The 112,861-nt window shown below is 72.4% G+C and carries 97 protein-coding genes and 5 pseudogenes (2 of these 102 running past the window's edge); 57 read left to right on the top strand and 45 right to left on the bottom strand.

What is annotated here, in order from left to right:
- Positions 1–1,223, bottom strand: the 5' portion of a protein-coding gene (gene allB, locus ACFYXA_RS02135; RefSeq protein WP_389028996.1) for an allantoinase AllB. 160 nt of this gene lie to the left of the window's left edge; only the first 1,223 of its 1,383 coding nucleotides appear in the window; the start codon lies at positions 1,221–1,223; the stop codon falls past the left edge of the window.
- A 283-nt stretch (positions 1,224–1,506) separates the two neighbouring features.
- On the opposite strand from allB, the gene ACFYXA_RS02130 reads away from it, so the two are divergent.
- Positions 1,507–2,301, top strand: a complete 795-nt coding sequence (locus ACFYXA_RS02130) for an IclR family transcriptional regulator (RefSeq protein WP_389027511.1) — start codon at positions 1,507–1,509, stop codon at positions 2,299–2,301.
- Between the two features lie 124 nt (positions 2,302–2,425).
- Here the strand turns inward: ACFYXA_RS02130 and ACFYXA_RS02125 are convergent, their stop codons facing one another.
- Positions 2,426–2,746, bottom strand: a complete 321-nt coding sequence (locus tag ACFYXA_RS02125) for a DUF5955 family protein (protein WP_389027509.1) — start codon at positions 2,744–2,746, stop codon at positions 2,426–2,428.
- Between the two features lie 172 nt (positions 2,747–2,918).
- Here ACFYXA_RS02125 and ACFYXA_RS02120 point away from each other — a divergent pair, with 172 nt between their 5' ends.
- Both ACFYXA_RS02120 and aceB read left to right on the top strand, forming a co-directional pair.
- A complete protein-coding gene (locus tag ACFYXA_RS02120) occupies positions 2,919–3,518 on the top strand; it encodes an NTP transferase domain-containing protein (protein ID WP_389027507.1) in 600 nt (199 codons plus the stop codon).
- Between the two features lie 123 nt (positions 3,519–3,641).
- Positions 3,642–5,276 carry a malate synthase A gene (gene aceB / locus ACFYXA_RS02115; RefSeq protein ID WP_352249399.1) on the top strand — a complete coding sequence of 545 codons (1,635 nt, stop codon included), beginning with the start codon at positions 3,642–3,644 and terminating at the stop codon, positions 5,274–5,276.
- Positions 5,277–5,288: 12 nt separating this feature from the next.
- On the opposite strand, the gene ACFYXA_RS02110 is transcribed toward aceB, so the two are convergent.
- From ACFYXA_RS02110 to ACFYXA_RS02100, 3 genes are read right to left on the bottom strand one after another with little or no spacing between them, the layout of a single operon-like run.
- The gene (locus ACFYXA_RS02110) at positions 5,289–5,573 is read right to left on the bottom strand and encodes a SelT/SelW/SelH family protein (RefSeq protein ID WP_130437880.1); all 285 of its coding nucleotides are present in this window, start codon (positions 5,571–5,573) and stop codon (positions 5,289–5,291) included.
- Positions 5,570–6,484: a HipA family kinase gene (locus ACFYXA_RS02105; RefSeq protein WP_352249397.1), complete on the bottom strand. Its 915-nt coding sequence runs from the start codon at positions 6,482–6,484 to the stop codon at positions 5,570–5,572. Before ACFYXA_RS02105 ends, ACFYXA_RS02110 begins: the two co-directional genes overlap by 4 nt.
- A gap of 35 nt (positions 6,485–6,519) precedes the next feature.
- Entirely contained in the window at positions 6,520–8,046 is a 1,527-nt protein-coding gene (locus ACFYXA_RS02100; RefSeq protein ID WP_389027504.1) for an IucA/IucC family protein, read from the bottom strand.
- Between the two features lie 103 nt (positions 8,047–8,149).
- On the opposite strand from ACFYXA_RS02100, the gene ACFYXA_RS02095 reads away from it, so the two are divergent.
- From ACFYXA_RS02095 to ACFYXA_RS02085, 3 genes are read left to right on the top strand one after another with little or no spacing between them, the layout of a single operon-like run.
- Positions 8,150–9,667 carry an IucA/IucC family protein gene (locus ACFYXA_RS02095; protein ID WP_389027502.1) on the top strand — a complete coding sequence of 506 codons (1,518 nt, stop codon included), beginning with the start codon at positions 8,150–8,152 and terminating at the stop codon, positions 9,665–9,667.
- A 44-nt stretch (positions 9,668–9,711) separates the two neighbouring features.
- Positions 9,712–10,974, top strand: a complete 1,263-nt coding sequence (locus tag ACFYXA_RS02090) for a VWA domain-containing protein (protein WP_352249393.1) — start codon at positions 9,712–9,714, stop codon at positions 10,972–10,974.
- On the top strand, positions 10,974–11,774 hold the full coding sequence (locus ACFYXA_RS02085; protein ID WP_352249391.1) for a hypothetical protein: 801 nt from the start codon (positions 10,974–10,976) through the stop codon (positions 11,772–11,774). Before ACFYXA_RS02090 ends, ACFYXA_RS02085 begins: the two co-directional genes overlap by 1 nt.
- Before the next feature lie 74 nt (positions 11,775–11,848).
- Here ACFYXA_RS02085 and ACFYXA_RS02080 read toward each other — a convergent pair whose 3' ends face one another.
- Positions 11,849–12,481 carry a winged helix-turn-helix transcriptional regulator gene (locus ACFYXA_RS02080; RefSeq protein ID WP_352249389.1) on the bottom strand — a complete coding sequence of 211 codons (633 nt, stop codon included), beginning with the start codon at positions 12,479–12,481 and terminating at the stop codon, positions 11,849–11,851.
- An 81-nt stretch (positions 12,482–12,562) separates the two neighbouring features.
- On the opposite strand from ACFYXA_RS02080, the gene ACFYXA_RS02075 reads away from it, so the two are divergent.
- The gene (locus tag ACFYXA_RS02075) at positions 12,563–13,771 is read left to right on the top strand and encodes a pyridoxal phosphate-dependent aminotransferase (protein ID WP_351092478.1); all 1,209 of its coding nucleotides are present in this window, start codon (positions 12,563–12,565) and stop codon (positions 13,769–13,771) included.
- A 20-nt stretch (positions 13,772–13,791) separates the two neighbouring features.
- Here ACFYXA_RS02075 and ACFYXA_RS02070 read toward each other — a convergent pair whose 3' ends face one another.
- Positions 13,792–14,238 carry an ATP-binding protein gene (locus tag ACFYXA_RS02070; RefSeq protein WP_352249387.1) on the bottom strand — a complete coding sequence of 149 codons (447 nt, stop codon included), beginning with the start codon at positions 14,236–14,238 and terminating at the stop codon, positions 13,792–13,794.
- 156 nt (positions 14,239–14,394) lie between these two features.
- Between ACFYXA_RS02070 and ACFYXA_RS02065 the strand changes: the two genes are divergently transcribed.
- The 4 genes from ACFYXA_RS02065 to ACFYXA_RS02050 all read left to right on the top strand — a co-directional run bounded on the left by ACFYXA_RS02065 (position 14,395) and on the right by ACFYXA_RS02050 (position 16,828).
- Positions 14,395–15,246: a helix-turn-helix transcriptional regulator gene (locus ACFYXA_RS02065; RefSeq protein WP_352249385.1), complete on the top strand. Its 852-nt coding sequence runs from the start codon at positions 14,395–14,397 to the stop codon at positions 15,244–15,246.
- On the top strand, positions 15,243–15,437 hold the full coding sequence (locus ACFYXA_RS02060) for a DUF397 domain-containing protein (RefSeq protein WP_352249383.1): 195 nt from the start codon (positions 15,243–15,245) through the stop codon (positions 15,435–15,437). The genes ACFYXA_RS02065 and ACFYXA_RS02060 overlap by 4 nt, the downstream gene beginning before the upstream one ends.
- A 51-nt stretch (positions 15,438–15,488) precedes the next feature.
- Entirely contained in the window at positions 15,489–16,094 is a 606-nt protein-coding gene (locus tag ACFYXA_RS02055) for a histidine phosphatase family protein (RefSeq protein ID WP_352249381.1), read from the top strand.
- A 98-nt stretch (positions 16,095–16,192) separates the two neighbouring features.
- Entirely contained in the window at positions 16,193–16,828 is a 636-nt protein-coding gene (locus tag ACFYXA_RS02050) for a hypothetical protein (protein ID WP_389027497.1), read from the top strand.
- Between the two features lie 166 nt (positions 16,829–16,994).
- On the opposite strand, the gene ACFYXA_RS02045 is transcribed toward ACFYXA_RS02050, so the two are convergent.
- Positions 16,995–18,263, bottom strand: a complete 1,269-nt coding sequence (locus tag ACFYXA_RS02045) for a DUF418 domain-containing protein (RefSeq protein WP_389027495.1) — start codon at positions 18,261–18,263, stop codon at positions 16,995–16,997.
- 214 nt (positions 18,264–18,477) lie between these two features.
- On the opposite strand from ACFYXA_RS02045, the gene ACFYXA_RS02040 reads away from it, so the two are divergent.
- Positions 18,478–18,693 (top strand): hypothetical protein, encoded by a 216-nt coding sequence (locus ACFYXA_RS02040; protein ID WP_389027493.1) that lies wholly within the window; start codon positions 18,478–18,480, stop codon positions 18,691–18,693.
- Between the two features lie 76 nt (positions 18,694–18,769).
- Positions 18,770–20,587 carry an ABC transporter ATP-binding protein gene (locus tag ACFYXA_RS02035; RefSeq protein ID WP_389027491.1) on the top strand — a complete coding sequence of 606 codons (1,818 nt, stop codon included), beginning with the start codon at positions 18,770–18,772 and terminating at the stop codon, positions 20,585–20,587.
- Here ACFYXA_RS02035 and ACFYXA_RS02030 read toward each other — a convergent pair.
- A complete protein-coding gene (locus ACFYXA_RS02030) occupies positions 20,548–21,657 on the bottom strand; it encodes a sensor histidine kinase (RefSeq protein WP_389027489.1) in 1,110 nt (369 codons plus the stop codon). The two genes, ACFYXA_RS02035 and ACFYXA_RS02030, sit on opposite strands and share 40 nt — an antisense overlap.
- A complete protein-coding gene (locus ACFYXA_RS02025; RefSeq protein WP_389028993.1) occupies positions 21,654–22,313 on the bottom strand; it encodes a response regulator in 660 nt (219 codons plus the stop codon). Before ACFYXA_RS02025 ends, ACFYXA_RS02030 begins: the two co-directional genes overlap by 4 nt.
- A 264-nt stretch (positions 22,314–22,577) precedes the next feature.
- Between ACFYXA_RS02025 and ACFYXA_RS02020 the strand changes: the two genes are divergently transcribed.
- Positions 22,578–23,000, top strand: a complete 423-nt coding sequence (locus tag ACFYXA_RS02020) for an acyl-CoA thioesterase (RefSeq protein WP_352249377.1) — start codon at positions 22,578–22,580, stop codon at positions 22,998–23,000.
- 9 nt (positions 23,001–23,009) lie between these two features.
- Here ACFYXA_RS02020 and ACFYXA_RS02015 read toward each other — a convergent pair whose 3' ends face one another.
- A complete protein-coding gene (locus ACFYXA_RS02015) occupies positions 23,010–23,867 on the bottom strand; it encodes an NAD(P)H-binding protein (protein WP_389027486.1) in 858 nt (285 codons plus the stop codon).
- 87 nt (positions 23,868–23,954) lie between these two features.
- Here ACFYXA_RS02015 and ACFYXA_RS02010 point away from each other — a divergent pair, with 87 nt between their 5' ends.
- Entirely contained in the window at positions 23,955–24,746 is a 792-nt protein-coding gene (locus tag ACFYXA_RS02010) for a helix-turn-helix domain-containing protein (protein WP_389027484.1), read from the top strand.
- 62 nt (positions 24,747–24,808) lie between these two features.
- The gene (locus ACFYXA_RS02005; RefSeq protein ID WP_389027482.1) at positions 24,809–25,408 is read left to right on the top strand and encodes an exonuclease domain-containing protein; all 600 of its coding nucleotides are present in this window, start codon (positions 24,809–24,811) and stop codon (positions 25,406–25,408) included.
- Positions 25,409–25,424: 16 nt separating this feature from the next.
- Here the strand turns inward: ACFYXA_RS02005 and ACFYXA_RS02000 are convergent, their stop codons facing one another.
- From ACFYXA_RS02000 to ACFYXA_RS01975, 6 genes are all read right to left on the bottom strand, one after another.
- Positions 25,425–26,798, bottom strand: a complete 1,374-nt coding sequence (locus ACFYXA_RS02000; RefSeq protein ID WP_351092455.1) for an 8-oxoguanine deaminase — start codon at positions 26,796–26,798, stop codon at positions 25,425–25,427.
- Positions 26,799–26,809: 11 nt separating this feature from the next.
- Positions 26,810–27,727, bottom strand: a complete 918-nt coding sequence (gene pucL / locus ACFYXA_RS01995) for a factor-independent urate hydroxylase (protein WP_389027479.1) — start codon at positions 27,725–27,727, stop codon at positions 26,810–26,812.
- A gap of 4 nt (positions 27,728–27,731) precedes the next feature.
- On the bottom strand, positions 27,732–28,127 hold the full coding sequence (gene uraH, locus ACFYXA_RS01990; RefSeq protein WP_389027477.1) for a hydroxyisourate hydrolase: 396 nt from the start codon (positions 28,125–28,127) through the stop codon (positions 27,732–27,734).
- Positions 28,124–28,651 carry a 2-oxo-4-hydroxy-4-carboxy-5-ureidoimidazoline decarboxylase gene (uraD, locus tag ACFYXA_RS01985; RefSeq protein WP_389027475.1) on the bottom strand — a complete coding sequence of 176 codons (528 nt, stop codon included), beginning with the start codon at positions 28,649–28,651 and terminating at the stop codon, positions 28,124–28,126. Before uraD ends, uraH begins: the two co-directional genes overlap by 4 nt.
- A gap of 175 nt (positions 28,652–28,826) precedes the next feature.
- Positions 28,827–29,195, bottom strand: a complete 369-nt coding sequence (locus ACFYXA_RS01980) for a helix-turn-helix domain-containing protein (protein ID WP_389027473.1) — start codon at positions 29,193–29,195, stop codon at positions 28,827–28,829.
- A complete protein-coding gene (locus ACFYXA_RS01975) occupies positions 29,192–29,443 on the bottom strand; it encodes a hypothetical protein (RefSeq protein WP_165430327.1) in 252 nt (83 codons plus the stop codon). The genes ACFYXA_RS01980 and ACFYXA_RS01975 overlap by 4 nt, the downstream gene beginning before the upstream one ends.
- Positions 29,444–29,762: 319 nt before the next feature.
- Between ACFYXA_RS01975 and ACFYXA_RS01970 the strand changes: the two genes are divergently transcribed.
- Positions 29,763–30,527: a hypothetical protein gene (locus ACFYXA_RS01970; protein WP_389027471.1), complete on the top strand. Its 765-nt coding sequence runs from the start codon at positions 29,763–29,765 to the stop codon at positions 30,525–30,527.
- 51 nt (positions 30,528–30,578) lie between these two features.
- Here ACFYXA_RS01970 and ACFYXA_RS01965 read toward each other — a convergent pair whose 3' ends face one another.
- The gene (locus ACFYXA_RS01965) at positions 30,579–32,249 is read right to left on the bottom strand and encodes an AMP-binding protein (RefSeq protein WP_389027469.1); all 1,671 of its coding nucleotides are present in this window, start codon (positions 32,247–32,249) and stop codon (positions 30,579–30,581) included.
- A gap of 434 nt (positions 32,250–32,683) precedes the next feature.
- On the opposite strand from ACFYXA_RS01965, the gene ACFYXA_RS01960 reads away from it, so the two are divergent.
- Positions 32,684–35,500 carry an AAA family ATPase gene (locus tag ACFYXA_RS01960; protein ID WP_389027467.1) on the top strand — a complete coding sequence of 939 codons (2,817 nt, stop codon included), beginning with the start codon at positions 32,684–32,686 and terminating at the stop codon, positions 35,498–35,500.
- A gap of 294 nt (positions 35,501–35,794) precedes the next feature.
- Positions 35,795–36,586, top strand: coding sequence for a serine protease (locus ACFYXA_RS01955; protein WP_352249353.1), 792 nt, complete (start codon positions 35,795–35,797; stop codon positions 36,584–36,586).
- Between the two features lie 120 nt (positions 36,587–36,706).
- Here the strand turns inward: ACFYXA_RS01955 and ACFYXA_RS01950 are convergent, their stop codons facing one another.
- Complete coding sequence (locus tag ACFYXA_RS01950; RefSeq protein ID WP_389027464.1) at positions 36,707–37,813, bottom strand: winged helix DNA-binding domain-containing protein; 1,107 nt, start codon at positions 37,811–37,813, stop codon at positions 36,707–36,709.
- 175 nt (positions 37,814–37,988) lie between these two features.
- Between ACFYXA_RS01950 and ACFYXA_RS01945 the strand changes: the two genes are divergently transcribed.
- The 3 genes from ACFYXA_RS01945 to ACFYXA_RS01935 are packed head-to-tail and all read left to right on the top strand — an operon-like array spanning position 37,989 to position 41,834.
- Positions 37,989–39,347, top strand: coding sequence for an MFS transporter (locus tag ACFYXA_RS01945; protein ID WP_389027462.1), 1,359 nt, complete (start codon positions 37,989–37,991; stop codon positions 39,345–39,347).
- Entirely contained in the window at positions 39,344–40,873 is a 1,530-nt protein-coding gene (locus ACFYXA_RS01940; RefSeq protein WP_389027460.1) for a hypothetical protein, read from the top strand. Before ACFYXA_RS01945 ends, ACFYXA_RS01940 begins: the two co-directional genes overlap by 4 nt.
- Positions 40,874–40,925: 52 nt before the next feature.
- The gene (locus ACFYXA_RS01935; protein ID WP_389027458.1) at positions 40,926–41,834 is read left to right on the top strand and encodes a PaaX family transcriptional regulator C-terminal domain-containing protein; all 909 of its coding nucleotides are present in this window, start codon (positions 40,926–40,928) and stop codon (positions 41,832–41,834) included.
- A 292-nt stretch (positions 41,835–42,126) separates the two neighbouring features.
- On the opposite strand, the gene ACFYXA_RS01930 is transcribed toward ACFYXA_RS01935, so the two are convergent.
- Positions 42,127–43,662 carry a helix-turn-helix domain-containing protein gene (locus ACFYXA_RS01930; RefSeq protein ID WP_389027456.1) on the bottom strand — a complete coding sequence of 512 codons (1,536 nt, stop codon included), beginning with the start codon at positions 43,660–43,662 and terminating at the stop codon, positions 42,127–42,129.
- Between the two features lie 205 nt (positions 43,663–43,867).
- On the opposite strand from ACFYXA_RS01930, the gene ACFYXA_RS01925 reads away from it, so the two are divergent.
- Genes ACFYXA_RS01925 through ACFYXA_RS01910 form a run of 4 tightly spaced genes read left to right on the top strand, consistent with a single transcriptional unit; the run spans position 43,868 to position 50,901 of the window.
- Positions 43,868–46,723: an AAA family ATPase gene (locus ACFYXA_RS01925; protein WP_389027454.1), complete on the top strand. Its 2,856-nt coding sequence runs from the start codon at positions 43,868–43,870 to the stop codon at positions 46,721–46,723.
- Positions 46,720–47,751 (top strand): hypothetical protein, encoded by a 1,032-nt coding sequence (locus ACFYXA_RS01920; protein ID WP_389027452.1) that lies wholly within the window; start codon positions 46,720–46,722, stop codon positions 47,749–47,751. The genes ACFYXA_RS01925 and ACFYXA_RS01920 overlap by 4 nt, the downstream gene beginning before the upstream one ends.
- Before the next feature lie 19 nt (positions 47,752–47,770).
- Positions 47,771–49,414, top strand: a complete 1,644-nt coding sequence (locus tag ACFYXA_RS01915; protein ID WP_389027450.1) for a hypothetical protein — start codon at positions 47,771–47,773, stop codon at positions 49,412–49,414.
- The gene (locus tag ACFYXA_RS01910; RefSeq protein WP_389027448.1) at positions 49,411–50,901 is read left to right on the top strand and encodes a hypothetical protein; all 1,491 of its coding nucleotides are present in this window, start codon (positions 49,411–49,413) and stop codon (positions 50,899–50,901) included. Before ACFYXA_RS01915 ends, ACFYXA_RS01910 begins: the two co-directional genes overlap by 4 nt.
- Positions 50,902–50,926: 25 nt before the next feature.
- On the opposite strand, the gene ACFYXA_RS01905 is transcribed toward ACFYXA_RS01910, so the two are convergent.
- Complete coding sequence (locus ACFYXA_RS01905) at positions 50,927–51,202, bottom strand: hypothetical protein (protein WP_389027446.1); 276 nt, start codon at positions 51,200–51,202, stop codon at positions 50,927–50,929.
- Positions 51,203–51,552: 350 nt separating this feature from the next.
- Here ACFYXA_RS01905 and ACFYXA_RS01900 point away from each other — a divergent pair, with 350 nt between their 5' ends.
- From ACFYXA_RS01900 to ACFYXA_RS01865, 8 genes are all read left to right on the top strand, one after another.
- Positions 51,553–53,229 (top strand): FAD-dependent oxidoreductase, encoded by a 1,677-nt coding sequence (locus ACFYXA_RS01900; RefSeq protein WP_389027444.1) that lies wholly within the window; start codon positions 51,553–51,555, stop codon positions 53,227–53,229.
- A gap of 248 nt (positions 53,230–53,477) precedes the next feature.
- Positions 53,478–54,635, top strand: a complete 1,158-nt coding sequence (locus ACFYXA_RS01895) for a SchA/CurD-like domain-containing protein (protein WP_356679143.1) — start codon at positions 53,478–53,480, stop codon at positions 54,633–54,635.
- Between the two features lie 61 nt (positions 54,636–54,696).
- On the top strand, positions 54,697–55,146 hold the full coding sequence (locus ACFYXA_RS01890) for a cupin domain-containing protein (protein ID WP_242620716.1): 450 nt from the start codon (positions 54,697–54,699) through the stop codon (positions 55,144–55,146).
- The gene (locus ACFYXA_RS01885) at positions 55,143–56,411 is read left to right on the top strand and encodes a beta-ketoacyl synthase (protein WP_130437924.1); all 1,269 of its coding nucleotides are present in this window, start codon (positions 55,143–55,145) and stop codon (positions 56,409–56,411) included. The genes ACFYXA_RS01890 and ACFYXA_RS01885 overlap by 4 nt, the downstream gene beginning before the upstream one ends.
- Positions 56,408–57,694 carry a beta-ketoacyl synthase N-terminal-like domain-containing protein gene (locus tag ACFYXA_RS01880; protein WP_389027441.1) on the top strand — a complete coding sequence of 429 codons (1,287 nt, stop codon included), beginning with the start codon at positions 56,408–56,410 and terminating at the stop codon, positions 57,692–57,694. The genes ACFYXA_RS01885 and ACFYXA_RS01880 overlap by 4 nt, the downstream gene beginning before the upstream one ends.
- Complete coding sequence (locus tag ACFYXA_RS01875; RefSeq protein ID WP_130437926.1) at positions 57,691–57,948, top strand: acyl carrier protein; 258 nt, start codon at positions 57,691–57,693, stop codon at positions 57,946–57,948. The genes ACFYXA_RS01880 and ACFYXA_RS01875 overlap by 4 nt, the downstream gene beginning before the upstream one ends.
- Before the next feature lies 1 nt (position 57,949).
- Complete coding sequence (locus ACFYXA_RS01870; RefSeq protein ID WP_389027439.1) at positions 57,950–58,429, top strand: SRPBCC family protein; 480 nt, start codon at positions 57,950–57,952, stop codon at positions 58,427–58,429.
- A 41-nt stretch (positions 58,430–58,470) separates the two neighbouring features.
- On the top strand, positions 58,471–58,803 hold the full coding sequence (locus ACFYXA_RS01865; protein WP_130437928.1) for a TcmI family type II polyketide cyclase: 333 nt from the start codon (positions 58,471–58,473) through the stop codon (positions 58,801–58,803).
- A gap of 73 nt (positions 58,804–58,876) precedes the next feature.
- Here ACFYXA_RS01865 and ACFYXA_RS01860 read toward each other — a convergent pair whose 3' ends face one another.
- Positions 58,877–59,905, bottom strand: coding sequence for a methyltransferase (locus ACFYXA_RS01860; protein ID WP_352247211.1), 1,029 nt, complete (start codon positions 59,903–59,905; stop codon positions 58,877–58,879).
- Positions 59,906–59,949: 44 nt separating this feature from the next.
- The gene (locus ACFYXA_RS01855; RefSeq protein WP_389027436.1) at positions 59,950–61,254 is read right to left on the bottom strand and encodes a right-handed parallel beta-helix repeat-containing protein; all 1,305 of its coding nucleotides are present in this window, start codon (positions 61,252–61,254) and stop codon (positions 59,950–59,952) included.
- Positions 61,255–61,433: 179 nt separating this feature from the next.
- Between ACFYXA_RS01855 and ACFYXA_RS01850 the strand changes: the two genes are divergently transcribed.
- Positions 61,434–61,736 (top strand): DUF3040 domain-containing protein, encoded by a 303-nt coding sequence (locus ACFYXA_RS01850; RefSeq protein WP_352247213.1) that lies wholly within the window; start codon positions 61,434–61,436, stop codon positions 61,734–61,736.
- Positions 61,737–61,802: 66 nt separating this feature from the next.
- Here the strand turns inward: ACFYXA_RS01850 and ACFYXA_RS01845 are convergent, their stop codons facing one another.
- Positions 61,803–62,372: a haloacid dehalogenase gene (locus ACFYXA_RS01845; RefSeq protein ID WP_389027435.1), complete on the bottom strand. Its 570-nt coding sequence runs from the start codon at positions 62,370–62,372 to the stop codon at positions 61,803–61,805.
- 107 nt (positions 62,373–62,479) lie between these two features.
- Here ACFYXA_RS01845 and ACFYXA_RS01840 point away from each other — a divergent pair, with 107 nt between their 5' ends.
- The 3 genes from ACFYXA_RS01840 to ACFYXA_RS01830 all read left to right on the top strand — a co-directional run bounded on the left by ACFYXA_RS01840 (position 62,480) and on the right by ACFYXA_RS01830 (position 65,270).
- Positions 62,480–63,268, top strand: a complete 789-nt coding sequence (locus tag ACFYXA_RS01840) for a polysaccharide deacetylase family protein (protein WP_352247215.1) — start codon at positions 62,480–62,482, stop codon at positions 63,266–63,268.
- A gap of 154 nt (positions 63,269–63,422) precedes the next feature.
- Complete coding sequence (locus ACFYXA_RS01835; protein ID WP_389028990.1) at positions 63,423–63,875, top strand: SRPBCC family protein; 453 nt, start codon at positions 63,423–63,425, stop codon at positions 63,873–63,875.
- A 51-nt stretch (positions 63,876–63,926) separates the two neighbouring features.
- Positions 63,927–65,270, top strand: a complete 1,344-nt coding sequence (locus ACFYXA_RS01830) for a lanthionine synthetase LanC family protein (RefSeq protein ID WP_389027433.1) — start codon at positions 63,927–63,929, stop codon at positions 65,268–65,270.
- On the opposite strand, the gene ACFYXA_RS01825 is transcribed toward ACFYXA_RS01830, so the two are convergent.
- The 4 genes from ACFYXA_RS01825 to ACFYXA_RS01810 all read right to left on the bottom strand — a co-directional run bounded on the left by ACFYXA_RS01825 (position 65,222) and on the right by ACFYXA_RS01810 (position 70,315).
- Entirely contained in the window at positions 65,222–66,373 is a 1,152-nt protein-coding gene (locus ACFYXA_RS01825) for an XdhC family protein (RefSeq protein ID WP_389027431.1), read from the bottom strand. The genes ACFYXA_RS01830 and ACFYXA_RS01825 overlap by 49 nt on opposite strands.
- 113 nt (positions 66,374–66,486) lie before the next feature.
- The gene (locus ACFYXA_RS01820) at positions 66,487–68,889 is read right to left on the bottom strand and encodes a xanthine dehydrogenase family protein molybdopterin-binding subunit (protein ID WP_389027429.1); all 2,403 of its coding nucleotides are present in this window, start codon (positions 68,887–68,889) and stop codon (positions 66,487–66,489) included.
- Positions 68,890–68,891: 2 nt separating this feature from the next.
- Positions 68,892–69,425 (bottom strand): (2Fe-2S)-binding protein, encoded by a 534-nt coding sequence (locus ACFYXA_RS01815; RefSeq protein WP_389027427.1) that lies wholly within the window; start codon positions 69,423–69,425, stop codon positions 68,892–68,894.
- Positions 69,425–70,315, bottom strand: a complete 891-nt coding sequence (locus ACFYXA_RS01810; protein ID WP_389027425.1) for an FAD binding domain-containing protein — start codon at positions 70,313–70,315, stop codon at positions 69,425–69,427. Before ACFYXA_RS01810 ends, ACFYXA_RS01815 begins: the two co-directional genes overlap by 1 nt.
- 386 nt (positions 70,316–70,701) lie before the next feature.
- Between ACFYXA_RS01810 and ACFYXA_RS01805 the strand changes: the two genes are divergently transcribed.
- Together ACFYXA_RS01805 and ACFYXA_RS01800 are read left to right on the top strand one after the other, a co-directional pair.
- Positions 70,702–72,843, top strand: coding sequence for a PucR family transcriptional regulator (locus ACFYXA_RS01805; RefSeq protein ID WP_389027424.1), 2,142 nt, complete (start codon positions 70,702–70,704; stop codon positions 72,841–72,843).
- Positions 72,844–73,006: 163 nt separating this feature from the next.
- The gene (locus ACFYXA_RS01800; protein WP_352247222.1) at positions 73,007–73,765 is read left to right on the top strand and encodes a hypothetical protein; all 759 of its coding nucleotides are present in this window, start codon (positions 73,007–73,009) and stop codon (positions 73,763–73,765) included.
- Between the two features lie 242 nt (positions 73,766–74,007).
- Here ACFYXA_RS01800 and ACFYXA_RS01795 read toward each other — a convergent pair whose 3' ends face one another.
- Positions 74,008–74,925 carry a GntR family transcriptional regulator gene (locus ACFYXA_RS01795; protein WP_389027421.1) on the bottom strand — a complete coding sequence of 306 codons (918 nt, stop codon included), beginning with the start codon at positions 74,923–74,925 and terminating at the stop codon, positions 74,008–74,010.
- A 159-nt stretch (positions 74,926–75,084) separates the two neighbouring features.
- Here ACFYXA_RS01795 and ACFYXA_RS01790 point away from each other — a divergent pair, with 159 nt between their 5' ends.
- Together ACFYXA_RS01790 and ACFYXA_RS01785 are read left to right on the top strand one after the other, a co-directional pair.
- Positions 75,085–75,942: a (2Fe-2S)-binding protein gene (locus ACFYXA_RS01790; protein WP_389027419.1), complete on the top strand. Its 858-nt coding sequence runs from the start codon at positions 75,085–75,087 to the stop codon at positions 75,940–75,942.
- 245 nt (positions 75,943–76,187) lie between these two features.
- The gene (locus ACFYXA_RS01785) at positions 76,188–77,237 is read left to right on the top strand and encodes a DUF2637 domain-containing protein (protein WP_352247225.1); all 1,050 of its coding nucleotides are present in this window, start codon (positions 76,188–76,190) and stop codon (positions 77,235–77,237) included.
- 100 nt (positions 77,238–77,337) lie between these two features.
- Here the strand turns inward: ACFYXA_RS01785 and ACFYXA_RS01780 are convergent, their stop codons facing one another.
- From ACFYXA_RS01780 to ACFYXA_RS01770, 3 genes are all read right to left on the bottom strand, one after another.
- Complete coding sequence (locus ACFYXA_RS01780) at positions 77,338–77,829, bottom strand: ATP-binding protein (protein WP_352247226.1); 492 nt, start codon at positions 77,827–77,829, stop codon at positions 77,338–77,340.
- 424 nt (positions 77,830–78,253) lie between these two features.
- The gene (locus ACFYXA_RS01775; protein WP_389027416.1) at positions 78,254–79,996 is read right to left on the bottom strand and encodes a pyruvate dehydrogenase; all 1,743 of its coding nucleotides are present in this window, start codon (positions 79,994–79,996) and stop codon (positions 78,254–78,256) included.
- Positions 79,997–80,073: 77 nt separating this feature from the next.
- Entirely contained in the window at positions 80,074–81,348 is a 1,275-nt protein-coding gene (locus ACFYXA_RS01770; RefSeq protein WP_389027414.1) for a protein phosphatase 2C domain-containing protein, read from the bottom strand.
- Positions 81,349–81,470: 122 nt separating this feature from the next.
- On the opposite strand from ACFYXA_RS01770, the gene ACFYXA_RS01765 reads away from it, so the two are divergent.
- Positions 81,471–81,953, top strand: coding sequence for a DUF456 domain-containing protein (locus ACFYXA_RS01765; RefSeq protein ID WP_352247229.1), 483 nt, complete (start codon positions 81,471–81,473; stop codon positions 81,951–81,953).
- Between the two features lie 97 nt (positions 81,954–82,050).
- Here ACFYXA_RS01765 and ACFYXA_RS01760 read toward each other — a convergent pair.
- Positions 82,051–82,524, bottom strand: a pseudogene (locus tag ACFYXA_RS01760) (methylated-DNA--[protein]-cysteine S-methyltransferase); the annotation flags it as partial.
- Positions 82,511–83,434, bottom strand: a pseudogene (locus ACFYXA_RS01755) (AlkA N-terminal domain-containing protein); the annotation flags it as partial. The pseudogenes ACFYXA_RS01755 and ACFYXA_RS01760, both read right to left, overlap by 14 nt.
- Positions 83,435–83,525: 91 nt before the next feature.
- Between ACFYXA_RS01755 and ACFYXA_RS01750 the strand changes: the two are divergent.
- Together ACFYXA_RS01750 and ACFYXA_RS01745 are read left to right on the top strand one after the other, a co-directional pair.
- The gene (locus tag ACFYXA_RS01750; protein ID WP_389027411.1) at positions 83,526–85,130 is read left to right on the top strand and encodes a recombinase family protein; all 1,605 of its coding nucleotides are present in this window, start codon (positions 83,526–83,528) and stop codon (positions 85,128–85,130) included.
- A gap of 1,115 nt (positions 85,131–86,245) precedes the next feature.
- Positions 86,246–87,835 carry a phage major capsid protein gene (locus tag ACFYXA_RS01745; RefSeq protein WP_389027409.1) on the top strand — a complete coding sequence of 530 codons (1,590 nt, stop codon included), beginning with the start codon at positions 86,246–86,248 and terminating at the stop codon, positions 87,833–87,835.
- A gap of 749 nt (positions 87,836–88,584) precedes the next feature.
- Here the strand turns inward: ACFYXA_RS01745 and ACFYXA_RS01740 are convergent.
- Positions 88,585–89,796, bottom strand: a complete 1,212-nt coding sequence (locus ACFYXA_RS01740) for a helix-turn-helix domain-containing protein (RefSeq protein ID WP_389027407.1) — start codon at positions 89,794–89,796, stop codon at positions 88,585–88,587.
- A 76-nt stretch (positions 89,797–89,872) separates the two neighbouring features.
- Here ACFYXA_RS01740 and ACFYXA_RS01735 point away from each other — a divergent pair, with 76 nt between their 5' ends.
- Positions 89,873–90,070, top strand: a complete 198-nt coding sequence (locus ACFYXA_RS01735) for a hypothetical protein (RefSeq protein WP_389027405.1) — start codon at positions 89,873–89,875, stop codon at positions 90,068–90,070.
- A gap of 370 nt (positions 90,071–90,440) precedes the next feature.
- On the top strand, positions 90,441–90,650 hold the full coding sequence (locus tag ACFYXA_RS01730; RefSeq protein ID WP_389027403.1) for a DUF397 domain-containing protein: 210 nt from the start codon (positions 90,441–90,443) through the stop codon (positions 90,648–90,650).
- Between the two features lie 243 nt (positions 90,651–90,893).
- Here ACFYXA_RS01730 and ACFYXA_RS01725 read toward each other — a convergent pair whose 3' ends face one another.
- The 3 genes and pseudogenes from ACFYXA_RS01725 to rsgA form a co-directional block, all read right to left on the bottom strand.
- Positions 90,894–91,223: a hypothetical protein gene (locus tag ACFYXA_RS01725; RefSeq protein WP_389027401.1), complete on the bottom strand. Its 330-nt coding sequence runs from the start codon at positions 91,221–91,223 to the stop codon at positions 90,894–90,896.
- 136 nt (positions 91,224–91,359) lie between these two features.
- Positions 91,360–91,869, bottom strand: a pseudogene (locus ACFYXA_RS01720) (bifunctional transcriptional activator/DNA repair enzyme AdaA); the annotation flags it as partial.
- Positions 91,870–91,943: 74 nt separating this feature from the next.
- The gene (gene rsgA / locus ACFYXA_RS01715; protein ID WP_389027399.1) at positions 91,944–93,050 is read right to left on the bottom strand and encodes a ribosome small subunit-dependent GTPase A; all 1,107 of its coding nucleotides are present in this window, start codon (positions 93,048–93,050) and stop codon (positions 91,944–91,946) included.
- Positions 93,051–93,130: 80 nt separating this feature from the next.
- Here rsgA and ACFYXA_RS01710 point away from each other — a divergent pair.
- A pseudogene (locus ACFYXA_RS01710) lies at positions 93,131–93,733 on the top strand (transposase family protein); the annotation flags it as partial.
- A 359-nt stretch (positions 93,734–94,092) separates the two neighbouring features.
- Positions 94,093–94,235 (top strand): annotated as a pseudogene (locus ACFYXA_RS01705) (IS5/IS1182 family transposase); the annotation flags it as partial.
- A gap of 29 nt (positions 94,236–94,264) precedes the next feature.
- Here the strand turns inward: ACFYXA_RS01705 and ACFYXA_RS01700 are convergent.
- The 5 genes from ACFYXA_RS01700 to ACFYXA_RS01680 all read right to left on the bottom strand — a co-directional run bounded on the left by ACFYXA_RS01700 (position 94,265) and on the right by ACFYXA_RS01680 (position 101,124).
- Complete coding sequence (locus ACFYXA_RS01700; RefSeq protein ID WP_389027397.1) at positions 94,265–95,587, bottom strand: acyltransferase family protein; 1,323 nt, start codon at positions 95,585–95,587, stop codon at positions 94,265–94,267.
- A gap of 478 nt (positions 95,588–96,065) precedes the next feature.
- Complete coding sequence (locus ACFYXA_RS01695) at positions 96,066–96,626, bottom strand: RICIN domain-containing protein (RefSeq protein ID WP_389027395.1); 561 nt, start codon at positions 96,624–96,626, stop codon at positions 96,066–96,068.
- A gap of 791 nt (positions 96,627–97,417) precedes the next feature.
- Positions 97,418–98,011 (bottom strand): RICIN domain-containing protein, encoded by a 594-nt coding sequence (locus ACFYXA_RS01690; protein ID WP_389027393.1) that lies wholly within the window; start codon positions 98,009–98,011, stop codon positions 97,418–97,420.
- Between the two features lie 599 nt (positions 98,012–98,610).
- Positions 98,611–100,455, bottom strand: coding sequence for a PE-PGRS family protein (locus ACFYXA_RS01685; protein WP_389027391.1), 1,845 nt, complete (start codon positions 100,453–100,455; stop codon positions 98,611–98,613).
- 315 nt (positions 100,456–100,770) lie between these two features.
- Positions 100,771–101,124, bottom strand: a complete 354-nt coding sequence (locus ACFYXA_RS01680) for a DUF805 domain-containing protein (RefSeq protein WP_389027389.1) — start codon at positions 101,122–101,124, stop codon at positions 100,771–100,773.
- Between the two features lie 281 nt (positions 101,125–101,405).
- Here ACFYXA_RS01680 and ACFYXA_RS01675 point away from each other — a divergent pair, with 281 nt between their 5' ends.
- From ACFYXA_RS01675 to ACFYXA_RS01660, 4 genes are all read left to right on the top strand, one after another.
- Positions 101,406–101,729, top strand: a complete 324-nt coding sequence (locus tag ACFYXA_RS01675; protein WP_389027387.1) for an STAS domain-containing protein — start codon at positions 101,406–101,408, stop codon at positions 101,727–101,729.
- 195 nt (positions 101,730–101,924) lie between these two features.
- The gene (locus ACFYXA_RS01670) at positions 101,925–102,260 is read left to right on the top strand and encodes an STAS domain-containing protein (RefSeq protein WP_352247322.1); all 336 of its coding nucleotides are present in this window, start codon (positions 101,925–101,927) and stop codon (positions 102,258–102,260) included.
- Positions 102,257–103,186 (top strand): anti-sigma factor RsbA family regulatory protein, encoded by a 930-nt coding sequence (locus ACFYXA_RS01665; protein WP_389027385.1) that lies wholly within the window; start codon positions 102,257–102,259, stop codon positions 103,184–103,186. The genes ACFYXA_RS01670 and ACFYXA_RS01665 overlap by 4 nt, the downstream gene beginning before the upstream one ends.
- A gap of 662 nt (positions 103,187–103,848) precedes the next feature.
- A complete protein-coding gene (locus ACFYXA_RS01660; protein ID WP_389027383.1) occupies positions 103,849–105,516 on the top strand; it encodes an alkaline phosphatase D family protein in 1,668 nt (555 codons plus the stop codon).
- 43 nt (positions 105,517–105,559) lie between these two features.
- Here ACFYXA_RS01660 and ACFYXA_RS01655 read toward each other — a convergent pair whose 3' ends face one another.
- Both ACFYXA_RS01655 and ACFYXA_RS01650 read right to left on the bottom strand, forming a co-directional pair.
- Positions 105,560–107,071 carry a cellulose binding domain-containing protein gene (locus ACFYXA_RS01655; RefSeq protein ID WP_389027381.1) on the bottom strand — a complete coding sequence of 504 codons (1,512 nt, stop codon included), beginning with the start codon at positions 107,069–107,071 and terminating at the stop codon, positions 105,560–105,562.
- A gap of 211 nt (positions 107,072–107,282) precedes the next feature.
- Entirely contained in the window at positions 107,283–108,626 is a 1,344-nt protein-coding gene (locus tag ACFYXA_RS01650; protein ID WP_352247241.1) for a radical SAM protein, read from the bottom strand.
- 145 nt (positions 108,627–108,771) lie between these two features.
- On the opposite strand from ACFYXA_RS01650, the gene ACFYXA_RS01645 reads away from it, so the two are divergent.
- The 4 genes from ACFYXA_RS01645 to ACFYXA_RS01630 all read left to right on the top strand — a co-directional run.
- The gene (locus tag ACFYXA_RS01645; RefSeq protein ID WP_389027379.1) at positions 108,772–110,016 is read left to right on the top strand and encodes an FAD-binding protein; all 1,245 of its coding nucleotides are present in this window, start codon (positions 108,772–108,774) and stop codon (positions 110,014–110,016) included.
- Positions 110,017–110,157: 141 nt separating this feature from the next.
- Entirely contained in the window at positions 110,158–111,390 is a 1,233-nt protein-coding gene (locus ACFYXA_RS01640; protein WP_389027377.1) for an ROK family protein, read from the top strand.
- 179 nt (positions 111,391–111,569) lie between these two features.
- A complete protein-coding gene (locus ACFYXA_RS01635; RefSeq protein ID WP_389027375.1) occupies positions 111,570–112,826 on the top strand; it encodes an ABC transporter substrate-binding protein in 1,257 nt (418 codons plus the stop codon).
- Positions 112,827–112,846: 20 nt separating this feature from the next.
- Positions 112,847–112,861, top strand: partial view of a sugar ABC transporter permease gene (locus ACFYXA_RS01630; RefSeq protein WP_352247245.1) — the start only. 951 nt of this gene lie beyond the right edge of the window; the window shows 15 of its 966 coding nt (coding positions 1–15); the start codon lies at positions 112,847–112,849; the stop codon falls past the right edge of the window.

Raw genomic sequence — 112,861 nt, 5'->3', positions numbered from 1 at the left:
GTGAAGGTCTCGTCGGGGGCGAGGACGGCGAAGTCGGCGTCGCGGCCCGCCTCGATGGCGCCCTTGCGGTCCAGGCCGACGAGCGCTGCGGTGCGCGTGGACATCCAGCGGACGACGTCCTCCAGGCCGTGGCCGCGCCGTCGCGCCTCGGTCCACACCGCCGGCAGGCTCAGCTGGAGTCCGGAGATGCCGCCCCACGCGGTGGCGAAGTCGCCCGTCTTCAGGTCGGCCGTGGACGGGGAGTGGTCGGTGACCACGCAGTCGACGGTGCCGTCCGCCAGCGCCTTCCACAGCAGATCCTGGTTGGCGGCCTCGCGGATGGGCGGGCAGCACTTGAACTCGCTCGCGCCGTCGGGGACTTCCTCGGCGGTGAGGGTCAGGTAGTGCGGGCAGGTCTCCACGGTGAGGCGGACGCCGTCGGCCTTCGCGGCGGCGATCAGGGGCAGGGCGTCGCTCGACGACAGATGCAGGACGTGCACGCGCGCGTGGAGCCGTTCCGCCTCGGCGACGAGCCCGGCGATCGCGTTGTCCTCGGCCTGGCGTGGCCGGGAGGCGAGGAAGTCGGCGTACCGGGGGCCGCCGCGCTGCGGGGCGGCGTCGAGGCGGTGCGGGTCCTCGGCGTGCACGATGAGCAGGCCGCCGAAGCCGGCGATCTCCGCCATCGACCGGGCCAGCGCGTCCCGGCCGAGGTGGGGGAACTCCTCGACGCCCGAGGGCGAGAGGAATGCCTTGAAGCCGAAGACCCCGGCGTCGTGCAGCGGGCGCAGGTCCTCGACGTTGCCGGGCAGGGCGCCGCCCCAGAAGCCGACGTCGACGTGTGCCTTGTCCGCGGCGGTCCGCTGTTTCATGCGGAGATGGCCGACCGTCGTGGTGGGCGGGAGGGAGTTGAGGGGCATGTCGACGAGGGTGGTGATGCCGCCGGCCGCCGCGGCGCGCGTGGCGGTCCAGAAGCCCTCCCACTCGGTGCGGCCCGGGTCGTTGACGTGCACGTGGGTGTCGACGAGGCCGGGCAGCAGGACGTCGTCGCCGAGGTCCTCCAGGCGGGCGCCCGCGGGCGGCCTCGCGTCATGCGGCAGGACGGCCGTGATGACGCCGACGGCCACCGCGACGGAGGCGGCGCGCATGCCCTCCGGGGTGACGACCCGCGTCGAGCGCAGCACCAGATCCGCGTCGGCGAGCGCCGGTCCGGCCTCGGAGGGCGCCGGTTCGGCATCGGACGGCATCAGCTCGGCGTCGGACACTCGGGCCCCTCTCTGCCGCTGTCGCACCACCGGTTTCAACGTTCTGTTGAAGGAGTGTTCACTTCCGGCCGGGCACCGTCAAGGGCACACCCCTCGGCTCTCCTCTCCCTCGTTCTCCACCATGCCCCACCGTCGCCACCCTGGACGTTTCCGTGAAGTGAAATCAGAATTCCAGGTGACAGACGGCGATCGCGAGCGAGCCAGGGCGCGACCGGCCGCCGGGTACGCTTCAGATCTTCCCGCCAGCCCCGAAAGGAACGCGCCCGTGCCGACCTCCAGCGCCAGCGACACCGACTCCACCAAGTCCGCCGGCGGAGGAGTCCAGTCCCTCGAGCGCGCCTTCGACCTGTTGGAGCGGATGGCGGACGCGGGCGGCGAGGTCGGGCTCAGCGAGCTGTCGGCGAGCAGCGGGCTGCCGCTGCCCACCATCCACCGTCTGATGCGCACCCTGGTGGTCTGCGGATACGTCCGCCAGCAGCACAACCGCCGGTACGCCCTCGGCCCGCGCCTGATCCGCCTCGGCGAGTCCGCGTCCCGGCTGCTCGGCACCTGGGCCCGCCCCTACCTCGCCCGTCTTGTCGACGAGACCGGGGAGACGGCGAACATGGCGCTGCTCGACGGGGACGAGGTCGTGTATGTGGCGCAGGTGCCGTCGAAGCACTCGATGCGGATGTTCACCGAGGTCGGCCGCCGGGTCCTGCCGCACTCCACGGGCGTCGGCAAGGCGCTCCTCGCGGACTTCGGGGACGACCAGGTGCGCGCCCTGCTGGCCCGCACGGGCATGCCCGCCGCGACGGAGAAGACCATCACCACCCCGGACGGCTTCCTGGCGGCGCTGGCGGAGGTCCGGCGGTCCGGTTACGCGATCGACGACAACGAGCAGGAGATCGGCGTCCGCTGCCTCGCGGTGCCGGTGCCCGACTCCCCCACCCCGGCGGCCATCTCCATCTCGGGCCCGGCGGGCCGGGTCACGGAGACGGCCACGGAGCGGATCGTGCCGGTGCTGCAGCAGGTCGCCGGAGCGCTGTCCGAGGCGCTCGCCACGCGGAACGACGCGTAGCCGGCCCGCCGCGTCCCACCGGGGCACGCTGTCCCCGTCCCCACGGCGTCCTACCGGGTACGCCACCCCGCCCAGAGCGTCCCACCCGGTACGCCACCCCCGCCCACGGCGTCCCCCGGCTGCGCTACCCCCGCCCCCGCGACGGCTCGCCGAACAGGTCCACCGCCCGGCGCACCTCCAAAAGCGCGCCGGACAGCGCGCTCATCGAGCCGAGCGCCCCGGCGACCAGCAGCAACGACCGGCGTAGCCGCGGGACATCGGGCACGCCGTGGACGGTCATCGCGGCGAGGGCGGCGAGTTCGTCCTCGGCGATGGCACGGTCCGGGAACTCGGCCGGAAGGGCGGCGAGTTGGCGGCGCAGCCGGGACACGGCGGTCCGCAGTCCCGCCACCCTGGGATCTTCGTCACTGCCGGTCACCGGCCTCTGCCCCAAGCTCCGCAACACAGCGTTCCCCCCTCGTGCGCGCCTCCGTCGTGCCCCGCGAGCATCCCGTGGCGGTGGCCGGACGCCGGGGGACGTCAGTAAACGCCACCCGGCACCGGCCGCGCCACCGTGAGGACCGAAATTCAGCCCGCCGAAACCGTGTGGACGCCTGCGCGTCAGGTATGCAGAAGGCATGCCGCACACCCACGACCAGGTCGCCGGACTGCTGCTCGCCGCGGGCGGGGGGCGTCGCCTCGGCGGGCGGCCCAAGGCGCTGCTGACGCACCGGGGGCGTCCGCTCGTCGAGCACGCGGTCCGGGCGCTGCGTACGGCGGGCTGCAGGCGCGTCCACGTGGTCCTCGGGGCCGCCGCCGACGCCGTACGGGAGAAGGCGCGGCTCGAAGGGTGCGTGCTCGTCGACAACCCGGGGTGGGAGCGGGGAATGGGCGGCTCGTTGCGCCTCGGGCTGGAGTCGCTGGCCGGGACCGGCGCCCGGGCCACGCTGGTGTGCCTGGTCGACCAGCCCGGGGTCGGCGCGGAGGCGATGGCCCGGGTGCTCGCCGCCCGCCCGTCCGGGGACGTGCTCGCGGCCGCCTCCTACGACGGCCGGCGCGGCCACCCGGTGCTGCTCGGGTCCCGGCACTGGGCGGGCGTCGCCGCCGGCGCGACCGGTGACCGGGGCGCCCGCGCCTACCTGAACGCGCACGGCGACGAGCTGACGCTGGTGGAGTGCGGGGACGTGGCGCAGCCGTACGACATCGACACCGAGGCCGACCTGTGGCGGCTGGAGTGACCTCGGCGGGACCGGCGCGCGGACACAGCGCGGCATTGAACTTCCACGATGAGGAAACTACTATCCACTGACGCAGATCAAGTCGTGTGCGCCGACCCGCCCCGCCGAAGGAAGTGACCGCTCATGGCAGCCCCCGCGCCGTCCCCGCAGGCCGTAGTCGACGCCGAGCCCCTGCCGCGGCAGGAGGAGGTCCTCACCGAGGCGGCCCTCGCCTTCGTGGCCGAACTGCACCGCCGCTTCACCCCGCGCCGGAACGAACTCCTCGCCCGCCGGGCCGAGCGCCGCGCCGAGATCGCCCGCACCGGCACGCTCGACTTCCTCCCGGGGACCGCCGCGATCCGCGCCGACGACTCCTGGAAGGTGGCCCCCTGCCCCGCCGCGCTGGAGGACCGCCGGGTCGAGATCACCGGCCCCGCCGACCGCAGGATGACGGTCAACGCCCTCAACTCCGGTGCCCGGGTGTGGCTCGCGGACTTCGAGGACGCCTCCGCGCCGACCTGGGAGAACGTGGTCCTCGGCCAGCTCAACCTCATCGACGCCTACACCCGGAACATCGACTTCACCGACCCCGTCTCCGGCAAGGCGTACGCGCTGCGCCCCGACGACGAGCTCGCCACCGTCGTCATGCGCCCGCGCGGCTGGCATCTGGACGAGCGTCACCTCGTCGACGCCGAGGGCGTGCGGGTGCCCGGCGCGCTCGTCGACTTCGGCCTGTACTTCTTCCACAACGCCCGGCGCCTGCTCGACCTCGGCAAGGGACCGTACTTCTATCTCCCCAAGACCGAGTCGCACCTCGAAGCACGGCTGTGGAACGACGTGTTCGTCTTCGCGCAGGACCACCTCGGCATCCCCCGGGGCACGGTGCGCGCCACGGTCCTGATCGAGACGATCACGGCGGCGTACGAGATGGAGGAGATCCTCTACGAACTCCGCGAGCACGCCTCCGGGTTGAACGCGGGCCGCTGGGACTACCTGTTCTCCGTCATCAAGAACTTCCGTGACGCCGGGCCCGAGTTCGTCCTGCCGGACCGCAACGCCGTGACGATGACCGCCCCGTTCATGCGGGCCTACACCGAACTCCTCGTCCGCACCTGCCACAAGCGGGGCGCGCACGCGATCGGCGGCATGGCGGCGTTCATCCCGTCCCGGCGGGACGCCGAGGTGAACAGGGTCGCCTTCGAGAAGGTCCGCGCCGACAAGGACCGTGAGGCCGGCGACGGGTTCGACGGCTCCTGGGTCGCCCACCCCGACCTCGTCCCGATCGCCATGGAGTCCTTCGACAAGGTCCTCGGCGACCGGCCGCACCAGAAGGACCGGCTGCGCGAGGACGTCGACGTCCGGGCCGCCGACCTGATCGCGATCGGCTCGCTGGACGCGAGGCCCACGTACGAGGGCCTGGTCAACGCGGTGCAGGTCGGCATCCGCTACATCGAGGCGTGGCTGCGCGGACTCGGTGCGGTGGCCATCTTCAACCTGATGGAGGACGCGGCCACCGCGGAGATCTCCCGCTCGCAGATCTGGCAGTGGATCAACGCGGGCGTGGAGTTCACGCACGAGGGGCGGACCGTGCGGGCCACCCCCGAGCTGGCCCGCCGGGTCGCCGCCGAGGAACTGGCGGCCGTCCGCGCGGAGATCGGCGAGGAGGCGTTCGCGTCGGGGCACTGGCAGCGGGCCCACGACCTGCTGCTCCAGGTCGCCCTGGACGAGGACTACGCGGACTTCCTGACCCTGCCCGCGTACGAGCGGCTCGAAGGCTGAGCGCCGCGCGCCTCAGGGCGCGGGCTGGTCCGAGTGGCCCAGGGGCTTGCCCGGGGCCACCCGGTCGCGTACGAGGCGCTTGACCGCCGTGGGCTCGGGGAAGCCCTGCTCACGGCGGTCCCACACCACTTCGTCGTTCACCCGGACGACGAAGACGCCGCCGGTGCCGGGCCGCAGGGCCAGCTCGGTGAGCTCCGTCTCGAAGGTCGTCAGCAGCTCCTGCGCGAGCCAGGCGGCGCGGGGCAGCCAGCGGCACCGGGTGCAGTACTCGATCTCCACTCGCTGGACGTCGCTCATCCCAGGTGCACCGACCAATCCTGTTCCGCGGCCGGCTTGCCGTGCAGGTCGGGGACCCGCTTGAGCCAGTCCGGCCGTCCCTGCTGCGTCCTCGCCGCCCGCAGGGCCTCCTCGGCGGCGAGTTCCTCCCGGGTGGGGAAGTCCGTGGGCAGCCAGGCCGCCGAGGCCTTCACGCGCGCGTGGAGGTGGTCCACGTACGCCGTGCGGGCGTCGTCGGCCGTGGCGAACGCCGGGTCGTCCGCGAGCCAGGCGTCGGGGACCTCGGCGAGGATCTCCCGGAGCAGTTCCCCGGTCACCCGGGGCGCGAGTTCCGCGTCGGCGGCGCGCACGTCGGGCGCGTAACGGCCGAGGGCGTGGTGGCGGAAGTCGTAGACCTTCGCGGGGTCGGCGCCGTCCCACCGGTGGTGGAAGACGAGTGCGGCTCCGTGGTCGATCAGCCACAGCCTCGGCGGTACCGTCCCGGACGTGGGCCACACCATCAGATTCGAACTGTGCACGGTGCGGTCGACGTTGACGGTGAGGGCGTCGAGCCAGACGATCCGGCCCGCCTCCAGCGGGTCCACGGGGAAGGTCTTCGCGACCTCGGGGGTGAAGTCGCGCGCGCCGGGCAGGCAGTCCATGCCGAGGTTGAGTCCGGCGCTGGCGGCGTGCAGGTCCCGCACCTCCTGGTGCGGCTCGCTGTCCGCGATCGCCGGGTCGAAGCCGACCGTGACCAGTTCGGGGAAGCGCAGCCCCAGGGCGCGCGCCAGTTCACCCACGACGATCTCGGCGACCAGCGCCTTGCGGCCCTGCGCCGAACCGGTGAATTTCACGACATAAGCGCCGAGGTCGTCGGCCTCGACGACGGCGGGGACGGAACCGCCGGACCTCAGCGGTTCCACATATCGAACGGCAGTCACGTGGCGCAGCACACCGGTCAGCCTAGTTCAGGTCGTACGGGCCCGGATCACGCGTCGGCCAGGGGGTTGGGCAGGGGCAGGTAGCGGGCGTCGGCGCCGTCCGCGCCGGTCCAGCGCAGCAGCAGGTTCGTCTTGCCGGGCAGGGTGGGCGCGGCGAGCAGGGCGCGGACCTCGGGGAGGTCATGGCCGGCGAGCTCACGGCGGGCGGCGGGCCAGGGGTCCAGTCCGGGCCGGTGCTCGGCGAGGGCGGCGGCGACCTCGGTGAGGTGGTTGACGACCAGGCAGTACACGAGCCGTTCCCAGCCGGCGGCCCGCGCGACGTCCGGCAGCAGCTTCACGCCCTCCGCGTCGCGGAACAGGGCCTGCACCGGCGTCCCGCCGGCGTCGACGGCGACCAGGGTGTTCTGAAGATGCGCCTCCAGGACGACGCCGTGGTCGGCGAAGGCGCCGAGCACCGGCGGGACGACGGCGGCCAGGTACGCCTCCCACCAGGCCGCCGGGTCGGCCGCGCGGTGCGGGGGGCTGCCCGCGAATCCCTCGACGAGACCGGCGGCGAGCAGCGGGGTCGCGCCGGGCAGCAGGTGGCCGCGCAGGCCGTCGCGGACCAGCACGGCGAGTTCCTCGAAGGCGAAGTCGGCGGTGCGGTAGCCCCGGTCGCTCAGCCAGGCCGCCGGGCCGCCGGCCGCCGTGAACGCGCGCGTGACGGCCGCGTCGGTGCGGCGGAGCCGGAGCAGGTCGTGGCGCCAGAGCCGGCGGATGTCGTTGGTGATCCGCACGTCGAGGCTGAACTTCAGGAACAGGTCGGGCCCGGGCGCGTACAGGGTGCGGATCGCGGCGGTGGGCCAGGCGTCGAAGGCGGTGACGCCGAGGCGGACCAGCCGGCCGTCGGCGAACGCGGGGGCGAGGGCGCGGCGCGCCAGGTCGAGCTGCCAGGGGTGGGCGGGCAGCAGCCGGTAGCCGGGCGGGGCCTCGCCGAGGGCGTCGAGCGCTGCGGTGTCGCCCTCCTCGACGACCGTGTCCTCGCGCAGCCCGAGCAGGACCAGCGGGAAGCGGGCGTGGGCCTCGGGGGCGTACGGCAGCCAGGCGCTCGCGGGGCCGCCGCCGCGCGCCTTGGGGGCGGGGTGGTGGGGGTGGCCGGTGAGGAGGGACTGCTCGGAGCGCAGGTAGGGGTCGTCGGGCGGGGTGGCGCCCGCGCGTGCGGCGAGCAGGGCGGCCACCGCCTGCCGGCTGTCGAGCATCTCGGCGGGCAGCTCGTGGTTGGCGAGCCCGGTGTGCCGGCGCAGTTCCTCGCCGGCCAGGGAGACGAGCGCGCCGTGGTCGAGGCGGTGCCAGGCGCCGGCGGTGTACACCTCCGGTTCGGTGGGGCGCCGGGCGCCGCGCACCCGCAGGACCCGGCCGGACGGCAGCCGGTGCACACGGCGTCCGTCGCGTTCGGACAGCGGTTCCCCGACCTCCCGCAGCAGGCAGTTCAGCAGGGGCGCGCCCGCGCAGGCTTCGGCGCGGGCGGCGAGGCCGTCCCGTCCGGCCCGGTCGGCGGACGCCGGGGCCTTGGCGGTCGGGGGGATGAGGTCCACGGGTTGTACTCGTTCCCTACGGTTCTTCTCGGGCGGGGACGATCAGTATCGCGGTCGTCACGAGCCGTCCGTGACGCCGTACCCGTACCCGAGGAGTCCGCCCGTGCACCGTCCCCCCACCGCCGAGGCCGAGGTGGCCGCCGAGCTCGCCGGGGTGCGCCCCGCGCTCGGGCCCCGGTTCGCCGCCGAGCTGCCGGGGGCCCGCGCGGCCGTGCTGACGCGGCTGTGGCGGGCGCTGGCCCATGAGCCGCTGCCCTGGATCGAGCGGCGTGAGGCGGGCCGGGAGGGTCTGGCGCTGCGCCTTGCGGACGGCCGCCGTCTGGACGGCCCGCCCGCGGATCCGTACGCGACGACCGGCAGCGTGACGGAGGTACGGCTCGACGGGGTGGCGTACGACGATCCCGCGCGGCTGACGACGGAGCTCGCCGTGCCGCACGGCGACGGCTTTGCGGCCGAACTCGGCGACAGTGTGGCGTCGTTGGCTCTCTCGCGGGCGGCGGCGGCGAGCGGCGGAGCCGGTCCGGGCGGATGGCCCGCGCACGACTGGGAGTGGGAGCAGCGTGTCGTCGACGGGCATCCGTACCACCCCAACTGCCGTTCCCGGCCGGGTTTCTCGGTGGCGGAACAGCTCGCGTACGGCCCCGAGCACCGCCCCCCGCCGGTACGGCTGACATTGCTGCCGGCGCCGGCCGCGGAGTGTCTGGTCACGGGTGACTGGCCGGGCGAACTGCGGTACGGGCGGGACGTGTTGATCCCGGTGCATCCGTGGCAGGCGGCGCACGTCCTCAAGCGGTCCGGCCTGCCGGGTCCTGCCGCACACCCGTTGATGTCGTTGCGCACGCTCGCGGTGCCGGGCGGCCCGCATGTGAAGACGGCGCTCAGCGCCCGGCTGACGTCGTCGGTGCGGGACATCTCGGTCGGCTCGGTCGCCTCCGCCGCGGTGCTGTCGGCGTTCGCGGAGACGCTGGCGGCGCGCACGGACGGTCTGCTGCACATGACACGGACGTGGGGCGCGGTCACCGCCGGCTCCCCCGATCTGGCGGCCCTTTTGCGCGAGTCGCCGGCGGCTTACGCGGGGCCGGGCGAGCATGTGACGCCGGTCGCGGCGCTCGCCACCACCGAACTTCCCTCACGACCGGGCTGGTTGGCGGAGTTGGCGCGGCTGTGTCTGGCCGTCGGGTTGCGGCTGCTGGAGCTGGGCGTGGCACTGGAGGCGCACGGGCAGAACCTGCTGGTGGTGCTGTCGGCGTCGGGCGCCCCGCTGCGGCTGGTCTACCGCGACCTCGCCGACATCCGGGTCAGCCCGGCCCGGCTGGCCCGGCACGGTGTGCCGCTGCCCGAGCTGCCGGAGCGGATCCGCACGGACGACGTACGGGCGCTGCGCCGCAAGCTGTTCGGCTCCCTCGTCGGGGGCGCGCTGGCGGGGACGGCGGGCGACGGGGAGACGCTGCGGGCGGCGCTGGCGGCGGCCGTCCGGGAGCTGCCGCGCACGCCCGATCTCGACGCGCTGTGCGAACAGCCGCTGCCGGTCAAGGCGTTGACACTGATGCGGCTGTCCCCCGAGGTCGCGGGCGACCAGTGGACCGTACTGCCCAACCCGCTGCGGCCGCAGGGCATCTGAGGCCGTTTTTGTGGCGGAGCGCCTCCGATCAATAGGATCCGCCGATGATCAGAACACAACGGCTGGCGGCGGGCGTGGCGGCACTGCTCGCCACGCTCGCGGTCGGGATCGCGTTCCCGTCCGGGGCGGTCGCCGACGAGACCACAGCCAACGCCCCGAAGGTCGACCTGGTCCTCGACGTCAGCGGCTCCATGCGGGCCAAGGACATCGACGGCGGGACCCGGATGGCCGCGGCCAAGCAGGCGTTCAACGAGGTGCTCGACGCCACTCCGGAGGGCGTACGGCTCGGCATCCGCACCCTCGGCGCCAACTACCCCGGCGACGACCGGCAGACGGGCTGCAAGGACACCGCGCAGCTCTACCCGGTCGGCCCGCTGGACCGGACCGAGGCGAAGACGGCGGTGGCGACGCTCACGCCCACCGGCTGGACCCCGATCGGCCCGGCGCTGCTGAAGGCGGCCGGGGACCTCGACGGCGGTACCGGCTCCAAGCGGATCGTGCTGATCAGTGACGGCGAGGACACCTGCGCGCCGCTCGACCCGTGCGTGGTGGCCCGGGAGATCGCCGCCAAGGGCATCGGACTGACCATCGACACCCTCGGCCTGGTCCCCAACGTCAAGATGCGCCAGCAGCTCAGCTGCATCGCCGAGGCCACCGGCGGCACCTACACCTCGGTGGAGCACACCGAGGAACTCGCCGACAAGGTCAACCAGTTGGTGGACCGGGCGGCCGACCCCGTGGTGACGCCGGTCGCCGTCGGCGGCGCGGAGTCCTGCACCGCCGCGCCGGCGCTGAAGTCGGGCCTGTTCACCGACCGCGAGGAGTTCGGCCGGCAGCGCTGGTACCGGGTCGACGTCGAGCCGGGCAAGGAGCTGCGGGCCTCGGTCAGCGTGGCGGCCGACCGGGCCGTGAACCCCTCCTACGGGGTGCTGCTGCGGGCGGTCACCGTGCACGGCCGGGAGATCGTACGGGGTGAGGCCGCGGGCAACGGCCGTACCGACGTCGTCTCGGCCGGTCTGCGCTACCCGAAGGCGGAGAGCGACGAGGAGGACGCGCCGGCCGAGACGGTGTGCCTCCAGGTGACCAACTCCTTCTCCCCGGCGGCCGGGGTGAAGACCACGCCCGGCATGCCGCTGGAGCTGACGGTGGACGTGGTGGACAGCCCGTCCCCGGCGAGCGACGTGGCCTCGTTCGGTCTGGGCCGCGGCTGGTGGCTGCTCGGCGCGCTGGTGCTGGCCGGCTTCGTCGCGGGCGTGCTGTGGGGCTGGCTGTCACGCTGGCGTGTCGCGATCTGGAGGACCAACTGATGCGGATCACACGCGTGGTGAGCGCGACCCTGCTGGCGCTCGGTCTGGCGGCGGCGCCCGCCGCGGCCGACTCGACGCCCTCGGCGAGCCCCTCCCCCGACAGCGCGGCGCCCACCCGGGCGGGCACGTCGTTCCGCACCGCCACGGAGGTCGACCAGGGCCAGAAGGCGACCGCGAGCGCGTCCACGGGCGACTACCTGTACTGGTCGTTCCCGGCCGACGCCGGCCAACGGCCCACCGTGAAGGCGACGGTGAAGCTCCCCGAGGGCCACACCGGCCAGACCTGGCAGATCGACGTGTACGACGGTCTGCGCCGCCGCCAGGCCTGCCAGTACGGCGCCCAGACGCGCACCGCCGCCGCGGGCGCCGCCTCGGTCGAACTGGCCTGCGTCCTGCGCACGGTGCGCGCCTGGTCCGAGCCGTGGGCGAACGACCCGCTGCCGGGCACGTACTACGTCCGTCTGACCGCCGTCGGGCTGAAGACGGCCGACCTCGGACTGCCGGTCTCCACCGAACTGCGGGTGGACTCCAAGGACATGGGCGGTGCGGCGGCGGTGGACGGCAGCCTCGCCGAGCCGCTGGTGCCGGGCGTCGCGGTCAAGCGGGACGCTGAGAAGGACGATTCGTCCTCGGCGGTGCTGTCGAGCATCGAGCCGGACGACGGCTGGTCGTCGGGCTGGTGGTCGGACCGCTGGGTGTGGACGGCGATCGGCGGCATGCTGGCCGCGCTGGCCGGCATCGGCGGTTACGCGCTGACCCGGGGCACGGGACGCCCGTCCGGGGTGCCGCCGCAGGCGTAGCCGACGGGCTCGCGAGCGCCTGAACGACCCTCAGAAGGCCTGTCACGCACACGTGGCAGGCCTTCTCTCATGCCTCACGCCTCACGCAGCGCCTTGGCCGGCGGGCCGTCACCGCTCACGCCGACGCGCCCGGACCGCACCGCGTCGGGCAGCGTCAACTTCCCACGCGCGAGGGCCTCCGCAGTGGCGGCGTCCAGGGTGAGACGGGCGTCGGGCTCGCCGGGTGCGGGACCTTCGCCGTAGACGGGCGCTTCCCGAGCACCCACCAGAAGATGGAACTCCCCTTCTTCCAGCACCACTTCGACGACCCCGTCGCCCTCGCTCTCCAGCGCGCGCAGCAACGGCAGCGCGAACCAGTGGGCGCGTACGGCGTCGGTGGGCTGCCGCTCCCCGAGTTCCCCCTGCCCCCACGCCCCGAGCGCCTGCAGGACTGGCAGCAACTCGCTCCCGCGCACGGTGAGTTCGTACACGTAGGCCGCTCCGGGCGGGGGCAGCCTGCGGCGGGTGGCGAGGCCGTCCCGCTCCATGTCCCGCAGCCGGGAGGCAAGGACGTCCGTGCTGACGCCGGGCAGGTCGGCGTGCAGGTCGGTGTAGCGGCGCGGGCCGGCGAGCAGCTCCCGGACGATCAGCAGGGTCCAGCGGTCGCCGACTACGTCGAGCGCGCGGGCGGCGGAACAGTACTGGTCGTAGCTTCGGCGACGAGACATGCGAGGCAGTCTAGACATGTCGTTGGACTTTCCAAGCGGTGACTTGGTAAAACCAAGCAACCCCAGATACCGGAGGGACGCATGGAGTTCCGGCAGTCGAACAAGCTCAGCGAGGTCTGTTACGAGATCCGCGGCCCGGTGATCGAGCACGCCAACGCACTGGAGGAGGCCGGCCACAGCGTGCTGCGCCTGAACACGGGCAACCCCGCGCTGTTCGGCTTCGAGGCGCCGGAGGAGATCATCCAGGACATGATCCGGATGCTTCCCCAGGCCCACGGATACACGGACTCGCGCGGCGTCCTGTCCGCCCGCCGGGCGGTGGCCCAGCGCTACCAGAGCCGGGGCCTCGAGGTCGACGTCGACGACGTCTTCCTCGGCAACGGCGTCTCCGAGCTGGTCTCCATGGCCGTGCAGGCGCTGGTGGAGGACGGCGACGAGATCCTCATCCCGGCCCCCGACTTCCCGCTGTGGACGGCGGTGACGACCCTCGCCGGCGGCAAGGCGGTCCACTACCTCTGCGACGAGCAGTCGGAGTGGTACCCGGACCTGGACGACATGGCGTCGAAGATCACCGATCGCACCAAGGCCGTCGTGATCATCAACCCGAACAACCCGACCGGGGCGGTCTACCCCAAGGAGATCATCGAGGGCATCCTCGACCTGGCCCGCCGCCACGGCCTGATGGTGTTCGCCGACGAAATCTACGACCAGATCCTCTACGACGACGCCGTCCACCACTCGGCCGCCGCGCTCGCCCCCGACCTGGTCGTCCTCACCTTCTGCGGACTGTCGAAGACGTACCGGGTGGCGGGCTTCCGCTCGGGCTGGCTGGTGGTCACCGGCCCCCGGCAGCACGCCAAGGACTACCTGGAGGGCCTGACCATGCTGGCCTCCATGCGCCTGTGCGCCAACGCGCCTGCTCAGTACGCCATCCAGGCCGCGCTGGGCGGCCGGCAGTCCATCAGCGAACTGACCGCACCCGGCGGCCGGCTGCGCGAACAGCGGGACGTGGTCTTCGAAAAGCTCAACGAGATCCCGGGCGTCTCCTGCGTCAAGCCCAAGGGCGCGCTGTACGCCTTCCCGCGCCTCGACCCAGCGGTGCACCGGATCCACGACGACGAGAAGTTCGTCCTGGACCTCCTGCTGCGCGAGAAGATCCAGGTGGTCCAGGGAACCGGCTTCAACTGGCCCTCCCCCGACCACTTCCGCATCCTGACGCTGCCCCACGCGGAGGACCTGGAGGCGGCGATCGGGAGGATCGGGCGGTTCCTCGGCGGATACCGGCAGTAGGACCGCTGGGCGTCGAGCCTTCAGCCGAGCGCGAGCTCGCACCACACCGTCTTGCTGAAGCCGTCGCCCCAAGTCGCCCCCCAGTGGCTCGACAACGCCTCGACCAGGAGCAGGCCCCGGCCGGACTCGGCGTCCGCGGCGGGCGGCCGGAGGGTCCCGGGCGTGGGTGGGCGGCGGCCCGGGCGGGGGTCCGTCACCTCGATGCGAAGGGTGGCGTCCTGCGGGTAGAGCGTCAGGCGGAGCCGGAAGTCACGGCCCCGCTCCCTGCCGTGCCGTACGGCGTTCGCCGCGAGTTCGGCGACGAGGAGCGCGGCGGTGCCGTTCGCGTCCGTCGCGTAGGGCCAGCCCCAGGTGTCGAGTTGTTCGGCCGTCAGGCGCCGGGCGAGGCGGGCACCCCTGGGGGTGGCGGAGAGCCGGACCGTGGACTGACGCGTGGTGGGGGCCGGCTGGGCAATCTCCAAGTTCATGTCACTCAGCGTGGTCGATCGACTCTACTCTGAACAGGAACATCAGCGGTACGCAGCGTCACTGTCCGGTCGCCGTCCGGGTCTGTCCGGGCGGCGACGCGTGACGCATGGGGCCGGTGGGGAGTTGGGATCGAACGGCACGAGGAGGTGTCCGGGGTGGGCGCGACGGGACAGGGGCACGTCGAGGAACCGCACGCCGACGACGAGGAGTCGACGGCGGTGCTGCGGACCGTCGGCAAGGTGATCAAGATGTTCCGGGAGCGGAGGGGCTGGACGCAGGCCGAGTTGGGGGCGGCCATCGGGTACAGCGAGGAACAGGTGTCCTCGGTGGAGCGGGGACGACGGGCACCCAAGCCGCAGTTCCTGGAGGCGGCGGACGAGGCGCTGTCGGCGGGTGGGCTGATCGCCGGGCTGCGCAAGGACGTGGAGGAGGCCCGGTACCCGAAGAAGGTGCGGGATCTGGCCAAGCTGGAGGCGCAGGCGGTCGACCTGGGGGCCTACGCCAGCCACCACATCCACGGCCTGTTGCAGACCCCGCAGTACGCGGAAGCCCTGTACGCCATGCGCCGACCGACGTACACCGAGGACGAGATCAGCCGTCACGTCGCCGCGCGCATGGCCCGCAAGTCCGTCTTCGACCGTGTACCCGCGCCACTGCTCAGTTTCGTCCAGGAAGAGGTGACACTGCGTCGGCCCCTCGGGGGCAAAATGGTGTTGCGCCAGCAGCTCGAACACCTGTTGGAGGTCAGCGCACTGAGGCACGTCGAGATCCAGGTGATGCCCACGGACCGTGAGGACCACGCAGGCATGGCCGGCTCGCTGCAACTGCTGAAACTCAGTGAGGGCAAGACGGTAGGGCACTCCGAGGCCCAGCTGCACAGCCACTTGATCAGCGGCCCCAGGGAGGTCCAGATCCTGGAGATGCGCTATGGAATGATCCGCGCGCAGGCTCTCACCCCCCGGGAGTCACTGGCCTTCATCGAGAAAGTCCTGGGAGAGGAAACATGACGCTCACGCCCTCAGCTCCGCTGAACTGGATCAAGAGCAGCTACAGCAGCAACGACGGCCCCGAATGCGTCGAGGTCGCCTTCACCCCCAGCACCATCCACATACGGGACTCGAAGACCACAACAGGCCCCCAACTCGCCTTCGCCCCCACGCAGTGGGCCGCCTTCGTCACGTACGCCGCCGACCGCTGACACGGCACGCGGCGTCGGCGTCGCCGGGCGCGCTGTGCGAGCCTGTGTCGCATGGGTGATCTTTTTCTCGTCCGGCACGGAGAGACCGCGTGGTCGCGTTCCGGCCGGCACACCGGATCGACGGACGTCCCGCTCACCGAGCACGGCCGGGACGAGGCGCGGCGGCTGGCGCCGCTGATCCGGTCGCACCGGATCGGTGCCGCGTTCGTCAGCCCCGCTCAGCGCGCGCGGGAGACGGCCGAGCTGATCGGGCTCGGCCCGCACGAGCCGCAGGTCGACGCGGATCTGCGGGAGTGGGACTACGGCGGCTACGAGGGCATCACCACCGTGGAGATCCATCGGGAGCGGCCCGACTGGTTCCTGTTCACGGACGGGGTCGCGCCGGGGCCGCCCGAGCATCCCGGGGAGAGCCCGGAGCAGGTCGGGGAGCGGGCCGACCGGATGCTGGCCAAGGTGGACGCGGCGTTCGCGAACACCGAGGGGTGCGTGGTGCTGGTGGCGCACGGCCACTTCCTGCGGGTCCTCACGGCGCGCCGGCTGGGGCTGCCGCCGTCCTCGGGCGCGCTGTTCCAGCTGGCCACGGGCACGCTGTGCCGCCTGGGGACGGAGCACGGGCGGCCGGTGATCGCGGGGTGGAACATGCGTCCGGGCGGCTGACGGGCCCGGGGGATGTCAGACCCGCGTCGTAGCCTCGGAGGCGATGGGTGAACGGCGGGAGCGGGCCCGTCGTCCCCGTGGCCCGGAGGGGGTACGCGTTGACACGACCGCCGACCGCCGCGCAGCGGCGGGTGATCGACACCGCCGATCCCGTCACCGGGCGGCTGCGGGGTACGGAGGCGCAGCTCGCGGCGCTGGTGGGGCGCGGGCTCGCCTTCCGGCATCCGCGCCCGCCGCACGACTGCTTCCTGACGCCCGCCGGGCACCGGATACGCGAGGCCGCGCCCGAACCGCCCCCCGCGGCCGAAGCGGCTCAGGAGGCGGCGGGCGCGGGCGGGGTGTTCGCCGCGCGGGTCGGCGGCGAGGAGGAGCCGGCCGTGGGGCCCTCGCGCGCCCGGGAGGTGCACAGCGCCTGGCAGGGGTTGCTGGAGCTGCGCCGGATGACGAATCCGGACGGCGCCGCGGACCGGCCGTGCGGGTGGGAGCGTACGCATCTCGTGCGGGCCGCCGCGCTCGCCCTGGAGGCCGCCGGGCACCGCCCCGCCGGGCCGGACGGCGACGGCTACCGGGTCCGGGCGACGCCGCAGCCGGACGCCGTCGCGGTGCGCGGGCCGGACGGCGGGACGCTGCGGGCGTGCGCGGCGACACTGGAAGGGGCGGGCTGGCAGGTCGGGGAGCACACCGACCCCCGCACGAGAGACCGCTACCTGCTGGCGTCCCCGCGCCGCGTGTGAGGGGCGTGCCAGGATGTGCCGAAGCCGTCGGTCTTTCAGGGCCCGCAGTGTCGTCCTGTCGAGGGCCGACAGGGGCTCGGGGTCGGAGTCCGGGGAGGGGATGAGGAACTGCTCGGGCATCTCGGTGCCGGGGTGGAGCGAGGGGGCGTCCCACCCCGGCCGGGTCTCATCGGATGTGCTTCGCCGGTTTGGTGGCGGCGTTGAGGAGGTGTTCCAGGGGGCCTCGGCGGAAGAAGCGGGACCAGATCGCGGCGAACACGGTCGCCCCGAGGACGAACATGACGAGCGGCACCCATGATTGCTGGGCGCCGGTCCCGGCGGGCACCGACAGCGCGGACTGGGCGAGGAAGTGGCCGACGTAGGCGGTCAGGGACATGGTGCCCACGGCGATGACCGGCTTGGCCAGGCGGCGCAGTCGCGGCAGGCGGTCCATCGCCACCGTCGCGCCCACGATCACGAGGATGGCGACGCCCACGCTGCCGATGATGTCGAACGTGGTCCCGCTGTGCGGCCCGGCCGCCAGGAGCGACGAGGCCGGAATGTCGGGGAACGACCCCCCGTCCGGGGGCATCGAACCGCTGACGGGGGGCATCGAACCGGAGCCGCCGGACGAGGACCCGTCTTCCGCCATGCTCCTCAACGCGCCCGATCCGGCGAGCAGCAGGGACATGCTGTAGGCGGCCGCGGTGAGGGAGGCGCCGAGCGCGGCGAGGCGCTTCTGAACGGTGCCGGAGGACAGGTCGAGGCGGCCCAGTGCCATGCCCGCGATCACGAACGACATCCACGTGAGCGCCGGGTAGAAGCCGGTGAGCAGCAGATCGAGCACTCCCACCTCGCTGAGGCGGCGGAGCGGGTCGTGGGCGTTGATGCTCTCCTGGACCGACGAAGTCAGCAGCGAGGTCAGGACATACGCCAACTGCGGTGCGACGAGGGCGAACGCGGCCGAGATGATCGCGAGTGTCCTGGCACGCAGTCGCACCAGGGGAAGGGCCAGCAGGAAGTAGACCCCGTAGAAGCCGAGGATGATCACTCCCCCGTACTCCATCGCCAGCACGGTGCCCAGCACCAGCAGGACCACGGCGCGGATCGCGATGCGGGCCTTCGCCTGCCGGCCCGCCAGGCCCGTCTTCGGTTGGCGACGGCCGGCGATCAGCATCAGCGAGAACCCGGCGAGGGTGGCGAACAGGACCGACGAGTGGCCGTCCGCCATGTAGCGGATCCAGCTCGCCACGCCGGTCGTGGCGGACAGCGGGGGGCCGATGTGCACGACGTACATGCCGAACACCGCCAGCGCGCGGGCCAGGTCCACCCCGACGAGGCGTCCCGTCGAAGGACCGGCCGAGGCCGGCACGGCGGACTCGGGGGAGGTTCGGGGCGGCGGAGGTGGGTTCTCCGGGAGAGCTGACGTCTCCTGCGGCGGCTGCGTCTGTGTCATACGGCGAACCTCGCGCGGAGTTCAGGGGGCGGGCCATCCGGCAGGCTGCAGTGACGCCCCCGCCGACCGGCGGGTACCGCCCTGCCGACCGGCGGAACCTCGTCCCCGGCCCGGTCCGGTGCGACCGGGCGGTGATCTTGTCCAGCCACTCGGCGGGGGTGAACCCGACGGTTGCCGGATGGGGGCGGGACGGCCGGGCTTCCAGGGTCGAGGCATGACACACCGTGCGCGGCGCAAACAGCGCGACACCTCCCGCGCCTCACCAGCTGACGAACCGGGGCATGACGTGGTCCCTCTCAGAGGCGACTTCCTGGAGTTCCTCGGCCTGGTGCTGGCTGTGGGCGCCCTCGCCCTGGTCGTCGTACGCCCTGAGCTCCCCGAAGCGTTTGTGCGCGCCCTTTCATCGAGCACGGCCGGACTCGTCCGTTGAGCCGGCACACCATCACGCCCGGTCCGCCCGGCACCGTCTGCGCGGTGCCGGGCGGACCGCAGAAGGAAGGAACGTTGTGAACGCCGCATCCGGCCCGGCGAAGGACGAGACGTCCCTGTCTGCCCGGGAGACCGTCAGGGCGCTGTACGGGTATGTCCGGCCGCACCGTTGGGCCGTTGCCCTTGGTCTGTTGTGCGCCCTGGTGGGGGCCGCCGGGGCGCTGCTGCAGCCGTTGGCCACGAAAGCGCTGGTGGACCGGATGGCTTCGGGTGGGACCATCGCCGGGATCCTGATCGGGCTCACCGTGCTGGTGGTGGTGGGCACGGTGGTCGAGGCGTTCGGCGCGTACGTGCTGGAGCGGACGGCGGAGTCGGTGGTCCTGGCCGCTCGACGCACCGTGGTGGGGCGGTTGTTGCGGCTGCGGATCGCGGAATGGGAGCGGATCCCGCCGGGTGATCTGATGTCCCGCGTCACCTCGGACACCACGCTGCTGCGGGCGGTCAGCACGCAGGCGGTCGTCTCCGCGGCCACGGGTGCGGTCGCGTTCGTCGCGGCGATCGTGATGATGGCTCTGCTCGATGTCGTGCTGCTGGGTGTCACGCTCGGCGTGGTCGTGCTGGTCGGCGGGGCCGTCGCGCTGGTCATGCCGAAGATCGCCCGGGCCACCGAGCGATCACAGCAGGCGGTCGGGGAGATCTCCGTCGCGTTGGAGCGGGCCTTCGGGGCGTTCCGCACGGTGAAGGCGTCCGGTGCCGAGGGCCGGGAGACCGCCCGGGTGGAGGCGGCTGCGCGGCGGGCGTGGCGGCACGGCGTGAAGAGCGCGAAGTGGGAGGCCGCGGCGGGCTCGGCCGACGAACTCGCCGTCCAGCTGGCCTTCCTCGCGGTGCTCGCGGTCGGCGGGGCGCGCGTGGCGTCCGGGGAGATCCCCGTGTCCACCCTCATCGCCTTCCTGCTGTATCTCTTCTACCTGATCGAGCCGGTGTCCAGACTGGTCGACGCCGTCTCCCAGTATCAGGAGGGCGCGGCAGCGCTCTCCCGGATCGCGCAGGTGGAACAGCTGGCGACCGAGCCGACCGACGGCCGGCACAACGGCCCGCCCAGGCAGGGGGCACCGGTGTCGGAGCCGGCGTCGGTCCGCTTCGAGGACGTGTCCTTCCGCTACGGGCCCGGTTCGCCGTACATCCATCGGCAGGTGAGTTTCGAGGTTCCGGGAACCGGTACGACGGCCTTCGTCGGTCCCTCGGGCGCGGGCAAGTCGACGGTCTTCGCGCTCATCGAGCGGTTCCACGAGGTCACCGGCGGCCGGGTCCTGGTCGACGGCAAGGACGTGCGGGACTGGTCCCTGTCCGAGCTGCGGTCTGCCATCGGGTACGTGGAACAGGACGCGCCCGTCTTGGCCGGCACCCTGCGGGAGAACCTCGTCTTCGCGGCGCCCGGCGCGAGCGACGACGACATCCGCGACGTCCTCGCCCGCACGAAGCTCGAAACCCTCGTCGAGCGCCTGCCCCACGGCCTGGACACCCCGGTCGGACACCGCGGTTCGAGACTGTCGGGCGGCGAACGGCAGCGCGTCGCCATCGCCCGCGCCCTGCTGCGCAAGCCCCGGCTGCTGCTCCTGGACGAGGCGACCTCACAGCTCGACGCCGTCAACGAGCTCGTGCTGCGGGACGTGATCACGGAGGTGGCCCGCGACACCACCGTGCTGGTGGTGGCCCACCGCCTGTCCACGGTGACCGGAGCCGACCGCATCGTCGTCCTGGACGCCGGCCAGGTCCGAGCCGTCGGCACTCACGAGGAACTGGTGACCGAGGACCCGCTGTACGCACGACTGGCAGCCGCCCAGCTCCTGGTCACTCAGTCCGCGCTGAGCGGGATCCGCAGCCGCACCCGGTAGCCGCCTTCCGTGGTCGGGCCCGCATCCAGGGTGCCGTGCAGGATGTCGGCACGTTCACGCAGTCCGACGAGGCCTTGCCGGGAGCCGGGGAGCGACAGGGAAGGACGCGTGGGTGGGGTGTTGGTGACGGTCACTCCGATGCCGTCGCCGTCCTGCCACAATTCGACGCCGGCAGTGGCGCCAGGTGCGTGTTTGCGGACGTTGGTCAGCGCTTCCTGAACCGTACGGTAGAGGGCGCGTTGGGTGGGTGTGCTCACAGAGGGTGGCAGTTCCCCCGTCAGCTGTACGTGAGTGCCGCTCGATTCCACGAGCTTACGCAGGTCGGCAAGGGTGGGCTGAGGCGTCAGCTCGGTGGCGTCGCCGCCGGAGGCCCGCAGCAGCGTGACCATGGTGCGCAGTTCGTCGAGCGTGGTGACGCTCAGCGAACGGATCGTGCGGGCGGCCTCCTTGGCGTCCGCGTCCTTGGTGGCGACCTGCAACGCCCCGGCCCGGACGGCGATCAGGCTGACCTGGTGGGAGACCACGTCGTGCATCTCGCGTGCCAGTTGGGCGCGTTCGCGGGCGAGGACGGCCTGGGCGTGCAGGGTCCGCTCGTGTTCCCTTGCCTCCTCGATCTCGGCCAGTCGCCGCGCCAGGTCCCGCTGTGCCTGGAGCAGCTGGCCGAAGAGGACCGGTGCCGCGGCCGTGGCCAGGCCGTACACGAAGAAGACCAATGTCATGGTCCGGTCGACCTCGGCCAGGGGCCACGGAGTGCTGCTCGCGACGGCGGCCAGGGCGACGCACACGGCGAGGAGACGGCGGTTGCGGGAGCGTTCGGCCAGGGTGAACAGCGCCGCGAGCACAGCGACGGCGACATCCTGCATCAGCGCGACGGGCAGGGTGAGCAGGAACACGCCGAGCGGGAACCTGCGCCGGAAGGCCAGCGCGCTGCACCCGACAGCCGCCAGCGCGAGCGCGAGGCGCGTGGGCTCCCAGTTGTTCAGCCGCACGTCCACGGCCGCCGCGGCCACCAAGGCGAGGTCGATGACCGGCGCGGGAAGCCGCTGCCACAGGGCGCGTGCACGGCTCATCCGCCGACCTCCGACCGCAGGCGCTCGTCGAGGAGCCCGGCCCGCTGCGCCAGCAGCGCGGCCTGTACCCGGCCCGCCACCCGCAGCTTCGTCAGGATCGCGCTGACGTGGTCCTTGACCGTGCCCGCACCGAGGTGGATGCGCGCCCCGATGTCCGCGTTCGACAAGCCCTCCGCCACCAGGACGAGGACGTCACGCTCCCGCGCGGTGAGCAGCCGGACCCGCGCCGCGTCCTCGTCGACAGCCCTCTCGGTGCCGGGGTGGCTGTGCAGCAGGGTCCGCGACGCCTTGGGGGACAGCACGACGCCGCCCGCGGCCAGGGTGCGCACCAGGTGGGGGAGTTGCTCCGGTTCGGTGTCCTTGAGCAGGAAGCCGGCAGCGCCGCCGTTCAGCGCGGTCAGGATGTACTCGTCGGCGTCGAACGTGGTCAGCATCGCCACCACCGGCGGGTCCGGCATCGTGCGCAGCTCGCGCAGGACGGTGAGCCCGTCGACGTCCGGCATCCGGATGTCCAGCAGCACCACGCCGGGCCGCTCCCGGCGGACGGTGTCCACCGCGTCTCCGCCGCTCGCGGTCGCGACGACCTCGATGTCCTCGGACGCGCCCAGAATGAGTTCGAAGCCCGAGCGGACCAGTGCCTCGTCGTCCACCACCACTACCCGTATCACACGCCCCGCCTCGCCTTGTTCATGCCGTTCGGCCCATGCCGACTCGACCCTAAGGCCCCGATCGGTCCCGGCGACCCGCTGAGCTGCAGCGCCAGCCACACGGCGGGGTAGCACCCACCGCTCGGCAGGGCCACGAGGTGTCCCGCCAGTCGGCCCACCGACCCCTCCGGTCGGCGGGGGCGGTCTCGGAAGACGCCGTAATAGGCGAGGATGATGATGTCCCCCGGACGAACACAGCAGGAGGAGCCAGCATTGAGCGAGCCGTTTTCCGTCCGGATCACCGTCCGCGGATACGAGACCGACACGCAGGGCCATGTGAACCAGAGCGTGTACGTCAACTACGCGGAGCACGCGCGCTGGTCGCTGCTCCAGGCTGCCGGGATCACCCAGGCCGCCCTGATCGCGAGAGGCGTCGGGCCCGTCGCCCTGGAGACGACCATCCGCTACAAGCGTGAGCTGCTCGCCGGCGACGAGGTCGACGTGACGTGCGTCTTCGAGTGGAGCGGCGGCAAGACGTTCCGCATCGAGCAGGTCATGCGCAAGGCCGACGGCACGGTGGCGGCCGAACTCACCGCGGTCGGCGGCCTGCTGGACCTGAAGACACGGCGGATGGTGCCCGACCCGCAGAACCACTTCAAGGAACTGGCGTCCGACCCGGCCCTGTTCGGCCTCTGACGGACGACGTCACCCGAAGGCCGCTCGACGCTCCCGCGCCCACTCGCGGTAGGTCCGCGCCGGACGCCCCAGCAGCTCCGGCACGTCCTCGGTGACCAGGGCGTTGCCGCCGTCGCGCACGAAGGCGTTGCCGGCCAGGACGCCCTCCGCCTGGGCCTCGCCGAGACCCCATGCGAGCAGGCGCTCACGCGCCTCCCGCGGTGTGAGGTCCCGGGTGGTGACCGGCCGGCCGAGGACCTCGGCAAGCACGGCGGCCTGTTCCGGGACGCTGATCGTCTCCGGTCCGGTCAGCGTGTACGTCCGTCCGGCGAGCCGGCCGTCGAGGAGGACCCGCGCCGCGGCCTCGGCCACGTCACGCGGGTCGATCACGCCCTGCGCCCCGTCGCCGCTCATGTTCGGCACCGGCTCGCCCGCCCTGATCGGGGCCGCCCAGCTCAGTGTGTTCGAGGCGAACGACGAGGGCCGCAGGACGGCCCACTCGGCCCCGCTCTCGCGCACGGCCCGCTCGCCGGGCAGATGCCACGTTCCGAAAGCGCCCAGACCGGGGTCTCCGGTCGCGATCGCGGACAGCTTCACCAGCCGGCCGACCCGCGCCGACCGGGCCGCCGCCACCAGCGCCTGGTCGTGGTGGGTGTCCGGCCCCGGGACGCCCACCAGGAACGCGGCCTGTGCTCCGGCCGCCGCGGCCTCCAGGGAGCCGGGGTCGAGGTAGTCCCCACGTGCCACCTCCACCCCCGGGGGCAACGCGGCGGCCTTCGCCGGGTCGCGGAGCAGTGCGCGCACCTTCTCGCCGCGCGCCGTCAACTGTCGTACGAGTTCACTGCCGATGGTGCCCGTGGCACCGGTCACGAGGATCATGGCTCTCACGGTGCCGGGCGTCGCCGCCGCGTCTCTAGGAGATTCCGGCACGCTTCGGCAGGCCTCCGGGACCCGTCCGCCGCTTACGGTGGAGCGGTGACCGACGTCCTCGCCGAACAGCCCCTCACCGTCCACGACCGGGCGCGCCCCTGGATCTCCGGCGTCGCGGCGGTGCGGGCCACGGGTCCCGTCGAGAACGCCCTCGCACACCCGCCGGACACCGCGACCCAGGTGGTCGTGCGCCTGCGGGGCGACGGGCGGCGCGACACACTGGTCGTCGGACCGCGCACCCTGGCCACGTATCACGCGGACACGCGGAAGCGGGTGGTGTCCTGTGTGCGCCTGCGTCTGGAGCCGGGTGCGGCGCGACCGCTGCTGGGCGTGCCGGCCGTGGACCTCGTCGGCCGGGTGATGCCGCTGGGCGCCCTGCCCTCCGACACCGCCCGTGCACTGGCGCGAGAACTGGCGTACCGGGATCCGGGCGAGGTCACGTCCGGCCTCGCTGATCTGCTCCCTTCGCCCACCGACCGTTCCCGCGACCGCGACCGGCTGCTGCGCGCCGCCGTCGCCGCCCTGTCGACCCGCCGGGACCGCGTGCCGGCCGCCGTGCGGGACGTCGCCCGCGAACTGGCCGTCAGCGAACGCCAGTTGCGCAACCTTTTCGCGGAGGGCATCGGCCTCTCCCCCAAGCACTTCGCCCGCATCGACCGCGTGCGGCACGTCCTGGAGCACGCCCTGACCACCCCGTGGGCCGAACTCGCCGCCGTCACCGGTTACTACGACCAGTCGCACATGACGGCCGACTTCCGCACCCTGATGGGTGTGCCGCCCCGGGCGTTCTTCTCAGGGCGGCTGCCGCGGACCACACCCTGCCAAGCACCCTCATGAGGCCGGCGGGGAAGCGGAATTCGGGTGCACCGCACCCCGCGCACCTGCGATGCTCCCGTCCCATGCCCCCGCGACGCGTCAGACCCAGCCTGTACATCTCCGTGGACGTCGAGGCCGACGGGCCCATTCCCGGCCCGTACTCGATGCTCAGCCTCGGCGCCGCGGTCGCCGGTGTGCAGGACGCGGACGGTTTCACCGCGGCCGATCCCGCCGCGCGGACGTTCTACCGCGAACTGCGGCCCATCAGCGAGGAGTTCGTGCCCGAGGCGCTGGCCGTGAGCGGGCTCGACCGGGAGCGGCTGCGCGAGGAGGGGACCGAACCCTCCCTGGCAATGGCCCAGTTCGCCCGCTGGGTGCGTGAAGTGAGCGACGGCGCGCAGCCGGTGATGTGCGGCTACCCGGCGTCGTACGACTGGACGTTCCTGTACTGGTATCTGATCCGGTTCACCGGGGCGAGTCCGTTCGGGCACTCCGGCTGCCTCGACATGAAGACGCTGTACGCCGCGAAAGCGGGGCTGCCGCTGCGGGCGGTGGCGAAGCGCGCCATGCCGCCCGGGCTGCTGTCGACGCGCCGCCACACCCACCACGCCCTCGACGACGCGATCGAGCAGGCCGAACTGTTCGCCAACCTCATGGCCTGGGCGGGCACCCCGGCGTCCTGAGGCCGCCCCTTTCGGCTCAGGAACCGGCGGCGATCCGGGCCAGCCGCCTCGCCTCCTCGCGGGTGGAGCGGGCGATCGCGTCCTCGTCGGCGGTCAGCAGCCGGCCGTTCTCGACGATCTGGCGGCCGTTCACGAAGGAGGCGGTGACCGGGGCGGCCGCGCCGAAGACCAGCGCGGTCACCGGGTCGGCGATGGAGGCGTGGGCGAGGGTGTCCATCCGCCAGAGCACCAGGTCGGCCAGCTTGCCCGGCTCCAGTGAGCCGATCTCCCTTTCCCGGCCCAGGACCTGGGCTCCGCCGTAGGTGCCGAGGCGCAGCGCCTGACGGGCGTTCAGGGCGGCCTCGCGGTGGGGGCCGAGCCGGTTGACGAGGAGGGCGTTGCGCAGCTCGGTGTGCAGTTCGCCGGACTCGTTGGACGCGGTGCCGTCGACGCCGAGGCCCACCGGGACGCCGGCCGCGAGGAGGTCGGGGACGCGTGCGATCCCCGCCGCCAGGCGGGCGTTGGAGGAGGGACAGTGGGCGACGCCGGTCCTCGTGCGGGCGAAGGCTTCGATGTCGGAGTCGTTCATGTGGACGCAGTGCGCCATCCACACGTCGTCGCCGAGCCAGCCGGTGGACTCGAAGTAGTCGGTGGGGCCCATGCCGAACAGCTCGTGGCAGAACTTCTCCTCCTCGACCGTCTCCGAGCCGTGGGTGTGCAGCCGCACGCCGAGCCGGCGCGCCAACTCCGCTCCCTGCCGCATCAGTTCGGTGGAGACGGAGAAGGGCGAGCAGGGGGCGACGGCCACCTGGGTCATCGCGCCGAACGAGGAGTCGTGGTGGCGCCGTACGGTCTTCTCGGTGGCGGCGAGGGCGTCCTCCAGGCTCTCGACGGCGAAGTCGGGCGGCAGGCCGCCGTCCTTCTCGCCGCGGTCCATGGAGCCGCGCGCCAGGGTGAAGCGGACGCCCATGTCGCGGGCGACGCCGATGATCGTGCCTTCCAGGTCCCCGCAGCCGCGGGGGAAGACGTAGTGGTGGTCCATGGCGGTGGTGACGCCGCCGCGGGCCATCATCGCGAGCGAGCCCTGCGCGGCCGCGCGCACCATCGGCTCGTCGATGCGCGCCCACGTCGGGTACAGCGCGACGAGCCAGTCGAAGAGGTTGTGGTCGGTGGCGAGGCCCCGGGTGATCCACTGGTAGAAGTGGTGGTGGGTGTTGACCAGGCCCGGGGTCACGAGGTGGCCGGTGGCGTCGACGCACCGTACGACGTTCTCCAGGCCCTCGGGGGCGCGGCCGGGGCCGATCGACTCGATCCGGTCGTCCGCCAGGACCACGTGCCCCGAGGCGTGCTCGGTGTCGTGCGCGTCCACGGTCGCGATGGCCGCGTTCTCGATGACGGTGCGCTGGGTCATCCGGTCCGTCCTCACAGGTTGGTCAGGTCCTCCGGGATCCGCGCCTCGCAGCCGTCCCGCAGGACGGTGGCCTCGATCAGGCCGTAGGGGCGGTCCGCGGCGAAGTACACCTCGTTGTCGTTCTCCAAACCGAACGGCGCGAGATCCACCAGGAAGTGGTGCTTGTTGGGCAGCGAGAAGCGGACCTCGTCGATCTCCGGGCGGTGCTCGACGATCCGGGAGCCCATCGCGTACAGGGTCTGCTGGAGGGACAGCGAGTACGTCTCGGCGAAGGCCGAGAGCAGGTGTTCGCGGGTCCGCGCGTAGGACTCGTTCCAGTCGGGCGCGGGCTGCGCGTCGTCGGTCCAGTTCAGGCGCCAGCGCCCGGAGACCTCGGTGGCCAGCACCCGGTCGTGGGCCTCGGGGAGCGTGGTGTACCTGTCCTTGACGTAGCCCCAGAACTCGGAGTCGGTGCTGTTCAGCACGGTCAGGTCCTTGAGCCCGGCGACGACCTCCCAGCGCTCGCCGTCGTAGGCGATCTGGGCGAGCCGGGTCTCCTGGCCCTTGCGGACGAAGGAGTGCGCGCCCTCCCCTGCGGTCTCGATGCGCTCCCAGGCGTACTCCTCGACGCGGATCCGGGCCCGGTGGATCGACTGCTGCGAGGTGACGAAGTGGCGGGCGAGGTGGATGCCGAACTGCTCGGGGGAGTCGACGCCGTGCTCCTTGGCGAACGCGTACACCGTGTTCTTGGTGGTGTCGGTCGGCAGGACGCTGGCGTTCGAGCCCGAGTAGTGGACCTCCTCCATGTCGCCGCTGAGCGACACGGAGACGCTGAGGTCCTTGATGTGGTGGGTGGCGCCGTCGCGCGTGACCTTGACGACCCGGGTCTCGGCCTTGCCGTACCGGTTCGGCCCGAGCACGGGGCGGCCGGGGCGGGGGTTGTCTGCCATGGAGCTAGCTCCCTCGGTATACGGAGTAGCCGAACGGGTTGAGCAGCAGCGGTACGTGGTAGTGCTCGCCGGGCGCGACGGCGAACGTGACCGTCACCTCCGGGAAGAACACGCCCGGACCGCCGTCGCGGTGCGCGGGGGCGTCCTGCCGTTCGTCGGCCCGCTCGTTCTCGAAGTACGGCTCGACCGCGAAGTCGAGCCGTACGTGGGTGGTGCCTTCCGGCGGGTCCGGGAGGTCCTTGCACCGGCCGTCCGCGTCGGTCGCGGAGCCGCCGAGCGGCTGCCAGCCGGCGTCGCGGCCCGCGCGGGCGGCGATCCGGACGGCGACGTCGCGGGCGGGGCGGCCGACGGAGGTGTCCAGGATGTGGGTGGACACCGAGGCGGTCGTGCTGGTGCTCATGCTGCTCCTCGGTCCTCTTCGGCTTCGACGACGCGGGCGAGCCGGATGCGGTTGATCTTCCCCAGTTCGGTGCGGACGATCTCCCGCTCCCGCTCCGGCGTGTTGCCGATCCGTTCCCGCACGGCGTCGCGCATCTGCTCGCCGGTGCGGCCGGTGGCGCAGATCAGGAAGACGTGCCCGAACTTCTCCTGGTAGGCCAGGTTGAGTTCGAGCATCTCCGCTCTCAGCTCCTCGGACGCGCCGGCCATGCCGCGCTGTTCGCGGGCGGAGGCCGGGTCGCCGGGCCGGGGCCGGCCGATCGGCGGATGCCCGGCCATGGCCTCGTCGAGGTCCCGCGCGCTGAGGCCGGCCGTCGCGGCGTCGCTTGCGGCGTAGAGGTCGTCGGGGGTGGCGTAGGGGCGGCCTGCGAGCAGCCGCCGCACCCATGCCGTGGAGGCGCACACCTCGTGCAGCGCGGCGGCTGCCGCCCGCTCCTCCAGGGCGTTGAACCGGCTCAGACCGGCGGGCTGGGGAGTCGACGTCACGGGAGCCTCCGTGGCCGTGGCGGCCTGCGTGCTGAGGGGACTGCGTACTGACCGGGCTGGGGCCAGCTAACGCCCCACCGGTCCCCGGCGTCAACACTTTGTTGAAAAATCCGCGTTACGGCTCCCCGCCGACGGGTCACGCCTCCCCCGCAGCGGGTGGCGACCCCGCCGCCGCTCAGCCGCTCTTCTCGCGGTTGAGGTAGTTGTAGACGGTGAACCGGCTCACCCCGAGCGCGCCGGCCACGGTCTCCACGCCGTGCCGCACGGAGAACGCGCCGCGCGCCTCGAGTATCCGTACGACCTCCTGCTTGGCCTTGCGGTCGAGGTCGGCGAGCGGCCTGCCCCGCTCGCGCTCCATGGCGGCCAGGATGTGGTCCAGGGAGTCGGCGAGCTGCGGCAGCCGTACGGCGACGGCCCGCTCCCCCTCCCAGGAGAGCACCACGTCGTCGGGGCCAGCCTCGTCCGGCGGGAGCAGCTCTCCGCCCATCGCGTCGACCAACGGCTTGACGGCCGCGACGAAGGCCTCGTCCCCGGCGCGGGTCACTTCCCGTCCTCCCCGACCACGTTGAGCTGGAGGGAGATCCGGGTGGCGCCCGAGCCGAGGGTGCGGCGCAGCACGGCGTCCACGGCGGCGAGCACGGCGTCGGCGTCGCCTTCGGCGGTGTTGCCGAACGGGCCGACGTCCACGGCGTCCAGGTCGGCCGACTCGATCACCTCGCGGGCGACCAGCGCGTGCGCGGGCGCCTCGTCGAGGTCGAAGGGCTCGGTGGTGAACTCCAGTCTCAATCGCACGCGCTCAACCTAACGCGCGAGGCGGTTTCCCGCCGGGCGTCCTCCCCGGCAGGGGGCACCTCCGTCCGGCGCGGCCGGGAGCCCGCGTCAACCTCAAATGAACCTCTGAACATGGCCCGTGGGCTTCAACCGCGCCTGGCGCAGGGCACATTGTGGTCCTGCGGGGTCCGCCGGCACGGGGGCGGCGGACCCCGCACCTCGTGAAGCGGGCGTTCGATCTTCGAGCACGCGCCGGGCTTTCGGCCCCGCTTTCTCCGGTCTATTTCCGACCTTCGCCAACGGACGGACAAGCGGGGGGCGATGGAGGACCATGGGGGCCATGTTCGAGAGCGTGCCGGTGAGTTGCCCGGCCTGCCGACGCGAGCGTCTCTACTCCGCGCCGACCTACCCGTGCGCGTGCGGCGCCCCGGTCGCCCCGCGCCTCGACCACCGCGCGAAGGTGACGGCCGTCGCCCACCGCGCGTGGGAGGAGGAGTGGGTCACCGTGCGCTGCGCGGCCTGCGGCCGCCATGACCAGTGGCCGCGACCGGAGCTGGGGTGCGCCTGCGGCACGGTGCTGCTCATCCCGGTGAGCGCGGAGACGGACGACGGTGAGGGGGCGGCGACTGCGCCGCCCCGGCGGGAGACGGCGAGCCCGCGGCCGGCGCCGGACCTCGCGGCCGCCGCGCCGCCCGGCCCCATATCCACCTCCCCGCCCCGCCCCCGCCCCTTCCGCCCCGTCGCCATACGCACGGCCCGGGACGCGGTCACCGCGACCGCCCTGTACCTGGACTGGCTGGGCTACCCGGAGGTCCGCCGGGCCGACCAGCGCCCGACCTCGGGCATAGGTCTCGCCACCCGGGGGCTGCTGGCGCAGGTCGACCCCAAGGCGGCCCCGGCCTCCCTGCGAGACGTCGAGTGCCTGTGGCTGACGGCCATGACGGAGTCCTCGGAGTGCGTGTACTTCTCCCTCTCCGGTTACACCCCCGACGCCCACGCCCGCGCCGACTCCCTCGCCGTGCCCCTGTTCGTCATGGACCTCACGGGCAGACCCCGGCCGGTCAACGCGGTCGCCGGCGCGCTCGACGCACAGGGCGGCGGCTGAGCCGGCACGGCCGCGCCGGCCCGGCTCCGCCGCCCGCTCACGCGCGAGGACTCACCGGAAGTCCTCCTCCCGGTACTCCCCCGCCGACCCGGCCGCCGTGGCCTCGCGGAGCTCGACGCGGCGGATCTTGCCCGAGACGGTCTTGGGCAGCGGCGCGAACTCCAGCCGGCGCAGGCGCTTGTAGGGGGCGAGGACCTCGCGGGAGTGCTCGAACAGCACCTTCGCGGTGTCGGGGCCGGGTTCCCAGCCCTCCGCCAGGACGACGTACGCCTTGGGCACGGCCAGCCGCAGCTCGTCCGGCGCGGGGACCACGGCCGCCTCGGCGACGGCCTCGTGCTCCAGCAGGGCGCTCTCCAGCTCGAAGGGACTGATCTTGTAGTCGGAGGCCTTGAAGACGTCGTCGCTCCTGCCGACATAGGTGATGTATCCGGATTCGTCGCGTTCGCCGATGTCGCCGGTGCGGTAGTAGCCGCCCGCCATCGCCTCCGCCGTACGGTCGTCGTCGCCGTGGTAGCCGGTCATCAGGCCGACCGGCCGCGCCGACAGGTCGAGGGCGATCTCGCCCTCCCGGGCGCCGGGCGCGCCGGTCACCGGGTCCAGCAGTTCCACCCGGTAGCCGGGGCTGGGGCGGCCCATGGAGCCGGTCTTCAGGGGCTGTCCGGGGCTGTTGGCGATCTGCACGGCCGTCTCCGTCTGGCCGAAGCCGTCCCGGACGGTGACGCCCCAGGCCCGCCGGACCTGCTCGATCACCTCGGGGTTGAGCGGTTCCCCGGCGGCCGCGATCTCGCGGGGCGGGGTGCGCAGCGCGGTCAGGTCGGCCTGGATGAGCATGCGCCACACGGTCGGCGGGGCACAGAACGTCGTCACGCCCGCGCGGTCCATCTCGGCCATCAGCCGGGCCGGGTCGAAGCGGGTGTAGTTGTGGATGAAGACGGTCGCCTCGGCGTTCCACGGGGCGAACAGGTTGGACCAGGCGTGCTTGGCCCAGCCGGGTGAGGAGATGTTGAGGTGGACGTCGCCGGGCCGCAGGCCGATCCAGTACATGGTGGCGAGGTGCCCGACCGGGTACGACACGTGCGTGTGCTCGACGAGCTTGGGGCGGGCGGTCGTCCCCGAGGTGAAGTACAGCATCAGGGTGTCGTCGGCCAGGGTCGGGCCGTCGGGCAGGAACTCGGCGGAAGCTGCGTAGGCGTCCTCGTACGGCTGCCAGCCCTCGGGCACGCCGCCCACGGCGGTGCGCGTGTAGTCGCCGGGGACCTCGTCGAACTTGCCGGCGTCCTCGGCGCGGACGACGACGTGCCGGACCTCGCCGCGCTCGACGCGGTCGCGCAGGTCGGCGGGGCCGAGCAGCGGGGTCGCGGGGATGACGACGGCGCGCAGCTTCATCGCGGCGAGGGCGGTCTCCCACAGTTCGGCCTGGTTGCCGAGCATCACCAGGATGCGGTCGCCGGCTGCGACGCCGCGCTCGCGCAGCAGGTTGGCGAGCCGGTCGGAGCGTTCGGACAGCTCGGCGAAGGAGAGCCGGACCTCGGCGCCGTCCTCCTCGACGATGTGCAGGGCGGTCCGGTCGTTGCCGTCCGCGATGGCGTCGAACCAGTCGAGTGCCCAGTTGAAGTGCTCGAACCGGGGCCACTCGAAGCCCGCGTAGGCCGTGGCGTAGTCCTCGCGGTGTCGCAGCAGGAAGTCCCGCGCCGTACGGAACCGCTCCGTCGCCGTCGTCATGCGTCCTCCGTCTCGCTCTGCCTGCCGCGCGGCCCCGTCGGGCCCCGGGCGGCGGCCGCGCGCCCGGTGAAGCGCACGGGCCGGCGCCGGACCATTGCCGGGCGGCTCTCTGTCATCGTGTAATCCGTGATGCGGGTGCACCACCCCCGCACGGGGATCACCTCGGAAAGGAGGGGCCGCCGGCACAAGGCGGGGAGGTCCGCGCGGAGGGCGGGGCCGCCCCGGGAAGGGCCGGACGGGCGAAAGACCGGCGGCTCGGCGGAGGGGTCCGTTCCGGCCAGGGACGGCTCCGGGCGACGAGTGGCCATTCAACGGCCGGTTCGTTGAATTTCCCCATGCTTCCCGCTGTTATATCCCTCACCAAGGAGTCCGCCGGGATTTCAACGGGATGTTGCCTAGAATTTGGCCCGAACACGATACACGGGAGGGGAGCGGTGACCGTGCGACGGGACTTCCAGGAGCCTGCCAGATGCCGCCCCGACCTGGTCATCGGACGGGAGGAACTGGTCGCGGCCGCCCGCGCCCAGCTGACCGGCGGCGGCAGTGTGCTGCTGCACGGCCCGGCCGGAATAGGCAAGTCGACCGTGCTGCGGGCACTGGCCGCGGATTACGGCGACTCCGCCCGCACCGTCCTGCGCTGCTCGGCGACCGAGTCCGAATCGCACCTTCCCTTCCTCGCGCTGGCCGACCTCTTCGGACTGGTCCTCGGCGAGGTGTCCGACAAGCTGCCCGCCGCCCAGCTCACGGCCCTGGAGGCGGCGCTCACCGGCCGCGGCGAGTCGACCCTGCAACGCGACGGCCTCGCCCTGCGCCTGGCCGTGCTGTCGGCGCTGCGCGCCCTCGCCGCCGCCGGGCCCGTGCTGCTCGTCGCCGACGACCTCCAGTGGCTGGACTCCGCCAGCGCCGAACTCCTCGGCTTCGCCGCCCGCCGCCTGGGCGACACCCCCGTGCAGCTGCTGTGCGCGGTGCGGACCGAGGGGCAGGAGTACGACCGCCATCTACGCGCGTCCCCGCCCGACACCCTCGCCGTCCGGCTGAACCCGCTCTCCCGCGCCCAGGTGTCCGCCCTGCTCGACCACCGCGGCTACACCGACCTGCCGCGCTCCACGATGCGGGAGATCCACCGCACGAGCGGCGGCAACCCGCTGTTCGCGCTGGAGCTCGGCCGCGCACTCGGCGAGAACCCGACCCCGCCGCGCCCCGGCGAGCCGCTGCCGGTGCCGACCTCGCTGCGCGACCTGGTGCTCAGCCGGCTCGACATGCTCTCCGGCGAGGCCCGCCGCACCCTGCTCGTCGCCAGCGCGGGCGCCCGCCCCACGCTCGCCCTGCTCCAGGCGGCCGGCCGGGAGAACGCCGAGGCGGAGACCGCCCAGGCCGCCGCGCTCGGCCTGCTGGCGACGGAACCCGACGGGCCGGCCGTACGGTTCGCGCATCCGCTGATCTCGGCCGCGCTGTACGCCGAGGCGCCCGCGCAGGAACGCCGGGCCGCGCACGCCGCGCTGTCCACGGCGGCCTCCGACCCGATCGAGCGGGCCCGGCACCTCGCGCTGTCCACGACCGGCACCGACCCGGGCGTGGCCGCGCGGCTCGCGGGGGCCGCCTCGATGGCCCGGGACCGCGGCGCGCCCTCGGTGGCCGCCTCGCTCGGGCTGCTCGCGGCCCGGCACACCCCGCCGCACGGCACGCCCGCCCCGGACGACCGCCGGCTGCAGGCCGCGGAGGACGCGATCACCGCCGGGGAGGTGGACCTCGCCCGGGACATCGCCCACGAGGTGCTGACCCGCGCCTCGGCGCCCGCCGAGCGGGTCCGCGCCTGGATGGTGGTGATCGAGGCCGCCGGGCAGGCGCTGGGCGACGTCGACACCGTCTACCCGCAGGCGCTCTCCGACGCGGGCGACGACCCGGTGCTGCTCGCCCAGGTGCACTACCAGCTCGCCTGGCGCGGTCTGGTCGTCCAGGGGGACTTCGCCGAGGCCCGCCGGCAGGCGGCGCACGCCGCGGAGCTGGCCGCGCGCGGCGAGGACCGGCGCAACGAGCTGATGGCGCTCGCCCTCCAGGCGTCGACGGAGATCCTCATGGGGCATCCGAACGCGCCCGTCACCATCAAGCGGGCCCTGAAAGAGCCTCAGGACCCGTATGTGACGTGCCATCACAACGGCGTCGGCATGGCCAGGTACCGCTGGCTGCTGATGAGCGACCAGCTGCCCGAGGCCCGGGCGACGATCAGCGCGCTGCTGCGCGAGGTGCGCCGGCGGGGCATGGTCGAGAGCGAGGTGCACTTCCAGCGGTTCCTGGCCGACATCGAGCTGCGCTCCGGGCACTGCGGGCGCGCCCTGGACCTGGCCCGGGAGAGTCTGCGGCTGGCCCGGGACTCCGGAATCGGGCTGGGCGCCTCCGCCATGCTCGCCTCCCTCGCGGAGGCGTCCGGCGGGGACGTCGGCCAGGCGCTGGCGCTGGCCCGGGAGGCGGTGGACCGGGCCGAGGAGGACGGCGACCAGATGTATCTGTCGCGGGCTCTGGCCGCCCTGGGCTACGCCCAGTTGGTCGCCGGGGACGCGGCGGGCGCGGTGGGCAGTCTGCGCCGGGTGCGGGAGCTGGAGCAGGGGCTGGGCATCACCGACCCGGCGCGCGGCCGCTGGCAGGGCGACCTGGCCGAGGCCCTGGTCCGCGTCGGTGAGCCGGGCGAGGCGCAGGACGTCATCGACGTCGCCCGGGAGCACGCGCTGCGGCTGGGCCGGGAGAGCGTCCTCGCGGTGCTGGACCGGGCGGAGGCGCTGGTGCGGGCGGCGCGGGGCGACCAGGAGGGGGCGCTGGCCCGGCTGACGTCCGTTCAGGACCGGCTGGCCAAGCTGGGGTACGGGCTGGAGGAGGCGCGGGCGGCGTTCGAGCTGGCGCGGCTGCGCACCCGGCGGCCGGGGCCGACGTCGTACGAGGAGGCGGCGCGGCTGTTCCGGCGGTGCCGGGCGCTGCCGTGGCTGCGGCAGGTGGAGGCCGCCGCCGCGGAGGGGTCGGCCGAGGCGGCCGCCGCGCCCGTGCCGGCGCCCGCGGCCGACGCGATGGAGGGGCTGGCCTCGATGGAGCGTCAGGTGGCGGCGCTGGTCATGGAGGGCGCCACCAACCGGGAGATCGCCGCGCGGCTGTTCATCAGCGTCAAGACGGTGGAGGCGACGCTGACCCGGGTCTACCGCAAGCTGGGGATCCGCTCCCGGGTGGACATCGTCCGGCTGGCGGCGGGGCACCACGCCAAGTAAGGGATCCGCGGGTTTTACTGCCTGCTGTCGAAAGACCGGTACCGGCCCCCGTGGTCTCCCGTGTGCGGTCCGCCGAGGCGACCGAGGGTTTTCCCTGCCCCAACTCCCTTAGGGGGTTCCCTCATTGGGGAGGGTGAACCCCGAGCCCTAGCGTAAGGGACGTGCCGCTCGCCCGGGCACACGGGGCCGGTCCCGCCCCCACTCTCGGCTTCGCTCGAGTGGGGGGACCCCGACCCCGTGCAACCCCCACACCCGCGCGTCCCCCACCGGCCACCTCCCCACGCAAGGAGATCCATGTTCGGGCTCACCCGTGCCAAGAAGACCGCGGCTGTCGTCGCGGCTACCGCGGCGGCTGCCGCGACCGCGTTGATCGGCGCCCCCACCGCTGTCGCCGCGCCGCAGCCCATCGTCGGCGGCACGACCACCACCACGACGGCCTACCCGTTCATGATGCAGATCACGGACGCCTCGCAGAACCAGTTCTGCGGCGGCACGCTCGTCTCCCCGACCAAGGTGGTCACCGCGGCCCACTGCATGGTCGGCGAGACCACGAGCAGCGTGCGGGTGGTCGGCGGCCGGACGTACCTCAACGGGACCAACGGCACGGTCAGCCGGGTCAGCAAGATCTGGATCAACCCGAGCTACACGGACGCCACCGACGGCGACGACGTGGCCGTGCTGACCCTCGCGACGTCGATGCCGTACACCACGGCGTCGTACGTCTCCTCCACCCAGACCGGTGTGTACGCGGCGGGCACCACCGCGCGCATCCTCGGCTGGGGAACCACCTCTTCGAACGGCAGCTCCTCCAACCAGCTGCGGACCGCGACCGTCCCGATCGTGTCCGACGCCAGCTGCGGCAGTTCGTACGGCTCCGACTTCGTCGCGAGCGACATGGTGTGCGCCGGATACACCTCCGGCGGCGTAGACACCTGCCAGGGCGACAGCGGCGGTCCCCTGCTCATCGGGGGCGTCCTGGCAGGGATCACTTCTTGGGGCGAGGGCTGTGCCCAGGCGGGTTACCCGGGTGTCTACACCCGGCTGACCACCTTCTCCAGCCTGGTGACCGCACAGGTCAACTCCTAGCCCCGAGCGCTCCCCGAGCCCGGCTCGGGGACAAGACCGGGGGGCGTTGCGGGCCTCCACGAGCGGCCCGCAGCGCCCCCTCTCCATGCCCGACGGGTGCCGGGGGGCGCCCTGTGAGGGTCAGCGCCGTGCGACGGTCGTGAACCGGATGTCGTACGGCGTCTCCGCGTACAGGCACGCGAGCATGTGCTCCGCTTCCGCCGCCACCTCCTCGCGCCGGGCCCTGTCCAGGTCGGCGAACGGTTCGATGACGAGGGCGTCCGGTTCGAGTCGCCACACTCCGGCCACGAAGCCGTCGACGAGGAACGTGCGGTGGGCCTGGTTGCCCTGCCAGGTGCGGCCCCGGTAGGGGGCCGGGACGACGCGGGTGCGGTCGGCGTGGGACAGGAGCAGGTTGTCGAACTCGGGGAGGAAGCGGGGCGGGGCGGGGGTGTCCGGGTCGGGGCGGGGGACGTCGGGGAGGTCGAAGAGTTCGACGCCGTGCTCGTCGCGGAAGGCGAGGAGCCGCGGGCGGAGGCGCTCGAAGGCCTCGCGCAGCCGGGTGAGGCCGGCCCAGGTCTGCATGTCCTTGACGGAGGCCGGGCCGAAGGCGGCGAGGTAGCGCAGGACGACGTCGTCGACCGGCGGCGCGGGTTCGGCGGGGCGGCCCAGCCAGTGCTCGGCGGTGGTGAGGGCGACCTGACCGGACCGTCCCCACAGCCCGCGCGGGGTGACCTGCACCAGGGGAAGCATGCAGCGGGCGGCGACCGCCAGGGACTGCGGGTCGGCGTCCGGCCACCGCGCGCCGAGTTCTTCGCGCAGTCGCCCCATGGTGCGCGGCTCGGCCTCGACGAGGTCTCGGGCGAGTGCGGCGAGCCGCCCGAGGTCGACGCCGGCGAGGCCGGCGCGGAACGCGGTCAGTTCCCGCTCCCGGGCGGGCTGCACCAGCGGGCGCAGGGTGAGGCAGTCGTCGGCGGTGTGGGTGTGCAGGGTCGAGCGCAGGGTGACCATCCGGGCGACCTGACGGTCCGCCATGAGCGTCGAGAGGGCCTCGGGCGCGAAGCCGTCGAGGCGGGCGGCGAGGGCGTGGTACGGCGGCCTGACGTTCTGCGCCTGCAGTCCGACGAGGTGGGCGACGGCCGCCTCGGGCGTGAGCCGGGAGCGGCTCAGCAGGAGCTGCCGGCCGAGGGTCGCCCGGTTGAGCGCGCGCACGCCGAGCACGGGGGCGGGGGCCGTCGTCTTCGTCATGCCGGGCACGGTAGCGGGCGCGGTGGGGCTGTGACTGCGGGACCGAACATCGGCATGACGCCGATCAGCCCGCCCGGCGGTGGTCCCACGCCGGCCAATGTTGTGCACTTCGTTGACTGCGGTCACATCTGCGCCTACTTTCGCGGTGTCCTTCCCCCGGTCAAGGGAGACCGCGATGCCTTCGTCCCCCGTCGCATCCGCATCACCGTCCAGGACCCCCGAACAGACCCGGCAGCTGCGCCGGGTCGCCCTCTCCGGCCTGCTCGGCACGGCCGTCGAGTTCTACGACTTCCTCGTCTACGGCACCGTCGCCGCGCTCGTCTTCGGCGAACTGTTCTTCCCCGGCGCCGATCCCGCCGTCGGCACGGTCGCCGCGTTCGGCACCTTCGCCGCCGGCTATGTCGCCCGGCCGCTCGGCGGCGTCCTCTTCGGCCACTTCGGCGACCGGCTGGGCCGCAAGTCGATGCTGCTGCTCACCATGGGCCTGATGGGCGGCGCCAGCTTCCTCATCGGCCTGCTCCCCACCTACGACACGATCGGCGTCTGGGCGCCGGTGCTGCTGATCGCCCTGCGGGTGGTCCAGGGCATCGCCATCGGCGGCGAGTGGGGCGGGGCCACGCTGATGGTCGTCGAGCACGCCGGGGAGCGGCGGCGCGGGCTGTGGTCGAGTTTCACGCAGATGGGAGCCCCGCTCGGCTCCCTGCTGTCGACCGCCGTCGTCACCCTCGTGGTCGCCCTGCCCCGGGAGGAGTTCGCGGCGTGGGGCTGGCGTGTGCCGTTCCTGCTGAGCGTGGTCCTGCTCGGCGTCGGGCTGTTCGTGCGGCTGCGGGTGGTGGAGAGTCCGCTGTTCGCCGAGGTGAGGAAGGACCGCGCCGAGGCGCGGCTGCCGGTCCTCGACGTGCTGCGCCGGCCGCGCCCGCTGCTGCTGGCCTGCTGCGTCGGCATCGGCGCGTTCACCGCCCAGTCGCTGCTGACCAGCTACATGATCGCGTACGCCACCGGCATCGGCTACGCCCGCCCGCAGGTCCTCACCGCGCTCACGGTGTCCGCCTGCGTCGCGCTCGTCGTCCTGCCCTGCGCCTCCGCGCTGTCCGACCGGGTCGGCCGCCGCCCGGTCGTCCTGGCCGGGGCCGTCGCCTCGGCCGCGCTCGCCTTCCCCGTGCTGGCGCTGGTCGACTCCGGGTCGCCCGGGCTGCTGATCCTCGCCGTCGCCCTCGGCCACGGCGTCGCCCAGTCGACGATGTACGGGCCGCTGGGCGCCCTGCTCACCGAGATGTTCGGCACCCGGGTCCGCTACACCGGCGCCTCCCTCGGCTACCAGGGCGCCACCCTGGTCGGCGCCGGCTTCTCCCCCATGATCGCCGGCAGCCTGGTGGCCGCGAGCGGCGACAGCACGCCCGTCGCCCTGCTGCTCTGCGGCGGCGCCGCGATCACCGCGCTGACCGTGCTGTTCGTCCGCGAGACCAGCAAGGACTCCCTCACCGAGGCCGCCGGACGGCCCGCCGCAGCCCACACGGAAGAGGTCACGGCATGACGACGGACGCCGCCGCCGAGAACCCCCGGGGCACCCGCATCCCCCTTCAGGGAACTCCCCGTAAGGGCGCCCGCCCGCACCGGGCCGCCCTCGGGCGCCACCGCCGGGCCGCCGGCCCCGGCGCGCTCCGCCGGTCCGTCCGCCGCGCCGCCTGCGCCGCCGCGTCCGTACTGGCGGTCGCCGCTGTGCCCGCGCCGGGCGCGACGGCCACCACCGGCGCCGTCCAGGCGGGCGCCAGTCACGTCGAGGGCCGGCTGCCCTCGGGGGCCATGTACGTCATGGACGTGCCCGCGACCTGGAACGGCACCGTGCTGCTCTACAGCCACGGCTACACCCCCTCCGGCGCGCCCAACCCGGCCCGCAACGGACCCGACGGGGCCACGGACTCCCTTCTGCTGGGCAAGGGGTACGCGCTCATCGGTTCCTCCTACGCCACCACCGGCTGGGCGGTGACCGACGCGGTCCCCGACCAGATCGCCACCCTTTCCGCGTTCGCCGACCGCTTCGGCGCGGCCCGCCGCACGATCGCCTGGGGCACGTCGTACGGCGGTCTGGTCACCACCGCCCTCGCCGAACGGCACGGCGCCCGGATCGACGGCTCGCTGTCCCTGTGCGGTCTGGTCCACGGCGGGGTGGCCAACTGGAACAACACCCTCGACCCGGTGTTCGCCCTCAAGACGCTCCTCGCGCCCGGCTCCCGGATCCCCCTGACCGGCCTGCCCGATCAGAGCACCGCAACCGCCGCGGCCGACGCCCTGGCCACCGCGGTCGACTCGGCGCAGTCCACGGCCGCGGGGCGGGCCCGGATCGCGCTGGCCGCCGCCCTGCACAACATCCCGGTGTGGAACCAGCCCGGCCAGCCCCGGCCGGCCCCCGCCGACCTGGACGCCCAGCAGGCCAACCAGTACGAGGCCGTCAAGGGCCTGGTCAAGGTCGCCGCCTTCAACTGGCGGCAGGAGGCCGAGGCCAGGGCCGGCGGCAACATGTCGTGGAACACCGGCGTCGACTACGCGCGGCTCCTCGGCCGGTCCTCCGTCCGCGACGAGGTCACCGCGCTGTACCGGAAGGCCGGGCTGTCGCTGAAGGCCGACCTCGCCACGCTCGACCACGCCCCGCGGATCGGCGCCGACCGGGCCGCTCTCGCCTGGATGAGCCGCACCAGCTCCTTCACCGGCCGGCTGACCAAGCCGCAGCTGTCCGTCCACACCGTGGGCGACGCCCTCGTCCCCGTCCAGACGGAGAGCGCCCTGCTCCGCGCGGTCACCGCCGCCGGTACGACCCCGCTCCTGCGGCAGGCGTACACCGACGCCCCCGGCCACTGCACCTTCAGCCCCGCCGAGCAGCTCGCCGCCCTGCACGCGCTGGAGGACCGCATCGCCACCGGCGCATGGCGCGGCGCCGGCCCCGACGCCCTCAACTCCCGTGCGGCGTCGGCCGATCCCACGACTCCCTCCCGCTACGTCCGGTACGGCCCCGCCCCGTACCCGCGGCCGTACGACCTTGCGCATCCCGCCGACCGCCCCTGACCCCGTACGGCCGTCCGCCGGGCCGTCGGCGGACGGCCGTACCCTTTCCCCCGTGGAGGACGACGACATCCTGGACACCACGCACGACGACAGCACGCACGACGACAGCACGGACGGCGGCAGCGGCGGCGCGGGCGGTGACGCCCCGGACGCCCCCGCGCCGCGCCCCCAGTCGCTCATGCTGACCTTCTTCGGCAACCACGTGCTGGACGAGGGGCAGTTGTGCGTCTACTCGGGGAGCATCATCGACGTCCTCGGCCGGGTCGGGGTGGGCGAGCAGGCCGTGCGCTCCACGCTGACGCGCATGGTCAACCGGGGGCTGCTGTGCCGGCAGCGCGAGGGCCGCAGGATGTACTTCGGGCTCACCCCGCAGGCGGTGCGCGTCCTGGAGGACGGCCGGGTGCGCATCTGGCAGCAGGGCGCGGTCAACGACGACTGGGACGGTTCCTGGACCCTGCTCGGCTTCTCGCTGCCCGACTCCTGGAAGCGGCAGCGCCACGACCTGCGCTCCCGGCTCGCCTGGTCCGGGTTCGGCGCACTGTACAGCGGGCTGTGGATCGCGCCGGGGGACGTCGACGTGTCCGCCGTCGTCGCGGAGCTGGGGCTGACCGACCACGTCAAGATCTTCCACGCCCGGGCCGACACGGCCACCGACATCGAGCTGATGGTGCGCGACACCTGGGACCTGGAGAGCATCGCCGCCCGTTACGTCACCTTCGACAAACGCTGGACCGCCCACCTGGGGGCCGGCTCGGGGGACGATCCCATCGCGACGAGGCTGCGGCTGGTCAGCGAATGGCTGGGGACGATCCGCACCGACCCCCGGCTGCCCGCCGTGCACCTCCCCCGCGCCTGGCCGGCCGGCCCGGCCCAGGAGACCTTCCGCCGCGTCGCCGACCAGACCGCATCGCCGGCCCGGCGGACGGCCCGCGCCCTGCTGGAGACGACTCCGATGCGGTAGGCGGGCGGACGAGTGAACCCGGCGGTACGGCCTTCCTCGGTCAACGCCCGTCAGAGGATGCCCCCATGTGCCGCATTTCTTGCACTCCCCGTATACCTCCGCAATCCACCCACCCGGTGTCCGGCATGCCCCCTAAAGTCGCAGGCGGTCGACCGACCCACCCGCCGACCCGGGAGGTATCCGCCGTGATCCGTCTCAGCCCGCCCGACCCTCGTCCGCTCGCCCGCGTCGTCGGCCCCGAGGACGCCGACGACGCGCTGATACCGAACTGCTGACGGACCGTCAGCCGCATTCACCAGGACCGCAGCGCCCGCACCGCGCGGTCCTCCCGCAGCCGGCTCGCGTGGTCCGTCAGGTGCGAGGGGCGCAACTCGCCGAAGAGGGAGGGGCGTCCACGGTTGGCGCTCTCGTCGAGCCACTCCAGTACCCGCCAGGCGCAACGGAACTGATGGTCCACCAGATGGGCGGGGAGCCGCGGGTCCGCCGCCGGGAGGGCGCGGGGCGGATCGGGCAGCGTCAGCAGGAGGTCGCCGCCCACGGGCAGCCCGCGACCGCCGCGCCGGGCGTGCAGGACGTCCTCGACGCGCTCCAGGGCGCGGTCGATGCCGGCCCGCCACACCTCCCCCGGCGTTCCCCGGACCGAGGTGAGGTCCCGGCGGGCGGCCCACCAGTCGAGGTGCCGGTGCGAGGGGCGGACGTACACCACTCGCGCGCCGGTCTCCCGCAGCAGGTCCGCCATGACGTGCCCGTAGTGGCCCTCCTCGGCGAACACGTACGGCTTGACCAGGACGACCGCGGGCCAGTTCTCCTGGAGCCGGACCCGCTCCGCGATATGACGTGCCGTCACCGCCCAGCCGCGCAGCCGGCCCGACCTGCGGTCCAGGGGGTCGCCCTGCACGACCCGGCCGCCGTCCACCTCGGTGGCCGAGCTGACCGGCACGTACTCCCAGCCGAGCGCGTCGGCGACCAGGGCGGCGGTGAGCGCGGCCGACCAGACGGCGCCGACCACCACCAACGGCCGCTGGTCGACGCCCCGCCACGGGTAGGCGGCCTGCCGGTGCAGATCGACCAGGCAGTTCTGCACGAGGAGATGCCCCGGCCACTCGGCGGCCGCCGACGCCCACAGCGAGGTGCCGGGCTCGCCCTGCCAGCTGAACTCCCCCGCCGCACGCAGGGCCTCGGAGACGACGATCCCCAACTCGGCCCTGACACGGGCGTGTTCACCGTCACCGTCGTCCACGGCGGCGCCGTCCGGCAGCCGGGCGGCCGAAGGGCCCGCGCGGAGCGCCCGTTCGGCCAGCTCCCGCCAGGGCAGCGCCTCGGCCCCGCTGGCGAGCCGGAACTCGCCCACCAGCGCCGTGGACACGGGGTACTCCCGGCCCGAGACGAGGTGCGACAGGCCGACCCGGAAGCGCGCCGCGGCCCGCCGGTCGCCGCACAGCGCGGCCGCGGCCCGCAGCGGCGCGGGCAGCCTGGCCTGCGTGAACCCTCGTACGTACGCCTCGATGCCGCTGATCGCGGACAGCGCCGCCACCAGTTCGGGCGGCGGTTCGTAGGCGGCCGGGGACGGCGCCTCGCCGCGGGGCAGCCAGCCGATGTCCGCGAACACCCGCGCCGGACTCACCCCGGCGAGCTCCGCCAGCGCCCGCACGAAGCGGGGCGGCGGCATGCGCTCGCCCAGCATGTACTTGCGCACCGTCTCCGCCTTGTACCCGAGGGCGTTGGCGAGCGCGCTGTCGCCGCCGGGCCGTCCCTGCGCCACCGAGGCGGCCCGGCATCCCTCCAACGCCGTTCTCACCCGCTCCCGTTCTTCCCGGCTGTAGGTCATCGGCCCCCCTCGGCCCCTCCGTCCCGTCACTCCCCGTACGGAAATGGTGACACGAACGTACGGATCGGGCGGGCGGAACGTCTCGACGCTGCGCGAATCTGACCCCGGGACATCCGTTCCCGCCGGCGCCGGGCCGAGCGCGACCCGCGTCTGGGGACGGAGGAGGGAGTGCAAGATGACGCCGGAGAAGCCCCCGGGGGGATCCATGCCGACCAGTGCGAAGCCGCCGGACGACGTCCCGACGGTGACCAAGTGGCCGCCGTTCCACCCGGGAAGCGTCCTGGGCGGGTACCGCCGCCTGGCCCGCTACGTGAGCGTCCCGGCGCTCACCGGCCTCGACCTCGTGGAGCACGAGGCGCACAAGTGGCGTGGGGATCCGCAGGAGTTGCTGAAGCGGCTCTACGAGCGCCTCCGTCACAAGCGGATCCCGTACAACCAGGCCTGGAGCGCCGGGACCCACCAGCGGGTCCGCGACCCGCACCTGATCGACCGCAGCTCCGGCACCTGCCTCGACCTGGTCCTGATGTTCGCCGCGATGTGCGAGGCGGCCGGCCTGAGGCCCTACGTGACCGTCCTGGGCGACCACGCCCTCCTCCTGGTGCACACGGACCCCGACGCCACTCCGGGACAGCTGTCCGAGCCCCCGGTGACGTCCTGGCACGACCACGACCGGGGCGTCTTCCTCGCCTACGGCGAAGGGCTGCGGCTCAGGGCCGGCACGGCGATCGACGTGGTCGGCGCCTGCCGGGGCGAGGACCCGACCTTCGCCGAGGCGTGCGCGAGCGGGGCGCGCCGGCTGGAGTCCGGGCAGGACGACGTCCGCATGGTCGACGTCGTCGCCCTGCACGCGGAGGGCGGCGAGGACGTGGCCGAACTCCCGCTGGTGCGCGACGAGTCGAGGCCGGTGATCTACCGGCGGCTGCCGGCCCGGCCGCAGTTCGTCGACTTCCCCGGGCGGGACAAGTTCATGGCGGAGCTGCGGGACCTCGCGGCACGCGGCGGCACGGTGGTGCTGCACGGCCCGCAGGGCATCGGCAAGAGCATGGTCGCCCACCGGCTCGCGGCCGGCGCGGACGAGGGATGCGGATGGTTCCTCGACGCCTTCGACCAGCGGACGCTGACCGCCTCCCTCGGCGACGCGGAGACCGAGGAGCGGGGGCTCGGCGGCGACGCGCTGGACGACTACGACCGCGCCGTGTTCGCCGCGCTGGCCATGGAGCGGCTCGCCGACGCCAACGGTCCCTGGGTGGTCGTCCTGGACAACGTCGACGTCGACCCCACCGAGCTGCGCCTGCCCAGGCCCGGCCGGCCCGGCCAGCTCGTGGTCGTCACCACCACCAACGCCAAGTGGGCCGACCCGGAGAGGCATCCCGCCTTACGGAACGCCTGCGGCAAGGAAGTCCCCGAGCTGGACGCCGACGACCTCCCGCACGTCCTGGACGTGGCGGACGCGCCCACGGAACTCCTCGCCGGTCGCCCCCTGCTGCTCGAAGCCAGCGCGCGGCTGCTCCAGGCGACCGGCCGGGCGTGGTGGAGGCACCCCGCCGACCGTCCCGCCGCCCCCGGTCAGGTGCCGGCGGCCATCTGGTCGACGGTGGTGCGTGCGGCCGACGCGGGAGCCCCGGCCGGCCCTCTGCACGACCCCGCCCTCATCGAGCGCCGGCTGGCCACGGTCATGGCGTGGCTGCCGCCCTCCGGCCTCTCCCCCGAACTGCTCACCCTGGCGGTACGCGACGAGGCGAGCGGGGCCGGGGCACGGCCCGAAGAGGTGCGCGCCGGTCTGGAGCGGCTGCGCGCGCTGGGACTGATCGAGTTCACCGGCGGCCTGGCGACCATGCACCGGCTCTTCCAGCACGCCGTGCGCGAGCACGGCCTGCGGTGGAACGCGGCCGACACCGCCGCACTGGTCGGCGGTGTCCACCGGAACTTCTTCACCGCGACCAGCGCGAGGCAGCCCGCCGGCGCCCGGCGGGCCGGTCTTTCCACGCCCTTCGACCTGGTCCTGGACCCCCGCCAAGTCGGCTCGGTCGCCGACCTGTTGACGCACCAGCCGGCGGACCTGGACGCCTTCCGCAGCCTGCACGCGCTCGGTGTGCTCGTGGAACGCCAGGATCCGGCGGCGGCGACCGAGTGCTTCCAGAAGGCCCTCGAACGGGTCGCGCACCACGAGGCGGACACCGACGCGGAGTTGCGGATCATGCGCTCCGACTGCCTGCGCGGCAAGGCACGGGTCGTGCACCGCACCCCGGGCCGATCGCCGTGGGGCACCGTCGACGACGCGATCGGCTGGGCGATCGAGGCGCGGAAGCTGTGCGACGTCCCGGGCGCCGGCCGCGACGAGCAACTGGCCGCGTCCCGCGCCGAGGCCATGCACGGCCTGCTGATCCGCAGGAAGGCGAACACGGACGGCCTCACCGCGGGACAGCGGCTGGCCCTGCTGCGCGAGGCCGAGGTCCTCCTGCGCAACAGTGCCGCCGAGCGGGAGCTGCTCACCGGCGAGGACTCGCCCGACACGGACCGCGGTCGCTTCAACCTCGCCGGTCTGGAGGTCTCCCTGGCCCAGGTCGACCCCGACCTTCCGCCGCAGCGTCACCTCGACGCGGCGGAGGAGCACTACCAGGCGGTGCTGACCCTGCGTGAACACCGGTACGGCACACGGCATCTGGAGGAGGTGATCACCTGTGTCAACGGGCTGGCACTGGTGAACTTCTACCGCGCCGTCCTCCAGGACGTCGGACCGGCCCAGCGCGTCACCTTCCTCACCTACGCCCTGCGCTTCGCGCACGAGGCGCTGGAGGTGCGCCAGAGCCTCGCGATCCCCATCGAGCTCAACGTGATGAAGAGCCTCGACATCCTCGCCAAGACCGCCCTCGCCCGCCTCGACGCCCGTCAACCGGCCGCGCACGCCCGGGAGACGGCCGGCGCGGCCTCCGAGAAGCTGTACACGACCTACCGGCGCGAGTCCGCCGACGGCCGGTTCACCGTCCGTCCCGCGCCCGAACCCCCCAGCCTGCCGGGCATCCCCGCCCAGCAGTCCGCCCAGGAAAAGGAACCCTCATGAGCACGCGCTTCCCCCGGCCCACGCTGCCCGGCAGCGGCAAGGACCTGATCTCCGACATCGACGCCTATCTGGCCTCCGACGCCATGCGGGCGCTGGTCGCCGCCTTCCACGGCGACCCGGACGGGCTGTCCGGCCCCGCGGCCACCCTGACGGAACGCATCGACCGGCTCTACGAGTTCACCGCCACCGTCAGCACGCGCCTGGAGGACCAGGAGCGCAACACGGCCGACGAACTGCCGATGACCCCCGACCAGGCCGACACCACCCTGGCCGCCGTCACCGCGCTCGGCCTGTGCGACGAACTCCCGCCCCGGCACCGCGAGTACGACCATGTGCTGATGCTGGGCGGTCTCGTCCGCGCCTGCTTCAACCGCCCGGCCTACGCCGCCCGGCTCGTCGACGACGGTGTGGTGAGCGCCGGCGCCGTCACCGCCCTCGGCGGTTACCGCGACTTCGAGGCGTCCGACGGGAGCGTCGAAAACCCGGACGAGCGGGAGTCCGCGATCTCCGAGCGGCTCGGGCACCCCGACCTCAAGAACGAGTACCAGGCGCTCGACCTCGGCACCCGGCTGGCGTTCGGGCTCGGCGACCCCGAACACGTCGAGGGCGAGGAGTCCCCCGACCCGGTGAAGCTGCCCGGTCTGACCTGGGGCATCCGTCACTACCGCAGGGGCGACGGGCTGTCCGTGCGGGTGGCCGCGGCGCCGTCCGAGAACCCGAAGTGGCGGGCCCACACCGGCGAGACGTACGCCTTCTTCGCCGAACGGATGACCTCGCTGAAGCCGGGTGCGCGGCTGCTGCTGGTGACCACGCCCATCTACGCGCCCATGCAGCACTTCACGGCCGTCCGGATGCTCGCGCTGCCGTACGACGTGGAGGTGGAGACCATCGGCGGCGACGTGCCGGACCGGGCGCCCGCCCTGCGCCAGACGTTCACCCCGACGAAGTACCTCAACGATCTGCGCACCACCGTACGGGCCCTGCGGGCCCTCGCGGAGGACGCGCTCGCACGCGACGAACTGGGCTGAAGGAGAGGACGGGGAGGACATGCCGGAAACGATGGCGGAGGCGCTGACCCGGGGCTGGCTGCGCCTGCCGCAGGAGGCACGGCAAGGGATCCATCCGCTGAGCGCGCTCACACGTGACGGTCTGGTCAACTCACGCCTGGCACGCGCCTACTTGACGCCCCGGGTGCGCGGGGAGCACCCGGAGCTGGGGGCGGTCCTGCGCGCAAGGACGTGGGAGCAGCGGGAGTTGGACCAGGTGGCCGAGGCGGTGGCCGGGCTGCTGCCCGAGGTGCTCGCGGACGGGCCGGTCGCGACCGGGCTGCGGGAGGCGTTCGCCCGGGCCGGGGTGCCGATCGCAGAGCACGAGGACAAGCTGTACGGGTGGGTCGTCCGGTGGACCGGGAACCGTCCGCCGTCCCGCGAGGAGTGCGACCGGGTGGTCGAGGAGCACTTCGGCCGGGGCCCCGACTCCCGGCCGCCGGCCTACGCGGCGCTGGACACGCTGCTCGGGGACGCGGCCGCGGTCGCGGAGCTGGACGAGGTCGTCTCCCTGAACTGGACGCCCCGGCCGGCCCGCCCCCACCGTCCGATGGACGCGGCCCAACGCCGCGCGCTGGACGACCTGTTGGACTCCGACGTCACCTGCGACCTGAACGGGCTCTGGGAGGCGTACGTCAAGACCCGCCCCTGGGAACGCCTGTCGGACGATCCGGCCCGGTCGGGGATGTCGGCGGCCCCCGTGCCCGCGAAGCCCACCGTGGACGGGCGGCGGCGGGGGCGGGGCGAGCCCCTGCCGCTCCCTCTGGACAGGTCGCTGCGCCAGCGGCTGGGCTCCGCGGTGTTCCGGCAGCCCGAGAAGGCGAGCGAGGAGTTCCGCGCGAGTACCACCCGGGACCTCGCCCGCCGGGAGGCGGAACGGATGGGCCTGCCGCTGGGGCTGGGGTCGGACGACCGGCGGGCGGCCTTCGCGCTCGGCGTCCACCTGGCGTACGCGGTCAACACCTCCACCATCGACGAGCGGACACCGCCGCGCGCCGGCACCGGCCGCCGCCTCTCGCGCCGGATGGAGAAGCTGATCGCGCAGGTCCTCGACAAGGACCTCTTCGCCTACAGCGAGCGCCGGCCCGGCGGCCGGCAGTCCCCGGCCCGGCTGCGGCTGCAGGACCCGCAGTTCCATGTGGTCCCCCGGTTGTGGCCCCGGCTGCACACCCCCGACGTGCGCGGGGAGTCGTTCACCCCGGAGGGGTACTTCGGGCTGCTCAACAGCGCGATCCGGTCCTTCGTCCGCGAGACCGGCAAGCGGGACGCTCACCCGGACGAACCCCGGATCGTCCCCCTCGCCGAAGGCGGTCCGTCGGCCCGTGCGACGGGCGGGCCGGAGGATGACGCCGTCTCCTTCCTGGACGTCGGCGCCGTCGTGGTCTCCGTGTTCAACGACCGCATCGCCCACGGCGACCTCGCGGGGCACGCGGACGCCTTCGGGCTGACGCGCTGGTTCCTCACCTCCTCCGACCAGGAGGCCGTCCGCGACTGGTGGTCGCGGGCCCTGGACGACTGCACGGCGTCCCTCCCGGACGGAGCCGAGCTGCCCGTCCGCCCCACCGCCGCCGAGGCCCGGGAAGTGATCCGGCGCCTCCACTCCCCCGACGACCGCCCTGACGACGACTCAGGAGAAGGACAATGACCCTGACCGTACGCATCGACACGGTCGGCACCGTCCGGCTCGGCCCCCGGCCGTCGGCGCGGCCGTTCCACGCGCCGCTGGCCCTGGCCGGCGGGATGCTGTGCGTCGACCCGTTCGCGCCGGACGCGCCCCCCTACGCCGAGGTGGACTACCTCGACGAGGCGGCGGGCTGGCTGGAGGACGTCTACGGCGCGCACGCCCTGGACGCGGCCCGCGAGGCGCTCGCCGGGGCGCGCGAGGGATCGGTGTCCCGACAGGACCCGGTGGACGCCACCGTCCGCTCGGCCGTCGTCGCATGGACGCCCGGGCCGCGGCACACGTCCGTGGCCCGGCTGGCGACGACGCGCTGGCTCGGCGTCTGGTCGCCGGAGCGCCTCGACCCGGCGCTCATCGACCTGGAGACCGGCGGCCTGCTGTGGGACCTGGACGGGCTGGTGCCGGACGCGCCGGGGCAGGCGAGGGCCTGCCTGGCCGGCTCGGCCGGACGCCTGTCGGCGCTGGCCGGACGGCTGCGGCGCCGGTCGCCCGAGCAGGTGTCGGACGGGCTGGTGGCGGAGGCCGTCATGGACTCGGTGCTGGCCGCCGCGTGTCTGCTCGACGGCCACGAACACCACGCCCGGCTGCTGGAGCTCGCCCGGGAGGAGGTGACCCTGCGGGAGTCGGGGCAGCGGATGGCGGCCTCCGAGGAAACGGTTCTGGCCGCCTTCCGCACCGAGTCCGCCGGGCGCGGCGGAGAGCGGCTGGGCAGCGTCGACTGGGAGCAGGTGCCCGCGCACGTGCTGAACGCGGCGGAGAACACGGTGCGCTGGTCCACCGCGCCGGGCCCGGACGGCTCCCGGGTGCTCCAGGTGGAGGTGGAGGCCGCGTCACGGACCGTCCGCGCGGACGGGCTGGGCTTTCGCGCCTACCACCCCGAACTGCCGCTGCCCGTGGCGCTCGGCCGGCTGGCCGGGCCGTGGGAGCCGGGCGGGACGACGCTGCACGGTGAGGCGGTGCTGAGTCCGGCGGCGGACGCCCTCGACGCGGCGGACATCGTGGTCGACGTGTTCGACGCGTCGATGGTGTCCCGCCCTCGCCTCGGCCGGGCCGCCGTGCGGGCCGCGCACGAGCGGCGGGCGGTGCGCCGGCTCACCGCCCTGCGCCGGCACTGGGCCGCCCGCGACGGCGACGCACTGCGGGAGTGGGCGCAGTCCGCCGCGCGGACCGCGCAGAGCCTCGACGAGGACGCCGCGGGCGCAGGCCCGGACCCGCTGGGGACCCGGATGTGGACGCTCGTCCTGGCGGCCGCCGACACCGCGGTCTCCCTGGGCGCGCCGGCCGCCCGGCTCCCGGAGCGCGCCGCGGCCGTCCGCGAGGCGGCCCGCGCCGGCAACCGGGAGGGCGACGCGGGCGACCTGTACGTGCCGCGACTGCGGGACGCCACCTGGCGGCCCACCGTGGCCGAATGGCTGGCCGTCCGGCCGGACTTCGGTCTGACGTCGACCTGAGCCCGGCCGGGCGGCGAGCAGGGGTTCAGCGGCGGCGCAGCGCCCGGTCCGCCAGGTCGTACGCCATGCCGGCGATCACCAGGACGACCACGGCCCACAGGCCGGCCGTGTTGTCCGCGAACCAGCCCTCGGCGATGGCCAGGACGAGGCCGCCGGTGCCCGTCACCGACACCGTCCGCGCCGCCCGCGGCAGCGCCAACTGCAGGACGGGGCCCGAGCCGACGGCGCCGGCGCCGAAGGCGGCGCCCGTGTCGTCGCGCCCGCTGGAGCCGCGTCCCCGGGGCGTGTCATCGTGGGTCATGGTGCTCCTCCTGGGGAGTTCCCTCCGCCCGCCGCTTCCTGCGACCGCCAGATCCGGGGCGGCGGGCGGACATCCGATGCGTTCCACCGGAGCCCCGAGGGCGTCCGCGGCACGCGCTGTCATCCCCTTTCTCCGCTCCCAGCACCGCCCCGGCCGCACCGCACCACCCACCGCGCCACGACCCGCCGCCCACCCCGCACGGTTGTCCGGCCGCACGAAACCCGCCGCCCCGGTGAACGGGCCGGGTTATGCGGGTGAAGCCCGGTCCGCCCCACTTCGGGCGGGGCATGCATGGTGGTCCCGGCCGCACCCCGGCCGGCTCGGCGGACACGACGCGCTGGAGGCGAGTGATGAACACGAGAGCCGAGCACCCCGATCCCACGGTCGAGCCACCTGATCCCCAGGTCCACGAGGTCCCCGTCCTCATCGTCGGCGGCTCCCTGGTCGGGCTGTCGACCTCCCTGTTCCTGGGCCGGCTGGGGGTGCCGCACACCCTGGTGGAGCGTCACGCCGGCACCTCCATCCACCCCCGCGGGCGCGGCAACAACGTACGCACGATGGAACTGTTCCGGGTGGCCGGCGTCGAGGCCGACATCCACACCGCCGCCGCGACCCTGGCCCACAACCACGGCATCCTTCAGACGCCCACGCTGGTGGGCGACGCCGGCGAGTGGCTGTTCAGGAACATCGACCCGGGCGGCGGTCTGGCCCGCTTCAGCCCGGCCTCGTGGTGCCTGTGCAGCCAGAACGACCTGGAGCCGGTCCTGCTGGAGCACGCCCGCGCCCTCGGCGGCGACCTGCGCTACCACACGGAGCTGATGTCCTTCGAGGCCGACGCCGACGGCGTGACCGCGGTGGTCAAGAGCCGTCGGACCGGCGAGCACTCCACCGTCCGCGCGCAGTACCTGGTCGCCGCCGACGGCCCGCGCAGCCCCGTCCGGGAGCGGCTCGGCATCGGGCAGAGCGGTCCCGGCGACCTCTTCCACAACATCAGCATGACCTTCCGCTCCCGCCGCCTCGCCGACGTCGTGGGCGACCGGCGTTTCATCGTCTGCTACCTGACCTCGCCGGACGCCGACGGCGCCCTGCTGCCCGTCGACAACCGCGAGAACTGGGTGTTCCACGCCCCGTGGCACCCCGAGACCGGGGAGACGCTGGAGGACTTCACCGACGAGCGCTGCATCGCGCACATCCGCCGCGCGGTCGGCGATCCGGACCTCGACGTGGAGATCACCGGCCGGGCGCCCTGGCACGCGGCTCAGCGCGTCGCCCGCGGCTACCGCTCGGGGCGCGTCTTCCTGGCGGGCGATTCGGCGCACGAGATGTCCCCGACGGGGGCGTTCGGCTCCAACACCGGCATCCAGGACGCGCACAACCTCGCCTGGAAGCTGGCGGCGGTGCTCGGCGGCTGGGCGGGCGAGGGGCTGCTGGACACCTACGACCTCGAACGCCGTCCGGTGGCGGAGGCGACCAGCGCCCGCGCCGCCGCCCGTTCGGTCGAGCACAGCCACCCGGGCTTCGCCCCGCCGCCGGGCGCGGGCAGCGGGCCGCAGCGCGGCATCCTCAACGTGGCGCTGGGCTACCGCTATCCGCTGGGGGCGGTCGTCGGCACCGACCCGGAGTCCCCGGTCGTCCCCGACGAACTCGCCCTGGCCGGGGTGCCCGGCACCCGTGCGCCCCACCTGTGGGTGCGGCACGAGGGCCGGCGGATCTCCACCCTCGACCTCTACGAGCGGTCGCTGGTCCTGTTGAGCGACGCGGGTGACCTGAACGAGTGGCACGAGGCGGCCGCGCGCCTCGCGGACCAGCTGCGGGTGCCGCTCGCGTCGTACCGGGTGGGCGAGGGGCCGGACGCCGAGCTGACGCCGGAGGACGGCGCCGACTGGCGGACGCACCACGGCACCAAGCCGGGCGGCGCCGTGCTGGTGCGGCCGGACGGTTTCGTCGCCTGGCGGGAGACCGGTCCCGCCCCGGACGCGGAGAAGGTGCTGCGCCAGGCCCTCACCAAGGTGATGTCGCTGGCCTGACGGGCTCTCACCTCGCGCCGCGCGCCTCACGACGGCCGGGCCGTCGCCCCTCCCGGGGGTGACGGCCCGGCCGTTTCCGCGCCCGTCCGGCCGCACCCGCGTCCGGTGTCTCCCGGGAACGCCGGTCACCCGCGCGCTCCACACGAGTCGCGCGCCGATGGGGACCGGCCCAAGATCGAGGCACGCTCACCTCGACGCTCAGCGGCCGAGGTACGCCTTCCCCTCTCCCGAAGGAGATGTGCACACCGATGACCACGACGTCCGCGCCTGCCTCGCCACCGCTGACACGACAGGTGTCACAACATGTCTCCCAGTCCGTGTTCGACGGCTCCCGGCTCCGGGTCGTCCTGCTGGTGGACGTCTACGACGGAGCCCAGCAGCAGTTCCTGGAGGCGTACGAGCAGCTCTGCAACCAGGTCGCCTCGGTTCCCGGGCACGTCAGCGACCAGCTGTGCCAGTCGATCGAGAACCCCTCGCAGTGGCTCATCACCAGCGAGTGGGAGAGCGCCCCGCCGTTCCTCACCTGGGTGAACAGCGAGGAGCACGTGGAGATGGTGCGGCCGCTGCACAACTGCGTCAGCGACACCCGCTCGCTGCGGTTCCACGTGGTGCGCGAGACCGGCGGCGAGGCGGCGGGCGCCCAGTCCGGCCGGCGCCGGCTGCAGTCCTCGCCCCGCATCGGCGACGGCGTCATCCGGCACGCGCTCACCTTCACCGTCAAGCCCGGCAACGAGAAGGCCGTCGCCAAGCTCCTCGCCGACTACGCGCCGCCCAACCCGCGCGTCGACGACACCACGCGGCTGGTGCGGACCTCCCTGTTCATGCACGGCAACCGGGTGGTGCGGGCCATCGAGGTGCGCGGCGACCTGCTCGCCGCGCTGCGTCACGTGGCCCGGCAGCCCGAGGTGCGGGCCGTGGAGGAGGCCATCAACCCCTATCTGGAGCAGGACCGGGACCTCGACGACCCCGAGTCGGCCCGCGTCTTCTTCACCCGGGCCGCGCTGCCCGCCGTCCACCATGTGACGACGGACCAGGAGCCCGCGGGCGCCGTCCGGCACGCGCTGTACTACCCGGCCCGGGAGGGCGCCGGGATGCGGCTGGCGGAGCTGCTCGCGCAGCGGGACGAGGCCGCGGCGGACGACCCGCGCAGCCCGGTGCTGCGCAGCACGATCTTCCAGCGCGACGACGTCGTGGTGCGGCTGGTCGACGTGCAGGAGGGCCTCGACGCCGACGCCGGCACGGTCCTCGGTCTCACCGACCCGGCCCGGACGGCCGAGCTGACGGACCTGCTGGACGTCGCCGCCCTCGGCGCGGACGCCTCCGCGCTGCGGGCCGGGTCCGCGGACCGTCTCCTCGCCCTCGCCCGCATGGAACTCGTCACCGACCGCCGCTCCCCCGACGCCTGAGCCGTCGCCACCCCGGGGCCACGGCGCCCAAGTCGACACAGCACACGAACGGAGCAACGTCGTGATCACTTCCCGTCCCAGAATCGTGGACCTCAGCGAGGTCGAGCCGAACACCCGGCGCGGCGGCGACCTGCGCGCCATGCTCACGCCCGCCACGGTCGGCGCGACCAGCGGCTTCATGGGCGTGGCCATCGTGCAGCCCGGCGACCGCATCGGCGAGCACTACCACCCGTACTCCGAGGAGTTCGTGTACGTCGTCTGCGGACAGCTGGAGGTCGACCTGGACGGCGACCCCCACCCGCTGCGGCCCGAGCAGGGGCTGATGATCCCCATCGGGATGCGGCACCGGTTCCGCAACGTCGGCAAGGTGGAGGCGCGTGTCGTCTTCCACCTCGGTCCGCTGGCCCCGACACCGCCGCTGGGCCATGTCGACACCGAGGCCACCGACGGGGTTCCCGTCGCGGCGGAGGGCGCGGGCGGACCGGCCGCCGGCCGCGGGGCCCGGTCATGACGCGGCGGGTCGCGGTCACCGGGATAGGCGTGGTCGCGCCGGGCGGCATCGGCATACCGAACTTCTGGGACCTGCTCTCCAACGGCCGCACCGCGACGCGGGGCATCACCTTCTTCGACCCGAGCGGACTGCGGTCGCGGATCGCCGCCGAGTGCGACTTCGACCCGGCGGCCCACGGGCTGGACGCGGAGCAGGTCGCCCGGTGCGACCGCTACATCCAGTTCGCCCTGGTCGCCGGCGAGGAGGCGATCCGCGACGCGGGTCTCGACCTCGGCCGGGAGAACCCGTGGCGGGTCGGGGTCTCGCTGGGCACCGCGGTCGGCGGCACCACCCGTCTGGAGCACGACTACGTGCTGGTCAGCCAGGGCGGACAGCGCTGGGACGTGGACCACCGGGAGGCGGAGCCGCATCTGCACCGGGCGTTCGCGCCCAGCACCCTGGCCTCCACGGTCGCCGAGCGGTTCGGGGCCCGGGGTCCGGTGCAGACCGTGTCCACGGGCTGCACCTCCGGGCTCGACGCCGTCGGGTACGCCTTCCACACGATCGAGGAGGGCCGGGCCGACGTGTGCGTCGCGGGCGCGTCGGACTCCCCCATCTCCCCGATCACGATGGCCTGCTTCGACGCGATCAAGGCCACCTCGCCGCACAACGACGACCCCGCCCACGCCTCGCGTCCCTTCGACGCCGACCGGGACGGGTTCGTGATGGGCGAGGGGGGCGCGGTCCTGGTCCTGGAGGAGCTGGAGCACGCCCGGGCCCGCGGGGCCCACGTGTACTGCGAGCTCGGCGGCTACGCGACGTACGGCAACGCCTACCACATGACCGGGCTGACGAAGGAGGGCGTGGAGATGGCCCGGGCCATCGAGGACGCGCTCGAACACGCGCGGCTCGACCCGACGGCGATCGACTACGTCAACGCGCACGGGTCGGGCACCAAGCAGAACGACCGGCACGAGACGGCCGCGGTGAAGCGCTCCCTGGGCGCGCACGCCTACGACACGCCGATGAGCTCCATCAAGTCGATGGTGGGTCACTCGCTGGGCGCGATCGGGGCGATCGAGGTCGTCGCGTGTGTGCTGGCGCTGGCCCGCCAGGTGGTGCCGCCGACCGCCAACTACGAGACGCCGGACCCCGAGTGCGACCTGGACTACGTCCCGAAGGTCGCGCGTGAGCGGAAGCTGAACAGCGTGCTCTCCGTGGGCAGCGGGTTCGGCGGCTTCCAGTCCGCGGTGATCCTGACCCGGCCGAGGGAGAGGACACGATGAGCGAACCCCGTCCACGGCGCGCCGCCGTCACCGGAATCGGTGTGGTGGCGCCCAACGGAACCAGCACCGAGTCCTTCTGGAAGTCCACCCAGGAGGGCATCAGCGTCCTCGACCGGGTCACCCGCGAGGGCTGCGAGCATCTGCCGCTGCGGGTGGCCGGCGAGATCCGCGCGTTCGAGCCGTCGACGGCGGTGGAGGAGCGCTTCCTCGTCCAGACCGACCGGTTCACGCACTTCGCGCTGGCCGCGGCGGACCTGGCGCTGGAGGACGCCCGCCTCGGCCACGCCGACACCGACGCCGAGCCGTTCTCCGTGGGCGTGGTCACCGCGGCCGGCTCCGGCGGCGGCGAGTTCGGCCAGCGGGAGCTGCAGCAACTGTGGGGAAAGGGAAGCCGGTTCGTCGGCCCGTACCAGTCCATCGCCTGGTTCTACGCCGCCAGCACCGGCCAGATCTCCATCCGCCGGGGCTTCAAGGGCCCCTGCTCGGTGGTCGCCGCCGACGAGGCGGGCGGTCTGGACGCGCTGGCGCACGCGGCGCGGGCGGTGCGGCGCGGCACCGACGTGATCGTGGCCGGCGCCACCGAGGCGCCGCTCGCCCCGTACTCGGTGGTGTGCCAGCTCGGCTACGAGGAGTTGAGCACCGCCGACGATCCGTCCCGCGCCTACCGCCCGTTCACGGAGTCGGCCTGCGGGTTCGTGCCCGCCGAGGGCGGCGCCATGTTCGTGGTGGAGGAGGAGGACTGGGCCGTGGAGCGGGGTGCGCGGGTGCGGGCCGTGCTCGCCGGGCACACGGCGACCTTCACCGGGCCGTCCCGCTGGGCCGAGTCCCGGGAGGGGCTCGCACAGGCGATCCGGGGCGCCCTGGACGAGGCCGGCCGCGCCCCGGAGGAGGTCGACGTGGTCTTCGCGGACGCCCTGGGCGTGCCGGAGGCGGACCGGGCCGAGGCGCTGGCGATCACCGACGCGCTCGGCGCGCACGGCCGGCGGGTGCCGGTCACCGCGCCGAAGACCGGCATCGGCCGTGGCTACTGCGCGGCGCCGGTGCTGGACGCGGCGGCGGCGGTGCTCGCGATGGAGCACGGCGTGGTCCCGCCCACCCCGAACGTCTTCGACGTCTGCCACGACCTCGACCTCGTGTCCGGCCGGGCCCGCGCCGCCGAGCTGCGCACGGCACTGGTCCTCAGCCGGGGCCTCATGGGATCGAACTCGGCGCTGGTGCTGCGGCACGGCGCCGCCGACGCCTCGCAGCGGGGCGCCGGGAAGCAAAGGAGAGGAACCGCATGAGCGACCGCATCACCGTGGAAGAGCTGGCCGAGCTGATGAAGAAGTGCGCCGGGGTCACCGTCCCGGCCGCGGAGCTCGCCCAGCAGCCCGACATCGGCTTCGACAGCATCGGCGTCGACTCGCTCGGTCTGCTCGGGATCGTCGGCGAACTGGAGAATCGTTACGGCACCCAGATGCCCCCGGACGCGGAACGGTGCAAGACGCCGCAGGCGTTCCTCGACCTCGTCAACAGCGCCCTGCTGGCTGGAGCCTGACATGCCCGGACACACGCAGAACGAGATCACCATCGCCGCCCCGCTGGACCTGGTCTGGGACATCACCAACGACGTGGCGAACTGGCCGCGGCTGTTCAGCGAGTACGCCTCCGCCGAGATCCTCTCCACGGAGGGCAAGAAGACGACGTTCCGGCTGACCATGCACCCCGACGAGAACGGCACCGTGTGGAGCTGGGTCTCGGAGCGGGAGGCGGACCGCGACACGCTCACCGTGAAGGCCCGCCGGGTCGAGACGGGCCCCTTCGCGTACATGAACATCCTCTGGCGGTACGAGGAGGTCGCCGGCGGCGTACGGATGGTGTGGACGCAGGACTTCGCGATGAAGCCCGAGGCGCCGGTCGACGACGACTGGATGACCGACAACATCAACCGCAACTCCAAGGTCCAGCTGGCCCTGATCCGGGACCGCATCGAGAAGGCCGCCGCGGAGCGCGGATCCGTGCCGAACCTGTCCGACTGAGCGGAAGACGCGCGGAAACCGAGCACAACGGAGGAAGGCCCATGCACCAGGCCCTGATCGTCGCCAAGATGGCTCCCGGTTCGGCCCCCGACATCGCCAAGCTCTTCGAGGAGTCCGACCGGGGGGAGCTGCCGCACCTCGTGGGCGTCGCCCGGCGCAGTCTCTTCGAGTTCGGCGACGTGTACCTGCACCTGATCGAGTCCGAGCAGGACCCCGGGCCGGCGATCGCCAAGGTCGCCGGTCACCCCGAGTTCCGGGGCATCAGCGATCGGCTCCAGGCGTACGTCAGCGCGTACGACCCGGCGACCTGGCGTTCGCCGAAGGACGCGATGGCCCGCTGCTTCTACCGCTGGGAGCGGGACGGGCGCGCCTGAACCCCGCCGCGTCACCGGTCGCCGGGCCCGCGAGTTCCGCGGGCCCGGCGACCGTTTCGCAGTGTCAGGGCGGTCAGGCGGGGACGGTGCAGTCGAAGGCGTGCAGGTAGGGGTTGACCGGGCGGATGTCCTCGACGACGAGGCCGCCCGCGGTCAGCCGGCGGACCATGCTGTCGGTGGTGTGCTTCGCGCCGCCGACGTTGAGGAGCAGCAGCAGGTCCATCGCGGTGCTGAACCGCATGGAGGGGGTGTCGTCGACGAGGTTCTCGATGACGACGACACGGGTCCCGGGGCCGCCCGCCTCGCGCACGTTGCGCAGGGTGCGGGCGGTGCTCTCGTCGTCCCACTCCAGGATGTTCTTGATGATGTAGACGTCCGCCCGGACCGGGACGGCGACCCGGCAGTCGCCGGGGACGACCTTCACCCGCTCGGCGAGCGCGCCGCCGGGGCGCAGCCGGGGGTCGGCGTTCTCCACCACGCGCGGCAGGTCGAGCAGGGTGCCGTGCAGGGCCGGGTACTTCTCCAGCAGGCTGGCCACCACGTGCCCCTGGCCGCCGCCGATGTCGGCGACGGAGGAACTCCCCGACAGATCCAGGAAGTCGGCGACGTCCTGGGCGGACTGGGCGCTGGAGGTGGTCATGGCGCGGTTGAAGACGAGGGCCGACTCGGGGGCGTCCTCGTTGAGGTACTGGAAGAACTCCTTGCCGTACAGGTCCTCGACGACGTTGCGGCCGGTGCGGACCGCCTCGTCGAGCCGGGGCCACGCGTCCCACGTCCACGGCTCGGTGCACCACAGGGTGATGTAGCGCAGGCTGTGCGGGTCGTCCTCGCGCAGCAGCCGGGACATGTCGGTGTGCGCGAAGGCTCCGTCCGGCTGCTCGGCGAAGACGCCGTAGCAGGACAGGGCCCGCAACAGCCGCCGCAGCGGCTGGGGTTCGGTCTTCACCGCGGTGGCGAGGTCCTCCACGGACACCGGGGAGTCGCCCACGGCGTCGGCGACTCCCAGCCGGGCGGCGGTGCGCAGGGCGGCGGCACAGGCCGCCCCGAACACCAGCTCCCTCAGCCGCATGGACGGCGGTGGAGCAGTCTCTGCGGTCGTCATGTGCCGCCTTCCTTCTCTCTGTGAACCCTGCGGACTCTCGGTGCTCAGCACAGGCCGGCGGGCCGGGAGGAGCGGCAGGAGTTGTTCTCGAACTTGTTCCCGACGCCGGCGGTGTCGGTGTTGACGAGGTCGGCCGGGGAGTTGTCGCTCAGCGTGTTGCCGGTGACGCGGTTGCGGTCGCTGGTGGCGCCCACGAAGCTCTTGAACACGACGATGCCGCCGGACAGCGGGGAGGTGCCTGCGTGGCCGGTGATCCGGTTCTGGGTCACCTCGGTGTCCTCGGCGCCGGTGAGCACGATGCCGGAGCCCTGGAGGGCGTCGAGGCGCGCGGTCTTCGGGCAGGACTTGTTGTTGTGCTCGACGCGGTTCTCGCGCACGCTCAGCGCGCCGGTCTTCGGCTTGTTCTCGTCGCCGACGACGAAGACGCCGGCGCAGTTGTCGATGACGAGGTTGCGCGCGACGGTGAGGTTGCGCAGGCGCCGGACCGTGACGCCGATCCGGTTGTCCTCCAGCCGGTTGCGCTCGACGAGGGTCCCTCCGGTGTCCGAGGCGCCCTTCTCGGCGGTGATGGTGTTGGCGAGGAACAGGCCGGCGTCGCCGTTGCCCCGGGCGGTGTTGCGCCGGTAGACGCTGCGGACGGAGCCCTCCTCGGCGATGCCCCACACGCCGTTCTTCTCGGCAGTCACGTTCCGCACGGTCAGCCCGTCGGTGGCCGCGGCCGACACGCCGGACTTGGCGAAGCCGCTCACCTTGAGGGAGGCGACGGTGACGCCCTTGAGCGGCTTCTTCGAAGTCCCCTCCACGCAGATGCCGTTGCCGGCCGCGGCACAGGTGGCGACGGCCTTCGGCGCGACCGGCTTGGCGGGCTTGGCCGGTTTGGCGGGCTTGGCGGGAGCGGGCTTGGCGGGCTTGGCCGGCTTGGCGGGGGTCTGCTTGCCGGGAGCCGGCTTGGCGGGCTTGGCCGGCTTGGCGGGGGTCTGCTTGCCGGGAGCGGGCTTGGCCGGAGCGGGCTTGGCGGGAGCAGGCTTGGCGGGAGCGGGCTTGGCCGGAGCGGGCTTGGCCGGAGCGGGCTTGGCGGGGGCCGGCTTCACCGGGGCCGGCTTGATCACCGTGTCGCGTCCGACGCCGCGCAGGGTGATGCCGGGGGTGGTGATCCTGACGCTCTCCCTGAAGGTGCCGCGGGTGAGCTGGACGGTGTCGCCGGGCCGGGCGGCGTCCACCGCCTTCTGGATCGACTGCCCGGGACGGACCACGTGGGTCGTGTGGCCCGCGGCGGGCGAGGCGGCGCCGAGTCCGGTGCCGACGATCGCCGCGGTGCACGCCAGATACAGAACATGGCATTTCGTCATATGTGGGACGATATGCCCGCCCTTCTCGGGGCAGGCCGGGATGGGCCATCCGATGGCGTGTCACACGAGTGCCGACCGCCACGGGAGCGCCGCCCCACCGGTGACCGGCGCCACCGTTAGTTCGGCCTGAGGCCGGGCACCTGGAAGTGGTCAGTGTCGGCCCGGGTGATGGAGGAACAGTGGCGACTGGCCGGCTTTCCGATGACGAGCGACGCATCCTGGCGGAGATGGAGCGGGCCCTGCGCCGCGACCGCCGCCTCGACAGACGACTGAGCACCCTGCACTGGCGTCCCGGGCTCTCCCGGATGACGTCCTACACCCCCCACCCCCTCACGGTCGCGCTGCTGCTCGCCGTGTCCATAGGCTTGATGGTCACCGGCGTCACCACCGCGCAGCCGCCCGTGATCTGGGCGTTCGCGGCGCTGTGGCCGCTCACGCTGTACGCGCTGTTCCGCCTGGCGTACCGGCGCGCGCAGACCTGACCAACCCCGGACCCGGCCTCCGGGCGGCCGCACCCGCCCGCGACCGCTCCCCCGTCCCCGCACACCTCAACCGGCCCCGTCCACCGGCCGGTAGGCCGCCACGATCGCGCGCTCGTCCACCAGGACGTGCTGGCGAGGCGGCCCGGACAGCAGCCCGCGCACAGCCGTCAGCAGGTCGGGCGCGACATGCCCCGCACCGGCGGTCTCCTCGGGCCGCACGCCCGGCCCGGGGACGAGGACGCCGTGGGCGCCCGCCCCGCGCGCGGCCTCGACGCAGTCCGCGCTCGCGCCGACGACGGCGATCCGCTCGGGCGGCGTGCACGACCTGCCCGCCGCCCACAGCACCGGCCCTGACTCGCCGCGGTCGCCGTCGCGTTCGGAGGCGTGCGGGCGGACCGCCCGGACGTCGAACGGGCCGAGGAGTTCGTCGATCCGCTCGTCCACGCGACGCCGGTCCGCCTCGGACGGCCCGCCCCGACGGCGCGTCAGCACGCCGGTGCGGACACCACGGGAGCGCAGCAGGTCGAGCGCCTCGCGGGCGCCGGGCACGGGCCGGATCCGGTCGGGGTCACCGCCGTCGCCGCCCTCGACGAGGATGCCGTCCTGGTCGACGAGGACGAGGCGAACACTGCTCAAGGCGTTGTGAGTGGTCACCCCACCCGGGTGCCAACTGATCCACACCCCAAACACGCAGCCCACATCACCGCAGGTCAGAGGCTATACGCACTGTGTATAGTCCCGCCATGCGAACTCAGATCAAGAAGACGCGGAAAACGGCGCTCCGGTTCCGCGCAGCCAGGTTCGGGGCGCTCGCCGCCTGCCTCTCCCTCGCCCTGACCGGCTGCGCCGGCCTCGACACCACCGCGCCCAGCGCCGTCCGCGCGCACGGCGGGCCCACCGCCCAGGCGGCCCGCCTCGGCCCGGTCGACTGCGGCGAGGTGAAGTGCATAGCGCTCACCTTCGACGCGGGCCCGAGCGAGAACTCCGCACGGCTGCTGGACATCCTCAAGGACAGACAGGTGCCGGCGACGTTCTTCCTGCTCGGCGAACGGCACATCACCGCATACCCGCAGCTCGTCAGACGCATGGCCGACGAGGGGCACGAGGTCGCCAGCCACACCTGGGACCACCGGATCCTCACGGAGCTCACGCCCGAGGAGATACGCGCCGAACTGGAGCGCCCCAACGCGGAGATACAGCGCCTCACCGGGCGGCGGCCCACGCTGATGCGTCCGCCGCAGGGCCGTACGAACGACACCGTGCACGAGATATGCCGTGAGCTGGGCATCGCGGAGGTGCTGTGGACGGTGACCGCGAAGGACTACACGACGGAGGACCCCGAGCTGATCAAGCGGCGCGTCCTCGACCAGGCCGAGCGGGACGGGATCATCCTGCTGCACGACATCTACGCGGGGACCGTGCCGGCGGTGCCGGGGATCATCGACGCGCTGAAGGACCGGGGGTACGTGTTCGTGACGGTGCCGCAGCTGCTCGCGCCCGGGAAGGCGGAGCCGGGGAAGGTCTACCGGTGACCCGGGCGGCGCACGCCCCCCGCGGCCCGGTCGCGCGCACACCCGTGCGGAGAATCGTTTCGCGTGCGCCGGCGCGGAAAGCCCGGACTAGGCCGAGCGTGTGACCGGGCGGGGATGTCTGCGCGTGGCGGCTCGCACTGCCTACGATCACCGTGTGGTCACCTTCCAGTTGGAACGCACGGCGCCCCTCAGCCTCGACGAGGCGTGGCGCCGCCTCACCGCGTGGCCCCGGCACGGTGACGTGGTCCCGTTGACGCGCGTCACCGTGATCACCCCCGGGCCGACCCGCGAGGGCACGGTGTTCGTCGCCCGGTCCGGGGTGCGGCCGCTCGTCTTCGACGACCGTATGGAGGTCACCGTCTGGCGTCCGCCGACCACCGACGCGGGCGGGGACGGGCCGGGACTGTGCAGGCTGGAGAAACGCGGCCGGATCGTGTTGGGGTGGGCGGAGATCGAGGTGCGGCCGGGGCCGGGCGGGCGCGCCCGGGTCGTCTGGCGCGAGGAACTGCGGGTGCGCTTCCTGCCGTCCCTGTTCGACCCGCTGCTGCGGGTCTCGGCCCGCACCCTGTTCGGCCGCGCCGCCAACCACCTCCTGCGCCGCCCCTGACCTGCCAACAAGCCTCTGGGCAGCGGCCGTTGCCCATGACAGGGTGAGCACATGAAGACGGCGGACGAAGAGGCGGCACCCACGGCGGACAGGTCCGGCGGGCTCGGCGAGGTCGAGGCACTGGCCGCGGACGGGCTGCGCTGGCTGCTCGGGGTGGCCCGGGAGACGGAGGGCGGCGGGCTGGGCTGGCCCGCCCGGCCCTCGGACGCGGCACTCGAAGCGGAGCTGTACAGCGGGACGGCCGGGATCGTGCCCACCCTGCTGGAGGCGCGGCGGCACTTCGGGGACGACTCCTACGGCGACGCGGCCCTGCGCGCGGCGCGCCATCTCGCGGTCGCCGCCGCGGAGGCCGAGGACGACTCCCTGTACTTCGGCCGTACCGGCATGGCGCTCGCCCTGCGGGCCGTCCAGCGCGAGCTGGGCGACGACGCGGCCGGCGCCGCCGCCGACCGGGCGCTGGAGCGGGTGCGCTCCCGCTTCGACGGGACGCGCTGGGGCGAGCTGTTCGAGCTGATGGGCGGCAACGCGGGCATCGGCCTGGGCGCGCTCGCCACGGGGGACGAGGAACTGGCCGTCCTCGCGCTGGAGCCGTACACGCGCACGGCGGAGGAGACGGAGGCGGGCGTCACCTGGGCGCACGCGCACCGCCCGGGCCTGGTGTCCCGGTTCCACCACATCTCGCACGGCGCGCTCGGCATCGTGTACGCGCTGACCGCCGTCGGCGGGGCGGCCGGCCGCGCGGACTTCCTGGCGCTGGCGCGGGCCGGGGCCGCGAACGTGACGGCCCGTGACGAGGCCGGCTCGGACGGCTTCCTGGTCGCCCACTCCGATCCGCAGTACCGGCCCGACCTGGTGGAGCGGCACAGCTACGGCTGGTGCCACGGCCCGACGGGTGACGCGCAGGTCTTCCGGCTGCTGCGGGACGTGCTGGCCGAGCCCGGCTGGCAGGACCTCGCCGACCGCTGCTGGCACACGGTGACGCACTCAGGTCTCCCCCGGCGGCTGCGACCGGGCTTCTGGGACAACAACGCCCGCTGCTGCGGCACGGCGGGCGTGCTGGCGCTGGCCTGCGACCGGATGGCCGAGCAGGGCGACGCCCCGGACTTCGCGCACGTGCTGGTGGCCGACCTCGTCGCCCGCGCCACCCGCGACACGGACGGGGCCCGCTGGTCGAACGTCGAACACCGGGCCACGCCGAGCGTGCTGGAACCGGCCACGGGCTGGGCCGCGGGCGCCGCGGGCATCGTGCGCGAGCTGCTGCGCTTCGTCCGGGTGAGCGGGAAGGGCGACCCCGGCTACGCGTTCGTCTGGCCGGACCAGCCGGCGGTGCGCCCGCCCGGGGGCGTTCAGGCGACGGAGCCGATCCGCCCGGCGGGCCCGGGCGCGCCGTCGTGATGGATGGGAGTGTGCGCGCCGGCCAGGGGGACGCCGCTGCCGCCCCGCCGGTCGGCGACGATCTCCGCGGCGATGGACAGCGCGGTCTCCTCGGGCGTGCGGGCGCCCAGGTCGAGGCCGATGGGTGAGCGCAGCCGCGCCAGCTCCAGTTCGGTGACGCCCACGTCGCGCAGCCGGGCGGCGCGGTCGAGGTGGGTGCGGCGGGAGCCCATGGCGCCGACGTAGGCGACGGGCAGCCGCAGCGCCAGCCGGAGCAGCGGGACGTCGAACTTGGCGTCGTGGGTGAGGACGCACAGCACGGTGCGGCCGTCCACGCGGGTGCGCTCCAGATAGCGGTGCGGCCATTCGACGGCGATCTCGTCGGCCTCGGGGAACCGCTCCCGGGTCGCGAAGACCGCGCGGGCGTCGCACACGGTGACGTGGTAGCCGAGGAACTTCCCTACGCGCACCAGCGCCGCCGCGAAGTCGATCGCGCCGAAGACGATCATGCGGGGCGGCGGGGCCGAGGACTCGACGAGGACGGTGAGCGGGGCCCCGCAGCGGGAGCCCTGCGCGCCGATCTCCAGGGCGCCGGTGCGGCCCGCTTCGAGGAAGGCGCCGGCCTCGGCGGCGACCGTGCGGTCCAGTTCGGGGTGGCCGCCGAAGCCGCCCTCGTGGGAGCCGTCGGGCCGGACGAGCAGGGCTCGTCCGACGAGGTCCGCCGGGCCGGACACGATCCGGGCGAGCGCCGCCGTCGCGCCGCTCGCGGCGGCGGCGAGGGCGGCCGCGACCACCGGGCGGCCGGGGTCGGCGGCCCGTACCGGGGTGACGAGGACGTCGATGACTCCGCCGCAGGTCAGGCCGATGGCGAAGGCGTCGTCGTCGCTGTGGCTGAACCGTTCGAGGACGGGTTCGCCGTCCTGGAGGGCCTGCCGGCACAGGTCGTAGACGGCGCTCTCCACGCAGCCGCCGGAGACCGAGCCGACCGCCGTGCCGTCGGCGTCCACCGCGAGGGCCGCGCCGGGCCGGCGGGGCGCGCTTCCGTTGACGGCGACCACGGTGGCGACGGCGAAGTCGCGGCCCTGCCCGACCCACCGGTCGAGTTCCTCGGCGATGTCCAGCATCTCTGGCGTCTCCTTGCTGTGCGCTCCTGGGACGGGTTCCCGCACGGACGGCCGGTGCACGCCCGGACGGCCACCGATCGTGCGCGGGCGCGGTGACCCGCGGGAGCGCACGCTCAGCGGGGGTGCTGTTCCTGTGCCGTGCCCGTGAGGTGTTCGGGGCGGACGGGTGTCCGGTTCAGTTCCAGGCCCGTCGCGTCCCGGACGGCCGCGAGGACCGCCGGGGTCGAGGACAGGGTGGGGGCCTCGCCGATGCCGCGCAGGCCGTACGGGGCGCGGGTGTCGGCGAGTTCGAGGACGTCGACGGGGATGGTCGGGGTGTCGAGGATGGTGGGGATCAGGTAGTCCGTGAAGGAGGGGTTGCGCACCTTCGCGGTCTTCGGGTCGACGACGATCTCCTCCATGACGGCGATACCGAGGCCCTGGGCGGTGCCGCCCTGGATCTGGCCCAGCACGGACAGCGGGTTGAGGGCCTTGCCGACGTCCTGGGCGCAGGCCAGCTCGACGACCTTCACCATGCCCAGCTCGGTGTCGACCTCGACGACGGCGCGGTGCGCGGCGAAGGAGTACTGGACGTGCCCGTTGCCCTGGCCGGTGCGCGGGTCGAACGGCTCGGTGGGCCGGTGCCGCCACTCCCGTTCGACCTCGACGGCCTCCTCGCCGAGCACGTCCACCAGGTCGGCGAGGGCCTCGCCGCCGTCGGTGACGACCTTGCCGCCCTCCAGGAGGAGTTCGGCGGTGGCCCAGGCCGGGTGGTGGGCGCCGAACTTGCGGCGCCCGATCTCCAGCACCCTCTCGCGCACCAGCTCGCAGGCGTTCTTCACGGCCCCGCCGGTCACGTACGTCTGCCGTGAGGCGGAGGTGGAGCCGGCGCTGCCGACCCGGGTGTCGGCCGGGTCGATCGTCACCCGGGAGACGCCCAGCTCGGTGCGGGCGATCTGGGCGTGGACGGTGACTCCGCCCTGGCCGACCTCGGCCATGGCCGTGTGCACGTTGGCGACCGCCTCACCGGCGACCACCTCCATGCGCACCCGGGCCGTCGAGTAGTCGTCGAAGCCCTCGGAGAAGCCGACGTTCTTGATCCCGACCGCGTAGCCGACCCCGCGGACGACGCCCTCGCCGTGCGTGGTGTTGGACAGGCCGCCGGGCAGCTGCCGTACGTCGGCGCCCTCGCTGCTCTCCCACTGGCGCTCGGGCGGCATCGGCATCGCCTTGACGCGGCGCAGGAGTTCGGCGACGGGGGCGGGAGAGTCCACCGGCTGGCCCGTCGGCATGATCGAGCCCTGTTCCATGGCGTTCAGCTGCCGGAACTCCACCGGGTCCAGGCCGAGTTCCTTGGCCAGCTTGTCCATCTGCGCCTCGTAGGCGAAGCAGGCCTGGACCGCGCCGAAGCCGCGCATCGCCCCGCAGGGCGGGTTGTTGGTGTAGAGGGCGATCGCCTCGATGTCGACGTCGTCGACGACGTACGGGCCGACGCCGAGCGAGGAGGCGTTCCCGACGACGGCCGGGCTGGCGGAGGCGTACGCGCCGCCGTCGAGGACGATGCGGCACTTGACGTGGGTGAGCTTGCCGTCGCGGGTGGCGCCGTGCTCGTAGGACAGCTTGGCGGGGTGGCGGTGGACGTGCCCGAAGAACGACTCGAACCGGTTGTAGACGATCTTGACGGGTTTGCCGGTGCGCAGGGCGAGCAGGCAGGCGTGGATCTGCATCGACAGGTCCTCGCGCCCGCCGAACGCGCCGCCGACGCCGGCCAGCGTCATCCGCACCTTCTCCGGCGGGAGGCCCAGCACGGGGGCCATCTGCCGGAGGTCGCTGTGCAGCCACTGGGTGGCGATGTAGAGGTGGACGCCGCCGTCCTCCTCGGGCACGGCGAGCCCGGACTCGGGGCCGAGGAAGGCCTGGTCCTGCATGCCGAAGGTGTACTCGCCGCGGACCACGACGTCGGCCCTGCGCGCGGCGGCCGCCGCGTCGCCGCGGACGATCGGCTGCCGGTGGACGATGTTGGGATGGGGGACGTGGCTGACGTGGTGGTCGGTGCGGTTCTCGTGGACGAGGACGGCGTCGGGGGCGGTCGCGGAAGCCTCGTCGGTGACGACGGGCAGTTCGCGGTACTCGACCTTGATCTTCGCGGCGGCGCGGCGGGCGGTCTCCGGGTGGTCGGCGGCGACGATGGCGACCGGCTCGCCGTGGTGGCGGACCTTGCCGTGGGCGAGGACCGGGGTGTCCTGGATCTCCAGGCCGTAGTGGCGCACCTCGGTGGGCAGGTCGTCGTACGTCATCACGGCGTACACGCCCGGGGTGGCGAGGGCCTCGGCGGTGTCGAGGGAGACGATCTCGGCGTGGGCGACGGTGGAGCGCAGGATCTGGCCCCACAGCATGTCCTCGTGCCACAGGTCGGAGGAGTACGCGAACTCTCCGGTGACCTTGAGGACGCCGTCGGGGCGCAGCGTGGACTCGCCGACGCCGCCCTTGGCCTGCGTGCCCTGGGTGATCCTGGCGGGGGCTCCGTTGGTAGGCATGGTCAGCCCGCCTCCTGCTGCCGGGCGGCCGCGAGGCGGACCGCGTCCATGATCTTCTCGTAGCCGGTGCAGCGGCACAGGTTGCCCGAGAGCGCCTCGCGGATGTCCGCGTCGGAGGGGTCGGGTTCGCGTTCCAGCATCTCGTCGGCGGCGATCAGCAGGCCGGGCGTGCAGAAGCCGCACTGGACGGCGCCGGCGTCGATGAACGCCTGCTGCACGGGAGAGAGTTCGGTCTCGTCCCCGGAGTGGGCGGCGGTGCCGTCGGCGTCCGCGCCGTGCGCGCGCTGCCGGGCGTACCGCGCGAGCCCTTCGACGGTGACGATCTCGCGGCCCTCGGCCTGGCCGGCGGCGACGAGGCACGCGCAGACCGGGACGCCGTCGAGGCGGACCGTGCACGAGCCGCACTCGCCCTGCTCGCAGGCGTTCTTGGAGCCGGGCAGCCCGAGCCGCTCGCGCAGCACGTACAGCAGGGACTCGCCCTCCCATACGTCGTCGGCCTCCTGCGGACGGCCGTTGACGGTGAAGTGGACGCGCATCAGGCGGCTCCCTCGCTCGGGCGGCGACCGCCGCGGTAGGACTCCCAGGTCCAGGTCAGCGTGCGGCGGGCCATGACGCCGACGGCGTGGCGGCGGTAGCTCGCGGTGCCCCGTACGTCGTCGATGGGGTTGCAGGCGGCGGCGCACAGGTCGGCGAACCGCTTGGCGACGGCAGGGGGGACGATCTTCCCGTTGTCCCAGAAGCCGCCCTCGTCGAGCGCCGCGTTCAGGAACTCCTCGGCGGTCTCGGCCCGGACGGGGGTCGGCGCGGCGGAGCCGATGCCGGTGCGCACGGTGCGTGAGGACGGGTGCAGGGCGAGGCCGAACGCGCAGACCGCGATGACCATGGCGTTGCGGGTGCCGACCTTGGAGAACTGCTGCGGCCCGTCGGCCTTGCGGACGTGCACCGCGCGGATCAGCTCGTCGGGGGCGAGCGCGTTGCGCTTCACGCCGGTGTAGAAGGCGTCGATCGGGATCATGCGGGTGCCGCGCACCGAGACGGCCTCGACCTCGGCGCCGGCGGCGAGGAGGGCGGGGTGGGCGTCGCCGGCCGGGGAGGCGGTGCCGAGGTTGCCGCCGACCCCGCCGCGGTTGCGGATCTGCGGGGAGGCGACGGTGTGGGAGGCGAGGGCAAGCCCGGGGAGCTCGGAGCGCAGGTTCTCCATGATCCGGGTGTACGGGACGGAGGCGCCGAGCCGCACGCTGTCCTCGCCGACCTCCCATTCGTACAGGTCCGGGATGCGGCTGAGGTCGAGGAGGTGCTCGGGACGCCGGTGGTCGAAGTTGAGCTCGACCATCACGTCGGTGCCCCCGGCGATGGGCACGGCGGCGGGGTGCTCGGCCTTCGCGGCGAGCGCCTCCTCCCAGCCGGCGGGGCGAAGGAAGTCCATGACCGGCTCTCTTCCACGTCTCGGGATCGGACGGAGTCTCGGGATGGGTCGGATCAAGCCACTGCGCGCTCGGGCGGGCCCGGCTCGCACAGGTGCTGTTCACGCCGGGTGGGCTCAGTACACAGCGCCGTACGCCGAGCGGGTCAGTCACCGAAACCATGAAGGAGTTCGCTGGCCAGGGAGGTCATCTTGTAGATTCGTATGAACGGAGGCCCTCCGTAACCTCGGGGCTTTCCGATGGAAACGTACGACACACACTGTGTGACCTGGGACACAGACTCTCGTCGATGATCCTTTCGGATCCGGCGCGATCCATCTGCCTTCCATCGTGTTTTCCATTGTGTTTTCCATCGTGGTTTTCGAGACAAGGAACGGCGGCGACGAGAATGCGGCTGCGCGCACTGCTGGACACCGACGCCCTGGGCCTCAGGCTGCTCGGCGGCGAGGCCGAGCTGGACCGCACGGTGCGCGGTGTGATGACCACCGACCTGCGCGACCCCAGCCGCTACCTCTCCGGTGGTGAGCTGGTGCTGTCCGGTCTGGCCTGGCGCCGGGACGCCGCCGACTCCGATCCTTTCGTGCGGATCCTGGTGCAGGCCGGCGTGGCCGCGCTGGCGGCGGGCACGGCGGAGCTGGGCGACGTCCCCGAGGACCTGGTGGTGGCCTGCGCCCGGCACCGCCTGCCGCTGTTCGCGGTGCACGAGTCGGTGGCGTTCGCGACGATCACCGAGCACGTGGTGCGGCAGGTGTCCGGGGAGCGGGCCGGGGACCTCGCGGCCGTCGTCGACCGGCACCGCCGGATGATGACCTCCGGTCCGGCGGGCGGCGGCCCGGACGTGGTCCTGGACCTGCTCGGCACCGACCTGGACCTGCGCGCCTGGGTGCTCTCGCCGACGGGACGGCTCATCGCTGGGGCGAAGGGCGGGGGCGGTGCGGCGGTTCGCAGCGGCGGCCCGGCGGGCGAGGCCGGCGGCGGTTCGGGGGCCGGGCCGGTCAGGGGGGCCGGTTCCGCGGCCGTGAGCGGTCCCGGGGTCGTGGCCGGTTCCGCGGCCGTGAGCGGTCCCGGGGTCGTGGCCGGTTCTGGGGCCTTGAGCGGGGGTTCCTCTGTCGTGGCCGGTTCCGCGTCCTCGTCCGCCTCGGCGGCCTTGAGCGGTTCCGCGGTGGGTGACCGGGGGGCGTCGTCGGGGGCCGGGACGGGGGCCGTGCCGTCGGCCGAGGTGTGCGCGCGGCTCGCCGGTGAGCATCTGGCGGCCGTCCGCACAGGCCGTCGCGGCCCGCACCGGGTCATCGTCGGCCAGACGACGTACTCGCTCTTCCCGATCCGCACCGCCGGCCGCCCGCCGCAGTCCGGGCACAGCGCCCAGGCACAGGGGGACGTGCGCGAGACCGCGCTGTCGGACTGGCTGCTGGCCGTCGAGGCGGACGCCGGGGACTGGGCGGAGGAGCGCCTCGACCTGCTCCAGGGCGTGACCCAGCTGATCGCGGTCGAGCGCGACCGCCGGGACGCGGCGCGCACGGTGCGCCGCCGGCTGGCGCAGGAGGTGCTGGAGCTGGTGCAGACGGGCGCCGCGCCCGCCGAGATCGCGGCCCGGCTGCGGGTGGCGGCCCCGGTGCTGCTCCCGGGGCTGGGCGCGGCCCCGCACTGGCAGGTGGTGGTGGCCCAGGTCGAGTGGAGCGGCGCGGGCGTCCCGGCCGGCGGGGTCGACGGAACGCACTCGGGCGGTCCGGCGGCGGGTGGCTCGGGCCGGGGCGCGGCTTCGGCGGCCGCTCCCGCCGCCGGCCGTCGCCCGGGCGGCACGGGCGGCACGGGCGCCTCGCAGACGTCGGGCGCGACCGTCGCCGGAGGCTCTGCCCCGGGTGGGGACGTCGCGGGCGGTCCGGTGGCGCAGGCGCTGCTGGAGGAGATCCTCGTCGACCCGCACGCCACCGGCCCCGAGCCGTCCGACCGCATCGCCGTCGCGCACACCGGCGGCGAGGCCGTCGCCCTCGTCCCGCTCCCGGCGGTCGCCGCGGAGCACGACGGCACGGAGACCGGCGTCATCGCCGACGCGCTCCTCGCCGCCGTACGGGAGCCGCTGTCGGCGGGGCTGGGCGACGACGGCCGGATCACGCTGGGCGTCAGCGCGGCGGTGCACTCGGCGGAGGGGCTGCGGGGCGCGCTGGAGGAGGCGCGGCACGCACGCCGGGTGGCGGCGGCCCGTCCCGGCCGGGTGTGCGCGGCGGGACACCAGGAGCTGGCCTCGCACGTGCTGCTGCTGCCGTTCGTCCCGGACGACGTACGCCGCGCGTTCACCGCCCGTCTGCTGGACCCCCTGCGCGACTACGACCGCCGGCACCGCGCCGAGCTGATCCCGACGCTGGAGGCGTTCCTGGACTGCGACGGCTCGTGGACCCGGTGCGCGTCCCGACTGCACCTGCACGTCAACACGCTGCGCTACCGCGTCGGCCGGATCGAGCAGTTGACGGGTCGTGACCTGTCGCGCCTGGAGGACAAGCTGGACTTCTTCCTGGCGCTGCGGATGAGCTGACGAATCGGCGTGCGCCGGCCGAAACGCCGACGGCCGGGGATCCCACGACTTTGTGAAATCCTTCACCCGCCCCCTTGGCCCGGCCCCGCGATCCGTGCTGAGATGCCGCCACCACTCATAGCTCGATGGCGTGCTCGGGGAGGGCAACGTGGCGCACTCCGCCATGTCTGGCAACGGAACGACCGCCGGCGACGATCCGCTCCAGACCGCGGTATGGCGGCTGCGCTCACGCGCCTGCTGGGCCGACGCCGCGGCCCTCCTCCCGGCCGGGACCGCGGCGGGGTCGCTGCAGCGGGCCGCGCTGCTGGTCGAACGGTGTCTCTACACCGAGCAGGGCTGGCAGGAGGCGGAGGACGCGCTGCGTACGGCGGAGGCGCTCGCCCACAGCGACGAGGAACGAGGGGCGGCGGCTTGTGAACGGGGGCACTTGGCGTACGCGGCGACGGTGCACCGGGTGCGTGACCGGGTCGACGAGGCGCGTGCCGCGCTCGGCCGGGCCGCCGCGCTGATCCCGCCGGGGGCGCCGGGCCGAGCGCTGCTGGACTTCCGGCGGGGGCTGCTCGCGGAGAACCTGACCCGTGCCCCGCAGGCGGCGCGGGCCGCGTACCGGCGGGCCCACACGGCCGCGGCGGAGCACTCGGACACGCTGCTGCTGTCGTTCACCTGGCGGCACCTGGCGGGTCTGGCGCTGCGGGACGGTGAACTGGCGGAGGCGCGGCGGGGGTTCGCCGAATCGCTGCGGATCAGGGAGGAGCTGGGCTACCTCGTGGGCACGGCGCCGGCGCTGGCGTCCCTGGCGGACGCGGAGACGGAACCCGAGGCGTCCCGCCTCCGAGAGGAGGCCCGCCGCCTGCACCGCCTCCTCGGAGGAGTCCCCACCTGGCTGACCCGCCACCTGACCCCACCGGCGGCAACGGCGTGACGCCGCCCACCCCCAGCCCGTCCGGCGCTTGAGGACGAGGCCGTTCAGGCCGATCGGGGGTTCGGGGGCAGAGCCCCCGAGGCCGCACCCCAACGGACGCGCACCCGGGATGAACGACGCAGGCCGCCCCGGCACCCCCAGCCCGTCCGGCGTTTGAGGACGAGGCCGTTCAGGCCGAAAGGGGGTTCGGGGGCAGAGCCCCCGAGGCCGGACCCCACGGACCCGCACCCGGGATGAACGGCTCAGGCCGCGCCAGCGAAGTGCTCGCGCACCAGCACCCGCACCACGTCCAAGTCCCCCGCCCCCAACGCCTCCAGCAGAGCTACATGCTCCGCCGCGTCCGCGACGAGCTCCGCCCGTCCCCGCGCCGCCGGCCCCCCGCCGCCCACCAGCGGCCACTGCGACCGCCGGTGCAGTTCCTCCGCGACGCCGACCAGCTGCTCGTTGCCGCACAGTCCCAGCACCGCCCGGTGAAACGCGCGGTCGGACTCCGCGTACGTCGCACGGCAGCCGGAGCCGGCCGCGCGGACGGTCGCCTCGGCGAGGGGGCGCAGTTGCGCCCAGCGTTCGGCGGGGACCGTACGGGCGAGCCGCAGCATGACCGGCACCTCGATCAGCGCGCGCACCTCGGCCAGTTCGGCCAGCTCCCGCGCGCCCCGGACGACGACCCGGAACCCCCGGTTCGGCACGACCTCCACCGCGCCTTCCAGCGCGAGCTGCTGCATCGCCTCGCGGACCGGGGTCGCGGAGACCCCGAAGCGCTCGCCGAGGACGGGCGCCGAGTACACCTCGCCCGGCGTGAGCTCCCCGCCGACGAGCGCGGCGCGCAGGGCGTCGAGGATCTGTCCGCGCACGGAGACCCGCTGCACCGCCGGCCGGGGCCGGGACGGCGCGGCCTCACCATGGGTGTGCTCGCCGCGCACGGCGCCGGCACCGGCACCGGCGCCCCCGCCGCTCCCGGGCCCGAGGCCCGCCGCACCCCTGACCGGCCCGCCGGAGGTCCGCCCCCCGCCACCGCCGACGCTCCCGCCACCGCCGACGCCACCGCCGGCGCCCCCGCCGGGCACCCGCTCGGCCCGCGTCTGCGCCGGCACCCGCGCACCGCCGTCGACCCCCTGGGGAACCCCCGTCCCGGCAAAGCCCTGGGTGCTCCGCTCCACGGGGTCCTCCTGACGGACGTGTCGGTACTTGGGGTCATTACGGCGGCTTGTTACTCGCCCGTCAAGAACCATAGGCGTACCGACCCCCAGTTCAAATCCCCGCACGATTGAGTAAGGTAAGCCTTACCTCTCGCCCCCTCGCGATTCGGTGGTCCCGGAATGCCCGTACCCCCGTCGGCCATGTCCGCCGTGGCGGACGCGTACGCCCGCCTCACCGAGGTCTTCCCCGGCCTCACCGTCACCGAGGTCCCGCAGGGCGATCCGGCCCCGAGCGGCGGCGGCTGGGTCGCCGCAGCCGAGCTGGCGCAGGGCGGGGCGGCCCTGGACGCGTTCCTGGCCTGGGACGACGAGCAGGTGACCCGCGACTACGGCCACAGCGCCCGCCCGGACGTCGTCGCGAGCTTCGGGCTGCACCGCTACTCCTGGCCCGTCTGCCTGCTGATCACCGTCCCGTGGTTCCTGCACCGCCGCGTGCCCCGCTTCCCCGTGACGCACGTCTCCTACGACCGCACCGGCGCCGGCATGCGGATGGCGGTCCGCGCCCCCGCCTCGTTCGCCTGTCTGCCCGGCGATCCGGCGGCCGCGCTGCCCGGCGCCCGGGTGGTCGCGGACGAGGAGGCGCTGCGCGCGGAGGTCCGGGCGGCGGTGGCCGAGCACCACGAACCGGTCCTCGCCGCGTTCGGACCGCGGGCGCGCCGCCGCGGGCGGGCCCTGTGGGGGATGGTGACGGACGAGATCGTCGAGGGCCTGTGGTGGGTCGCCGAACTGCTCGGCGAGGGCGAGAAGGAGCGGGCGCGGCACGAGCTGGCGCGGCTGCTGCCGGGCACGACCCGGCCGTACGTCGGTTCGGCGGCGTTCCGCGAACTGACCGGCCCCGACGGGCAGTCGCTGCCCACCCGGGACCGGGCGAGCTGCTGCATGTTCTACACGGTGCGCCCCGAGGACACCTGCGCCACCTGCCCGCGCACCTGCGACGCGGACCGGGTCGCCAGACTCACGGCGGCGGGCGTGAGTTGACGCCCGCTCCGCGGCATGATGCCCGACTTCCCCACCCGGCTCGGGAACTATCCGTGGAACCACGCGTACGGGTAGTCTTATTCGAACTCAACTCCTGCCCGCCACGCGGCAGTTCGAGCGGAACGTCGCCCTGGGCATCCCCTTGCACCTCCTTGGCGGCCTCTTGCCCCGAAATCCCCTGAGCGCGGACGGGAGTGGGCCACTATGGCGGGCGTCACGCCCTATCCCAATGCAAGGGACCCCAGATGAGACTGACCGACATATCGCTGAACTGGCTGCTTCCGGGCGCCGTGCTGCTCCTGGGCATGCTGGCGGCGGTGGCGGTGCTCGCGCGCGGAAAGCGCTCCTCGGGGGAGAACGCGAGCGCGGACGATTCGTGGGAACGCAGCGAGGAGCGCCGCAGGCGCAAGGAGGCCCTGTACGGGACCGCTTCCTACGTACTGCTGTTCTGCTGTGCGGCGGTGGCCGCCGCGCTCTCCTTCCATGGACTGGTCGGCTTCGGCCGGCAGAACCTCAACCTGTCCGGCGGCTGGGAGTACCTGGTGCCGTTCGGCCTGGACGGGGCGGCGATGTTCTGCTCCGTGCTCGCGGTGCGCGAGGCCAGCCACGGCGACGCGGCCCTCGGCTCCCGGATACTCGTGTGGACGTTCGCCGGCGCCGCCGCCTGGTTCAACTGGGTTCACGCGCCGAGGGGTCTGGGACACGACGGCGCACCGCACTTCTTCGCGGGCATGTCGCTGTCGGCGGCGGTCCTCTTCGACCGGGCGCTGAAGCAGACCCGCCGGGCCGCGCTGCGCGAGCAGGGCCTGGTGCCGCGCCCGCTGCCGCAGATCCGCGTCGTGCGCTGGATGCGCGCCCCGCGTGAGACCTACAGGGCCTGGTCGCTGATGCTGCTGGAGGGCGTGCGCACCCTGGACGAGGCGGTCGACGAGGTGCGTGAGGACAAGCGCCAGAAGGACCAGACCCGCCTGCGCCGCCGCGAGCAACAGCGCGTGGAGCGCGCTCAGTTGAAGGCGATCAGCCGGGGGCACCGGGGCTTCCCGGGCCGTGGCGGCCGGCAGGGGGAGACGCAGGCGACCCTGGAGCGGGCCACCGCCGAGCGGGTCTCCGCGGAGCCTGCCATAGCGAACGCGCCGGAGCAGCTGCCCGTGCGTACGCGGCCCTCCCTGCAGCCCGTCCGCCAGAGTTCTGATCCGATCACCGTCGACCTCACCGCCGAGGACGACACCATGGCGCTGCCGCGTCTGGACTCCCTGGAGCGCAAGCTCAAGGACCTGGAGCAGCAGTTCGGCTGACGCCACGCGGTACCGGGAAGGGGGCGCGACCACAGCGGTCGCGCCCCCTTCCGGTCGTCCGCCGGCCGCCTTCTCGCGGCCGTGCCGTCGCCGGTCGCGGTCAGGCCGCTCCCGCCGCCAGTTCGAACCAGACCACCTTGCCGACGCCGTGCGCGCGCACTCCCCAGGCGTCCGCGAGGGACTGCACGAGGAGCAGGCCCCGCCCGTGCGTGCCGTCGCCGGACGCGGCGGACGGCGGGCGCGGTTGCGGGCGGCGGGCCACGAAGTCCCGTACCTCGACCCGCAGTCCGTCGGGTCCGACGGTGGCCGTCAGGACCGCGTCGTGATCGGTGTGGACGAGCGCGTTGGTCACGAGCTCGCTGGTGAGCAGTTCCGCTATGTCGGAGCGTCCGGGCTTGCCCCAGTGCCGCAGCAGCTCGCGCAGCGCCCGGCGGGTCTCGGGCACGGCCCGTAAGTCGGCCCGCCCGAGTCTGCGCCGCAACTGGGGCGCCCTCGCTCCCCCGTCGCCGCCGTCCGCCTCGTCCTCCCCCGTCCGTGTCGCCGTCGAGGATCCCGCGATCGTCGAACCGCTGCCTCGTGCCTGCCTCTTCATGACCCCCGCCCGCGTGCCGATGTCGGTTTCCCTCCTGCTCGAACACGTTCACGGGGATGCTTGCCCCGTCGATACGGCGGCAGTCATGTCCATGCGTCAACGACCATGTGTTCGGCCAGAGTTGAGCGGGCAACCGGATCAGTTGCCGCCGGGCGCGCCGGGACGTGCCGGCGGACGCCCGACGCCGCGCCGTCACCGTCAGGCCCCCGGAGGGACATCCGGCGAACCGCCGGGCGCTCCGAGGGGTCCGAGACGACGGCGCGAACACGGCACGGGGCGGGACGGGACGTGCGCCCGGCGCGTCACAGGGCGCGGGCGCATCCGGTCCCGCCCGGGGAAAGCGCTGTAGTCCGCGCGGTGAAGTTGGCCTGAATCAGGCGGTCGTCCGGGATCGCGCCCAGGACCGGGTCCTGAGCGCGGCACGTCACGGCCGGGGCACGTTGCGCAGGTTGGACCGTGCCATCTGGAGCATGCGGCCGACGCCGCCGTCCAGGACCATCTTCGACGCGGACAGCGCGAAGCCGGTCACCATCTCGGCGCTGATCTTCGGCGGGATGGACAACGCGTTGGGGTCGGTGACGACGTCGACGAGGGCGGGCCCCTTGTGCTTGAAGGCCGACTTCAGGGCCCCGGCGAGTTCCTTGGGCTTCTCCACACGCACCCCGTAGGCGCCGCAGGCGCGGGCGACGGCGGCGAAGTCGGGGTTGCGGTTGGCGGTGCCGTACGAGGGCAGACCGGCGACCAGCATCTCCAACTCCACCATGCTCAGCGAGGAGTTGTTGAAGAGGACGACCTTCACGGGCAGGTCGTACTGGACGAGGGTGAGGAAGTCGCCCATCAGCATGGAGAACCCGCCGTCGCCGGACATCGACACCACCTGCCGTGACCGGTCGGTGAGTTGGGCGCCGATCGCCATGGGCAGCGCGTTCGCCATGGAGCCGTGGGAGAAGGAACCGATGACCCGGCGGCGGCCGTTGGGCGAGATGTAGCGGGCGGCCCAGACGTTGCACATCCCGGTGTCGACGGTGAAGACGGCGTCGTCGTCGGCCATGTCGTCGAGCACGGAGGCCACGTACTCCGGGTGGATCGGAACGTGCTTGTCCACTTTCCTGGTGTACGCCTTGACAACTCCTTCGAGGGCGTCGGCGTGCTTCTTCAGCATCTTGTCGAGGAAGCGCCGGTTGGTCTTCTCGCGCACCCTCGGGATGAGACAGCGCAGCGTCTCCCGCACGTCGCCCCACACGGCGAGGTCCAGCTTCGAGCGCCGGCCCAGGTGTTCGGGGCGCACGTCGACCTGCGCGATCTGCACGTCGTCGGGGAGGAAGGCGTTGTAGGGGAAGTCCGTGCCGAGGAGGATCAGCAGGTCGCACTCGTGGGTGGCCTCGTAGGCGGCGCCGTAACCGAGGAGCCCGCTCATCCCGACGTCGTACGGATTGTCGTACTGGATCCACTCCTTGCCGCGCAGGGCGTGCCCCACCGGGGACTTGACCTTCTCGGCGAACTCCATGACCTCGGCGTGAGCGCCGGCGGTGCCGCTGCCGCAGAACAGGGTGACCTTGTCGGCCGCGTCGATCATGCGGACCAGCCGGTCGATCTCGTCGTCGCCGGGGCGGACGGTGGGCCGGGTGGTCACGAGCGCGGTCTCGGCGGCCTTCTCCGGGGCGGGCTCGGCGGCGATGTCGCCGGGCAGCGAGACGACGCTGACGCCGCTGCGCCCGACGGCGTTCTGGATGGCCGTCTGCAGCAGCCTGGGCATCTGCTTCGGGCTGGAGATCAGCTCGCTGTAGTGGCTGCACTCCTGGAAGAGACGGTCGGGGTGGGTCTCCTGGAAGAAGCCCAGGCCGATCTCGCTGGAGGGGATGTGGGAGGCGAGGGCGAGCACGGGCGCCATGGAGCGGTGGGCGTCGTAGAGGCCGTTGATGAGATGCAGGTTTCCGGGACCGCAGGAGCCGGCGCACGCCGTGAGCTTTCCGGTGATCTGGGCTTCCGCGCCGGCGGCGAAGGCGGCGGTCTCCTCGTGCCGGACGTGCACCCAGTCGATGGCGGCGTTGCGGCGGACCGCGTCCACCACGGGGTTCAGGCTGTCGCCGACGACGCCGTACAGGCGTTTGACTCCGGCGCGGACGAGGATGTCGACGAACTGCTCGGCAACGTTCTGTTTGGCCATGACGCTCTCATGCCCCTTCGGTCCCCGTACATCGGTTTCGGCCCCCCGCGGCTTCCATGAAGTCACAGCGGACGACGTCATGCCTCCCAAACGGCGGCGGCCGTGCGGTCGTCCGCATGACCCTTGACCCGGATCTGGGTGTCGGCGAGGAACGCGGCGAGGCCGGGCGGGGCGGGATCGGACCAGCGCTCGACCAGGTGTGCGGGGAGAGCGGGCTCGTCGCGGAGCGGTTCCGCCAGACCGGCGGTGCACATGAGCAGCGTGTCACCCGGGCGGGCTACGGAGGCCCGGAAGCGGAAGGGCTCGTACCGGGGCGGCGGGCTCTCGGCGGTCTCGGGGGCTGCCGGGACTCCGGGTACGCCGGGAGCCGCGGTAGTTCCGGGGGTTCCTGGGGTTCCTGGGGTTCCTGGGGCCGGCGGTGTCGCGGCTCGCGGGGAGCCGAAGCCGACGACCGCTTCGCCGGCGACCTCGCCGACCGCCGGTTCGATGTCCTGCCACCGGCCGTCCCGCAGCCGGAACAGCCCGCCGGGCCCGACACCGAAGAAGATGCGGATACGGCACTCCGGGTCGGCCGGCAGCAGGAGGCAGCGCAGCCCGGCCGCGTACTCCTCCGCGCGCAGCCCCCGTTCGGCGGCGGCGGCGCGGAGCCGGCCGAGGCTGCGGTCGGTGAGGCGGTGCAGTCCAGACTTCAGGTCGCCGCGGCGGGCGGCCCTGATGTCCTGCGCGAGCCGGACGTGACTGCGGCCGACCGCCTGCCCTATCCACCGGCACGCCTCGGCGGCCGCCCGGTGCGCCCCCGGCGTGGTCCGCGCCCCGGTCGCCATCGCGACCAGGACGAGGGCCTGGTCGCCGGCGCCGAAGCGGGCGGTGAGCATCGCGTCGCGGCGCGGCTCGCCCCGGTACCGCGCGGAGTCCCCCCGCACGGACGCCGCCCGCAGCGTGCACGTCCCGTACCGGGCCCCGTCGAGAACGGTGTCCGCGACCAGGTCGTCCAGCCCGTCGGGATCGGCGGCGGGAAGGGCGGTGGGCTCGGCGTCATAGGTGGGCGGCCCGGAGCCGACGCGGGGCGGGGGCGCGGGCCGGGGCGCCACCGCCGGCTCCGCCGCGGGCGGAGGATCCGCGGACGGCGAGGGCTCCTGCGGACCCGTCGCCCACCACTCCTCCGGCCGCGGCCCCGGCGACGGATGCCCGCCCTCCCCCGGGCCCGCGGAGTTCACCGTCTCCGCCGCCGAGGCGAAGCGGTCCTCCAGCGAGTCGGCGGTGGGCGCGGGGCCGGCGTCTCCGGTGGAGTCGTCGTACAACTGCCCCCACCAGTCGTCGTGACCGGTGGGCCTTCCCCCCTGCTGGCTCATGCCTCTGATTGTCACCGCAGGGACCGCACGGAAACGGGGCATCGGGAAAACGCGTCCCGGACGGGGCTCGCCCCCGGCCGTGCCGGCCTGCGTGTCCGATGGGCGTCCGGCAATCTGGCCAGATGGAGGCGTGGGAACTCCTGCTGGTCGGGCTGGTCATCCTGTTCGGCCTGTGCGGGGTGCTGCTGCCGGGCGTGCCTGGCTCGTGGCTGGTGTGGGCCGGGGTCCTGTGGTGGGCGCTGAAGGACCCCGAGCCGGTCGCCTGGGCGGTGCTGGTGGGTTCGACCGCCGTGCTCTTCCTGTCGCAGGTGGTGCGCTGGGCGCTGCCGCCCCGCCGGCTGCGGGTCAGCGACGCCACCCGCCACATGGCGCTGTACGCGGGCACGGGCGCTTTCCTCGGCTTCTTCCTCGTCCCCGTGGTCGGCGCGATCGGGGGCTTCGTCGGCGGCGTCTACCTCGCCGAACGCCTGCGCCTCGGCAGCTCCGACGCGGCCCGGGCGTCGCTGCGGACGGTGATGCGCGCGGGCGGCACCAGCATCCTCACCGAGCTGTTCACCTGCCTGCTGATCATGGGCGCGTGGATGGGCGCGGTGGTGTGGGGATGACGCCGGTCGCGAGAAGCGACCGCTCGGGGGCGGGAAGCGACCGCTCGGGAGCCGTCGGCGCCCCCTGCACAACCGGCAGCGCCCCCTGCACCACCGGCAGCGCCCCCTCCAGCGTCAGCAGCCGCACCTTGCGGTCCAGGCCGCCCGCGTAGCCGGTCAGCGCGCCGTTCGCGCCGATGACGCGGTGGCAGGGGCGGACGATGAGCAGGGGGTTGGCCCCGATGGCCCCGCCGACGGCGCGGACGGCGGCCCGGGGCGCTCCGACGCGGGCCGCGATCTCGCCGTACGTCGTCGTGGAGCCGTAGGGCACGGAGTCGAGCGCGGCCCACACCCGCGTCCGGAACGCGGTGCCCTCGGCCCGGACCATCAGCCGGAACTCCTTCAGGTCGGCGGCGAAGTAGGCGTCCAGCTGCTCCACGGCCGCACGGAACGGTCCCCTATCCCGCCGCCACCCCTCCTGGACGCTCCGCCCGCCCTTCTGGCCGGGCACGGACACCGAGGTCAGCACGCCGTCGGGGTCGGCGGTGAGCAGCAGCGGCCCGAGCGGGCTGTCGACGTCAGTCCAGAACACGGTGTTCCTCCGTTTCCCCCGCGATGCGCAGGTGGTGCAGGGCGTACGTCCGCCAGGGACGCCAGCTGTCGGGGACGCCGGCGCCGGGCGGCGCGACGTCGGGGTCGCCGAGGGCGCGGGCCCGGATCCGCGCCACGACAGCGGCGTCCAGGCCGGGCAGGGCGAGCAGCGCCGCCTGCGCGTCGTCGCGGTCGGCGCCCGCGTCCAGGCGTACGGCGCCGTCGGCGAGCGCGGTGGCGAGGGTTCCGAGCGGGCCGGGGCGCCCCGCCAGTGCCGCCGGTTCGGGGAAGAGGTGGGTGAGCGCCCCACTGGGCGCGTCCAAGGTCTTGCCGTGCGCGCGGACCAGGCGTTCCGCTTCCGCTCGGCCCGTCAGCGCCCGCAGCGCGTACTCCTCCGGGTCGGCCGCGCCCGGAGCGCGCAGCCCGGGGCGGGCGGCGACGAGCGGGGCGAGCCGGGGGTCCGCGCCGAGCCGCCCGTCGACGGCGTACGGGTCGGCGTCGAGGTCGAACAGCCGGCGCAGCCGCTGCACGGCGGTGGTCAGGTCGCGCGGGTCGGTCAGCCGCAGCCGCGCGTCGAGCCAGCCGCCGGGGCGGACGGCGCCGCCGGGCGCGGAGCCGGTGCGCTCCTCGACGGCGGCGATCCCGGTGCCGTACGGCAGGCGCAGCGTCCGGCGGTACGTGCGGGTGCCCGCCGGGCCGCTCACCTCCTCGACGCCGGCGACGGCCTCCCGGGCCAGCAGGTCGAACACGGCACGCGCGTGATAGGGGCCCCGGTGGGCGAGCCGCAGCTCGATCCCGGCGCCCGGGGCGGCCGTGCGGCCCGTGCGGGGCGCGGCGGCCCGCAGCTCGGTGGGGTTCGCCGCGTACACGGCACGGACGGTGTCGTTGAACTGGCGCACGCTCGCGAACCCGAAGGGAGACGACTGACAGTTCAGGAGATCCCTTACTGTGACGGCAAAACCCCAGGTCAGCGGCGGGGAACCGACTCCCTTCGCCTCCGGCATGACAACTCCCTTGCGTGGCCTGTCCGTCCTCCGTCTGTCCGTACTCACGGACGAGACGACCAGCCCTGAGCGGCAGCGGGCCGCCAACCACGAAGCCGGCGCGTCCCTCGGTATCGACTTTAGCGACCGTGAGGCGGTCGACCTGGGCGTCAGCGCGTCCAAGACGACCCCGTTCGAACGGCCGGAACTGGGCGCATGGCTCAAGCGCCCCGACGAGTTTGACGCGTTGGTCTTCTGGCGCTTCGACCGTGCCGTTCGGTCCATGGACGACATGCACGAACTGAGCAAGTGGGCGCGCGATCACCAGAAGATGATCGTCATCGCTGAGGGTCCGGGCGGAAGGCTCGTACTCGACTTCCGCAACCCGCTGGACCCAATGGCCCAGCTCATGGTCACGCTCTTCGCGTTCGCCGCACAGTTCGAGGCTCAGTCCATCCGTGAGCGTGTACTGGGCGCTCAGGCAGCGATGCGCACGATGCCGCTCCGGTGGCGCGGCTCGAAGCCCCCATACGGGTACAAGCCCGCCCCGCTCGAAGGTGGCGGAGTAACGCTCGTCCAGGACAAGCGAGCCGTTGCCGTTATCGAACGGATAATCAAAGAGCTTCTGACCGGAAAGAAGTCGCTGGGTGCCATCTGCATTGAACTCAACGAGGCCGGGATTCCGTCGCCACGCGACCACTGGAACCTGATTCAGGGCAGGAAGACAGGGGGGAAAGTCGGCAACAGTGTCGGCGAGAAGATCACGAAAGAGCGCTTCAAGTGGCGGCACGGCGTCATCAAGAAATTGCTCACGTCGGAAGCACTTTTGGGCTGGAAAGTTACCCAGACAGGCCCCGTACGCAATGATGAGGGCGCACCCGTGATGGCCACTCGTGAGCCGATTCTGACTCGCGAGGAATTCGATGCTCTGGGCGCACTCTTGAAGGACGAAAACGAAGAAGGCGCGAAGTGGTTCCGGTCAGACAGCGTGGCGCTTCTCTTGCGCGTGATCCTCTGCGCCGGGTGCGGGCAGCGTATGTCCGTCGGGAAACCTTCAGCGAACAGCAAGGGCATCTCCTCTGTTTACAAGTGCGGTTCGTGGGGGCGTGGCGAGAAATGCCCGGAGCCGGCGAGTGTAAAGCTCGAATGGGCCGAAGAGTACGTACGCGAGCGGTTCCTAAGTGCCGTCGGCGGAATGCGACTCACAGAAACGCGACACATCCCCGGCTACGACCCCCAGCCCGAGATCGATGCCACAACAGCGGAGTTCGAAACGCACATGAGGGAGCAAGGGCAGCAAAAGAGCAAAGCCGCTCAGGCAGCCTGGAAACGCCGCGCAACAGCCCTTGACGCCCGTCTGGCTGAACTTGAGACCCGGGAAGCACGACCGGCGCGCGTGGAAGTCGTCCAACTCAACACGACCATCGCGGACGCATGGCGTGACGCCGATGACAAGGGGCGACGCGACATGCTCTGCGAGGCCGGGGTCACGGTCAGAATCAAGCGAGCAAAGCGCGGCCGCGTGTTCAAGCTGAACGAAAGCCGTGTGGTCTGGGACATGGGCAATGCGTTCTTCGCTCAGGGCTCCGAGGAACTAGAGGGCATCGCACGCGCTGAGTCGTGACAGCGGAAGGGGGTCGGTCCTTCGGGATCGGCCCTTTTCGCGTACCGTCAGGTCATTAGTTAGGCTACCTTAATACGTCTGCGTCACCACAGCGGTCTGACAGCGGGCCATTGACCTGGGGCGAGTGATGCTGTGACGCTGTGACTCTTTTTCTGGATTCACATAAGACATCTCTATAGGTAATCCGAAGTCGACGCCACAGCATCACAACGTCACCCGGCCCATATGCGCTGAGGGCAGGTAACCGACGCACTTCATACTAAGTACCGGACAGGTAGCCCCTAGAGTCCGCGATTAAGACCCCCGCGCGGGGGAGCGACATTTTCCGCACACCGCGCACCAACGGCCGTACCGGTCGAGCTGGAATCCGTGGGAGGGCTACCCCACGATTCCCCGCTCCCGGTACGGCCGTTTCCGTTTTGTAGCCCACCCCTAGGACGAACTGTGATCCTGCTTGCCATGTCATGCCGTAAGTGCGGCGACCTTAAGAGCCCGGACGATCTTGTGCGGAACCACCGCAGCCGATTCGGCCGCAACACAATCTGTCGACCCTGTCAGGCACGAGCAATCCGGGAGTACCGACGTACGTCTGACGGGAAGGTCGCCACGGCCACTCAGAACGCCGCACGCCGAACTGGCGACCTTCGAGACCCCTACAACCGCTATCGCAACGCCCACGAAGTTCTAAGGCGCGCCAACGGTCACGCTGACAACTTCCCGTGCTGTCAGGAAGGTTGTCCGGAGCCTGCCGCCGAGTGGGCGCTGAGCCCCTGGGCGAACAGTTTGGTCTGCGACGGCCCTTACCGATATTCCACGGACCCGGACGACTATTTCCCGCTCTGTCGCGTACACCACCGGAAAATGGATGGACTCATGCGCGAGGCTCACCGGCGCACTCTCGGCGGCGAAGACGCTTTTCATCCTGCGGCGCGGCACGTTGAAGCGTAATCGAATCCCGATCGTATACACGACTTGTTCGGCGTGCGGCTGGGGAACGGCGTCGCATAGAGAAGACGTTTGCCCCGGCTGTGAGTGGGTGCCGGACACGGCAAGTGCTGCCGCCACCATGAGGCGCATCTTTGAGAGCGGCTGGCTGACACGAAAAAGGAATTAATGTGACCGAGATTGAAACGCGGGCAGCATCACAGCTGCTCAACGCGGACGGCTCACGGAAGCTCAGCGGCTATGCCGTCGTCTTCAACTCGCCCGCGCCGATACGTACGTTCACAGAATCAATTGCGCCGGGCGCGTGGACGAACACGGAAGACGACGTGCTGTGCACGTGGAACCACGATACGAACAACGTTCTTGGGCGCACTCGTAGCGGGACGCTCACGCTGTCCGTGGATGCGATCGGCGTTCGTTACGACGTTGACCTTCCGAACACCGAACTTGGACGCAGCGTCCATGAGCTTGTGCGGCGGGGCGACGTGTACGGCTCGTCATTCACCTTCATCGCTGACGCCGAAAACTGGGACTTCTCGGGCGAGATTCCGCACCGAACGGTTACTGCTATGCGTGTCCTTGAGCTTGGGCCCGTCCACACTCCCGCCTATCCCGACGCGACCGTCAGCGCTCGCGCACTTGAAAGAGGAAACATGAGCAAGATCGACATTGACGCTGCCCGTCAGGCTATCGCCGACAGCGAGCGCGCCGAGAAGCTTGCCGCCGACGTTCGCGCCGCTGAGACGACCGGCGAGAAGCGTGGGGCGGAACTGGACGAGAAGCGTGCGGAACTGGACGCGCTGAACGGCGAGCGTGCCGCTTCGCTGTTCGCTATGAAGTCGCCCGCTGAGCGCGCCGCAATTGGCCGGAAGGCCAGCGCGGGTGACCTCCTGTACGCGAAGCTTGCCGAGTCCCGAAACCTGACCGCTACGGGCACGGCCGGCGCGTTTACTCTGGCTGAATTCTCGAAGAACTTTGTCGACCTCATGGCCCCCAATTCCGTCGTCCTTTCCAGCGGCGTGAACCGGGTCGCGACGAACGCGTCTGAGTGGAAGACGCCGGTCGTGACTTCCGACTTCACTCCGGCTTTCGTCGGGGAGCTTGCCGAACTGCCGACCGGTGGTTTCGCGGCTGGCCTCCTGACCGTCAAGCCGATGAAGATTGCCACTTCCGAGATGCTGTCGAGTGAGTTCGTCAACGACTCCGACGGCGTCTCGCTGAACGCCATTTCGAAGAGCATGCTCCGCACCATTGCGTTGGGCTTCGACAAGCAGGCTCTTACCGGCACGGCCGGTACCGATAAGTTCGCCGGTATCTCCAACACAGCGGGAATTCAGACGCTGGCCGTTACCGGTGAGCCGACCGATCTTGCCCCGTTCGCTGAGGCTTTCGGCATGCTCGAAGAGGTGTCCGCCGTTCCGGGTGTTGTGGTCATGAACCCCGCGCGCTGGGCTCAGCTTCTCGGGCTGAAGGACACGACCGGTCGTCAGCTTCTCAGCGCGGGTGCGGGCAGCGGCACGGACGGCGTTTCCCGTTCCATCCTGGGCGTGCCGGTGAAGGTTTCCCCGTACGTCGATCCGAACACGATTCTGGTGTACGACGCTTCGGAAATTTACGCGGTGATCCGTTCCGACGCGCGTTTCGAGACCTCGACGGACGCCGGTTTCTTCAAGGACGGAATTGGTGCCCGGGCGATCATGCGCGCGGCGATTGCCGTCCCCAACGCTGCCGCCGTCGTGAAGATGACGATCACCGCCTAGTGGTGCTGGGCCAACTGTTCAGCGCCGCTGACTGTCCGCCGCCTTCCTTTGTCGAGATAGGGACCGGTCTTGCCATTGACGGTAAGCCGGTCCCTTCCGGCGTTCGGGTGCGGATGCCAGCCGATATGGCGGAGTACGTGAGCCGGCGGGGGTGGGGGCGCGTGGTCGAGCGGGGGCACCGCACACCGAAGGGTGAGTTGCAGTGGCCACCCGTGCGCGCATTGCCCGGCGCTTCCGTGTCACTTGATGAGTGGCCTAGCCATATGCGCCCGTCATGGATGCGCGCTGAAGGGCGCGTGCAATGCGTCGAAGGGTTGCCGCACCTTGTGCCCACCTGCTGCAAGCGGTGTGAGCGAACAACTTATGCGCGTGAGATCGAGGGAACGGATCGCACGGCGCGCGGGGTGCAGCAAGCAGTATGCAAGAACTGTCGGGAAGCACACTGAAACGCCGAACATACTCACGTGAGTACCTTCGAGCGGCGCGGGATAGGGAAGGCCGGTCAGAAGTTCCCAGGAAAAACCTTCAGCGATCCCGGTCCCAGCTCTCCGTTCGCGCGCTAGGTGCGACGCCGGACCCAGCGCCCCCAAGCGGCAGAATCGTTGGGGTTACTGGGAACCCGGCACTTCGACCCGCCGAGAATGCACCCGTTAGCGGCCCGTTAAGGGGGCGGTAGAGCCTCGAAAACGCACAGTAGAGCCCCGTAGACACCTGGGAATTCCTAGGCGTCCTACGGGGCTTCTGTGCGTTTAGGTGGCGTCTTCGAGTAGCGCGGCGACTTCCGGCACGTCGGCGAAGTCGCGGAGCCGGTCGAGGATCACGCGCACCCGTTCCGCTGTTCGCTCCGAAGCGACGTCAGCCGAAATGTCGATCACGCGTTCTGCGACTGTCGCCGCTTCTTCAGGTTCGTTGGCGTCGGCCAGGGCGACGGCGAGCCAGGACAGGTACAGCGCCATTTCGCGCGTGCGCGTGGCGTCGTATTCGCTGAGTACCTCCCGGAGCAACGGAACTGCGCGCAAGGGGCGGTGGAGCTCTGTGTAAACCCGGGACTCCATGACTCGGAGCTCCCCGGCGTCGACCCAATACAGGTAGGCGGGTGATTCCGTGCCTTCGCTGTCTTCGCTGAGCGCCTGCCCGGCTTCCCCCAGTGCGCGCATGGCCTGTTGTCCGTTCTCCCTGCCCCCGGCTTTCGTGTGCGCCCAGGCCACACGGTCTAGGTACAGCGCGCGGGCTTTCGGGGGCGCTTCGGCCCGTGCGTCGTTGAATGCCGCCTGGGCGAGCGTGAGCCCTTCGGCTTCCCGCCCATTGTTGCTCATTTGGTAAGCGAGTGATCCGGCGAGATTACCGGCAAGTGTTTGGTCTTCAGCCTGCCGCGCCGCGCTGATTCCTAGCCGGTAAATCCGCTCCGCTTCCTCGTGCTGCCCGGCGTCGCTCGCAATCCATCCGGCAATCTGTGCCAACTCCCCGATTTGCCGCAGTAGTTGACGCCCAACCTCCGCCGTGTGCGTACCTTCCCGATACAGCTTCACAGCGGATCGCAGTTCCCGAAGTGCAGGGCGGATCAGGTCGCCACCGGCTAAAACGTCGTCGGCAAGTCTGAGCCCGTGGACGCGCTTTTGTAGGTCGTCCACCTGCCCCATGCCGATACGACGTCCTGTGCGGGCGCTGAGCGGCGCTAGTGGATCGTCGGCGGGCAGGAAGTCGGCCAGGGTCGGCAACGGTGGCTCAGCGGGCTTCTCTGGTGTTCTCAGGGAATCCACGGGGACACGGAGAGCGGCAGCGATGGACGGCAACCATTCTCGGGGCGTGCGCTTCCCCGTCTCCCATCGGCTGACTTCCTGCCGTCCGACAGGCTCCCCCTGCACCTGAGCAGCGCGGCACACTTCGCGCGCTAGGCGCGCCTGACTCCACCCGCGTTGTTCGCGTGCGCGTCGAATGTTGGCCCCGATTGCGCTGCTCATAGGTCAAGTCTGGCCGACAGTTGGCCTACAGGTGGCCGCTAGTCCTTAAATCCATTTCGGGCGGACCCTGGGGCACATGACGGAACCGACTAGGTACAGCAGCGCGCCGGTTGAACTCCCGTATACGACACGGGAGTTGGAGCCGCTCCCGGTGGACGGGTGCGCCGGCTGTCGAGAGTTGGCCAACGTTCGGGACCGTGCGCGAACGGGTGGCGACTGGACGACCGTGACTGACTGCAACGTCCTCATGCGAAGGCATCCCGAGGGGCACTGATGACGACGGCACCGGAGCGTCCCCGCGCTGCCCCGGTAGGGCGTCGGCGGATGCGTCCAGCGGATCAGAAGCCCGTCCACCCGAAGCCCCGCGCGGGACGAACCGGTGGGGTTCCAAGTTGGTCGCTGTGGACGGACGGGGACCTTTGCGGGGCGTGCGCCGGGCACCGGGCCATCTGGTGTGACGGGTGCTGCGGGTTCGGGGGCTGTGATCTCTGCGGGTGGACTGAGAAGCGCCCCTGCCCCCGCTGCGTCGGCGGAGACGCTGAGCCGATCCGCTGGCTATGACTTCCGCCCGGTGAGCGCCGGGGCGGATTGCAACACGGCACGGGGACCGAATCCCCGAGTAGTCCAGCGAAGGGGAAGGCACCATGAGCGCGATCCCGAGTTACGACTTCGTCAGCGCGTCGGCCTGCCGTGACAAGAAGGTCGGCAACTGCCCGCAGGTGGCCGTGAACGTGCCGGGGGTGGTGGCGTTGCGCGACAGCGAGCGCCCCGACACCATCGTCACCATGACGCCCGACCAGTGGGAGACCCTGACGGGTGCTATCAAGGCCGGAGAGTTCGATCTGAGCGCCTGAGAGTAGGTCACGTGGAGAAGTGCCCGCGCTGTTCCGCAGAGTGCCCCACCGACCCGGAGAACGGGCTTCCCTGGTGTCCTCACTGCGGGTACTTCTTCAACCTCTCAGCGCCCACCTGCAAGGGGCTGTGGTGGTGGCGCAACTCTGCAACTCGCGCCGCTACTGCGCCCCGCAGGCACTGAGCCACTGACTGCCCCGTCCATGCGTTCACCCCCCGTGGCGTGTGGGCGGGGCCTACGGGTGTCAGCGGGTCGGAAGTGCCTTCCGCAAAGCCCCTTCAATAGCCCGTACCGCCGGACCGTACGAAGGGTCCTTAAGACGTTCCTCGCGCATGTCCGCTACGCGCCCGACGCACACCACGTGATCAACCAACGTGCGAACGAGACGGCGAAGGTCGTCATGCGAAACGTCTGGACGGTCGACCATGGCCAACGCGTACCGGGCATCGTTGCGCGCCATGCTGATCATGTGGGCTTCTTCCTTGTCAGCGAAGTCGTCCACTTCACCGGGCGCTGCGTACTCCGGTTCACCGTCGGGGCCGGTCCATGGAAGGCGGCGAAGATTTTCAGGCATGACGACTCCCCATCGATCGCGCTGTGTCGGTGACGTCCACGCTACGTATCGCAGGGGGCGCGAACGGCCCTGTGCGCACGGCAACTTGCCAGGGAAACGGACTGACCTGGGCACGCTGGACATGCTAGAACTGTTACTTCCGTCCCTTCGGAAAGCCGGACGCGAAGGCGATCTCGGTGACCGGCATCGCGGTCGTCTGCAGCAGCACGCGCGCGGTGTGCGCGCGCTGCGCCCGGGCGAGCGCGACGGGACCGGCCCCGAGTTCGGCGGTGAGCTGCCGCTGCACCTGCCGGGCGCTGTAGCCGAGGCGGGCGGCGAGCCCGGCGACGCCCTCCCGGTCGACGACCCCGTCGCCGATCAGCCGCATGGCGCGGCCCACGACGTCGGCGCGCACGTTCCAGTCGGGCGAGCCGGGGCCGGCGTCGGGCCGGCACCGCCGGCAGGCCCGGAAGCCCGAGCCCTGCGCGGCGGCGGCCGTCGCGAAGAAGCGCACGTTGCGCCGCTTCGGCGTCACTGCGGGGCAGCTGGGCCGGCAGTAGACCCCGGTCGTCGCGACGGCGAAGAAGAAGGCGCCGTCGAAACGGGCGTCCCGGCTGCGGACGGCCTCGTACCGGGTGTCCTGGTCGGGAGTGTCCTCGTGCGTCACGGGTCCCAGTCTTGGCCCGTGACGCACGTTCCCGCCAGCGGGAATCGGACATGGCGTTCAGCGATCCCCGCCGCTCACCACTCCCCGCGCTTGGCACGCGCCGCCGCGCGCCCCGTCGCCTGCCTGCGCTTCCACTCCTTGCGCTGGCCGGCCCGGGAGCGGGCGTCGGACTTGGCGACGATCCACTGGTTCTCCCGGACCAGCTTGCGGTAGCTGTCCAGCCGTCGGACGGACAGTTCGCCGCTGTCGACGGCGGCGAGCACCGCGCACCCGGGCTCGGCCTCGTGGGCGCAGTCCTGGAACCGGCAGCGCGGGGCGAGCTCCTCGATCTCGGAGAAGACCTGCCCGACCCCGTGTCCGGCGTCCCACAGCCCCACGCCGCGCAGTCCCGGCGTGTCGATCAGGACCCCGCCGCCGGGCAGGGGCAGCAGGTTGCGGGTCGTGGTGGTGTGGCGGCCCTTGCCGTCCATGTCGCGCGTGGCCTGCACGTCCATGACGTCCTCGCCGGTGAGCGCGTTGGCGAGCGTCGACTTGCCCGCGCCGGAGGCGCCGAGCAGCACGGAGGTGCCCCGGCCGAGGAGCGCGGCGAGCGCGTCGACGCCCTCCCCCTCGCGCGCGCTGACGGTGAGCACGGGCACCCCGGGGGCGCTGCGGACGACGTCCTCGACGAGGTGCGCGAGGACGTCCGCGTCCGGCACGAGGTCGGCCTTGGTGAGCACGACGACGGGCTGTGCACCGGACTCCCAGGCCAGCGCCAGGAACCGTTCGACCCGGCCGAGGTCCAGTTCGACCGCCAGCGACAGGGCGACGACGGCGTGGTCGACGTTGGCGGCGAGGATCTGCCCCTCGGACCGCTTGGAGGAGGTGGACCGCACGAAGGCGGTGCGGCGCGGCAGGTACACGCGCGCGTAGCGGGGGTTTCCGTCGGGGTCGACGGCGACCCAGTCGCCGGTGCAGACGACCCGCAGGGGGTCGTGCGGGGTGACGAAGGCGGTGTCCGCGCGGACGACGCCGTCGCCGGTGACGACGTCGCACTGCCCGCGGTCGACCCGTACGACCCGGCCGGGCACGAGGCCCTGCGCGGCGTACGGAGCGAACTGCGACTGCCAGTCCTCGTCCCAGCCGTACGGAAGGAGAGGGTGCGACGAAGCGGAAGAAGCCGAAGAAGAAGAGGAACTCAAGGGGAACCCTTCACAGGGCGGCCCCGGCACCGCGCACGCGCGCGCCGTGAGAAAGGTCAGCCGGAGGCCACGGAGGTGGAGTGAACGGACTTCTGATCGCGGGCAACGCCCGTCGTGAAGACAGTCATCGGTCAACACCTCCCGTTTCTCACCTGTCGAACGACAGCGGCAGACGGCCACCGCCGGATGCGGAACTGAGCCTAGACAGGGGCGCATTCCGGCACCACCGATTTTCTGCTGGGGTCACAACCCGTGCTGGTCAAGGAGCCGCATCAGGTTCCCGCTTGCGCTTCTGCCCGGCAGGCAGAGCGTCAAGGTACACGGCGAACTCGTCTTTGCTGCCGAGGCGGCGACGGCGTGCACCAGGCCTGCTCAAGGTGTTGCGCGAGACCGATCCCGACTACGTCCTGCTCGACGGCACTCTCGCCGAGTGCGACCGGGTCGGCGACGGCCGCGCCGACTACTCCCACAAGCACCGCCGACGCGGCGTGAACGTGCAACTGGTGACCGATCCGGATGGCCGGCTGCTGGGGATCTCACCCACACTGCCCGGCCGCGCGCACGACCTGACCGCCGCCCGCACCCACCGGGTCATCCGAATTTGCGAACGCCAGGGCGTCCCGGTCCTCGCCGGCCGTGGCCTCACCCCCACCCAGCAAACCTCAATCGCGCGCTGTCCGCAGCCCGGGCACCGGTCGAGCGCGGCGTCGCACGCCTCAAGTCGTGGCCTGTCTTCCGCAGGTCAAGATGCAGTCCGAATCGAATGTCGTCAATCGCTGCAGCCGTCCTCACCCTGGAGCGGCAAGGCTGGAAGAGCTGATTGGGCCGAAAGTCGTGTCGGTACGGCCACGTCAGAGGAGTTGGAGCACCTCGACCAGTGCGCCGGGACGCCGGACCACGAGCAAGAGGCGACCAGGTGGGCCTGGCACCCCAGTTCCGCAGCGCCGACGTCCGCAATAGGCTCGTCTCCCACCATGAGTGCTTCGCCGGGCTCCGAGCGTGTCGCACGCCATCTGGAAGATCCGAGGAGTCGCTTGGCTGACTGTTCGACGACCGAGGCTATGACTATGACAAGTACCGTCGGCTTCTCCGGGCCCGCGGCACGCGGAAGTTCGCCCGGTAGGGCACCCCGCACGGTTCCGGACTGGGGAAACCGGCTGGGTCGTCGAGCGGACCTTCGCCTGGGACCTCGGATCTTTCGGACCGGGCGCTCGTCACCGCTGTCGAGCGCGACGTGCCACCTTTCGGCCCAACGACTGTCCTGGCGACTCGATGTAACGGTAGGTCAGTATGCACAGGGGCAGCAGCACGGCGTAGAAGCCCAGCTCAAGCAGGGGCTTGTTTTCCCGCCAGCGGCCGATCGTGCCGTCGGTGACGGCCAGCAGGACTGGGTGCACCAGGTAGACCGAGTAGCTGATCGTCCCGAGCCACGTCAGCCAGCGCGGTATCAGACGCTGGCGAACCGCAAACCCCACGCCGAACGTGAGCACGGCCAGCAGGAACGAGGCGATCCAGGCACGCCGCGTGAAGTGGGCCCCGTTGCCGTAGCTGTAGGCCGCCCCCACCGCGCAGGCCACCACGGCGGTCGCGGTGAAGGCCGCAAACCTCCAGGTAGTCTGGCCGCTCTCGGCTCGGTACACGGCGGTGCCCAAGAACATGACGGCAAGGATCACCAGGCCTTCCCACATGGGAACCGTGCTGTTGAAGGCGACCAGCACGAGCCCCAGCACCCCGCCCAGGACACCTCCCGACACCCGTAGCGCGCCAGATGTGCCGCTCGCACAGCAGATGGCGGCCACCATGACGGTCGCGGCGAGGGCTACCAGCGGGCCGGTTCCAACCGTGCGGGTGAGAGCAGACACCGGCAATGCACTCGCCACCGTCACACTCCCTGCGGCCAGCGCCGCGAGCGTCACGGCGACCGGTGCCGACTGCTTGTGAAGCCTCAGAGAGAAAAGCGCCACCACCAGCAGATAAAAGGCCATCTCGTACGAAAGCGTCCATAGGACAAGCAGGAGGTTGGGCGTTCCCAGCAGCTCCTGCAGAAGGGTGGCGTGGGCGGCGGCCACCGAGGCGATGTTCTGACCGTCGAAGTCACGAATTTTCGCGAAACCCAGCGCATTGGCGACAATAACCGCGCCGACCACAGCTGCCCACAGCGGATAGATGCGGAAGATTCGCCCGATCCAGAAGGTCCGGACACAACCCCGCCGCTCGAGCGAGGCCGGAATGATGTATCCGCTCACGAGGAAGAACACCATGATGCCGTACCTACTGGTGTTGAATTCCGGCATCAACTCGCCCCGGAACTCTGCCATGAAGGCGTACGACGAGTGGTCGAACACCACGACGAGCGCCGCGATGCCACGCAACGCGTCCAGCCATCCCAGCCGCGATGAATCCGCCACCGTCCGACGCGCGGCTGAGTGTAGCGGTGCAGAGGGTGACGGTTGCGGTGCAGGCTCGACGCGATGGGGGGCTTCCATACTGCTCTTCACGTGCAGCAGCCTCCCGATGTTCAACTGCGCATCGATCATTCTCCGACCCCGGCGCTCTCTCGGCCAGTTGCCCAGAACCTGCCATCGCAACGGCCCGGCGCTCGGGTTCGGGCCGTCATGACGCGCTCCAAGTCGGGCTGTCGGCAGCAGGGCGGCAGCGCGAGCAAGTCGGACCGCTTTACCAACGTCTGCGATCCAGCGAATGATGGCGTGAAGGATCACGTAGGGGAGGGCACGATGGTGCTAGCTTGCCGCCCAGTTTGGGCCCTCACTTTTTTGCTGTCGCCACTACGACACGTGAGCCGCCAGTTCATGTGTCGCGGTTGAAGTGGCAGCATTCAGCCACGGTGACCGAGGCCATGTTTCCCGCTCGGGTAGGGAGCATGCAGGCGCCCCTGGCCGGTAGAGCCTGGGGCACCCGGATGGCCGACTCAGATGTCGGAACGGCTCAGACTAGGATCTCGAACCGCATTGCGGCAGGGCGGACCCGGTCGGAAAGCCATTGCTGAACGGCTGGTCAGCCTTGCGTCACCCACTGCTGATTGGTGGAGCCATCACAGGGGAACTGGCCGACCGCCGCGCCGTTGGCGGTACTGCCGCCCGAAACGCCGAGGCACAGGGAACTCTTCCGATTCATCAGTCTGAAGTAGTCACCGGTGGTGAACTGCTTCACCCAGTCCTGGTTGCTGTCGCTGGACCCGTCCGCGATGATGGCCGCCGCGCCGGAGGCAGTGCTGGCACCATCGATTCCGAGGTTGCGCCCCGCTCCGTGGTTCTCAAACGTCCAGTAGCCGTCGAACGTGTAGGGCTCCCACACCTGCAGGCTGGTGCTGACGTTCTCCTGCTGCACAACACGCGCCCCGTTGGCGGTACTCACGGCCTGCAGGAACTTGCCGGACTTGCGGTTCTTGATTCGAGTCGTGATGACTGCGCGGGGTGCCATCGCTTCACTGCTCTGGCTGACCGTCGTCGTGTCACTGCCCTGCGACGGCTGGGCGTGTGCAAGTGCAGGACTGGCCACTGCCAGCAACGCGCCGGCCAGCATGGTTGCCGCAGTCTTAGTACGTGTTGTGCGCATGACATGTTCCCTTGCAGTGTTTGCGATGGTGTTGCGGCGAGTACTCAACCATCTCTCCAGGAAAATTCGTTCTCCAGTTCGAAAAATTGGCTGGAAACAAGGCACCTTGCGCGTCGGTTGACTTGATTCACGTTGTCGGCACCAACAGCGCAGCCGGTGCCGGAGACGAGTCGCCGCGGACCTGCACACCTCTGAGGGGAGCGGTCTTCGCGGTCGTCGTTTGCCATCTGGTCAATGGATGTGCCCAGTTGGCCCACTGCCACTGATCCGCGTGCAGGGTCTCAGCCGGCACCACCTTCGCCCTCAACGCGATCCATTCGTCGAGGGGACTTCGGCGAACGAGCTGCCCCCCCCGGCCAGTCCCGGGTCCGTGCGGATGTGCGCCGATCCGAGGCAGGCCCTTCCTGACGGCGCTTGAGCCAGCACAGTCGGCCCCACAGGCAGGCGCGGTCCGCCACCGCGAGTAACAGGAGGACCACGCCTGCATGCCGCCGCCACAATCCGTCTCACCGGCGTGGACGCGGACTCAGTAAGCAGCGGCTGGAGCCCCCCAACACCTTCAACCCCACCCATCTCGACGGCTGGCTCTGGGGGACGGGACCGGCCACATCTTCACCTTCGACCGCCGGGCCGGCCACGCCATCAGCGAGCGGCTGGGGCGTTCGCCGCGTCCCTGGGGCTCCCGTGCTGGACGGCGGCGATCACATCACCGCCACTCTCCCCGCTCTCACCTGGCCGCCGAAGAATCAAGCAGAGGAGGCGAAGAGGCGCGCCGCGCCTGGGCTGCCCGGTCACAGCAGGTCGAGCACCCAGATCTGATTGGCCGACCCATCACAGGCGAACTGGGCGGCCTGTGCCCCGTTTGCGGTACTGGCACCCGAGATTCCCAGGCACAAGCCGCTCTTGCGATTCTGCAGTACGGCGTCGTCCGGCACCCCGCCGTCGACCGGAATGATCAACCAGTCCTGATTCAAGTCGCCGGACCCATTTGCGATGATGGCCGCCGCGCCAGCCGCGGTGCTGGCGCCGTCGATGCCCAGGTTTTTGCCCGAACGGCCGTTCTCGAAGCTGAAGAAGTTGCCGTCAGGAATCATGTTCCAGTACTGCGAGGAGTTCTGGTCGTTCCCCGGCTGCTGAACAACTCTCGCACCGTTCGCCGTGCTGTTGCCAGTGGGCTGGAGGAATTTCCCGGACTTCCCGTTCCTGAGCCCAACCGTCGTGACGGCTGCAGCCTGGTCATGACCCTTGAGGGAGGCGAGCGGTAGAGGGTTCGGGGCCCAAGAGCCGCTCGGCGACTGGGCAGAGGCAATCGCCGGGCTGGCGACCGAAAGCAGCGCTCCCATCACAGCAGCTGCGACGGCGTTCTTGGCACGCAAGGTGCTCATGAGGTGTCTCCTCACCTTTGGTGTGTACGGGTTGACCTGGAGTACTCAACCAAGCGGAGTCGACGATTCGCTAGATCGTTCCAGAGGTTCGACTGAAAGCGCTTTATTGACACTGGGTGACTTAGGGCCCGGCTCATGGGCGCTTGGGTAGCCTCGTTTGTATCCCCGCAGTTCAGAACGTTTCTCACAGCCCTGACCAGCATCTCGTAGCTGCCATCACCAACCGCGAAGCCACAGTCTGACCGCACGGCAGTTGGCCAAGATCCGCTTCCACTACGGTGAAAGCCCCGCCGATCACAGCCCCGGCAATCTCGGCGCGAAGGCACCACGGCGGGCGCCTCGCGGACGTCGCCAGGGACGGGAGCCGGCACCGGTGGTCGACTGGTGGTGGGCCCGCTGCCAGGGAGGGCCTACAGGCGGGTTCAGGCTGTGGCTCGTCCCACGCTCAGGCGCGTGTAGCCGGCGTCGGCCATGGAGTCGGGGCCCAGCAGGTTTCGCCCGTCGACGAGCACCGGAGTGGGGCTCCAACCTGAGCGGCAACAACAGACCACTTCAGGCTCCCTGCAGCCGCACGTCGGACAAGGCCCGCGGCTCGTCGGTCACCGGTTCAGCAGGTGGTGCATGAGGGCTTCGGGGATGGCGGGGTTCTCGGCTGCGGCGGCTGCGGTCGCGGTGTCGTGCAGGAGGGCGGCCAGCACGCGGGTGGGCAGGCGTGGGTCGGCTGCTGCCGTCTCCCGTGTGCGCTGGTGCGGGTCGTCGAGCATGCGGACCACGGACGCGGCGGACAGGCGCTGGTCGCACAGGGCGTGCCGGCGGACGCCCGAGTCGGCGTCCCGGCTGAACCGCTCCACCAGCTCGGCGGTCGACTCAGGATCGAGGAGAGCGAGCCTGCGCGTACGGGGGTCGGGGTCGTCCGCGTGGCGCACGGCTCCCTGCCGGGGGAAGTTGGGGTGCTCGATCATCCGTGCGGCTGAGAAGCCGTTCCAGCTCCGCACCATCTCCAGCAGTAAGGCGGCCGGAGCCTGGGCGCAGTGTTCGGCCAGGAACAGCCGGACGAGCCAGTCCTCGTCGTGCGCGAGCAGGTCCACCACGTCGGGCGGCAGGTTCTTCGCCCATGCGGCGCTGCGGCGGAGCATCACGTGCGCGGAGGTGGCGCAGCGCCGCATGGCCTCCTCGTCGTCCTCCAGGTCCCGGACCCACTGGAGGGGGCTGCAGCGAGCGTCGGGGTCGAACTCGACGGCGATGCGCGAGCGTTCCGCTTCGGTGAGGTCCGGGCGGACGGAGACCGAATAGCGGACGTAGGGCTCCGGGTCGCGGCCGAGCAGGGCCACCAGGTCGGTGTCCAGGTTCGGGTTCTCCGCGACGGAGCCGCGCAGAGCGGTGTCGGCGCCGTGGACCAGGTCCTCGGCCAGCTCACGGGCGAGAACACAGGTACGAGCAGCGCGCTTTCGCTGTCCGTCGTCGGGGAGTTCGACGAAGTCGGCCGCCGAGAGCGGGGTGGCACTGTGGTGCCGCAGGACGGCTTCGGTTCGTACCTCGGCATCCGGGTCCGCGAGGAGGGCCGCCCGCGCCGAAGGGTGCAGGTGGTTCCAGGCGCGCGGGACGGCCACCGCGCGTACCGAGGGGTCCGGATCGGCGGCGAGCGCGGTGAGGTGCCGCACCGGCAGGTCGCGGTGCCGGGCCAGTTCGGCACGCACGCGCGGGCTGGGATCGGCGGCGAGCTGGGCGTACGTCGCGGCGGTGAGCGCTGATCCGTGGTCCGCCGCGGTCGTGAGGAGGATCCACCGATGGTGGGGGTCGGGATCGCGGAAGAGTTCGGCCCGCTGTTCGGCGCTGAGGAGCCATCGCTCCGCCAGCAGTTTGCGTACCCGCCACTCGGGGTGCGCGATCCAGGCCTCGACGACGTCCTCGGGGAGCTCCCTGTAGACGAGCCAGTACGGGGGCCGCTCCTCGGGAGCGATGTCGAGGAGACGGAGCAGCACGGACGCGGACGCGGAGGGGTTTCTCGCCAGCCCGTCGCGCCATGCTCCCCGCAGCCCGGCCGAAGCGGTCTTCCACCGCAGGACGATGTCCCAGTCGGCCTCCCGCTCCTGCGGACTCTCCGCGGCCCGGGCCTGCGCCGACGCCTCCAGCCAGTCGGTGAACGGGGCGACGGCGACGAACCGGACCGCGTGCTCCTCGGCGGTGACGCCCAGGACGCTCTCTCCGTCCAGGGACATCGCCACGCATTCCTGCCGGCCCGCCTTCGGGCCGAGAAGACCGGCCGGATCCCACTGATCCGCCAGCCGCACTGTGGTCCATCGGCCGTCTTCGCAGCGGGTGCAGCCCTGGTCGGCGACGCTGATCAGGAACTCCCCGTCCGCGTTGATCACGTCGTGCTCGGCGGCGAGTCGGTGCCATTGCCGGTTCACCTCGGCAACCAGGTCGGCACGGTCGGCCGGCACCGCGAGCGTGGGCTCCGTGCTCCCCGCGACCACAGGGCGCCAGGCCGCCGCTGCGGGCCGCGCCCTTGAAGGCCTGCCGTCGCCGACCACCTCCAGGCCGGCGCGTCGGAGCAGTTCATGAAGGTCACCCGTTTCACACATCCCACCCGTCACGACGGCCATCTTCGTCCACCTCCTCCACGGCGGACGAGGTGGATACGGAGGTCCTGAGTCGTCGGCTGCGACGGCGGCAGGGCCCCTCGGCCGGACGGACGGGTTGGTCGTCCGGGGTGGCGAGGGGCCCTGCTGTCGTGTGTGTGCGTCGGCTGCGACGGGTCAGAAGGCGTCGGCCGTCTTCGGGTCGGGGCCGTACTGGTTGGGGCCGCGCTTGCCCTCGCTGGCGAGGAACACGATCAGGACGATCGCGCCGATCAGCGGGATGAGGACGATGAGCAGCCACCAGCCGGACCTGTCGGTGTCGTGCAGCCGGCGGACCGCGACGCCCAGCGAGGGCAGCAGGACGGCGAGGGAGTAGATGATGCCGAGGATGCTCGACCCGATCACGGCGTCGATGATCGCCAGCACGATGCTGACGATCACGCTGAACAGGGTGAACATCCAGTATTCCTGCCGACGCGCGCGTCCGCCGAACACCGCGTACTTCTTCAGTACGTCCACGTACCAATGCATTGCTCGTCCCCCCAGGAGAAGTCTTTGTGTGATCTCCAGCAGATCAGGCCAGTTGGCCGGAATCCAGAGTTTTGGCGTGTGCTGGTCAACCTGTTATACGGCCGCAGCGCTTCGGTTACCAGGCGTGAGGACGTGATCGATTTTTCGACGACCACCACGGCGCCGTTCCCCCCGTAAGATCTCTCGGCAGCACACCCGTGGGCCGTGTGCGGCCCGATCGAGAGGCCTTGGGGGTACGCGTGGCAGACACCCATGGAGCGGACGTTCCGCAGAGGCTGTCCGTGTCCCGCAGCACCGTGGACGGCGTCGACGTCGTCAGCCCGCGCGGTGAGATCGACCATGACACCGGCGGGCCTTTCCGCGCGGCCCTGGAGGCCACCGACGGCTGGGGCGGCCGCCGGATGGTCATCGATCTGAGCGAGGTGACCTTCATGGACTCCACCGGGGTGAACGTCCTGGTCACCGCCCATCACGCGGCCCTGGCGGGCGGCGGCCGGCTGCGGCTCGCCGTGCCCCGGGGGCCGGTGCTGCGGGTGCTGGAGCTCGTCGGCCTGGACGGCGTCATCGCCATCTGTCCGACGGTCGAACAGGCGCTGGCCGACTGAGCCGGAGCGGACGGCCGGCGGGCGCGGGCCGGGGGCGGCCCCCGGCGGGGGAAGCTCTCGAACGGGCGACCGGGCGCGGTAGGCTGCGTGGCCGGAAAGGCCATCACTCGTCCGTGCCGCGTTCGACCAGCCCGGGCGGTCGCGGCGTGACGCCGAGGGAGCCTGAGAGGAACGAGTGTGGATGCGGCACACGAGATGGGGGAACCCGCACTGGTGCAAGGCGGGACCGTGCTGGAGGTGAGTCCGTTGTCCGGTCGTCCCGGGATATGTGTCAGTGGCGAGATCAGTGTCGCGACCCGTCCCTCCTGGGAAGGCGCCCTGGCCGAGCTGGCCCGGCGCCACACGGACGTGTCCTACGTGGAGCTGTCGGGTGTGGGTTTCGTCGATGTCGCCGGGGTCTCCGCGCTCGCCCGCACGGCCATGAACCTGCCTGCCGGCCGGGTCGTGGTCGAGAGCCCGCCGCCGCAGGTGCCGCGGGTGCTGAACCTGTTCTGGCCGGGTCTGGGCGGGATCGAGGTGACGCCGCGATGAGCTCTGTGGCCGTGGAGGAGGTGTTCGCGCACCCCGCGCTGTTCTACAGCAGCGAGCACGAGTACGTGCGGGAGACGGTGTCCTTCGTGCGGGAGGGCCTGACCGCGGGCGAGCCGGTCGCCGTGGCGGTGCCCGGACCCAACCTGGAGCTGATCCGGGCCGGACTGGGCACGGACGCCGGGGACGTGCGGTTCATGGACATGACGGAGGCCGGCCGCAATCCCGGACGGATCATCCCGCGCATCCTCAGGGGCTTCGCCGACGCCCACCCCGAGCGACGGGTACGCATCATCGGGGAGCCCATCTGGGCCGGGCGCAGCGCGGTGGAGTACCCGGCGTGCGCGCAGCACGAGGCGTTGATCAACGCGGCCTTCACGGGGCGCCCGGTGACGATCCTCTGCCCGTACGACGAGGCCGGGCTGGACGCGGGCGTGCTGGCCGACGCGCGTGTCACCCACCCGACGGTCATCGCCGGGGGCAGTGAGGGCGTCAGCGAGTCCTACGACTGGCGGTCCGTCGTCGAACGCTACAACGAGGCGCTGGTCCCGGCGCCGGACGCCGCCGCCTTCGCCTACGGCGCTCAGGAGCTGCCGGACGTGCGCCACTTCGCCGCCGGTGAGGCGGCGCGGCTGGGTCTCGCCGGGCAACGGCTGCAGGACGCGGAGCTGGCGGTCGCGGAGCTGACCACCAACAGCGTCGTCCACGGCGGCGGGGCGGGGACGCTGCGGATCTGGGCCGAGGCGGGACAGGTCGTGTGCGAGGTCCGCGACGGGGGCCGGCTGATCGACCCGCTGGCGGGCCGCAGGCCCCCGGAGCGCGGGCAGATCGGCGGCCGGGGCCTGATGCTGGTGCACTACGTCGCGGACCTGGTCCGCGTCCACACCTCCGACGAGGGCATGACGATCCGCTTCTACCTCGGCATGTGAGACGACGAGCCGCGCGTCCCGGCGGCGGGTCCGGACGCCGGCCTCGGCAGCGAGGACGTGACTGCGACAGGATCGGCGCGCCGCCCGGCCCCGGGCCCGGGGCGGCGTGTCCCCGACTGCGCGACGGTCGCGCCGGACCCGCGGCCGGGCATCCCCAGCGGCGCGCCCCGGCCACGTGCCCGGGTTGCGCATCCCCGACCGGGCGACGGTAGCGCCGGACCGGCAGCGGCACGCCCCAGCCGCGAGCCCCCCGCCGCTGCCGACCTCAGGCGCGAACCCTCGGCGAGCACACCCCAAGCAGCGCGGCCCCGGCGGCGGCCGCGACCCACCCAGCGCGCCCCCGGCGGTGGCCGCACACCTCACGTCCCCGGGCAGCAAGGACGTGGCTGTGCGTCGAGCCGGTGGCGTGCCCCCGCCTGGGCGTCCCCCGCGGGATGTCGCCGCCCCCGAACCCCCAAGGGCGCGTTCCCGACGGTGCGCCCCCTCGTGCGCCGTGCGCGGCGTGTGGCGTAAGCGGGGTGCCGTGGCATGCAACTGACGGGCAGTCACACCTGCACCGGTATACGCGCTTCGTGTGCTTAGCATCGTCACGCCTGCCGTCCCGCAGGCTCCGGCCCGCGGTGGCCGCAGACGTCCCTGAACACACCGGGAGCCGAGCCCCCATGCGTCCGACAGGCCGTCACCGACCCCCGCCCGAGCGCCGCTTCCCCGATCACGACCCGGAACTCCGAGCCGCCGCACGGTACTTCGCCGGACGTCGTCGCTTCCTCACCCTCGGCGCGGCCGCTGCGGCGCTGGCGTTCGCCGTCCCCGCTCCCGCCGCGGGCGCGGCCACGGCACGGGCGCTCGACGCTGCGCGGATCACCGAGAACCCCTTCACCCTCGGCGTCGCCTCAGGGGACCCGCTCCCCGACTCCGTCGTCCTGTGGACCCGCCTGGCCCCCGACCCGTACGAGCCCGGCGGAGGGCTGGCCGGGCAGTCGGTGACCGTCGACTGGGAGGTGGCCCAGGACGAGCGGTTCGCCGCAGTGGCGCGCGGCGGCACCACGACGGCGGTGCCCGAGTACAACCACACCCTGCACCTCGACGTCGACGGCCTCCAGCCGGGCCGGGTGTACTACTACCGGTTCAAGGCGGGCCCCTGGATCAGCGAGACGGGCCGCACCAGGACCGCGCCCGCCCCCGGCGCCGCTGTCACCCGGCTGTCCCTGGCCGCGGTGTCCTGCCAGGCGTACCACGACGGGTACTACACGGCGTACCGCCATCTCGCCGGGGAGGACGTCGACGTCGTCTTCCACCTCGGCGACTACCTGTACGAGTACGCGGTGGACGCGGCCGGCGGGGCCCGCAAGTACACCGACCGGGTGCTGCCCGAGGCGTTCAACCGGGAGACCGTCACCCTGGAGGAGTACCGGCTGCGGTACGCCCTCTACAAGAGCGACCCCGACCTCAGGGCCGCCCACGCCGCGCACCCCTTCGTCGTCGCGTGGGACGACCACGAGACCGAGAACGACTACGCCGGCGGGATCGACGAGAACGGCGGTCCGCCGGAGGAGTTCCTGCTGCGCCGCGCCGCCGCCTACCGCGCGTACTGGGAGCACCAGCCGCTGCGCGCAGCCCAGTTGCCCGCCGGGCCGGACATGCGGATGTACCGGCGGCTGCACTGGGGCGACCTCGCCCAGTTCGACGTGCTCGACACCCGGCAGTACCGCTCCGACCAGGTCTACGGCGACGGCAGGCAGGTGCCGGGACCCGAGTCGGACGATCCGGCGCGCACCCTGACCGGCGCGGCCCAGGAGCGGTGGCTGCTGGACGGCTGGCAGGCCTCGCGGGCGCTGTGGAACGTGATGCCGCAGCAGGTGTGCTTCTCCCAGCGCAAGCTGGACCTGAACGAGCAGGCGCTGATGTCGACGGACGCCTGGGACGGCTACCGCGCCTCCCGGCGGCGCGTCCTGGACGGGGCGAAGGCGGCCGGTGTGGACAACCTCGTCGTCCTCACGGGTGACGTCCACGTCGGCCACGCCTTCGACATCAAGGACGACTTCGACGATCCGGGGTCGCGGAACCTGGGCGCCGAGTTCGTCGCCACGTCCATCGCGAGCGGCCGGAACGGCGCCGAGCGCCCTTCGACCTGGCAGACCTATCTCACGGCCAATCCGCACATGAGGCTCTACGACGGCCGGCGCGGCTATGTGCGGGTGGGGCTGGACCGGGAGGCGGCGCGCGCCGACTTCAGGACCGTCTCGGCGGTCACCACGCCCGGCGCGCCGCTCTCCACGGCGGCGTCGTTCGTGACGGAGGCGGGCAATCCGGGGCTCGTGCCCGTGTGACGGGCAGGAGCCCCGCGAGAGCGTGCTGCGCCGAGCGCCGGCGTCACGCGCCGGTGCAGGGCGCGCCGTTGAGGGTGAAGTCGTACGGGGCCGAGTTCCCGCCCTGCCAGGAGGCGAGGAAGCCGAAGGACAGGCTGCCGCCGGCCGGGACCTTCTTGTTGTAGTCGGCGGACGTGGCGATGACGCGCGAGCCGTCCTGCGAGAAGCCCGCGTCCCACATCTGGTCGACCCGCTGCCCGTTGCGGAAGGCCCAGGCGACGCTCCAGGAGTCGACGGGGGCGGTGCTGGTGACGGTCACGGTGGCCTGGAAGCCGGCGGGCCACTGGTTGACGAGTTCGTAGCGGACCTCGCACGCCGACGCGTCAGGGCTCTCGTCGGCGCCGGGGCCCGTGGTGCCGGAGGAGGTGCCCTGGGGTTCGGGGTCGGGCTTCTCCTTCGCCGTGGGCGTCGCGCTGCCGGAGGGCTTCGCCGAGCCGGAGCCGGACGCGGAGGCGGGGGCGGGCCCCCGGGAGGTGGCCGAGGTGGTGGGCAGCGTGGACGGGAGGGCGGGGACGCCGGGGCCGGCCACCGGGGTGCTGTCGGCCGGCGAGCCGCTGAGCGCGCTGTCGTCTGCCTTGCCGCCGAACGGCGTCAGCGATGCCGCGAGGGCCAGCCCGGAGACGAGGACGGCGGCCACGAGGAGGCTGTTGCGCACCGCGCGTGCCCTGCGCGCCGCGGCGTCGAGTGGCACGCCGTCGGCGTCGGGCGCGGTGGGACGGCCGGCGCCCATCCGCACCTCGGCGGCGCGGCGGCGGCGCTCCAGGTAGGCGAGGCCGCCCCAGCCGATGACCCCGCCGGCGAGGGCGGCGGGCAGTCCGCCGCCGTGCAGGCGCAGACAGGCCGCGGCCTCCGCGCACTCCACGCAGGTCGCGAGGTGGCGGGAGAGGTCGTCGGGCGTGTCGGCGACGGGCGAGCGGGTGACGGCGTCCAGGAGGCGGACGTAGCCGCGGCAGTCCGAGTTGATCGGCGTGTCGAGGTGGTTGCGGTGGCAGCGGTCCCGGAACAGGCCGCGGACCTGGTTGAGTTCCTCCATCGCGGCCATCGGGTCAAGGCCCTGACGGCGGGCCACCGCGTGCAGCGGCAGCGCCTCGACCTCCGCCAGCCACAGCAGGGCCGCGTCAGCCTCCTGCATGTCGCGCAGCCCGCGCAGGGCGAGGGGGCGCTGCAGGGGCGGCCCGGTGTAGCGAGCGGCCTTCTCCGAGTTCAGCCACAGCCGCAGGTCCGGGTCGAGCTTGTGGCCCTGCCCCTCGAACTCCCAGGCGGCCGCCGTGGTGCGTACGGCGGTCAGCAGCAGCGGGATCCGGGGCAGCCGGGACGAGCGCCGGCCGGCGGAGTGCCGGGGGTCGTCGTCAGCGGCGCGTGCCTCGCGGATGCCGAGCGCGAACGCCTCGCGGGCCAGTTGGTTGGCCGCGGCCGACCCTGACGTGCACAGGTCGGCGTAGGACAGGACGGCGTCCCAGCACTCCGAGAAGAGCGCGGCCTCGGCGGCGTCCTTCGGGGTCGGCAGGTCGGGCATGAGTCTCCTGCATTGAAAAGCGAGGTCAACTCAGCATGACGGCAATGGAGTTGGGGGGAACCTCGCGGCAGGGGCGAAGTTTTTCACGCCGCCTGCACAAATGACAAGCGCCCTGTTCAGATGTCAGCACAGGGCGGCCTCGCCGCGGTTCCGGTCTCCCGTACCGCTTTCTACGGACGGGGGCCGCCCTGTGTTCAGCGTCGCGGCGACTTCATCCGCCGACGTGTCCGGGCTCCTCGGCGACCGGGGCGCCCTGCTCCGGCAGGCTGTCCATGAAGGAGCTGACGGAGAATACCGCGCGGCCGGGGCCGGGCGGGCCGTAGCCGGGAGGCGAGGAGAGCCCGAACTCGTCCATGGTGGCCCGGTAGGCCTCCAGCAGCCGGATGTGGTACTCCAGCGGCGCCCCCTGCGGGTTGGCCTTGCCGAGCGGGGTCGTCGGCTCCGGGCACCAGGTGGTGAACCGGGGCGTGATCCCGTTCGACATGAAGAAGCGCAGGCCCTCGGTGGTCGAGGCGATCGCCTCGTCGACGGTGGTGAAGCCGAACGGCTCGGCCATCTCCACGCCCGCCACGAAGTTGGGGATGACGTTGCGCGCGCCGAAGACCTCGGCCGAGTCGAGGATCCGCTTGTGCCACTCGTCGCGGCCGACGTACCGCTCCTTGCCGGGGCAGTACATCTTGAACAGGTACTCGTCCCACACCTCGTAGTTGGGGTGGTAGATCTGCACGCCGTAGTCCTTGAAGCGCTGCACGTCGTCGCGGGGCAGCGCCTGGGCGACGACCTTGCCGATCCAGCGGCCGGGGAAGCGCTCCTCGATGGCCTTGGCGTAGTGGCCGTAGAAGTCGGCCTCGTCGCGGCCGGAGACCGTCTTGGTGATGGCGCCGCCGGTGAGGGTGTAGGCGGTGGAGGCCTTGGCGGTGTCGTAGCGGTCGATGATCTCCAGCGCTTCCAGGACCTCCTCCACGTCCTTGACGCCGGTGTACGGCCGGCCGGCCGCCTTGTGCTGACGCCAGTTGTGGTTGATGTCGCAGTACTGGCACTCCTCCTTGGCGCCGAAGTACTGGCAGACCCGGAAGACGGTCAGGTAGATCAGATAGCCCCACTGGATGGTGGGGGCGACCTCCATGACGGACTTCCCGTTGGAGAGGGTGTGCCGGTAGTACTCCGGCATGGGCGGCACACCGACGTCGGCGATGCGCCGGCCGTCGAGGTAGAGCCCGAGCAGCCCCTCGTCGTCCGCCGCCACCCGGTACGGCGAGGACGGGTTCACGCGCACGGACACCACCGTGCGGCGCAGGTCGTAGGGGCCGCCGGTGAGGATGATCTCCTCCGGCGGGCGCCTGAGCGCCGCCTCGCCCAGCTCGGGCAGGGTGCCGTGGTCGAAGGAGAAGATGAAGTACGACTTCGGCTTCACCTCGCCCGACTCGTTGTCGCTGAGGGCGGAGGGGTCGAAGGCCACTCCCCCGCGCAGCAGGTCCTCCTTGAAGACGGCCTCCCGCGGAACATGCGGAAACCGCTCCATCAGATCCTCGACCAGCGCGGTACGGCTGCCCATCCGTCTCTCCTCCCGGCTCAGGCGTACGACTCCTCACGGTATGCCCCGGCGCGGACGAGCGTGGGGGCGGGGGGCCCGGTGTCGCCGGCGAGGTAGGTTTCACCTGGGAACTCGGGGTTCTCACCGGCTCGGGAGGGGCGACCGCATGACGGAGAGCGTGAGGAACTGGGCGGGCAACATCACCTTCGCGGCGAGCGGCACGCACCGTCCGCGCACCCTCGACGCGCTGCGCTCGCTCGTCGCCTCCGCCGCCCGGGTGCGGGTGCTGGGCAGCGGGCACTCCTTCAACCGGATCGCCGACCCGGGTGCGGACGGGGTGCTGCTGTCGCTGGACGCGCTGCCCGCCGAGACCGACGTGGACACGGCCGCCCGGACGGTGCGGGTGGGCGGCGGCGTGCGGTACGCGGAGCTGGCGCGCCGGGTGCACGCGCGAGGGCTCGCGCTGCCCAACATGGCCTCGCTGCCGCACATCTCCGTGGCCGGTTCGGTGGCGACCGGGACGCACGGCTCGGGCGTGCGCAACGGCCCGCTCGCCGCCGCCGTGCGGGAGGTGGAGATCGTCACCGCGGACGGCTCGGTCCTCACCGTCGGGCGCGGCGACGAGCGGTTCGGCGGGGCCGTCACCTCGCTGGGCGCGCTCGGGGCCGTCACCGCGCTCACCCTCGACCTGGAGCCGGCCTTCGAGGTCGAGCAGCACGTGTACACCGAACTGCCCCTGGAGGGGCTGGACTTCGAGGCGGTGGCGGGGGCCGCCTACAGCGTGAGCCTGTTCACCGACTGGCGGGCACCGGGCTTCAGGCAGGTGTGGCTGAAGCGGCGTACGGACCAGCCGGCGGCGGTGTTCCCGTGGGCCGCGCCGGCGACGCGGGCGCTGCACCCGGTACCGGGGATGCCGGCGGTCAACTGCACCGAGCAGTTCGGGGTGGCCGGGCCCTGGCACGAGCGGCTGCCGCACTTCCGGGCGGAGTTCACCCCGAGCAGCGGCGACGAACTGCAGAGCGAGTACCTGCTGCCGCGTACGGACGCGCTGGGCGCGCTGCGCGCGATCGACCGCGTGCGGGAGCAGGTCGGCCCCGTGCTCCAGATCTGCGAGGTGCGCACCGTCGCCGCCGACGAGCAGTGGCTGAGCCCCGCGTACGGCCGTGACTCCGTCGCCGTCCACTTCACCTGGGTCGCCGACGCCGAGGCGGTGCTGCCCGCGGTCCGCGCGGTGGAGGCGGCGCTGACGCCGTTCTCACCGCGGCCGCACTGGGGGAAGGTCTTCGCGATGCCGGCCGCCGAGGTGCGCGGCCGCTTCCCCCGGCTGGGCGACTTCGCGAAGCTGGTGCGCGAGACGGACCCGGCCGGGAAGTTCACCAACGCGTTCGTCCGGGACGTCCTTTCCGGCTGACGCCGCCACGCCCGCCCTCGCGACTTTGTACACCCCCTTTCCTAACCCCTTGTAGAACCGGGGGCCGCGTCATAGCCTGGCGCGGCGCCGGTGCCGTCGCGACGCCGGTCCGGCAACGGAAGGGATGGAGGGCCCAAGCCGGTGAAGCGCACGTCACGTGACATCCGGACCGCGAACCGCTACGAGGTGCTGCGCCAGATCATCGCCAGTTCGCCCACCTCCCGGCAGGAGCTGGCCGCCGCCACCGGTCTGAGCCTCGCCACCGTCGCCACCCTCGTCGGCGAACTGCTCGACCTGCGCATGATCACCGAGGTCGGCTTCGAGGATTCCGCGGGCGGCCGCCCCCGGGGCCTCGTCGCCGTCAACGCGTCGGGGGGCGCGTTGATCGGTGTGGACATCGCCGAGACGTACGTCCACGTCGAGCTGTTCGACCTGGCGCTGAACGTGCTGGCCCGGGCCGAGGAGGACATGCGTCCCGGCGAGAGCAGGCCCGAGCAGGTGGTCGGCCATGTCGCCGCCGCGGCCGGCTCGGTGGTCGCCCAGGCCGGGGTGGAGGCGGCGCGCGTCCTCGGCGTCGGGGTGAGCGTGCCGGGACAGGTCGACCGGGACACCGGCATCTGCGAGTACGCCCCCAACTGGGACTGGCACGACGTGCCCTTGCTCGACCTGCTCTCCGAGCACATCGCCTACCCGCTCTACCTGGACAATCCGCTGCGCGCCTGCGCGGTGGCCGAGCTGTGGTTCGGGGCGGCGCGCGGACACGGGGACGCCGTCGTCGTCAACCTCGGCACCGGGGTAGGCGCCGGGCTCGTCCTCGGCGGGGGGCTGCACCGCGGGGTCAGCAACAGCGCCGGGGAGTGGGGCCACACCACGCTCGTGCTCGACGGCCGGCTCTGCCACTGCGGCGACCACGGCTGCGTGGAGACCTACGTCGGCGCGCCCGGCATCATGCAGAACCTGCGGGAACTCAGCCCCGACAGCGCCCTGCTGCACCCCGAGGACCAGACGGCGACCATCGACGCCCTGGCCCGCGGGGTCGCCGCCCACGACCCGGTGGCCGTCAAGGTGGTGCGCGACACCGCCCGCTACCTGGCGGCGGGCATCGCCGACCTGGTCAACCTGCTCAACCCCGAGGTCGTCGTCCTGAGCAGCTGGGTCGCCGTACGGCTCGGGGAGCCGCTGCTGCGCGAGGTCCGCGAGGCCGTGTCCCGGCACGCGCTGCGCCGGCCGCTGGACTCGACCGAGATCGTCCTGTCCCCGATCCCCTCCGACCCCGTCTGCCTGGGCGCGGCCACCTTCGCGCTCGAAGGGGCGCTGCAGGCCGTCGGGCAGCGCAGACGGCACCCCTCCAGACCCGACCCCGCCGTCGGTTAGCACCCCCCTCGTCCGGTATCCCGAACGCCGCACAACGCTTCGTACAGACTTCGTCCAACCCCTTGCCGAAGCCTTAGCCGAAGGTTAACGTCCCGCACCGCGACGCCATTCAAGCCATCTGGCGCTGAAGCCGTGTGAGCCGCAGCCGTACTCGAGACAAGGACGTCAGCATGTCGGCAATGAGCAACAGCAACTTCTCCCGCCGTTCACTCTTCAGGGCCGCCGCGGGCATGGCCGCCGCCGGCTCCCTGGCCGCGTGCGGCGGGAACAACGGGCGGGGCGGCGGGGCGGGTTCGGGCGTCAGCCTGACGCAGTTCTTCCACGCCTACGGCGAGGCGGGCACCGAGCAGGCCATCAGGAAGTACGCGAAGGCCTATGACAAGGCCCATGTGACCACGCAGTGGATCACCAGCGCCGACTTCGAGAGCAAGCTGTTCGCGACGCTGCTCACCAAGAACGCGCCCGACATGTTCGAGTTCCACCCGCAGATCCAGATGGTCAAGAGCGGCCAGGTGGCGGACCTGACCGACATCATCGCCCCGGTCAAGGACGACTTCAACCCGGCCGACATCAAGTCGCACACGGTCGACGGCAAGATATACGGCGTCCGGATGATCGACGACCCGCAGTTCTTCTTCTACCGCAAGTCGATGCTGGAGAAGGCGAAGGTCGACGTCCCGACCACGTTCGACGAGCTGATCGAGGCCGCCGCCAAGCTCACCACCGGCAAGGTCAAGGGCCTGTACATGGGCAACGACCTGCACGGCGTCATCAACCCGATGATCTGGTCGGCCGGCGCGGACACCCTCGACGAGAAGAACCAGATCGCCTACCACACCCCCGGCGTCATCGAGGGCATCAAGAAGATGCGCAAGCTGTTCACCAGCGGCGACCTTCTTCTCGGCGCTCCGACCGACTCCTGGGACCCGTCCTCGTTCAATCAGGGCCTGTGTGCCATCCAGTGGTGCGGCATGTGGGCGATGCCCGCGATCCAGAAGGCGCTCGGCGACGACTGGGGCGTCTTCCCCTTCCCGAAGACCGTCGACTCGGGCAAGCCGTCGGTCTACAACGGCGGCTGGTCGATGTTCGTCAACGCCAAGGGCAAGAACGTCGACGCGGCCAAGGAGTACGTCAAGTGGCTGTGGATCGACCAGAAGCAGTACCAGGAGGAGTGGGCCACCTCCTTCGGCTTCCACATCCCCCCGCGCACCTCGCTCGCCCAGAGCGCCACCAAGCTCAAGTCCGGCAACGCCGCCGAGGGGGTCAAGCTCTTCAACGAGTTCGGGCACTTCGACAACATCGGCTGGACCCAGGCCATGATCACCTCCCTGGAGGACGTCTTCGCCAACAGCGTCCGCAAGGACATGGACCCGGAGGCCGCACTCGACAAGGCCGACGCGGCCGTCAACCGCGAGCTCAAGAAGCTGTTCGGATAGACCGCGGGACGGACCACGACATGTCGACGACCAAG

Source organism: Streptomyces sp. NPDC002566, assembly GCF_042889585.1.
Taxonomy (GTDB): Bacteria; Actinomycetota; Actinomycetes; order Streptomycetales; family Streptomycetaceae; genus Streptomyces.
The sequence above is the reverse complement of the archived record's forward strand: the minus strand, read 5'-3'. Positions and strand labels throughout refer to the sequence as shown.

Excerpts from the sequence above, each read along its gene's own strand:
- ACFYXA_RS02120 (WP_389027507.1), top strand. The coding sequence starts at position 2,919 with ATGCCGCACACCCACGACCAGGTCGCCGGACTGCTGCTCGCCGCGGGC.
- aceB (WP_352249399.1), top strand. The coding sequence starts at position 3,642 with ATGGCAGCCCCCGCGCCGTCCCCGCAGGCCGTAGTCGACGCCGAGCCC.
- ACFYXA_RS02110 (WP_130437880.1), bottom strand. The coding sequence starts at position 5,573 with ATGAGCGACGTCCAGCGAGTGGAGATCGAGTACTGCACCCGGTGCCGC.
- ACFYXA_RS02090 (WP_352249393.1), top strand. The coding sequence starts at position 9,712 with ATGATCAGAACACAACGGCTGGCGGCGGGCGTGGCGGCACTGCTCGCC.
- ACFYXA_RS02085 (WP_352249391.1), top strand. The coding sequence starts at position 10,974 with ATGCGGATCACACGCGTGGTGAGCGCGACCCTGCTGGCGCTCGGTCTG.
- ACFYXA_RS02080 (WP_352249389.1), bottom strand. The coding sequence starts at position 12,481 with ATGTCTCGTCGCCGAAGCTACGACCAGTACTGTTCCGCCGCCCGCGCG.
- ACFYXA_RS02075 (WP_351092478.1), top strand. The coding sequence starts at position 12,563 with ATGGAGTTCCGGCAGTCGAACAAGCTCAGCGAGGTCTGTTACGAGATC.
- ACFYXA_RS02070 (WP_352249387.1), bottom strand. The coding sequence starts at position 14,238 with ATGAACTTGGAGATTGCCCAGCCGGCCCCCACCACGCGTCAGTCCACG.
- ACFYXA_RS02060 (WP_352249383.1), top strand. The coding sequence starts at position 15,243 with ATGACGCTCACGCCCTCAGCTCCGCTGAACTGGATCAAGAGCAGCTAC.
- ACFYXA_RS02055 (WP_352249381.1), top strand. The coding sequence starts at position 15,489 with ATGGGTGATCTTTTTCTCGTCCGGCACGGAGAGACCGCGTGGTCGCGT.
- ACFYXA_RS02045 (WP_389027495.1), bottom strand. The coding sequence starts at position 18,263 with ATGACACAGACGCAGCCGCCGCAGGAGACGTCAGCTCTCCCGGAGAAC.
- ACFYXA_RS02040 (WP_389027493.1), top strand. The coding sequence starts at position 18,478 with ATGACACACCGTGCGCGGCGCAAACAGCGCGACACCTCCCGCGCCTCA.
- ACFYXA_RS02030 (WP_389027489.1), bottom strand. The coding sequence starts at position 21,657 with ATGAGCCGTGCACGCGCCCTGTGGCAGCGGCTTCCCGCGCCGGTCATC.
- ACFYXA_RS02005 (WP_389027482.1), top strand. The coding sequence starts at position 24,809 with ATGCCCCCGCGACGCGTCAGACCCAGCCTGTACATCTCCGTGGACGTC.
- ACFYXA_RS02000 (WP_351092455.1), bottom strand. The coding sequence starts at position 26,798 with ATGACCCAGCGCACCGTCATCGAGAACGCGGCCATCGCGACCGTGGAC.
- pucL (WP_389027479.1), bottom strand. The coding sequence starts at position 27,727 with ATGGCAGACAACCCCCGCCCCGGCCGCCCCGTGCTCGGGCCGAACCGG.
- uraH (WP_389027477.1), bottom strand. The coding sequence starts at position 28,127 with ATGAGCACCAGCACGACCGCCTCGGTGTCCACCCACATCCTGGACACC.
- ACFYXA_RS01970 (WP_389027471.1), top strand. The coding sequence starts at position 29,763 with ATGTTCGAGAGCGTGCCGGTGAGTTGCCCGGCCTGCCGACGCGAGCGT.
- ACFYXA_RS01965 (WP_389027469.1), bottom strand. The coding sequence starts at position 32,249 with ATGACGACGGCGACGGAGCGGTTCCGTACGGCGCGGGACTTCCTGCTG.
- ACFYXA_RS01955 (WP_352249353.1), top strand. The coding sequence starts at position 35,795 with ATGTTCGGGCTCACCCGTGCCAAGAAGACCGCGGCTGTCGTCGCGGCT.
- ACFYXA_RS01950 (WP_389027464.1), bottom strand. The coding sequence starts at position 37,813 with ATGACGAAGACGACGGCCCCCGCCCCCGTGCTCGGCGTGCGCGCGCTC.
- ACFYXA_RS01945 (WP_389027462.1), top strand. The coding sequence starts at position 37,989 with ATGCCTTCGTCCCCCGTCGCATCCGCATCACCGTCCAGGACCCCCGAA.
- ACFYXA_RS01940 (WP_389027460.1), top strand. The coding sequence starts at position 39,344 with ATGACGACGGACGCCGCCGCCGAGAACCCCCGGGGCACCCGCATCCCC.
- ACFYXA_RS01930 (WP_389027456.1), bottom strand. The coding sequence starts at position 43,662 with ATGACCTACAGCCGGGAAGAACGGGAGCGGGTGAGAACGGCGTTGGAG.
- ACFYXA_RS01925 (WP_389027454.1), top strand. The coding sequence starts at position 43,868 with ATGCCGACCAGTGCGAAGCCGCCGGACGACGTCCCGACGGTGACCAAG.
- ACFYXA_RS01920 (WP_389027452.1), top strand. The coding sequence starts at position 46,720 with ATGAGCACGCGCTTCCCCCGGCCCACGCTGCCCGGCAGCGGCAAGGAC.
- ACFYXA_RS01915 (WP_389027450.1), top strand. The coding sequence starts at position 47,771 with ATGCCGGAAACGATGGCGGAGGCGCTGACCCGGGGCTGGCTGCGCCTG.
- ACFYXA_RS01910 (WP_389027448.1), top strand. The coding sequence starts at position 49,411 with ATGACCCTGACCGTACGCATCGACACGGTCGGCACCGTCCGGCTCGGC.
- ACFYXA_RS01905 (WP_389027446.1), bottom strand. The coding sequence starts at position 51,202 with ATGACCCACGATGACACGCCCCGGGGACGCGGCTCCAGCGGGCGCGAC.
- ACFYXA_RS01900 (WP_389027444.1), top strand. The coding sequence starts at position 51,553 with ATGAACACGAGAGCCGAGCACCCCGATCCCACGGTCGAGCCACCTGAT.
- ACFYXA_RS01895 (WP_356679143.1), top strand. The coding sequence starts at position 53,478 with ATGACCACGACGTCCGCGCCTGCCTCGCCACCGCTGACACGACAGGTG.
- ACFYXA_RS01885 (WP_130437924.1), top strand. The coding sequence starts at position 55,143 with ATGACGCGGCGGGTCGCGGTCACCGGGATAGGCGTGGTCGCGCCGGGC.
- ACFYXA_RS01880 (WP_389027441.1), top strand. The coding sequence starts at position 56,408 with ATGAGCGAACCCCGTCCACGGCGCGCCGCCGTCACCGGAATCGGTGTG.
- ACFYXA_RS01875 (WP_130437926.1), top strand. The coding sequence starts at position 57,691 with ATGAGCGACCGCATCACCGTGGAAGAGCTGGCCGAGCTGATGAAGAAG.
- ACFYXA_RS01870 (WP_389027439.1), top strand. The coding sequence starts at position 57,950 with ATGCCCGGACACACGCAGAACGAGATCACCATCGCCGCCCCGCTGGAC.
- ACFYXA_RS01865 (WP_130437928.1), top strand. The coding sequence starts at position 58,471 with ATGCACCAGGCCCTGATCGTCGCCAAGATGGCTCCCGGTTCGGCCCCC.
- ACFYXA_RS01860 (WP_352247211.1), bottom strand. The coding sequence starts at position 59,905 with ATGACGACCGCAGAGACTGCTCCACCGCCGTCCATGCGGCTGAGGGAG.
- ACFYXA_RS01855 (WP_389027436.1), bottom strand. The coding sequence starts at position 61,254 with ATGACGAAATGCCATGTTCTGTATCTGGCGTGCACCGCGGCGATCGTC.
- ACFYXA_RS01840 (WP_352247215.1), top strand. The coding sequence starts at position 62,480 with ATGCGAACTCAGATCAAGAAGACGCGGAAAACGGCGCTCCGGTTCCGC.
- ACFYXA_RS01830 (WP_389027433.1), top strand. The coding sequence starts at position 63,927 with ATGAAGACGGCGGACGAAGAGGCGGCACCCACGGCGGACAGGTCCGGC.
- ACFYXA_RS01825 (WP_389027431.1), bottom strand. The coding sequence starts at position 66,373 with ATGCTGGACATCGCCGAGGAACTCGACCGGTGGGTCGGGCAGGGCCGC.
- ACFYXA_RS01820 (WP_389027429.1), bottom strand. The coding sequence starts at position 68,889 with ATGCCTACCAACGGAGCCCCCGCCAGGATCACCCAGGGCACGCAGGCC.
- ACFYXA_RS01815 (WP_389027427.1), bottom strand. The coding sequence starts at position 69,425 with ATGCGCGTCCACTTCACCGTCAACGGCCGTCCGCAGGAGGCCGACGAC.
- ACFYXA_RS01810 (WP_389027425.1), bottom strand. The coding sequence starts at position 70,315 with ATGGACTTCCTTCGCCCCGCCGGCTGGGAGGAGGCGCTCGCCGCGAAG.
- ACFYXA_RS01805 (WP_389027424.1), top strand. The coding sequence starts at position 70,702 with ATGCGGCTGCGCGCACTGCTGGACACCGACGCCCTGGGCCTCAGGCTG.
- ACFYXA_RS01800 (WP_352247222.1), top strand. The coding sequence starts at position 73,007 with ATGTCTGGCAACGGAACGACCGCCGGCGACGATCCGCTCCAGACCGCG.
- ACFYXA_RS01790 (WP_389027419.1), top strand. The coding sequence starts at position 75,085 with ATGCCCGTACCCCCGTCGGCCATGTCCGCCGTGGCGGACGCGTACGCC.
- ACFYXA_RS01785 (WP_352247225.1), top strand. The coding sequence starts at position 76,188 with ATGAGACTGACCGACATATCGCTGAACTGGCTGCTTCCGGGCGCCGTG.
- ACFYXA_RS01780 (WP_352247226.1), bottom strand. The coding sequence starts at position 77,829 with ATGAAGAGGCAGGCACGAGGCAGCGGTTCGACGATCGCGGGATCCTCG.
- ACFYXA_RS01775 (WP_389027416.1), bottom strand. The coding sequence starts at position 79,996 with ATGGCCAAACAGAACGTTGCCGAGCAGTTCGTCGACATCCTCGTCCGC.
- ACFYXA_RS01770 (WP_389027414.1), bottom strand. The coding sequence starts at position 81,348 with ATGAGCCAGCAGGGGGGAAGGCCCACCGGTCACGACGACTGGTGGGGG.
- ACFYXA_RS01765 (WP_352247229.1), top strand. The coding sequence starts at position 81,471 with ATGGAGGCGTGGGAACTCCTGCTGGTCGGGCTGGTCATCCTGTTCGGC.
- ACFYXA_RS01750 (WP_389027411.1), top strand. The coding sequence starts at position 83,526 with ATGACAACTCCCTTGCGTGGCCTGTCCGTCCTCCGTCTGTCCGTACTC.
- ACFYXA_RS01740 (WP_389027407.1), bottom strand. The coding sequence starts at position 89,796 with ATGAGCAGCGCAATCGGGGCCAACATTCGACGCGCACGCGAACAACGC.
- ACFYXA_RS01735 (WP_389027405.1), top strand. The coding sequence starts at position 89,873 with ATGACGGAACCGACTAGGTACAGCAGCGCGCCGGTTGAACTCCCGTAT.
- ACFYXA_RS01730 (WP_389027403.1), top strand. The coding sequence starts at position 90,441 with ATGAGCGCGATCCCGAGTTACGACTTCGTCAGCGCGTCGGCCTGCCGT.
- ACFYXA_RS01725 (WP_389027401.1), bottom strand. The coding sequence starts at position 91,223 with ATGCCTGAAAATCTTCGCCGCCTTCCATGGACCGGCCCCGACGGTGAA.
- ACFYXA_RS01700 (WP_389027397.1), bottom strand. The coding sequence starts at position 95,587 with ATGATCGATGCGCAGTTGAACATCGGGAGGCTGCTGCACGTGAAGAGC.
- ACFYXA_RS01695 (WP_389027395.1), bottom strand. The coding sequence starts at position 96,626 with ATGCGCACAACACGTACTAAGACTGCGGCAACCATGCTGGCCGGCGCG.
- ACFYXA_RS01690 (WP_389027393.1), bottom strand. The coding sequence starts at position 98,011 with ATGAGCACCTTGCGTGCCAAGAACGCCGTCGCAGCTGCTGTGATGGGA.
- ACFYXA_RS01680 (WP_389027389.1), bottom strand. The coding sequence starts at position 101,124 with ATGCATTGGTACGTGGACGTACTGAAGAAGTACGCGGTGTTCGGCGGA.
- ACFYXA_RS01670 (WP_352247322.1), top strand. The coding sequence starts at position 101,925 with ATGGGGGAACCCGCACTGGTGCAAGGCGGGACCGTGCTGGAGGTGAGT.
- ACFYXA_RS01665 (WP_389027385.1), top strand. The coding sequence starts at position 102,257 with ATGAGCTCTGTGGCCGTGGAGGAGGTGTTCGCGCACCCCGCGCTGTTC.
- ACFYXA_RS01660 (WP_389027383.1), top strand. The coding sequence starts at position 103,849 with ATGCGTCCGACAGGCCGTCACCGACCCCCGCCCGAGCGCCGCTTCCCC.
- ACFYXA_RS01655 (WP_389027381.1), bottom strand. The coding sequence starts at position 107,071 with ATGCCCGACCTGCCGACCCCGAAGGACGCCGCCGAGGCCGCGCTCTTC.
- ACFYXA_RS01650 (WP_352247241.1), bottom strand. The coding sequence starts at position 108,626 with ATGGGCAGCCGTACCGCGCTGGTCGAGGATCTGATGGAGCGGTTTCCG.
- ACFYXA_RS01645 (WP_389027379.1), top strand. The coding sequence starts at position 108,772 with ATGACGGAGAGCGTGAGGAACTGGGCGGGCAACATCACCTTCGCGGCG.
- ACFYXA_RS01635 (WP_389027375.1), top strand. The coding sequence starts at position 111,570 with ATGAGCAACAGCAACTTCTCCCGCCGTTCACTCTTCAGGGCCGCCGCG.